General features: G+C 72.1%; 92 protein-coding genes and 2 pseudogenes (2 of these 94 cut by a window edge). 51 read left to right on the forward strand and 43 right to left on the reverse strand.

The window, feature by feature from the left end; genetic code table 11:
* Nucleotides 1–699, forward strand: partial view of a protein kinase gene (locus tag ACGF5G_RS18730; protein WP_393264206.1) — the 3' portion only. The gene continues 555 nt to the left of window position 1, outside the view; only the last 699 of its 1,254 coding nucleotides appear in the window; its start codon lies off the left edge, out of view; it ends in the stop codon at nt 697–699.
* Between the two features lie 115 nt (nt 700–814).
* On the forward strand, nt 815–2,572 hold the full coding sequence (locus ACGF5G_RS18735) for an extracellular solute-binding protein (RefSeq protein ID WP_393264209.1): 1,758 nt from the start codon (nt 815–817) through the stop codon (nt 2,570–2,572).
* Nucleotides 2,573–2,733: 161 nt separating this feature from the next.
* Here the strand turns inward: ACGF5G_RS18735 and ACGF5G_RS18740 are convergent, their stop codons facing one another.
* From ACGF5G_RS18740 to ACGF5G_RS18765, 6 genes are read right to left on the reverse strand one after another with little or no spacing between them, the layout of a single operon-like run.
* Entirely contained in the window at nt 2,734–4,215 is a 1,482-nt protein-coding gene (locus ACGF5G_RS18740; RefSeq protein WP_393264211.1) for an ABC transporter substrate-binding protein, read from the reverse strand.
* Between the two features lie 56 nt (nt 4,216–4,271).
* Entirely contained in the window at nt 4,272–5,171 is a 900-nt protein-coding gene (locus tag ACGF5G_RS18745) for an ATP-binding cassette domain-containing protein (RefSeq protein WP_393264214.1), read from the reverse strand.
* Nucleotides 5,168–6,946: a dipeptide/oligopeptide/nickel ABC transporter permease/ATP-binding protein gene (locus tag ACGF5G_RS18750; RefSeq protein WP_393264217.1), complete on the reverse strand. Its 1,779-nt coding sequence runs from the start codon at nt 6,944–6,946 to the stop codon at nt 5,168–5,170. Before ACGF5G_RS18750 ends, ACGF5G_RS18745 begins: the two co-directional genes overlap by 4 nt.
* Nucleotides 6,933–7,919, reverse strand: a complete 987-nt coding sequence (locus ACGF5G_RS18755) for an ABC transporter permease (RefSeq protein WP_357461840.1) — start codon at nt 7,917–7,919, stop codon at nt 6,933–6,935. The genes ACGF5G_RS18750 and ACGF5G_RS18755 overlap by 14 nt, the downstream gene beginning before the upstream one ends.
* Nucleotides 7,920–7,969: 50 nt before the next feature.
* Entirely contained in the window at nt 7,970–9,454 is a 1,485-nt protein-coding gene (locus tag ACGF5G_RS18760) for an ABC transporter substrate-binding protein (protein WP_393264220.1), read from the reverse strand.
* Nucleotides 9,455–9,482: 28 nt separating this feature from the next.
* Nucleotides 9,483–11,000 (reverse strand): ABC transporter family substrate-binding protein, encoded by a 1,518-nt coding sequence (locus ACGF5G_RS18765; RefSeq protein WP_393264223.1) that lies wholly within the window; start codon nt 10,998–11,000, stop codon nt 9,483–9,485.
* A gap of 512 nt (nt 11,001–11,512) precedes the next feature.
* On the opposite strand from ACGF5G_RS18765, the gene ACGF5G_RS18770 reads away from it, so the two are divergent.
* The 8 genes from ACGF5G_RS18770 (at nt 11,513) to ACGF5G_RS18805 (ending at nt 22,422) form a co-directional block, all read left to right on the forward strand.
* A complete protein-coding gene (locus tag ACGF5G_RS18770; protein WP_393264226.1) occupies nt 11,513–12,958 on the forward strand; it encodes an aminotransferase class I/II-fold pyridoxal phosphate-dependent enzyme in 1,446 nt (481 codons plus the stop codon).
* A gap of 360 nt (nt 12,959–13,318) precedes the next feature.
* A complete protein-coding gene (locus tag ACGF5G_RS18775) occupies nt 13,319–17,002 on the forward strand; it encodes a nitrate reductase subunit alpha (RefSeq protein ID WP_393264229.1) in 3,684 nt (1,227 codons plus the stop codon).
* Nucleotides 17,002–18,693: a nitrate reductase subunit beta gene (narH, locus tag ACGF5G_RS18780; RefSeq protein WP_393264232.1), complete on the forward strand. Its 1,692-nt coding sequence runs from the start codon at nt 17,002–17,004 to the stop codon at nt 18,691–18,693. The genes ACGF5G_RS18775 and narH overlap by 1 nt, the downstream gene beginning before the upstream one ends.
* Nucleotides 18,690–19,310 carry a nitrate reductase molybdenum cofactor assembly chaperone gene (gene narJ / locus ACGF5G_RS18785; RefSeq protein ID WP_393264234.1) on the forward strand — a complete coding sequence of 207 codons (621 nt, stop codon included), beginning with the start codon at nt 18,690–18,692 and terminating at the stop codon, nt 19,308–19,310. Before narH ends, narJ begins: the two co-directional genes overlap by 4 nt.
* A 55-nt stretch (nt 19,311–19,365) precedes the next feature.
* Entirely contained in the window at nt 19,366–20,127 is a 762-nt protein-coding gene (gene narI, locus ACGF5G_RS18790; protein WP_393264237.1) for a respiratory nitrate reductase subunit gamma, read from the forward strand.
* A gap of 216 nt (nt 20,128–20,343) precedes the next feature.
* Nucleotides 20,344–21,603, forward strand: coding sequence for a nitrate/nitrite transporter (locus tag ACGF5G_RS18795; protein ID WP_393264239.1), 1,260 nt, complete (start codon nt 20,344–20,346; stop codon nt 21,601–21,603).
* A 151-nt stretch (nt 21,604–21,754) separates the two neighbouring features.
* Nucleotides 21,755–21,976, forward strand: a complete 222-nt coding sequence (locus tag ACGF5G_RS18800; RefSeq protein ID WP_393264242.1) for a hypothetical protein — start codon at nt 21,755–21,757, stop codon at nt 21,974–21,976.
* A gap of 122 nt (nt 21,977–22,098) precedes the next feature.
* The gene (locus tag ACGF5G_RS18805; RefSeq protein WP_393264243.1) at nt 22,099–22,422 is read left to right on the forward strand and encodes a hypothetical protein; all 324 of its coding nucleotides are present in this window, start codon (nt 22,099–22,101) and stop codon (nt 22,420–22,422) included.
* Nucleotides 22,423–22,534: 112 nt separating this feature from the next.
* Here the strand turns inward: ACGF5G_RS18805 and ACGF5G_RS18810 are convergent, their stop codons facing one another.
* From ACGF5G_RS18810 to ACGF5G_RS18855, 10 genes are all read right to left on the reverse strand, one after another.
* Nucleotides 22,535–22,954 carry an MmcQ/YjbR family DNA-binding protein gene (locus ACGF5G_RS18810; RefSeq protein ID WP_393264246.1) on the reverse strand — a complete coding sequence of 140 codons (420 nt, stop codon included), beginning with the start codon at nt 22,952–22,954 and terminating at the stop codon, nt 22,535–22,537.
* Nucleotides 22,955–23,051: 97 nt separating this feature from the next.
* Complete coding sequence (locus tag ACGF5G_RS18815; RefSeq protein ID WP_393264248.1) at nt 23,052–23,717, reverse strand: SMI1/KNR4 family protein; 666 nt, start codon at nt 23,715–23,717, stop codon at nt 23,052–23,054.
* An 83-nt stretch (nt 23,718–23,800) separates the two neighbouring features.
* Nucleotides 23,801–24,730 carry an ROK family protein gene (locus ACGF5G_RS18820; protein ID WP_393264251.1) on the reverse strand — a complete coding sequence of 310 codons (930 nt, stop codon included), beginning with the start codon at nt 24,728–24,730 and terminating at the stop codon, nt 23,801–23,803.
* 37 nt (nt 24,731–24,767) lie between these two features.
* The gene (locus ACGF5G_RS18825) at nt 24,768–26,225 is read right to left on the reverse strand and encodes an argininosuccinate lyase (protein ID WP_393264253.1); all 1,458 of its coding nucleotides are present in this window, start codon (nt 26,223–26,225) and stop codon (nt 24,768–24,770) included.
* A gap of 65 nt (nt 26,226–26,290) precedes the next feature.
* Nucleotides 26,291–27,244 (reverse strand): amidohydrolase family protein, encoded by a 954-nt coding sequence (locus ACGF5G_RS18830; protein ID WP_393264255.1) that lies wholly within the window; start codon nt 27,242–27,244, stop codon nt 26,291–26,293.
* Nucleotides 27,241–28,197, reverse strand: a complete 957-nt coding sequence (locus ACGF5G_RS18835) for a creatininase family protein (RefSeq protein ID WP_393264257.1) — start codon at nt 28,195–28,197, stop codon at nt 27,241–27,243. Before ACGF5G_RS18835 ends, ACGF5G_RS18830 begins: the two co-directional genes overlap by 4 nt.
* The gene (locus ACGF5G_RS18840) at nt 28,194–29,987 is read right to left on the reverse strand and encodes an ABC transporter permease (RefSeq protein ID WP_393264260.1); all 1,794 of its coding nucleotides are present in this window, start codon (nt 29,985–29,987) and stop codon (nt 28,194–28,196) included. The genes ACGF5G_RS18835 and ACGF5G_RS18840 overlap by 4 nt, the downstream gene beginning before the upstream one ends.
* Nucleotides 29,984–31,057 carry an ABC transporter ATP-binding protein gene (locus ACGF5G_RS18845; protein WP_357699696.1) on the reverse strand — a complete coding sequence of 358 codons (1,074 nt, stop codon included), beginning with the start codon at nt 31,055–31,057 and terminating at the stop codon, nt 29,984–29,986. Before ACGF5G_RS18845 ends, ACGF5G_RS18840 begins: the two co-directional genes overlap by 4 nt.
* A gap of 181 nt (nt 31,058–31,238) precedes the next feature.
* Nucleotides 31,239–32,285 (reverse strand): extracellular solute-binding protein, encoded by a 1,047-nt coding sequence (locus ACGF5G_RS18850; protein WP_393264263.1) that lies wholly within the window; start codon nt 32,283–32,285, stop codon nt 31,239–31,241.
* Between the two features lie 47 nt (nt 32,286–32,332).
* The gene (locus ACGF5G_RS18855) at nt 32,333–33,496 is read right to left on the reverse strand and encodes an ROK family protein (protein WP_350706160.1); all 1,164 of its coding nucleotides are present in this window, start codon (nt 33,494–33,496) and stop codon (nt 32,333–32,335) included.
* A gap of 424 nt (nt 33,497–33,920) precedes the next feature.
* On the opposite strand from ACGF5G_RS18855, the gene ACGF5G_RS18860 reads away from it, so the two are divergent.
* Nucleotides 33,921–36,617: a sugar-binding protein gene (locus ACGF5G_RS18860; protein ID WP_393264266.1), complete on the forward strand. Its 2,697-nt coding sequence runs from the start codon at nt 33,921–33,923 to the stop codon at nt 36,615–36,617.
* Nucleotides 36,618–36,916: 299 nt separating this feature from the next.
* Here ACGF5G_RS18860 and ACGF5G_RS18865 read toward each other — a convergent pair whose 3' ends face one another.
* Complete coding sequence (locus tag ACGF5G_RS18865) at nt 36,917–37,678, reverse strand: sulfite exporter TauE/SafE family protein (protein WP_393264269.1); 762 nt, start codon at nt 37,676–37,678, stop codon at nt 36,917–36,919.
* Nucleotides 37,679–37,901: 223 nt separating this feature from the next.
* Between ACGF5G_RS18865 and ACGF5G_RS18870 the strand changes: the two genes are divergently transcribed.
* From ACGF5G_RS18870 to ACGF5G_RS18895, 6 genes are all read left to right on the forward strand, one after another.
* Complete coding sequence (locus ACGF5G_RS18870; protein ID WP_393264271.1) at nt 37,902–38,273, forward strand: hypothetical protein; 372 nt, start codon at nt 37,902–37,904, stop codon at nt 38,271–38,273.
* Nucleotides 38,266–40,353 (forward strand): glycogen debranching N-terminal domain-containing protein, encoded by a 2,088-nt coding sequence (locus ACGF5G_RS18875; RefSeq protein WP_393264273.1) that lies wholly within the window; start codon nt 38,266–38,268, stop codon nt 40,351–40,353. The genes ACGF5G_RS18870 and ACGF5G_RS18875 overlap by 8 nt, the downstream gene beginning before the upstream one ends.
* 11 nt (nt 40,354–40,364) lie before the next feature.
* Nucleotides 40,365–40,967, forward strand: a complete 603-nt coding sequence (locus ACGF5G_RS18880) for a cysteine hydrolase family protein (protein ID WP_393264276.1) — start codon at nt 40,365–40,367, stop codon at nt 40,965–40,967.
* A gap of 178 nt (nt 40,968–41,145) precedes the next feature.
* A complete protein-coding gene (locus ACGF5G_RS18885) occupies nt 41,146–41,643 on the forward strand; it encodes a DUF523 domain-containing protein (protein WP_393264278.1) in 498 nt (165 codons plus the stop codon).
* A 147-nt stretch (nt 41,644–41,790) separates the two neighbouring features.
* Nucleotides 41,791–42,345, forward strand: coding sequence for a DUF3592 domain-containing protein (locus ACGF5G_RS18890; protein WP_393264281.1), 555 nt, complete (start codon nt 41,791–41,793; stop codon nt 42,343–42,345).
* Between the two features lie 975 nt (nt 42,346–43,320).
* The gene (locus ACGF5G_RS18895; RefSeq protein WP_393264456.1) at nt 43,321–44,862 is read left to right on the forward strand and encodes a TROVE domain-containing protein; all 1,542 of its coding nucleotides are present in this window, start codon (nt 43,321–43,323) and stop codon (nt 44,860–44,862) included.
* A 165-nt stretch (nt 44,863–45,027) separates the two neighbouring features.
* Here the strand turns inward: ACGF5G_RS18895 and ACGF5G_RS18900 are convergent, their stop codons facing one another.
* The 3 genes from ACGF5G_RS18900 to ACGF5G_RS18910 form a co-directional block, all read right to left on the reverse strand.
* Entirely contained in the window at nt 45,028–47,193 is a 2,166-nt protein-coding gene (locus ACGF5G_RS18900) for a peptidase domain-containing ABC transporter (protein ID WP_393264284.1), read from the reverse strand.
* The gene (locus tag ACGF5G_RS18905) at nt 47,190–50,555 is read right to left on the reverse strand and encodes a type 2 lanthipeptide synthetase LanM family protein (RefSeq protein ID WP_393264287.1); all 3,366 of its coding nucleotides are present in this window, start codon (nt 50,553–50,555) and stop codon (nt 47,190–47,192) included. The genes ACGF5G_RS18900 and ACGF5G_RS18905 overlap by 4 nt, the downstream gene beginning before the upstream one ends.
* A gap of 112 nt (nt 50,556–50,667) precedes the next feature.
* Complete coding sequence (locus ACGF5G_RS18910) at nt 50,668–50,844, reverse strand: hypothetical protein (RefSeq protein ID WP_176737180.1); 177 nt, start codon at nt 50,842–50,844, stop codon at nt 50,668–50,670.
* Nucleotides 50,845–51,176: 332 nt separating this feature from the next.
* Here ACGF5G_RS18910 and ACGF5G_RS18915 point away from each other — a divergent pair, with 332 nt between their 5' ends.
* The 3 genes from ACGF5G_RS18915 to ACGF5G_RS18925 all read left to right on the forward strand — a co-directional run bounded on the left by ACGF5G_RS18915 (nt 51,177) and on the right by ACGF5G_RS18925 (nt 55,182).
* The gene (locus ACGF5G_RS18915; protein WP_393264291.1) at nt 51,177–51,425 is read left to right on the forward strand and encodes a mersacidin/lichenicidin family type 2 lantibiotic; all 249 of its coding nucleotides are present in this window, start codon (nt 51,177–51,179) and stop codon (nt 51,423–51,425) included.
* Nucleotides 51,425–51,673 carry a mersacidin/lichenicidin family type 2 lantibiotic gene (locus ACGF5G_RS18920; RefSeq protein WP_357464787.1) on the forward strand — a complete coding sequence of 83 codons (249 nt, stop codon included), beginning with the start codon at nt 51,425–51,427 and terminating at the stop codon, nt 51,671–51,673. The genes ACGF5G_RS18915 and ACGF5G_RS18920 overlap by 1 nt, the downstream gene beginning before the upstream one ends.
* 152 nt (nt 51,674–51,825) lie before the next feature.
* Entirely contained in the window at nt 51,826–55,182 is a 3,357-nt protein-coding gene (locus ACGF5G_RS18925; RefSeq protein ID WP_393264295.1) for a type 2 lanthipeptide synthetase LanM family protein, read from the forward strand.
* A 79-nt stretch (nt 55,183–55,261) separates the two neighbouring features.
* Here the strand turns inward: ACGF5G_RS18925 and ACGF5G_RS18930 are convergent, their stop codons facing one another.
* Nucleotides 55,262–56,068, reverse strand: a complete 807-nt coding sequence (locus tag ACGF5G_RS18930) for a BTAD domain-containing putative transcriptional regulator (protein WP_393264298.1) — start codon at nt 56,066–56,068, stop codon at nt 55,262–55,264.
* Between the two features lie 329 nt (nt 56,069–56,397).
* Here ACGF5G_RS18930 and ACGF5G_RS18935 point away from each other — a divergent pair, with 329 nt between their 5' ends.
* From ACGF5G_RS18935 to ACGF5G_RS18980, 10 genes are all read left to right on the forward strand, one after another.
* On the forward strand, nt 56,398–57,363 hold the full coding sequence (locus ACGF5G_RS18935; RefSeq protein WP_393264301.1) for an RICIN domain-containing protein: 966 nt from the start codon (nt 56,398–56,400) through the stop codon (nt 57,361–57,363).
* A gap of 168 nt (nt 57,364–57,531) precedes the next feature.
* On the forward strand, nt 57,532–58,869 hold the full coding sequence (locus tag ACGF5G_RS18940) for an SWIM zinc finger family protein (protein WP_393264304.1): 1,338 nt from the start codon (nt 57,532–57,534) through the stop codon (nt 58,867–58,869).
* Nucleotides 58,866–61,532 carry a DUF6493 family protein gene (locus ACGF5G_RS18945; protein ID WP_393264307.1) on the forward strand — a complete coding sequence of 889 codons (2,667 nt, stop codon included), beginning with the start codon at nt 58,866–58,868 and terminating at the stop codon, nt 61,530–61,532. The genes ACGF5G_RS18940 and ACGF5G_RS18945 overlap by 4 nt, the downstream gene beginning before the upstream one ends.
* Nucleotides 61,533–61,854: 322 nt before the next feature.
* Complete coding sequence (locus tag ACGF5G_RS18950) at nt 61,855–62,427, forward strand: sigma-70 family RNA polymerase sigma factor (RefSeq protein ID WP_393264309.1); 573 nt, start codon at nt 61,855–61,857, stop codon at nt 62,425–62,427.
* A 90-nt stretch (nt 62,428–62,517) separates the two neighbouring features.
* Nucleotides 62,518–63,294: a zf-HC2 domain-containing protein gene (locus ACGF5G_RS18955; protein WP_393264312.1), complete on the forward strand. Its 777-nt coding sequence runs from the start codon at nt 62,518–62,520 to the stop codon at nt 63,292–63,294.
* Nucleotides 63,295–63,389: 95 nt separating this feature from the next.
* The gene (locus tag ACGF5G_RS18960) at nt 63,390–63,992 is read left to right on the forward strand and encodes a copper chaperone PCu(A)C (protein WP_393264315.1); all 603 of its coding nucleotides are present in this window, start codon (nt 63,390–63,392) and stop codon (nt 63,990–63,992) included.
* Between the two features lie 23 nt (nt 63,993–64,015).
* Nucleotides 64,016–65,218, forward strand: a complete 1,203-nt coding sequence (locus tag ACGF5G_RS18965) for a Dyp-type peroxidase (RefSeq protein ID WP_393264317.1) — start codon at nt 64,016–64,018, stop codon at nt 65,216–65,218.
* A gap of 28 nt (nt 65,219–65,246) precedes the next feature.
* Entirely contained in the window at nt 65,247–65,843 is a 597-nt protein-coding gene (locus ACGF5G_RS18970) for a copper resistance protein CopC (protein ID WP_393264320.1), read from the forward strand.
* A gap of 231 nt (nt 65,844–66,074) precedes the next feature.
* Nucleotides 66,075–68,060, forward strand: coding sequence for a cytochrome c oxidase assembly protein (locus ACGF5G_RS18975; RefSeq protein ID WP_393264457.1), 1,986 nt, complete (start codon nt 66,075–66,077; stop codon nt 68,058–68,060).
* 675 nt (nt 68,061–68,735) lie between these two features.
* Nucleotides 68,736–69,233, forward strand: coding sequence for a winged helix-turn-helix domain-containing protein (locus tag ACGF5G_RS18980; protein ID WP_393264323.1), 498 nt, complete (start codon nt 68,736–68,738; stop codon nt 69,231–69,233).
* 202 nt (nt 69,234–69,435) lie between these two features.
* Here the strand turns inward: ACGF5G_RS18980 and ACGF5G_RS18985 are convergent, their stop codons facing one another.
* Entirely contained in the window at nt 69,436–73,803 is a 4,368-nt protein-coding gene (locus ACGF5G_RS18985) for a S8 family serine peptidase (RefSeq protein ID WP_393264326.1), read from the reverse strand.
* Nucleotides 73,804–74,130: 327 nt separating this feature from the next.
* Between ACGF5G_RS18985 and ACGF5G_RS18990 the strand changes: the two genes are divergently transcribed.
* Nucleotides 74,131–74,694, forward strand: a complete 564-nt coding sequence (locus ACGF5G_RS18990) for a winged helix-turn-helix domain-containing protein (protein WP_393264328.1) — start codon at nt 74,131–74,133, stop codon at nt 74,692–74,694.
* 79 nt (nt 74,695–74,773) lie between these two features.
* On the opposite strand, the pseudogene ACGF5G_RS18995 reads toward ACGF5G_RS18990, so the two are convergent.
* Nucleotides 74,774–74,917 (reverse strand): annotated as a pseudogene (locus tag ACGF5G_RS18995) (IS5/IS1182 family transposase); the annotation flags it as partial.
* Here ACGF5G_RS18995 and ACGF5G_RS19000 point away from each other — a divergent pair.
* The 4 genes from ACGF5G_RS19000 (at nt 74,891) to ACGF5G_RS19015 (ending at nt 78,938) form a co-directional block, all read left to right on the forward strand.
* The gene (locus ACGF5G_RS19000) at nt 74,891–75,829 is read left to right on the forward strand and encodes an alpha/beta fold hydrolase (RefSeq protein WP_393264331.1); all 939 of its coding nucleotides are present in this window, start codon (nt 74,891–74,893) and stop codon (nt 75,827–75,829) included. The pseudogene ACGF5G_RS18995 and the gene ACGF5G_RS19000 sit on opposite strands and share 27 nt — an antisense overlap.
* 126 nt (nt 75,830–75,955) lie before the next feature.
* Entirely contained in the window at nt 75,956–76,723 is a 768-nt protein-coding gene (locus ACGF5G_RS19005; RefSeq protein WP_393264333.1) for a helix-turn-helix domain-containing protein, read from the forward strand.
* 337 nt (nt 76,724–77,060) lie between these two features.
* Complete coding sequence (locus ACGF5G_RS19010; protein WP_393264336.1) at nt 77,061–77,936, forward strand: alpha/beta fold hydrolase; 876 nt, start codon at nt 77,061–77,063, stop codon at nt 77,934–77,936.
* Between the two features lie 411 nt (nt 77,937–78,347).
* Nucleotides 78,348–78,938: a DinB family protein gene (locus tag ACGF5G_RS19015; RefSeq protein WP_393264459.1), complete on the forward strand. Its 591-nt coding sequence runs from the start codon at nt 78,348–78,350 to the stop codon at nt 78,936–78,938.
* 414 nt (nt 78,939–79,352) lie between these two features.
* Here the strand turns inward: ACGF5G_RS19015 and ACGF5G_RS19020 are convergent, their stop codons facing one another.
* On the reverse strand, nt 79,353–80,345 hold the full coding sequence (locus ACGF5G_RS19020; RefSeq protein WP_393264339.1) for an alpha/beta hydrolase: 993 nt from the start codon (nt 80,343–80,345) through the stop codon (nt 79,353–79,355).
* Between the two features lie 77 nt (nt 80,346–80,422).
* On the opposite strand from ACGF5G_RS19020, the gene ACGF5G_RS19025 reads away from it, so the two are divergent.
* The gene (locus tag ACGF5G_RS19025) at nt 80,423–81,016 is read left to right on the forward strand and encodes a TetR/AcrR family transcriptional regulator (RefSeq protein WP_393264342.1); all 594 of its coding nucleotides are present in this window, start codon (nt 80,423–80,425) and stop codon (nt 81,014–81,016) included.
* Nucleotides 81,017–81,139: 123 nt separating this feature from the next.
* On the opposite strand, the gene ACGF5G_RS19030 is transcribed toward ACGF5G_RS19025, so the two are convergent.
* The 3 genes from ACGF5G_RS19030 to ACGF5G_RS19040 all read right to left on the reverse strand — a co-directional run bounded on the left by ACGF5G_RS19030 (nt 81,140) and on the right by ACGF5G_RS19040 (nt 83,602).
* The gene (locus ACGF5G_RS19030; protein ID WP_393264345.1) at nt 81,140–81,562 is read right to left on the reverse strand and encodes a nitroreductase family deazaflavin-dependent oxidoreductase; all 423 of its coding nucleotides are present in this window, start codon (nt 81,560–81,562) and stop codon (nt 81,140–81,142) included.
* A gap of 243 nt (nt 81,563–81,805) precedes the next feature.
* Entirely contained in the window at nt 81,806–82,735 is a 930-nt protein-coding gene (locus tag ACGF5G_RS19035; protein ID WP_393264348.1) for a diacylglycerol/lipid kinase family protein, read from the reverse strand.
* Between the two features lie 123 nt (nt 82,736–82,858).
* Nucleotides 82,859–83,602, reverse strand: a complete 744-nt coding sequence (locus ACGF5G_RS19040; protein WP_393264350.1) for a YqjF family protein — start codon at nt 83,600–83,602, stop codon at nt 82,859–82,861.
* A gap of 183 nt (nt 83,603–83,785) precedes the next feature.
* Here ACGF5G_RS19040 and ACGF5G_RS19045 point away from each other — a divergent pair, with 183 nt between their 5' ends.
* From ACGF5G_RS19045 to ACGF5G_RS19060, 4 genes are all read left to right on the forward strand, one after another.
* The gene (locus ACGF5G_RS19045; RefSeq protein ID WP_393264352.1) at nt 83,786–84,757 is read left to right on the forward strand and encodes an SRPBCC family protein; all 972 of its coding nucleotides are present in this window, start codon (nt 83,786–83,788) and stop codon (nt 84,755–84,757) included.
* A gap of 25 nt (nt 84,758–84,782) precedes the next feature.
* Complete coding sequence (locus tag ACGF5G_RS19050; protein WP_393264354.1) at nt 84,783–85,958, forward strand: zinc-dependent alcohol dehydrogenase; 1,176 nt, start codon at nt 84,783–84,785, stop codon at nt 85,956–85,958.
* Nucleotides 85,959–86,415: 457 nt separating this feature from the next.
* The gene (locus tag ACGF5G_RS19055; protein WP_393264357.1) at nt 86,416–86,991 is read left to right on the forward strand and encodes a TetR/AcrR family transcriptional regulator; all 576 of its coding nucleotides are present in this window, start codon (nt 86,416–86,418) and stop codon (nt 86,989–86,991) included.
* Entirely contained in the window at nt 86,988–88,616 is a 1,629-nt protein-coding gene (locus ACGF5G_RS19060; protein WP_393264360.1) for an acyl-CoA dehydrogenase family protein, read from the forward strand. Before ACGF5G_RS19055 ends, ACGF5G_RS19060 begins: the two co-directional genes overlap by 4 nt.
* Nucleotides 88,617–88,655: 39 nt before the next feature.
* On the opposite strand, the gene ACGF5G_RS19065 is transcribed toward ACGF5G_RS19060, so the two are convergent.
* Together ACGF5G_RS19065 and ACGF5G_RS19070 are read right to left on the reverse strand one after the other, a co-directional pair.
* The gene (locus ACGF5G_RS19065) at nt 88,656–89,255 is read right to left on the reverse strand and encodes a M23 family metallopeptidase (protein WP_393264362.1); all 600 of its coding nucleotides are present in this window, start codon (nt 89,253–89,255) and stop codon (nt 88,656–88,658) included.
* A 136-nt stretch (nt 89,256–89,391) separates the two neighbouring features.
* Complete coding sequence (locus ACGF5G_RS19070; protein ID WP_393264364.1) at nt 89,392–89,955, reverse strand: adenylate kinase; 564 nt, start codon at nt 89,953–89,955, stop codon at nt 89,392–89,394.
* A 105-nt stretch (nt 89,956–90,060) separates the two neighbouring features.
* On the opposite strand from ACGF5G_RS19070, the gene ACGF5G_RS19075 reads away from it, so the two are divergent.
* The 3 genes from ACGF5G_RS19075 (at nt 90,061) to ACGF5G_RS19085 (ending at nt 93,539) form a co-directional block, all read left to right on the forward strand.
* On the forward strand, nt 90,061–91,338 hold the full coding sequence (locus tag ACGF5G_RS19075; RefSeq protein WP_393264366.1) for an MFS transporter: 1,278 nt from the start codon (nt 90,061–90,063) through the stop codon (nt 91,336–91,338).
* 99 nt (nt 91,339–91,437) lie between these two features.
* Nucleotides 91,438–92,223: an alpha/beta fold hydrolase gene (locus ACGF5G_RS19080; protein WP_393264369.1), complete on the forward strand. Its 786-nt coding sequence runs from the start codon at nt 91,438–91,440 to the stop codon at nt 92,221–92,223.
* The gene (locus ACGF5G_RS19085) at nt 92,220–93,539 is read left to right on the forward strand and encodes a cytochrome P450 (protein WP_393264371.1); all 1,320 of its coding nucleotides are present in this window, start codon (nt 92,220–92,222) and stop codon (nt 93,537–93,539) included. Before ACGF5G_RS19080 ends, ACGF5G_RS19085 begins: the two co-directional genes overlap by 4 nt.
* Before the next feature lie 65 nt (nt 93,540–93,604).
* Here ACGF5G_RS19085 and ACGF5G_RS19090 read toward each other — a convergent pair.
* From ACGF5G_RS19090 to ACGF5G_RS19120, 7 genes and pseudogenes are all read right to left on the reverse strand, one after another.
* Nucleotides 93,605–93,697 (reverse strand): annotated as a pseudogene (locus ACGF5G_RS19090) (N-acetyltransferase); the annotation flags it as partial.
* Nucleotides 93,698–93,709: 12 nt separating this feature from the next.
* Nucleotides 93,710–94,579: a MerR family transcriptional regulator gene (locus ACGF5G_RS19095; RefSeq protein WP_393264373.1), complete on the reverse strand. Its 870-nt coding sequence runs from the start codon at nt 94,577–94,579 to the stop codon at nt 93,710–93,712.
* 173 nt (nt 94,580–94,752) lie between these two features.
* Nucleotides 94,753–94,941 carry a hypothetical protein gene (locus ACGF5G_RS19100; RefSeq protein ID WP_393264375.1) on the reverse strand — a complete coding sequence of 63 codons (189 nt, stop codon included), beginning with the start codon at nt 94,939–94,941 and terminating at the stop codon, nt 94,753–94,755.
* Nucleotides 94,942–95,001: 60 nt separating this feature from the next.
* Nucleotides 95,002–95,982, reverse strand: a complete 981-nt coding sequence (locus tag ACGF5G_RS19105; protein ID WP_393264378.1) for a hypothetical protein — start codon at nt 95,980–95,982, stop codon at nt 95,002–95,004.
* Nucleotides 95,983–96,059: 77 nt separating this feature from the next.
* Complete coding sequence (locus ACGF5G_RS19110; protein ID WP_350706191.1) at nt 96,060–96,389, reverse strand: PadR family transcriptional regulator; 330 nt, start codon at nt 96,387–96,389, stop codon at nt 96,060–96,062.
* A 139-nt stretch (nt 96,390–96,528) separates the two neighbouring features.
* Nucleotides 96,529–97,575, reverse strand: coding sequence for a hypothetical protein (locus ACGF5G_RS19115; protein ID WP_393264379.1), 1,047 nt, complete (start codon nt 97,573–97,575; stop codon nt 96,529–96,531).
* A 99-nt stretch (nt 97,576–97,674) separates the two neighbouring features.
* Nucleotides 97,675–98,655 carry a DUF2804 domain-containing protein gene (locus ACGF5G_RS19120; RefSeq protein WP_393264382.1) on the reverse strand — a complete coding sequence of 327 codons (981 nt, stop codon included), beginning with the start codon at nt 98,653–98,655 and terminating at the stop codon, nt 97,675–97,677.
* 225 nt (nt 98,656–98,880) lie between these two features.
* Between ACGF5G_RS19120 and ACGF5G_RS19125 the strand changes: the two genes are divergently transcribed.
* From ACGF5G_RS19125 to katG, 4 genes are all read left to right on the forward strand, one after another.
* On the forward strand, nt 98,881–100,080 hold the full coding sequence (locus ACGF5G_RS19125; RefSeq protein ID WP_393264385.1) for an RNA ligase RtcB family protein: 1,200 nt from the start codon (nt 98,881–98,883) through the stop codon (nt 100,078–100,080).
* Entirely contained in the window at nt 100,077–100,772 is a 696-nt protein-coding gene (gene prfH, locus ACGF5G_RS19130) for a peptide chain release factor H (protein ID WP_393264387.1), read from the forward strand. The genes ACGF5G_RS19125 and prfH overlap by 4 nt, the downstream gene beginning before the upstream one ends.
* A 97-nt stretch (nt 100,773–100,869) precedes the next feature.
* Nucleotides 100,870–101,298 carry a Fur family transcriptional regulator gene (locus tag ACGF5G_RS19135; RefSeq protein WP_145817130.1) on the forward strand — a complete coding sequence of 143 codons (429 nt, stop codon included), beginning with the start codon at nt 100,870–100,872 and terminating at the stop codon, nt 101,296–101,298.
* Nucleotides 101,299–101,321: 23 nt separating this feature from the next.
* Entirely contained in the window at nt 101,322–103,598 is a 2,277-nt protein-coding gene (katG, locus tag ACGF5G_RS19140) for a catalase/peroxidase HPI (protein ID WP_393264390.1), read from the forward strand.
* A gap of 98 nt (nt 103,599–103,696) precedes the next feature.
* Here katG and ACGF5G_RS19145 read toward each other — a convergent pair whose 3' ends face one another.
* Nucleotides 103,697–104,611 carry a LysR family transcriptional regulator gene (locus tag ACGF5G_RS19145; protein WP_393264391.1) on the reverse strand — a complete coding sequence of 305 codons (915 nt, stop codon included), beginning with the start codon at nt 104,609–104,611 and terminating at the stop codon, nt 103,697–103,699.
* A 116-nt stretch (nt 104,612–104,727) separates the two neighbouring features.
* Here ACGF5G_RS19145 and ACGF5G_RS19150 point away from each other — a divergent pair, with 116 nt between their 5' ends.
* Both ACGF5G_RS19150 and ACGF5G_RS19155 read left to right on the forward strand, forming a co-directional pair.
* Nucleotides 104,728–105,810: a YeiH family protein gene (locus ACGF5G_RS19150; protein ID WP_393264393.1), complete on the forward strand. Its 1,083-nt coding sequence runs from the start codon at nt 104,728–104,730 to the stop codon at nt 105,808–105,810.
* Between the two features lie 218 nt (nt 105,811–106,028).
* A complete protein-coding gene (locus ACGF5G_RS19155) occupies nt 106,029–106,856 on the forward strand; it encodes a DUF72 domain-containing protein (RefSeq protein WP_393264462.1) in 828 nt (275 codons plus the stop codon).
* A 111-nt stretch (nt 106,857–106,967) separates the two neighbouring features.
* Here the strand turns inward: ACGF5G_RS19155 and ACGF5G_RS19160 are convergent, their stop codons facing one another.
* Nucleotides 106,968–107,462 carry a hypothetical protein gene (locus ACGF5G_RS19160; protein WP_393264396.1) on the reverse strand — a complete coding sequence of 165 codons (495 nt, stop codon included), beginning with the start codon at nt 107,460–107,462 and terminating at the stop codon, nt 106,968–106,970.
* 188 nt (nt 107,463–107,650) lie between these two features.
* Between ACGF5G_RS19160 and ACGF5G_RS19165 the strand changes: the two genes are divergently transcribed.
* Together ACGF5G_RS19165 and ACGF5G_RS19170 are read left to right on the forward strand one after the other, a co-directional pair.
* Complete coding sequence (locus ACGF5G_RS19165; protein WP_393264399.1) at nt 107,651–108,424, forward strand: aminoglycoside adenylyltransferase domain-containing protein; 774 nt, start codon at nt 107,651–107,653, stop codon at nt 108,422–108,424.
* 135 nt (nt 108,425–108,559) lie between these two features.
* Nucleotides 108,560–109,825, forward strand: a complete 1,266-nt coding sequence (locus ACGF5G_RS19170) for an MFS transporter (protein WP_393264402.1) — start codon at nt 108,560–108,562, stop codon at nt 109,823–109,825.
* A 217-nt stretch (nt 109,826–110,042) separates the two neighbouring features.
* Here ACGF5G_RS19170 and ACGF5G_RS19175 read toward each other — a convergent pair whose 3' ends face one another.
* The 5 genes in view from ACGF5G_RS19175 to ACGF5G_RS19195 are tightly spaced (at most 16 nt apart) and all read right to left on the reverse strand, a layout consistent with a single transcriptional unit that may run on beyond the window.
* A complete protein-coding gene (locus ACGF5G_RS19175; protein ID WP_393264464.1) occupies nt 110,043–110,582 on the reverse strand; it encodes a flavin reductase family protein in 540 nt (179 codons plus the stop codon).
* Nucleotides 110,582–111,613, reverse strand: a complete 1,032-nt coding sequence (locus tag ACGF5G_RS19180) for an ornithine cyclodeaminase (protein WP_393264404.1) — start codon at nt 111,611–111,613, stop codon at nt 110,582–110,584. The genes ACGF5G_RS19175 and ACGF5G_RS19180 overlap by 1 nt, the downstream gene beginning before the upstream one ends.
* On the reverse strand, nt 111,610–113,058 hold the full coding sequence (locus ACGF5G_RS19185; RefSeq protein WP_393264407.1) for an aldehyde dehydrogenase: 1,449 nt from the start codon (nt 113,056–113,058) through the stop codon (nt 111,610–111,612). Before ACGF5G_RS19185 ends, ACGF5G_RS19180 begins: the two co-directional genes overlap by 4 nt.
* 1 nt (nt 113,059) lies before the next feature.
* Nucleotides 113,060–114,613: a 4-hydroxyphenylacetate 3-hydroxylase family protein gene (locus ACGF5G_RS19190; RefSeq protein ID WP_393264410.1), complete on the reverse strand. Its 1,554-nt coding sequence runs from the start codon at nt 114,611–114,613 to the stop codon at nt 113,060–113,062.
* A gap of 16 nt (nt 114,614–114,629) precedes the next feature.
* Nucleotides 114,630–115,343 carry the 3' portion of a beta-ketoacyl synthase N-terminal-like domain-containing protein gene (locus ACGF5G_RS19195; protein ID WP_393264412.1) on the reverse strand. It continues 4,434 nt past the right edge of the window, so the window shows 714 of its 5,148 coding nt (coding positions 4,435–5,148); its start codon lies off the right edge, out of view — the gene reads right to left on this strand; it ends in the stop codon at nt 114,630–114,632.

Genomic DNA, 115,343 nt, shown 5'->3' on the forward strand with positions numbered 1-115,343 from the left:
GCGTACATGGCCCCGGAGCGATTCCGCAACGACCCGGTCGCCCCGCCCTGCGACGTCTTCGCCTGGGCCGCCACGATCGCCTTTGCCGCGTGTGGCCGGCCGCCGTTCGGCAACGACTCGCTCTTCGCGGTCATGCACCGGGTCCTGAACGACCCGCCCGAGCTGCCGCCGCTCCCCTCGGGCCTGGAGGAACTGATCCGGGAGTGCCTGGCCAAGGAGCCAGCGGACCGGCCGGCGGCCGAGCAGGTGCTGATCCGGCTGCTCGGGCAGGACGTCCGGGTCAGCGGTCCGGTCCGCCAGGAGAACCTGCTCCAGATGGGTAACGACACCGCCGGCGCGCCGACGACGAACGAGCCGCTGCCCACGTCGGCGACGCCGCAACCCCAGCCGACACGTGTGGCGCCGAGGCAAACCCGACCGACACCGCCGGACCAGCGTCCGGCATCGACGTCGGATACACCCGCCGCGTCGTCCCGCCCAGGAGAGGGTTGGGGGCAGCGGCTGCGCCGTGAGTCCGTCGACGCCTGGGGTGTGTCGACTGCGATCGTCCTCGGCTCGGGGGGCGCGGCCGCCGGCTACGTCGCGTCGAGCACGGTGGGCGTGGCCGCAGCGGTCGGGACGGCCACCTTCGCCGTGGTCTACCTGGTCCGGCTGCTGGTCGCGACGGCCCTCGGCGGCGGCCCCGCCGACCGCTCCTGAGGACCGGGTCCGGAGCCGTCCCGGTGGCGCTGGACCGATAGGTTGACTGCTATCCGTCAACCCGTCGAGGAGGACATTTCCGATGGCCCCAGCCCCGCCCCACACACGACCGTGGTTGCCGTACACCGCTGCCATCACCATCGGGATGCTGGTCATCGTCGGGGCGTTCGTGCTGGTCCGGCAGCGGGACGCAGGCACCGACCGGCCCCGCGCCGACTGCACCACCAAGCTCGAGGTCAACTCCTCGACGGAGAAGGCGGCGCTGCTGGTCGAGTTGGCCGAGCGGTACAACGGCAGTGACCGGTCGCTCGACGGCGGCGGCTGCGCCCAGGTGCACGTGAGTGCCCTGAACTCGGGCAAGGCCGCCGAGGCGCTGGGCGCCGGCTGGAGCGGCGTCCGCCTGCCCGAGCCGCAGGTCTGGTTGCCGACGTCGAGCCTGTGGACCGGTCAGCTCCGGTTGTTCGACCAGGCCGCCGGGCGAGCGCCGCAGACCCCGGACCGATACCCGTCGATCGCCAACAGTCCCCTCGTGATCGCGATGCGACAGCCGAAGGGCGAACTGGTACGCCAGCGCGGGGCGCTGGGCTGGGGGGACATCCTCGGCCTCTCCGGGCGGGAGGGGTGGGCCAGCTTCGGTAAGCCGGAGTGGGGCCGCTTCACCTTCGGCAAGGACAACCCGAACCTCTCCACGTCGGGGCTGGCGGCGACCATCGCCACCTACTACGCCGCCGCACAGCGGTCCAGCGACCTGACCCGGTCGGACCTGGTGGACCCGAAGGTGACCCAGTTCGTCCGGCGGATCGAGGCCAACGTGTCGCACTACAGCGACGACGTGGTGGACCTGCTGCGGGACCTCGCCGAGGCCGACCTGGCCGGCGGGGGCGGGAGCACGGACGACATGAGCGCGATCGTCATGCAGGAGGAACTGGTCCACCTCTACAACGAGGGGAGACTGAGCCCGACGCACGACGGCCAGGAGCGGGGCCAGCGGCCGAACGTCCCACTGGTCGCCGTCCACCCGAAGGAGGGCACCTTCAACCTGGACCACCCGTTCGTGGTGCTCCCCTCCGCCGACGAACGGCAACGCGTGGCGGCAGCCGACTTCCTGGCCTTCCTGACCGAGGACGCCCAGCAGCGGAGCTTCGCCCGGCTCGGCTTCCGGGACCACGAACGCCGGGCCCCGGCGGAACTGCTCGCCAGCGTCGGCGCCGAGCCCACCGGCGGGCTGATCTACTTCGAGCCGCCGGACCCGGCCGTGGTCAACGCGATGTTGGACAGCTGGAGCACGCTGCGCAAGAAGGCCAACATCCTGATCGCGCTGGACACCTCCGGGTCGATGCAGGCGGCAGTCGGCGACCGTACCCGTTTCCAGGTCGCCTCGGCGGCGGCGGCCAAGGGGCTCGCGCTGCTCAACGCGGAGGACCGGGTCGGGCTCTGGTCGTTCTCCTCCGAGACGTCGAAGCGGCCCGACGGCCCGTACCGGGAGGAGGTCCGGCTCGATGACTTCGACCAGCAGCGGATCACTCGCCGGATCGGTGGCCTGCATGTCGAGGGCGGCACCGCGCTGTACGCGACGGTCCGGGCCGCCCACGGGCACCTGCTCGACCGGTACGACCCGGAACGGATCAACGCGGTCGTGGTGCTGACCGACGGCAAGAACGAGTACGGTCGGGACAACGACCTGGCCCGGTTGCTCGCCGATGTCGCCCTGGATCCGCGGCGCCCGGTCAAGGTCTTCTGCATCGCCTTCGACCGGGAGTCGGACTTCGCCACGCTGGACCGGATCGCCAAGGCCTCGTCGGGCAAGGCGTTCGACGCCACCGACCCCGCCAAGATCGACGAGGCATTCGTGAAGCTGGTCAGCAGCTTCTGAGCCTGCTCGGCCGCGGGGGTCAGGGTCGGCACCCTTCGGCCGTCCGCATGTCGGCGGCAGCCAACCCCTCCAGATAGGACCGGGTACGACGCTGGAGCGTCTCGACGTCGACACGCCGTCCGACCTCAGGTCGGGCGGCGTGTCGACTGATCGTCAATCGGTCAGGAGACCGGCCTGATGCGTCCCCAGTGCCACCAGGGTACGGAGAAGCCGATCTGGTCGGCCCAGCCGAAGAACTTCTCGCTGCGCGGGTAGTAGGTGCCGTACCAGAACAGCGGCACCCACTCGGTGTCCCTGGCCCACACCGCCTGCAGGTGCCGGTAGTGCTCGCGGCGCTCGTTCCTCGTCGCGGCGGTCCGCGCGGCGACGTAGGCGTCGTCCACGTCTGCATTCCGGTGCAGGCCCATGTTGTTCCGCCCGCCGGAGGAGTACTTGGTCGCCGTGATCTCCGGATCCGGCGCCATCGAACCGCCGACGATGATCAGGTCGAAGTCGTGTTGCTTGCGCACCTGGCGGGACCAGTCCACCGACGACAGGCCGGCGAAGGTCACCTCGAACCCGACCTCGCCCAACTGGCGCGCAACCAGCTCGGCCAGTGGTCGGTGACCGTGGAACAGGTCCATGTAGAACATCGACAGCCGGGCGCGCACTCCCGACCGGTCCGCGGTGACACCGGCATCGTCGAGCAGGGCGCGTGCCCGTTGCGGGTCATGACCGGGCGCCTTGGCGTCCGGGTTGAAGGCCCACGAGGATCCGAGCAGGTAGTGGTCCCATGCCTGGGAGACCCCCGGATCGCCCAGGTCGGCGATCTCCTCCCGGTTCACCGCGTACGCGATCGCCTCACGCACCCGCCGGTCCTGCCACAACTCGCGGCCGTGGTTGAAGTCCAGCAGCGCCATTCCCGGACCCTCGCGCTTGAGGATCTCGACCCCCGGCACCCCTTCCACCAGGCCCAACCGGTCGCGGGTGAGGGTGTCCTGGGGAACGATGTGGGCCTCACCGCGGGCGACCATCCGGACGCACTCGTCCCGGTCCGGCACGATCTTCAGGATCAGCCGGTCGATCTGCGGTCGCGGGCCCCAGTGGTTCTTCACCGCCTCCATGATGATGTGCTCGCCGGGGACCCATTCCGCGAGGCGGAACGGGCCGGAGCCGACCGGCTTCAGGTTGTGCGGGTTCGTCGCCCAGTCCGTTCCCTCGTACAGGTGCCGGGGCAGGATGTGCGCGAAGATGAAATTGCCGAGCAGGACGAGGAACCCGGCGTTCGGGGTGTGCAAATGGTAGTCGACGGTGTGGTCGTTGACCGCGACGATGGTCTCCACATCCGTCAGGAACATCGCGCCCTGATAGCCCATCTCCTTGGCGTGCAGATGGGTGTAGACGACGTCGTGCGCGGTCAGCGGCGTGCCGTCCTGCCAACGGGCCGCCTGGTTGAGGTGGAAGCGCCACCGGCGCGACCCGTCCAACTGTTCCCAGTGCGTGGCCAGGTCGGGAAACGGGTTGGTCTCGTACCATTCGTTCAGCACGACCCGGTTGTAGATGTTGTTGCAGGCCAGATAGCCGGCGCTACCCGTCACGTTCCGGTACACATCGTTGAACTCCACCGCATCATGCGGCGTCGCCACGACGAAATCGACAGACATAGGCGCGTCTCTCCGTTTCTGTGCAGTTCGACAAGTAGCTGGCCATTCGGCGGTCGCTAGTGAAGGTCGCCGTGCGGGCAGGGCGGCAGCCCGTCGGATTCCGTCGGCCACCGGCGCTGCAGCATTCGGGGCTTGGCTCGTTCGATCCGCGGGTCGGGCACCGGCACGGCCGCGAGGAGTTCCCGGGTGTACGGGTGCCTCGGCTCGCCGATCACCTGCTCGGTCGCGCCCAACTCGACCATCTGCCCGCCATACATCACGCCGACCCGCTGGGAGATCTCCGCGACGACGGCAAGGTCGTGCGCCACGAAGAGGTAGGAGACCTGCCGCTCCCGCTGCAACTCCTTCAGCAGGCCCAGGATCGCCGCCTGGACCGAGACGTCGAGTGCGGACACCGGCTCGTCCAGCACGATCAGCTTCGGGTTCAGGGCCAGCGCGCGGGCGATCGCGATGCGTTGGCGCTGACCACCGGAGAACTCGTGCGGAAACTTCCGCAGGCTGGCCGCCGGCAGCCGCACCTGGTCAAGGAGGGTCAGCGCCTGCCGGCTGGTCGCCGGCAGGCCATGGATCTGCGCCGGCTCGGCGAGGATGTCCGCCACCGTCATCCGCGGATCCAACGACGTGTACGGGTCCTGGAACACGACCGACCGCTCACGCTGCAGCGCGCGGGCGCTCGCGCCCTTGAGCTGGGACGCGTCCTCGCCGAGGAACAGCACCCGCCCCGCGGTCGGCCGTTGTAGTCCGAGGATGGTTCGGAGCAGTGTGGTCTTACCCGAACCTGACTCGCCGACGATGCCGAGGGTCTCCGCCGGGCCGACCGAGAATGACACCGAGCAGAGGGCGTGCACGACGGACCGTCCGCTCCGACGGGCGGCGCGCGGCGCTCGGAAGTGCTTCACCAGCTCCATGACCCGCAACAGCTCGGCGGCCTCGCCGGGGCGTGTCTCCGCACTCATTTCCCCTCCACCGCCTTGCCTGTGAGCCGTGGGGCCAACGACAGCAACTTCCGCGTGTAGTCCGATCGCGGGTCGTCGAATATGTCGAAGACGTCCCGTTCTTCGACGATCTCGCCCTGGTACATGACGGCGACGCGATCGGCGATACCGGCGACGAGGGCCAGATCGTGGGTGATGAAGAGCATGGCCGCACCGGTACGCTCCCGAGCCACCGCGAGGGTGGCCATCACCTGGGCCTGCACCGTGACGTCCAGGGCGGTGGTTGGTTCGTCGGCGATGATGAGATCCGGGTCGTGGACCATCGCCAGGGCGATGGCGATCCGCTGGCGCATGCCGCCGGAGAGCTGATGGGGATGCTGGTCGAGGCGGGCCTCCGCATCCTTGATGGCCACGCTCTCCATGAGTTCGACCGCCCGCCGCCGGGCTTCGTCGCGGCTGACGGCGCCGGCCAGCTTCATCGAGTCCTCGAACTGGGCGCCGATGGTGAGCACCGGGTTGAGGGTGGTGGACGGATCTTGCAGGATCATCGCTATCCTCCGCCCCCGGTACGTCCGCCACTGCTCGAAGCTCAGGCCGGTGAGTTCGTCGCCGTCGAAGAGGACCGACCCGGTGCCCGTCGCGTTGCTGGGCAGCAGCCCCACCAGCGACAGTCCGGTCAAGGACTTTCCTGACCCCGACTCGCCGACGAGGGCGACCACCTCGCCCGGCTGGATCTCCAGGCTGATCGAGTCCACCGCCACCTGCGCACCGAACCGCACGGACAGGTCGGCCACCTTCAGCAGTGCCTCCCCCGCCACCTCCCGCACGGGCAGCTCCCGGCGGCGGCGACGGCTGACGGTTGAGCGAGGTGTCGCCAGTGGATTGGTGGGCGAGGACTTCGGGTTGAAGGCGTCCCGAAGCCCCTCCCCGACGTAGTTGACCGCCAGCACGATGGTGATGATCAGGAAGCCCGGGAAGTAGAACAGCCACGGCCGGGTCAGCACCGCCGATTGCGCGTTTGCCACCAGCAGGCCCAGCGAGGTGTCCGGTGGCTGCACCCCGAACCCGAGGAAGGACAGGCTGCTCTCGGCGAGAATCGCCACGCCGAACATCAGCGTGCCGGCTACCACGATGTGGTCCGAAACGTTGGGCACGAGGTGCCGGAACATGATCCGGGCCGGGCTCGCCCCCATCACCCGCGCCGCGTCCACGAATGCCTGCTCGCGCAGACTCAGCACCACGCCGCGGACCAGGCGGGCGACCGAGGTCCACATGAGCGCCCCGAGGACCAGCGCGAGGCCGAGCCAGGAGACTCCCCGGCCGGCGACCAGCGATCCCAGGAACGCGGCCAGGGCGAGGGTGGGCAGCGTGAGCACGAGATCGACGGCGCGCATCACGGTGGCGTCGACGAGGCTGCCGAAGTACCCGGCCGTCACGCCCAGGACCACGCCGATGGTGCAGGCGACGATGGTGACCGAGAAGGCGATCAGGAGCGACTGCTGCATGCCGCGGAGCACCAGCGCGAACAGGTCACGGCCCAGGGTGTCCGTACCCATCGGGTGTTGTGGTGACGGTGCCTGCGACAGCTCGGACGTGATGTCGGTGTAGTTGTACGGCAAGAGCGGCGGGACGACGACGGCCGCGAGGATGACGATGACGAGTACGCCCAGGGCGACCATGCCCACCCGGTGCCGGAGAAACCGGCGGGCGGTGACGGCCAGCCTCGACGTCCCGGGTTCACGCTCCGGCGTGCCGGGTTCGATCGCCAGATCTTTGGTCAGCTCAGGATTTGGCATAACGCACCCGCGGATCCACGAGGCCGTACAGGATGTCGGCGAGAAGGTTGAAGACGACCACGGCGGTCGCGGCGATGAGCAACCACGCGAGTACGGCGTTCGTGTCGCGCAGCGCGATCGACTCGAGCAGGAACCCGCCCATGCCGCGCCACTGGAAGACCGTCTCGGTGATCACCGCGCCGGAGAAGACGACCGGAAGGTCCAGCGCGACGATGGTCACGATCGGGATGAGCGCGGGGCGGACCACGTACGACCTGACGATGCGCCGGCGGGACAGCCCCTTGAGCACGGCGAACCGGACGTGGTCCCCGGCCAGTCCCTCGGCCACCGCCGCGCGTTGGTAGCGGCTCCAGGTCGCGAAGTGCACCAGGGCCAGCACGATCGTCGGCAGGACCAGGTGCCCGGCGATATCCCCGGCCAGGGGCAGTATGCCCTCTGGTCGGGGCACCGACGCCTCCCCCACGGTGTAGAAGATCTGGTAGCCGGTCAGGTCGTTCAGCCCGATCCCCCACTGCTTCAACAGCACTGCCAGCCAGAACGACGGCAGCGCGAGGAGCACGAACGCGGCCGGGGTCATCAACAGGTCCGGCCAGCGACGCTGGTGAAGCGCGGACACCGTGCCGGCGATCAGGGAAAGCACGAGCGCCAGCACGATGGCCAACACGACCAGGCGCAGGGTGACCCCGACCCGGGTGCCCAGCTCAGCCCCGATGTCGCGGGTGGCGATCGTCGACGGACCGAAGTCGCCGGTGAGCACCCCGCCGAGCCAGGTCAGATAGCGCAGCGGTAGCGGCCGGTTCAGTCCCAACCGCGCTTCCTCGGCGGCGATCACCGACTCCGGGACCGGCGGTTGCCGGTCCCGGAGCTCGGCCAGCGGATCTCCCGAGACCGAGATCACTGTGAAGATCACGATGGAAGCGAGCAGCAAGACCAGGACGGCGCTTGCCAGCCGTCGAAGGATCAACCGAATCATGTCTCCGCGCCTCCTTTCCTCGGGGAGATCTGCCTGTGGTTACCGCGGGTTCAGACCGCGCGGATGCGGCCCCAGTGCCACCAGGGCACGGAGTAGCCGAGTTGGTCGGACCAGCCGTAGAACTTGCTGCTGCGGGCGAAGTACGTGCCGTACCAGAACAGCGGCACCCACTCGGTGTCCCTGGCCCAGATCTCCTGCAGGCGCCGGTAGTGCGCGCCGCGTTCGGCCAGGCTGCCCGCCGTGCGTGCGGCGAGGTAGGCGGCATCGACGTCAGGGTTGTGGTGCTGGGCCATGTTGCCCTGGCCGCCGCTGGTGTACTTCGGGGCGGTGATCTCCGGGTCGGGCGCCATCGATCCGCCGACGATGATCAGGTCGAAGTCGTGGGTGCCGGTGACCCGGCGCGCCCAGTCCACGGACGAGAGTCCCTCGAAGGTGACGTCGAGGCCGATCGCGCCCAGCTGACGCGTGATCATCTCCGCCAGTGGTTTGTGCCCGTGGAAGCTGTCCATGTAGAACATGGAGAGCCGGGCCCGTACGCCGGAGGCGTCGGCCGTCACGCCGGCCTCGTCGAGCAACGCGCGCGCCCGTTCCACGTCATGGCCCGGCGCCTTGGCATCCGGGTTGAACGCCCACTCCACCGAACCCAGCAGGTAGTGGTCCCACGCCTGCGAAACTCCCGGGTCGCCGAGTTCGGCGATCTCCTTCCGGTCCACGGCGAGGGCGACCGCCTCCCGGACCCGCTGGTCCCGCCAGAACTCCCGGCCGTGGTTGAAGTCCAGCAGCGCCATTCCCGGCCCCGGATCACGCAGCAGCTCGATGTCCGCCGTGGCGCCGTCGAGCAGGTGCAGCCGGTCCTTGGTCAGGGTGTCCTGGGGGAAGAAGTGAGCCTCACCGCGGGCCACCATCCGGACGCACTCGTCCCGGTCCGGGACGATCTTCAGGATCAGTCGGTCGATCTCCGGCTGCGGCCCCCAGTGGTTCTTCACCGCCTCCATGACGACGTGCTCGCCCGGTATCCATTCCGCCAGCCGGAACGGGCCGGAGCCGACCGGCTTCAGGTTGTGCGGGTTCGTCGCCCAGTCCGTTCCCTCGTACAGGTGCCGGGGCAGGATGTGGGTGAAGATGAAGTTCCCCAGCAGGACGAGGAATCCGGCGTTGGGCGTGTGCAGGTGGTAGTCGACGGTGTGGTCGTCAACCGCGACGATCGTCTCCACGTCCTTCAGGAACCGACCGCCGGTGTATCCCATCTTCATCGCGTGCAGGTGGGTGTAGACGACGTCGTGCGCGGTCAGCGGGGTGCCGTCCTGCCAGCGGGCCGCCTGGTTGAGGTGGAAGCGCCACCGGCGCGACCCGTCCAACTGCTCCCAGTGCGTGGCCAGGTCCGGGAACGGGTTGATCTCGAACCACTCGTTGAGAACCACCCGGTTGTAGATGTTGTTGCAGGCGATGTATCCGGCACTCGCGGTGGTGTTGCGGTAGACGTCGTTGAATTCCACCGCGTCATGCGGGGTGGCCACCACAAAGTCGATGGTCATCTGAATCCTTTCTCGAATATTTGCGCGACTACTTGCGCAGACCCCACTGCTCGACATTCATGGTGGTTCCGTACTTGCTGGGGTTGATGAAGATGTTGGCGAACTTGTTCGGGTGGACGGCCATCTGCGGGCTGGCGAACAGCGGCAGCACCACACCGTCGGACATCAGGGTCCGGTCGAGTTCGTTCATCAGCTCGACCTGCTTGCGCGGATCGAGTTCGGTGGCGGCCGCCGCCAGGATCCGGTCCGCCTCGGCGGACGAGTAGCCGAACGAGCGGGCCGCGCCGGTGCCGTACCACTGCTGCAGGGACAGCGCACCCAGGTCGAGCGCCGTTCCGGTGGCCATGAGGTCGAAGCTGCCCGTACGCAGCGCCGGCGAGTAGCGCGAGCCGTCGGCCGCGTCGATGGCCACGGTGATGCCCAGTTGCTTGAGTTGGGACTGGGTGATCTGCGCGAGTTCCATGCGGAGCACGTCGGTGGACAGGGTCAACATCTTCAGATCGCGCAGGGGCTTCCCGTCGGGGAGGATCAGCCTGCCGTCGGTCACGCGATATCCCGCCTTCTCCAGGATGTCGAGCGCGGCCTTGCTGTCGCCCTTGCCGATGTTGAGTTCGTCGATGTTCTCGCGGTAGGCGTCGATGCCACCCACCTTCTGCCCGGGGACGTACGTGCTGCTCTTCATCGTCACCAGGTCCGGCGCGTACTGGCCGACCGTGCGCTTACGCATGTCGTCGAGGTCGAGCGCGGTGGCGATCGCCTTGCGCAGGGCCGCGTCGCTCATCACGTCGCCGGTGGTCTTCATGCCGAGGTGGAAGTAGGTGAGCGTCGAACCGACCTGAACGGTCATGCCGTTCATGGCCTTCACCTGGTTGACGGTGTCGAGAGTCGGGTTCTGGTAGACCAGATCGATCTCACCGTTCTGCAGCGCCGTGATCTGCGCGCCCTGGCCCGAGATGTAGCGCGTCGTGATGGTGTCCAGGTTCGCCGGATCCCCGTACCACTTGGGGTTCTTGACCATGGTCATCGAGACGCCGTCCTGGTAGTCCTTGATCAGGTACGGCCCGCCCGAGAACTTCGGCACGTTCTTGCCGAAGCCTTCGTTGAAGGAGGTCGCCAGGTCCCCGTAGGTCTCGGCCACGTGCGCCGGCAGGATGTAGTTGAACAGGGCCTGCCACATCGCGAACGGTTTCGCGTACGTCATCGTCACCGTCTTGCCGTCGCTGCTGGTATTGACAGAGGTGATCAGCGAGTAGCCTTCGGTGAACGCGGCCTTGCACCCGGCGCACTTCTTCGGGTCCTGCACCGCCTGGGTGTACTCGAAGTCCTTGCCGGTGATCGGGGTCCCGTCCGACCAGACGGCCTTCTGCTGGATCTTGTATTCGACCTTCATCGGGCTGGTGCCAACCACCTCGGCGGACTCCAGGAGCGCCTTGTTGAGCACCACGCTGGTGTCGGGGTTGGTCAGGAACGGATGTGGATAGAAGGGCCACTGCTGCTGGCGCTGGCCGGTGGTGTCGCCCGCGGCGGACAGGGGGTTCCAGTCCACCGGAGCGCTGGTAGCGGCCAAGGTCAACGTCCCGCCGGCCGTAACCTCGCTCGCGGCGGTCGGCGTCTGGGACTTGTCATCGTCGATCTTCGTGCAACCTGCGGGCCCGACCAGCGCGGCGAGCGCGACAGCGACCACGAGGCGTCGAGAGGCTTTCACGGGCACACGTCCTCTGGTTCAAGTGATGGGGGTACGCGACGTCGTGTGGCTGGTGTTCGACTCCGGGGGGCGGTTGCCAGGGTGGCTGGACTCCGCGGCCAGGACCCTCAAAGTTCGAGGTCAACGCCGTTGAAGCTAAGTTCGGCTTATGTTCTGGTCAACATCCCAATGTCCATGGACATATCCTGGCCGCCTCCTCGAGGGTCGGCCCCGCACCCACGGGCCGGCGCCCCCCGCGGCCCACGCCCGACGGCTACAGTCACCACCCGGCACGCCTACCCCGCCGACCGCGGCGCTTGATGGTCGACGGCGTTGACCCTCGGGCGCGTATCGCTATTCGGAGGACACCAACCGTGACACCACCAGCGCCGCTGGATGGCCAGGAATGCATGCGACTCATCCAGTCGCGGCTCACGTTGCGCACGACCAACGCGCTGGCCCGGGCGATCCTCGACCTGATCGCGTCCGGCGACCTGCCGGCCCAGTCGCAGCTGCCCACCGTGCGGGATCTGGCGGCCAAACTGGGAATGAGCCGGTCGTCGGTGGCGCAGGCCTGGAAGACGCTCAGCTCCCGGTACGTCATCGAGACCCGGCGCCGCGGCGGCACCTTCGTCCTCGGGCCGCCGCAGCCGCCACGGGCCAGGCGATTCGACAGCATGGTGCGCACCTCGTCGACGATGCCCATCGATCTGGGAAATCTACGAAGGGATGACCTGCCCCCTCCGGACCTGGCGCCCGCTCTCGCCTACGCGCTGAGCAACCGGGCATTGCACAACACCTTCGCCGACCCGGTCGCCCCCGAGTTGGCGGAGGCAGTCCAGCCATTCTGGCCGTTCGAGACCAACCATTTTCTCGCCACCCACGGGATCATCGACGCCATCGAACTGGCGCTTGCCGCCGTGGTCCGCCCGGGCGATCGGGTCATCATCGAGTCACCCACCCAGGCACGAGTGCTCGACATCCTGGATTCCATCGGTGCCACCACGATCCCCATCGACTACCGACCAGGCGGCCCAGATCTTGATCAACTACGGGTTGCGCTGATCAGCAAACCAACCGCGATGATCTACCAGCCCAGCGGAAACGCGCCGTCCGGACTGACAGTCAGCGAAGCGTGGATCGACGGGGCGGCATCCCTGCTCCAGAATGAAGCATTTCCCATCTTCGAACTTTCGCAGACCGCCCTCATGCGGTCAGCACAGCGATCTCTGGCGACCCGCCTTCCGAGCCGTGTCGTGCACATGCAGGCCTACAACTTCTTCTTCGGCGCCGACCTGCGCGTCGCCGTGGTAGGCGGCTCGCCGGAGTACATCGACATGATGTGGCTGCGACTCACCTACTCATCACGCTGGGTCAGCCGCGTCCTGCAACTCGCGCTGGCGTTCCAGTTGACGGACGCGAATCCGATACGCCACACGAACGACTTCATCGCGGAGTGCAAGCGAAGGCATTCCGAATTCAGCCATGCCCTCACCAGACGCGGATTCAACCTCGAACCGACCGAAGGTCCCCACATCTGGCTGCCGGTTCCCGACGAGCATTCGGTCTGCACCCGACTCAGTCGGCACGGCATCGTCGTTCATCCCGGCAGTTTCTTCCATGCCCACCCAGCCACACAACATCATGTGCACATCAACGGAACCGCACAGGTCCACGGCATCGACGAAATGGCCCAGACGATAGCCCAAGCCTGCCGGATGCCCACCAAGGCGAAAGAGGGCTCCCCAGCCCCTGCCAGACCCGATCCGAGTCGAGACCGGTCCTCAACTCCTTGGATGACCGCCCGAACACCGCGCTGAGATATCCGCTGCTCCGCGCGAACGCCGACAGCGCCAGGGTGCCCGCCGCAGTCCGGGCACCCGGCGCACCGCGGATCGCAGCAACCGCGACCGCCCGCCCGGCCACTGACCGAGCCGCGCAGATCGGACCGGACGTGTGGCACGTCCGGCTGTCCCGCCGGGGCCTGACGGACGGAACCGAGACCCGCCGACGGCCTCCATCGGGAAACAGCGACAACACCGGATGATCTCGGGACCTTCGGCACGGTTGCGCGGCGCGGCACATCGCCACGATGGCCGGGACGCCCGTGTGCGGTTGCGTCCCGGCGCAGATGCGGGCAACGTGGGCCGCCACGGCGATCTATCGGAGGAATGAGGCGTATGTCGCGAGCCACCGAGAGTGCAGGACGGGCGCTGCTGACCGTGGGCGGCCTGGTGCGCCGGGCCGAGGTGTCCGCCGACGGCCGTACGCTGCACCAGATCGGCGGCCGGGAGGCGGACGCGTTCTACCGGGACCGCTGGTCCTACGACAAGGTGGTGCGCTCCACGCACGGGGTCAACTGCACCGGCTCATGCTCCTGGAAGGTGTACGTCAAGGACGGCATCATCACCTGGGAGCAGCAACAGACCGACTACCCGAGCGTCGGGCCCGACCGGCCGGAGTACGAGCCACGCGGCTGCCCCCGGGGCGCCGCCTTCTCCTGGTACACCTACTCCCCCACCCGGGTGCGTTACCCGTACGCCCGGGGTGTGTTGGTGGAGATGTACCGGGAGGCCAAGGGTCGCCTCGGTGACCCGGTGGCCGCCTGGGCGGACATCCAGGCCGACCCCGCGCGCCGCCGCCGCTACCAGAAGGCCCGCGGCAAGGGCGGCCTGGTGCGCATCACCTGGGACGAGGCGCAGGAGATGATCGCCGCCGCCCACGTGCACACGATCGCCGAGTACGGCCCGGACCGGATCGCCGGCTTCTCCCCCATCCCGGCTATGTCGATGGTGTCGCACGCCGTCGGCGCGCGGTTCGTGTCGCTGCTCGGCGGGTCGATGCTGTCCTTCTACGACTGGTACGCCGACCTGCCGGTGGCCTCCCCCCAGGTGTTCGGCGACCAGACCGACGTGCCCGAGTCCGGGGACTGGTGGGACGCCTCCTACCTCGTCATGTGGGGCTCGAACGTCCCGGTGACCCGCACCCCGGACGCGCACTGGATGGCCGAGGCACGCTACCGCGGCCAGAAGGTCGTGGTGGTCAGCCCCGACTTCGCCGACAACGTCAAGTTCGCCGACGAGTGGATGCCGGCCCAACCGGGCACCGACGGCGCCCTCGCGATGGCGATGGGGCACGTCGTGCTCAAGGAGTTCTTCGTCGACCGGCGCACGCCCCGGTTCGTCGACTACGTGCGTAGGTTCACCGACCTGCCGTTCCTGGTGACCCTCGAGCCGGGCGCGGACGGGGCGTACCGGCCGGGCAGGTTCCTCACCGCCGAGCACCTGGGCGAGACCGGGAAGGAGGCGGCCTTCAAGACGGTGCTGTGGGACTCGACCACCGACGCCCCCGCCGTGCCGCGCGGCAGCCTCGGCCACCGGTGGGGCGAACAGGACGGCCAGTGGAACCTCGACCTGGGCGACCTGGAGCCGGCGCTGACCTGCCTCGGCGCGGGCGACGCGGTCGAGGTGGAACTGCCCCGCTTCGACACCGACACCCCGCAGGTGCTGCGCCGGGGCGTGCCGACCCGGCGGATCCGGCGGGCGGGCGCGAGCGAAGAGATCATCGTGACCAGCGTGTTCGACCTGCTGCTGGCCCAGTACGGCGTGGCCCGCGACGGGTTGCCCGGGCAGTGGCCGGCGGGCTACGACGACGTCGGGACGCCGTACACGCCGGCGTGGCAGGAGCCGATCACCGGGGTGCCGGCGGCACAGGTCGCCCGGGTGGCGCGGGAGTTCGCCGACAACGCGGAGCGCTCGGGCGGCCGGTCAATGATCCTGCTCGGCGCGGGCACGAACCACTGGTTCCACTCCGACGCCACCTACCGGGCGATCCTGGCGCTGGTGACCCTCACCGGCTGCCAGGGCGTCAACGGCGGCGGCTGGGCGCACTACGTCGGGCAGGAGAAGTGCCGCCCGGCGACCGGCTGGGCGCAGCTCGCGTTCGGCCTGGACTGGGTCCGGCCGCCACGGCAGATGATCGGCACCGCCTTCTGGTACGTGCACACCGACCAGTGGCGCTACGACACGTACTCCGCCGACGTGGTGTCCTCGCCGACCGGCACGGGCGCCTTCGCCGGCAAGCACACCATGGACCTGCTGGCCCAGTCGGCGCGGTCTGGCTGGATGCCGTCGATGCCGACCTTCGACCGCAGCCCGCTCGACCTGGCCGACGAGGCCCTCGCCGCCCGGCCCGACGACCCGGCCGGCTGGGTGGCCGAGCAACTCGGCGACGGACGGGTGCGCTTCGCCTGCACCGACCCGGACGCGCCGGAGAACTGGCCACGGGTGCTGACCGTGTGGCGGGCCAACCTGCTCGGCTCGTCGGCCAAGGGCAACGAGTACTTCCTGCGGCACCTGCTCGGCACCGACGCCAACCTGCGCGCCGACGAGGCCCCGGCGGAACTGCGGCCGAAGGACGTGACCTGGCGGGACGAGGCGCCAGAGGGCAAGCTCGACCTGCTGCTGTCGCTGGATTTCCGGATGACCTCCACGACGCTCTTCTCCGACATCGTGCTGCCGGCCGCCACCTGGTACGAGAAGCACGACCTGAGCAGCACCGACATGCACCCGTTCGTGCACGCGTTCACCCCGGCGATCAGCCCGCCGTGGCAGACCCGCACCGACTTCGCCGCCTTCCACGGCATCGCGAAGGCCTTCTCGAAGCTGGCGGCGACCCGGCTCGGCGTACGCAAGGATCTCGTCGCGGCGCCGTTGCTGCACGACACCCCGGACGCCATGGCGACACCGCACGGCCGGGTCCGCGACTGGGCGGCCGAGGGCGAGACGCCGGTGCCCGGCCGGACCATGCCGAAGCTGCTGGTGGTCGAGCGCGACTACGGGGCGGTCGCCGACAAGCTGGCCGCGCTGGGCCCGCTGATGGACAGCCTCGGCACCACCGGCAAGGGCGTGTCGGTCGACGTCCGGCCGGAGGTGGCGTACCTGCGGCGCAAGAACGGCGAGGTGCGCGGCGGCGCGGCCGACGGACGGCCGTCGCTGGCGACGGACGTGCACGCCTGCGAGGCGATCCTCGCCCTCTCCGGCACCACCAACGGCCGGGTCGCCACCGCCGGCTTCCGCGACGTGGAGAAGCGCACCGGCGTACGCCTGGCCGACCTGGCCGCCGAACACGAGGGCAAGCAGATCACCTTCGCCGACACCCAGTCCCGCCCGGTGCCGGTGATCACCAGCCCGGAGTGGTCGGGCAGCGAGCACGGCGGTCGCCGATACTCGCCGTTCACCATCAACACCGAGCGGCTCAAGCCCTGGCACACCCTCACCGGGCGGCAGCACTTCTTCCTCGACCACGACTGGATGCACGAGGCCGGCGAGGCGCTGCCGATCTTCCGGCCGCCGCTGGACATGCACAAGCTCTTCGGCGAACCCAGACTGGGCCGCAACGGCGAGCTGGAGATCACCGTCCGGTATCTCACGCCGCACTCGAAGTGGTCGATCCACTCCGAGTACCAGGACAACCTGATCATGCTGACGCTCTCGCGGGGCGGGCCGACGATGTGGATGAGCGAGGCCGACGCCGCGAAGATCGGCGTACGGGACAACGAGTGGATCGAGGCGGTCAACCGCAACGGCGTGGTGGTCTGCCGGGCCGTGGTCAGCCACAAGATGCCCGAGGGGACGGTCTACATGTACCACGCCCAGGAGCGGGTGATCGACGTGCCGAAGGCCGAGGTCAACGGCCGGCGCGGCGGCATCCACAACTCGCTGACCCGGCTGCTGGTCAAGCCCACCCACCTGATCGGCGGGTACGCGCAGCTGTCATTCGCGTTCAACTACCTCGGCCCCACCGGCAACCAGCGTGACGAGGTCACCGTGATCCGCCGCCGCTCGCAGGAGGTGCAGTACTGATGCGCGTGATGGCCCAGATGGCGATGGTGATGAACCTCGACAAGTGCATCGGCTGCCACACCTGCTCCGTGACGTGCAAACAGGCGTGGACCAACCGGTCCGGCGTGGAGTACGTCTGGTTCAACAACGTGGAGACCCGGCCCGGCCAGGGCTACCCGCGTACGTACGAGGACCAGCAGCGGTGGCAGGGCGGCTGGGTCCGCACCCGCACCGGCCGTCTCAAGCCGCGTTCCGGCGGCCGGGTGAAGAAGATGTTCAGCATCTTCGCCAACCCGAAGTTGCCGTCCATGCGGGACTACTACGAGCCGTGGACGTACGACTACGAGCACCTGCTCACCGCGCCGGCGGGCGAGGACACACCCGTCGCCCGGCCGAAGTCCCTGCTGACCGGCCAGGACACGAAGATCACCTGGAGCGCCAACTGGGACGACTCGCTCGCCGGCGGCAACGAGATCGCCGCCGGCGACCCGGTGCTGGCCAAGGTCTCCGACCAGGTGAAGCAGGAGTTCGAGAAGACCTTCATGTTCTTCCTGCCCCGCATCTGCGAGCACTGCCTCAACCCGTCCTGCGCGGCATCCTGCCCCTCGGGGGCGATCTACAAGCGGGCCGAGGACGGCATCGTCCTGGTCGACCAGGATCGGTGCCGCGGGTGGCGGATGTGCGTGACCGGCTGCCCGTACAAGAAGGTCTACTTCAACCACCGGACCGGCAAGGCCGAGAAGTGCACGTTCTGCTTCCCGCGCATCGAGATCGGGCAGCCGACCATCTGCTCCGAGACGTGCGTCGGTCGGCTGCGCTACCTCGGGCTGATGCTCTACGACGTCGACCGGGTCGCCGAGGCGGCGGCCGTCCGGGACGAGGGCGACCTGTACGAGGCCCAGCGCTCGGTCTTCCTCGATCCGCACGACCCGGGCGTGGTCGAGGCCGCCCGGGCGGCCGGCATCCCCGACGACTGGATCGAGGCGGCCCAGCGCTCCCCCGTGTGGGATCTGATCATGAAGTACGAGGTGGCGCTGCCGCTGCACCCGGAGTACCGGACCATGCCGATGGTCTGGTACATCCCCCCGCTGTCGCCGGTGGTCGACGTGCTGCGCGACACCGGCCACGACGGCGAGGCCGCCGGTAACCTCTTCGGCGCCATCGACGCGCTGCGCATCCCGGTGGAGTACCTCGCCGAGCTGTTCAGCGCCGGTGACCCGGGCCCGGTGCGCGGCGTGCTCAACCGGCTCGCGGCGATGCGCGCGTACCAGCGCCGGATCAACCTCGGCGAGGCGCCGGACGAGTCGATCGCCGCCGCGGTCGGGATGACCGGTGGCCAGATGGACGAGATGTACCGGCTGCTGGCGATCGCCAAGTACGAGCAGCGCTACGTCATCCCGGCGGCGCACGCCGAGGACGCGCACCGGCTGGAGAAGGTCGCCACCGAATGCAGCCTCGACTACGAGGGCGGCCCGGGCATGGGCGGCGGCGGCCCGTACGGGCAGGGACCGTTCGGCGAGTCCTCCGGCACGACCGTGCCGGTGCAGGTGGAGACCTTCCACATGCTGCGGGACCGGCAAACCGCCGACAGCTTCACCGACCCGGGCGACGAGCCGCGCCGGGTCAACCTCCTCAACTGGGACGGCAAGGGCTCCCCGAAGGGGCTCTTCCCGCCCCGCCCCCGCGACCGGGGAGAGGACGACGCAGGATGAGCGGGCCCACCTGGCGGGCGGTGGCGGCGCGGGCCGCCTCGCTGCTGCTGCGCTACCCCGACGACGAGGTCATGGCGGCGCTGCCGGTGGTGCGCGCCGCCCTCGACGAACTGCCGGCGGCGGTCGCCGGGCCGCTGGGCGAGGTGGTCGGCCACCGCGAACGCACTGAGCCGGGCCGGCTGCGGGCGGCGTACGTGGAGCTGTTCGACTTCCGGCGCCGCTGCTGCCTGCACCTGACGTACTACACCTGCGGCGACACCCGGAAGCGCGGCGAGGCCCTGGTCGGCTTCTTCGGCGCGTACAAGCGGGCGGGTCTGGCGGTGGTCGGCGGCGAGCTGCCCGACTTCCTGCCCGCGGTGCTCGACCTGGCCGCCGTGGACGACGGCGGGTGGCGGCTGCTGCGGGACAACCGGGTCGGTCTGGACCTGCTGGTGGAGGCGCTGGGGCGGGAGCAGTCGGCCTACCGGCACGCGGTGGCCGCCGTCCGGGAGATGCTGCCGCCCGCCGGGCCGGCGGACCTCGCCGCGGCGGCCCGGCTGGCCCGCACCGGCCCGCCGGTGGAGCAGGTGGGCCTGGAGCCGTTCGGTCTGGTCGACACCACGGAGGGCCGCCGGTGAGTGCGAGGAACGCAGCGCAGCCCAGCACCGCGGTCGCGAACGGAAAGGATCGCCGATGAACACGTTGCTGTGGGTCGTGTACCCGTACCTCTCCCTGGCGGTGCTGGTCGGCGGGCTCGTCTGGCGCCACCGGTACGACAAGTTCGGTTGGACGACCCGCTCGTCGCAGCTCTACGAGAACACCATCCTGCGATGGGGCAGCCCGATGTTCCACTTCGGCGTCCTGATGGTCCTGATCGGGCACGTCGGTGGCCTGCTGGTGCCCAAGTCCTGGACCGAGGCGGTGGGGATCACCGAGCACAGCTACCACCTGACGGCCGTGTTCGTCGGCACGGTGGCCGGCTTCTGCACCCTTGTCGGGCTGGGCATCCTCATCGCCCGCCGACGACTCACCGGCCCGGTCTTCGCCGCCACCACCCGCAACGACAAGGCGATGTACGTGGTGCTCGCCGGCGTGATCGTGCTCGGCCTGTGGGCGACCGTCCGCGCCAACGTGTCGGGACCCGGCTACGACTACCGGGAGACCATCTCCCCGTGGTTCCGGTCCCTGTTCTACCTCAGCCCCGACCCGGAGGTCATGGCCGGCGTGCCGGTGGCCTTCCAGATCCACGTCCTGGCGGCGTTCGCCCTCTTCGCGTTCTGGCCCTTCACCCGCCTGGTGCACGCGTTCAGCGCTCCGGTCGGCTACGCCACCCGCCCGTACGTCGTGTACCGCAGTCGGGACGACCGGCCCGGGCTGCGGCCGAGCCGGCCCGGTTGGGAGGGCCCACCGCGGCTGCCCCGCCCGCGTGGCGACCGCAGCCGCTCCGGTCGCTGAACGCCACGCGGGTCCGGAACGACAGCAGTTCCTGCGGCGCGGCGGCTCGTCGATGGCGGGGCCGCTCCCCGGCGCCCGCGGTATCCCCGCCGATGGGCGACTTTCGGCCCTACCCGGGCCCCGTCGACAAGGCAAGGCTCGTAACGGCAGGGCGGGATCCGCGACTCCCCGCGACCGACGCACACCGGCAGCACGACGATCCGACGGAGGGCAGCGATGACCATCGCCCGTGACGGGCAGCCGACGGACACCACCCCGACGGCCGTGGCGGCTTCCCACAGCGCCCCCGGCACGTCGACCCGGGGCAGATCCGGTGCCACGACCCAGCTCGCCCTGGCCACTCTCGGCTTCCTGGTCAACTTCTGGGGGTGGGCGCTGCTGGGTCCCCTCAGCCCAGGCATCAAGGAACGCCTCGACCTCAGCTTCACCGCACAGTCCCTGCTGGTGGCCGTACCGGTGGTGGTCGGGTCGCTGGGCCGCATCCCGGTCGGCGCCCTCACCGACCGGTACGGCGCCCGGGTGGTCTTCCCGCTGGTCACGCTCGCCACGATCGTGCCGGTGCTGACCCTGAGCGTGGTCTCGTCCTACCCGGCGCTGATCGTGACCGGCTTCTTCCTCGGCATCGGCGGGACCGCGTTCGCCGTCGGCGTTCCGCTGGTCTCCGGTTGGTACCCGCCCGCGCGGCGCGGCTTCGCGATCGGCGTGTTCGGCATCGGCATGGGCGGCACCGCCATCGCCAACTTCACCACCGTCCGGCTCGCCGACACCTACGGCGCCCGCGCTCCGTTCCTGCTCGTGGCCGCGATCCTCGCCGCGTACGCGGTCCTGTCGTTCCTGCTGCTGCGGGACGCCCCGGACCGGGCACGGCCGACCGGTTCGGCCTGGCGGCGCCTCACCGCGGTGGGCCGGCTGACCGTCACCTGGCAGTTGTGCTTCCTGTACGCGGTCGGCTTCGGCGGGTTCGTGGCCTTCAGCGTGTACCTGCCCGCCTACCTGCGCACCACCTACGGCCTGAGCGCCGAGGACGGCGCGTTGCGCACGGCGGGGTTCGTGGTCCTCGCCGTCCTCGCCCGGCCGTTGGGCGGCTGGCTCTCCGACCGGCTGCACCCGGTGCCGGTGCTGGTGTGGTGCTTCGGTGGAGTGGCCGCCTTCGCGGTGGTGCAGGCCTTCGAGCCCGCCCTGATGCCCGTCGCAACCGTCGCGCTGCTCGGGATGGCGGTGCTGCTCGGCGCGGCCAGCGGTGCCGTGTTCGCGCTCGTCGGCAGGGTCGCCCCCGCCGACCAGGTCGGCGCGGTCACCGGGCTGGTCGGCGCCGCCGGCGGGCTCGGCGGGTTCGTCCCGCCACTGGTGATGGGCTGGGTGTACGGCGCGCAGGGCTCCTACGCCATCGGCCTCATGCTGCTCTCCGACGTCGCCCTGGCCGCCGCGGTCTTCACCTCGGTGAAGATGGGCGGGCTCGCCAAGCGTGTCGCCTGATCATGCCGTCGATGGCCTGCCTCGTCTGGGAGAGGCCCGGCGGGCAGTGCCCGGCGCCAGCCGAATTCAACAGGCGAGTGCCGACGTTTCGTGGCCGGCCCGCCGCCGGCCCCGACCACGGGGCCGGCGGTGGACGGGCACGGTGTAGTGTTTGACCAGCGTCCGGGACCGCGACGACCGCACCGAGGTGCGGGTGGTCGCGCAGACACCGACCGCCACGACCGCGCTCGTCGGCGCCTGTGGCGTCGGAGGGGCGCGGCGCGCGGACCTCCTCGGCCGGCTCGGCAACCCGCTGACCACCGACGGTGACGGCGTGGTCCGGCTGCCGATGCCCGCCGGGCGGATTGCCATCGTGCAGCTCGGCCTGAACTGACCGCGCGAGCCTCCCCGGGCGTCCGCCCGACACCTGCCACGCTGTGCCGGGGGTAGAGGTTTCACCGGCACGAAAAATGGAAAAAGGTGGAAGTCGCACCTGCGCCCGAGGGGGGATCACTCGTGTCCGACACCAGCATCGACCGGTCCGACCGCCAGGCCGACCGTCCTGACGAGGTGACCGATCCACTGCTGTGGAAGCTCGCCCTAGACGTGGCCGACGCCCACGAACCGGACGGGGATGGCGGCTGCCGCAACCTGCTCTGCGCGGGCCAGGCGTGGCCCTGCCCGGCCTGGAACAATGCCCAGCACGCGCTGCGCGTGGCCCGGGCCGACTCCGCCACGCAGCCGTCGTCGCCCGGCGTCCCGAGGCAGCCGGACCGCACCGACCGGCCGGCCGCAACCGGGTCGGCGCGGCGCCCCCGGCCGGCCGCGTCGGCCGCGTAGGGCGCCAACCTCGGGCCGAGCCGGACGTACGCGCCGGTCGGTGCCGAACGTCTTCGCCGCCGCACCCGCCCGCCGGGTGCGGCGGTCGTCGTGACCGGCGTGCTGCCGGGACTCAGGCCGGCCCGGCCGGCCCGGCGACCCGGGCGGCCAGCTTCTTCGGGGCGAGCAGGCAGTAGCTCTCGGTGAGCAACTCGCCGACCTCGGCCCAGTCGACGCCGTCGTCGAGCACCATGCCCAGCACGTCGGCGCCCCAGTCCGGCTTGAAGAACGGGTGACCGCCGGCCACCAGCGCGTGGACCTCGTCGAGGGGCGAGCGGAACGTCAGCACGCAGGTTGGCTCGTCGGTCGCGGCGGCCCGGGCGTACGCCATCTGGTGGTCGGGGTCGACGGTGAGCACGTGGGCGAAGGTGCGCTTGCGGATCCGCCAGCGCACCCCCACCCAGGCCGGCTCCTCGTAGCTCTCCGGCAGCTCGCGACAGATCGGCCGCAGCCGGTCGAGGAACTCCGGCGGCACGTCTCCGGGGGCGGTCATGCCCCGCACCGTAGCCGGGCCCACCGACACTTCTGCCGCCCTCGCCGGCCGTCGGTTCGGCTGCGCTGCCAGCAGCGGACGGCGGTCGCGCGGCCGGTCAGGCGACGGCGGCGTCGGCCTCGTCGAGCCAGCGCCGGTACCAGCGGGCGAAGCCCAGCGGCGTGCCGTCGGCGTCGCGCAGCGGCCGGAATCCGCTCCCCTCGGCGGTGTCGTCGGCCCACATCTGGCCGCGCGCCGGGCCGCCGACCACCAGCGCCTCGCGCAGCGCGCAGCCGAGGTGGCACAGGTAGAGCAGCCCGATCGAGTGCTCGGGGGCGTAGACCAGCCTGTCGTGCCGTTCCCAGTAGGCGTCCTCGGCCTCGTTGAACGCCTCGACGGTGTCGTAGCCCTCCTCGTCGGGAGGCTCGGGCAGCCCGTCGGCCGGGTTGAAGGGCTCGGTGTGCGGGAACGGCTGGTGCAGCGTGTCCCGATCGGTGAGGTCGGCTCCGTCGCCCTCCCACGCCCAGCGGCCGTCCACCCTGCGCAGCGGGAACAGCCCGTAGGTCGGCCCGGCGCCGCCCCGGCCGGCGGCGAGCAGGAACGAGCGGTACTCCTCGGGCAGCTCGACCCGCAGTTGCCCCTCCAGCTCGGCCATCTCCTCGGCGCGCAGCGGCGGCTCCAGCGTCCACCGGTGCGCGTGGGCGCCGAAGACCTTGTCACCGTCGGGGTGGGCGGCCAGCCGGGCGAGCCGCCCGCGTACGTCTGACCAGTCGGTGTGCGTCACGGCCGGAACCCTATCGGCGGGCACCGACAACGACGGGCGGCCGGCCCCCGGTGCGGGAGCCGGCCGCCGGTCAGCGCCGGGTGTCACCGGGGTGTCGGGACCGCCTCGCGGGCGAGGATGACCGCGCCGAGCAGCGCGGCGTCGTCGGCGAACCGGGACAGGACCACCTCCGGCGGGTACGGCAGGACCGCGGCGAGCCGCTCCCCCAGCAGACCCCGGATCAGTCCGTTGCCGGCCACCCCGCCGACCAGCACCACCCGCTGCGGGTCGAGCAGCAGGCAGCAGGTGACCAGGTGTCGGGCCAGCTCGTCCACCCGGGCGGTCAGCGCGTCCCGGGCCGGGCCGGGGCGCTCGGCTGCGGCGGCCAGGGCAGGCGCGCCGCCCGGCAGCCCGAGCGAGTCCGCGAGCCCGTCCAGCGCCCGGCCGGAGAAGTCCAGCTCCAGCATGGTGCCCGGCCACGGGCCGCCGGCCACGGCGTAGCCGATCTCGCCGGCCGCCCCGTGGTGACCGGCCAGCACCGCCCCGCGGACCGTGGCCGCCGCCGCGACGCCCGTGCCGAGGCCGACCACCAGGCCGGGGTCGGCGTCGCGCAGCGCGCCGATCCGCAGCTCGGCCAGGGCGGCGGCGTTCAGGTCGTTGTCGACCGCCACCGCCGGCACCGCCAACCGGTCCCGGACCGCGTCGGCGAGCCGCAGCCGGTCCCAGCCGGGCACGTTCGGGGCCAGGTCGATCCCGTCCGGCCGCACCACGCCGGGCGAGGCGATGCCGGCCGCGACGACCGGCGAGCCGACCTCCCCCACCAGCTTCGCGGCCAGCTCCAACGCCCGGTCCAGGGCCTGCGGGGCGCCCCGTTCGGCGTACGTCGGGACCCGCTCGCGGGCCAGCAGCCGTCCCTGCCCGTCGGCCACCCCGACCGCCATCTTGGTGCCGCCGAAGTCGATGCCGAGCAGCACACCCGCGTCGCCGGTGGCCTCGGCGGCCTCGGCGGCCCGACCGGCCAACCGCACGCTCACCGTCCCGTCCCCGTGTCCACGGCCTTCGCGCCGGCGCTCATCGGCCCGCCCGCTCGGCGGCGACCGCGTCCAACGCCTTGTCGGCGGCGGCCAGACGGTCCCGGACGGCGGCCAGCCGGCCGGCGACGGTGTCGAAGGTGCCGCGCAGCACCGCCACCTGGGCCCGGACGGCGTCCGCGCCGGGGCCGTCGACCTGGGCGCGGTCGAGCACCAGCTCGGGGCGTACGGCGGCGGCGATCAGGTCGGCGACGGCGGCGTCGGCCAGCCCGTCGGCGATCCCCTCGGCTGCCGCGCGGACGGTCTGCGCGGTCCAGGTGTCCGGGGCGCCGCCGCGCACCAGCCGGCCGACCACGGAATGGGCGGCCCGGAACGGCACCCCGTGCCGGGTCAGCGCGTCCGCCGCGGCGGTGGTGGTGGCGCCGGAGGCGACGATCTCCTCCCGCGACGGCGGCTCGAGCGGCTCGATCTCGGCGAGGAAGCCGCCGAGCAGGGCGAAGAACCGGTCGGTGCGGTCGTTGCTCTCCCAGAGCCGGACCTGCACGTCGGTGGTGGCGTTGTTGGAGTCCTCCCACCAGGCCGCGCCGACGTTGTTGAGCACGGAGGCGGCGTCGGCGGCGGTGGCGCCGGCCATCGAGACGAGGTGTTCCAGCACCACCGGGTTGCGCTTCTGCGGCATGATGCTGCTGCCCTGGGTGAAGTCGCCGGGGGTGGTCACCCAGCGCCAGCTCAGCCAGTCCATCAGGGTGCGGGCCAGCCGGGCGCCGGTCGCGAGGGCCTGGGCGTTGAGGGTGCCGACCCGGACGAGGTGGTCGGCGCCGGCCACCGCCTCGTAGGAGTTGGTGACCAGGCCACCGAAGCCGAGCAGCTCGGCCACGCGGGCCGGGGAGATGTCCAGGTCGGTGCCGGCGAACGCGCAGGAGCCCAGCGGCGAGGTGTTGAGGGTCTCGATCAGGTCGGCGTACGCGACGGCCTCGCCGGCGAGGGCCTCGGCGTAGCCGGCGAGGGCGTGCCCGATGGTGGTGGGCTGGGCCGGCCGGCGGTGGGTGTAGCCGGTGATGACCACGTCGGCGTACCGGTGCGCCGAGTCCAGGGCGGTCGCGCCGGCGGCCAGGACCCGGTCGAGGACCCCGAGCAGCTGGTCGCGCAGCAGCATCCGGAACACCCCGGCGTCGAGGTCGTTGCGGCTGCGGGCCATCTGCACGTCCAGCTCGGACGTGGGGATGCCGCACGCCTGCGCGAGCCGCTTCTCCATCAGGTAGTAGGTGTCCTCGAACGTGCCGTCGAACTCCGGCGCGCCGGCGGTGTCGGCGCGCAGTTCGGCCAGCCCGCGCAGCAGCCGGGCGCCCCGCTCGGCGGGGATGAGCCCCTGCTCGGTCAGCATCACCACGTGCGCCTGGCTGGCCCGCACCATGGCCGGGAACAGGTGCCCGACGTGGTGGTCGTAGGTCGGCCGGAGATGGTGCCGCTGGTAGGTGGTCAGCGCGGGTGTGTTCATGACGGTTCTCTACTTCCTTCCGTGCCGGGCGCGCCGGTCACCCGCCGCGCCCGGTCGTCAGCCGGTCAGTGGTCGAGGCCGAGCAGACGCTCGGCGTTCCCGGCGAAGATCGCGCGCAGGTGGTCGTCGGGCAGGCCCAGCTCGCGGCAGATCCGCAGCTGGTCGTCGAGGTAGCGGGTGACGTAGCCGCGCGGGAACCACGACGAGTCGCTGCCGAACACGATCCGGTGCGGGCCGATGGTCTCGTAGCAGCGCCGGAACAGCTCGTCCAGCGTCAGCTTGTACGGCATCCAGCGCACCCACTGGTTCGAGCCGGAGGTGTCGACGTGGATGTTGGGGCAGCCCCAGGCGGCGAAGAGCAGGTCCTGCACGTGCTGGACGCCGAAGTGCGGCACCACCACGGCGAGTTCGGGGAAGCGGCGGGCCATCCGGGCCAGCTCGTCGGGGCCGCCGTACCGGCCGTGGGAGAGGCCGCCGGCGCTGCCGTAGTGACCGATGTGGATCAGCACCGGCACGCCGAGGCGCTGGGCGGTGCCCCAGAGCGGGTCGAGGGCCTCGTCGTCGAGCGGGCCGCGCAGCAGCGGGGCGAAGAGCTTCAGCCCGCGCAGGCCGCGTTCGACCACCGCACGTTCCAGCTCGGCGGCGGCGTCCGGGCCGTACGGGTCGTGGTGGGCGAAGCCGAGCAGCAGGTCGGGGTGGCGGTCCACCACGTCGGCGACGGTGTCGTTGCCGCCGCCGGTGACGAAGACGGCCCGGCGGATGTCGACCGCGCGCAGCTCCTGCGCCCACCGGTCCGCCTCGTCCTGCCACCGCGGCGCGGGGGGCTCGGGGTCGGGGAAGCCCCACGCCTGCCGCCACTGCGCCGCGTACGGGGCGGAGCCGGCGGCGCGGACGGCGCGCTCGTGCTCGCCGCCGGGGTGCATGCCGGCGGCGTGCTCGCACGCCCGGATCGTCTCGTCGGCGCCGATGCGGAAATGCAGGTGAAAGTCGACGACGTCGAGTCCGCGGTCGACGGTCACGGTGCCTCCTCTGGCTCGGGCGCGCCGGCGGGCGGGGTGCCGGCGGGCGGAACGTCCGTGGGCGGCGGGGCGGCGCCGACCAGGGTGTCGGCGGGCAGCGGGGCGTCGGTGGGCGGGGCGGGAGGCGGGGCGGCCACCCAGGCGGCGACGACCTCCCGCAGCCGCGTCGCGGCCAGCTCCCGGACCCGCCGGCCGGTCTCCTCGCCCGCCAGCGAGACGTGCCCGGACCAGCCCTGCCACGGGTCGGGGCGGGACTCCACCAGCACGTACGGGTGGGTCACCGGCAGCTTCGGCCTCGGCGGCAGGTCGGCGACCGCGTCGAGGCGCACCGCGCCGGGGTCGAAGCCGAGCACCCCGTCGGTCTCGTACGCCCCGCCGTGGCCGCGCGCCGGCAGCGGCCCGTACAGCTCGGCGGTCTCGGCCGGGGTCACGAGCTGGAACCAGTTGACCAGCAGCAGGCTGGCCGTACGCCGCCCGGAGACCCACTCCATGGCGGCCCGGACGGTGGACATGTTGGCGTCGTGCCCGTTGACGATCAGCAGCCGGGGGAACCCGGCCGCCACGATGCCCTCGATCACGTCGGCCAGGTAGCCGACCGCGATCTCCGGCCGGATCGCCACGGTGCCAGGCCACGGCCGGGTCTGGCCGGGGCACGCGGCGTACGGCACGGCGGGGAAGAGCACCCCGCGCGGACCCGCCGTCGTGCCGGGTGCGCCGGCCGGGGTTGCGGCGGCACCCGGGGTCCCGTCGCCGGCGCCGGGGACCGCGCTCTCGGCGGCGAAGCCCTGGGCGAGGATCAGGTCGGTGCCGAGCGGCAGGTGCGGGCCGTGCCACTCGACCGCGCCGACCGGCAGCACCGCGAAGTCCGCCGCCTCGGCCACCGCCGCCAGTTCCCCGCCGGGGATCCGGGCGGCGGGGACCAGCCCGCCGCCCGCCGGCCAGGCCTCGCTCACGCCGTCCACCGCGCCGCCTCGCGGCTGGAGCGCCGGCCGCCCTCCAGCCGGCCGGAGACCACCATCACCACGAAGATCAGGACCACCTGGAGCATGCCGTACGCGGCGGCGGTGCCGACCTCGAACGAGTACATCCGGTTGTTGATCTCCACGGAGATCGGCGCGGTGTCGGAGGTGTAGATGAGCACCGAGGCGACGAACTCGCCGACGCCGTGCACGAAGGCGAGCAGCGCGCCGGCCACCACGCCGGGCAGCATCAGCCGCAGGGTGACCGTGCCGAACGCCCGCCACCAGGACGCGCCCAGGTTGCGCGCGGCCTCCTCCAGCGACGGGTCGATCTGCGCCAGGGTGGCCGAGCTGGACCGGAACACCAGCGGCAGGAACCGCACGAAGTACGCCAGCGGCATGATCCAGAAGGTGCCGATCAGCACCTGCCCGAAGCTGAACGCGTTGCCGGTGCTGAACGCCGAGATCAGGTTGATCGCCACCACCGTGCCGGGCAGCGCCCAGGCCAGCATGACCGCCACGTCCAGCAGGCCCCGGCCGCGGAAGTCCAGCCGCCGCACCGCGTACGCGATGAGCACGCCGACCACGACGCAGCCGACGGTCGCGATCAGGCTCATCTGCAGCGAGTTGAGGATCGGCTGGAACGCCTCGGGGTCGGAGAAGATGGTGACGAAGTTCTGCGTGGTGTAGGCGGCCGGGATCACCTCGGTGGTCCAGGAGCCGTCGGCGGAGAACGCCACCAGGGCGATGGTCGCCACGGGGGCGAGCAGCACGGCGGTGGCCAGGATCGACGCGACCAGGGCCAGCCACTTGCCGAACGGGTTGGTGATCTCCCGCCGGTGCGCGGCGACCCCCTTCGACTGGGACCGGTAGCTGCGCCGCCCCTCGTACCAGCGCATGCCGAGCAGGAACAGCACCGACACCACGCCGAGCACCGAGGCGTACGTGGAGGCCATCGGCAGGTCGCCGTTGGTGCGGTTGATGTAGATCTGCATGGTCATGGTCTGGTCCACCCCGAACAGCAGCGGGGCGGTGTACGAGGCCAGCGAGGTCATGAAGACCAGCAGCGAGGCGGAGACCAGCGCCGGGGTGAGCATCGGCAGCAGCACCGTGCGCCACACCCGGACCCGACCGGCCCCCAGGTTGTACGCGGCCTCCTCCACCGAGGGGTCCATTCCGCCGAGCGCGGCGGAGGCGGACAGGTAGAAGTACGGGTACATGGTGAAGGTGTGCACCACCAGCACCCCGGCGATGCCGCTGAACGGCAGTACGGGGTTCTCGGTGCCGAAGAGCTGCTGGAGCCCGCGCGGGAGGATGCCCGTCTCGCTGTAGAGCAGCTGGAACGAGATCGCCCCGATCAGCGGCGGCAGGGCCGCCGGCACCAGGATGATCGCCTCGATCAGCCGGCGGCCGGGGAACGAGAACCGCTTGAGCAGGAAGGCCATCGCCACGCCGACGATGCCGCAGAGCAGCACACTGGCCGCGGAGATGATCAGCGAGGTGACCAGGGACGAGCGGGCCACCCCGTCGCCGGAGAGGAAGGCGCCGTAGTTCTCCACCCCGTCCACGCCGACGCTCTCGGCGAAGGTGGCGAACATCGGCTGCACCACGTACCCGAAGAGGATCAGCGCGAGCGGGAAGACCAGGACGTACGGGAACCAGCGGGAGCCGGTGCCGCCGGCGAACCGGTCGGCGAGCCGGCGGCGCGGCGCGCGCGGCGGCGTCGGCTCCTGGGTGACCGGGGCGACGGTGGCCGGGCTGGGGGTGGCGGGAATGGTGCTCACGGGCGCACCACCCACATCCGCTCGCGGTTGAGCCGCAGCCCGACCTGGTCGCCGGCGGCGATCCCGTCCGGCACGTCGATCGCGGCGACCTGCACCGACTCGCCGGCCACGTCGACCACGAGGTTGGTGGCCATCCCGGTGAACTCCACCTCGGTGACCCGGCCGGGCAGCGCGTCCGCGTCGGTGGCCGAGGTGAGGCCGATGTGCTCGGGGCGGACCGACACCAGCGCGGTGTCGCCCTGGCGCAGGCCGTGCCCGGTCGGGGCGGGGACGGCGATCTCGCCGCCGGCGGGCAGCTTCACCGTGACGGCCTGCTCGGCGGCGCCGGCCACCGGCAGGGAGAGCACGTTGCTGCGGCCGATGAAGCGGGCCACGAAGCTGGTCGCCGGGCGGTGGTAGATCTCCTGCGGGGCGCCGATCTGCTGCACCCGGCCGGACTGCATCACCGCGATCCGGTCCGACATGGCCATCGCCTCGGCCTGGTCGTGGGTGACGTAGATGGAGGTGGTGCCGGCCTCGCGCTGGATGCGGCGGATCTCCACCCGGGTCTCCTCGCGCAGCTTGGCGTCGAGGTTGGACAGCGGCTCGTCGAGCAGCAGGGTGCGCGGCCGGATCACCAGGGCCCGGGCCAGGGCGACGCGCTGCTGCTGGCCGCCGGAGAGCTCGTCGATGCGGCGGTCGCCGTAGCCGGCGAGGTGCACCTGCCCGAGCGCCTCCTCGACCCGACGCCGCGACTCGGCCCGGCCGACCTTGCGGATCTTGAGTCCGTACGCGACGTTCTGCGCCACGCTCATGTGCGGGAAGAGCGCGTAGTTCTGGAACACCATGCCGGTGTCGCGCTTGTTCGGCGGTCGGCGGGTGACGTCCTCCGCGCCGAACCGGATCCGGCCGGAGGTGGGGAAGTAGAACCCGGCCACCATGCGCAGGGTCGTGGTCTTGCCGCAGCCGCTCGGGCCGAGCAGCGTGAAGAACTCCCCGGCGGCGATGGTGATGTCGACGTCGTCCACGGCCGCGGTGTCGCCGCCGCGCGCGAAGCGCTTGCTCACCGACTCCAGCGTGACATCGATCATGAGGTCCTCTCCTTCGTGCGGTACCGGACCTGTCGGTCGTGGGATGGGGGGCGGGAGACGGGAAGGGCACCTTCCTGACGCCTCCGGCGGAGAGGGGCTCCCCTCTCACACCTGCCGGCGCCCCGGGGGCGGGCGGCGGGGCGCCGGGGACGGGACGGGCCCGCCCCCGGCGCCCGGGCGATCAGCCCTTGTTCTTGATCTGGCTGTTCCAGTGGTTGATCCACTCGGTCTCGTTCTTGCCGATCACGTTCCAGTCGACGTCCAGCGGCTTGAGCTGGAGCTGGGCCAGCCACTCCGGCTTCTCGGCGATGTCCACGGCCGGGATCTGGTAGTAGTCCTTGGCCAGGTCGGCGCGGAGCTTGTCGTCGAAGAGGAACTCGATGAACTTCTGCGCGCCCTCGCTGTTGCCGCCCTTGACCGCGGCCAGGCCGTCGACCAGCACCGGGGCGCCGGAAGCCGGCATGACGTAGCCGAACGGCATGTTCGACTGGTGGGCCTGCAGCAGGATGTCCTGCAGGTTCCAGGCGCTGAGCGTGCCCTGCTGGCGGGACAGCTTCAGGTAGAGGTCGGTCGGGTTGGCCGCGTACGCGCCGGTGTTGGCGTCGAGCTTCTTGAGCCAGTCGTAGCCGGGCTGCGGGTTGCTGCCGTCCGCGGACTGGCGCACGATCATCGCGGCGTAGATCGACCGCATGGTGCCGGACGCGGCCACGTCCCGGATGATGATCTTGTCCTTCCACTCCGGCTTGAGCAGGTCGTCCCAGTCCTTCGGGGCCTGCTCCGGGGTGAGGGCCTTGTTGTTGTACATGATGACCTCGGGCAGCAGGATCTCCCCGAACCAGCGGCCCTCGGCGTCCTTGTACTTGGCGTCCATCTTGCTGGCGAAGGCCGGCTGCCAGGAGGTCAGCAGGTCCTCGGACGCGCCGGCCGCGAGGCCCTGCTGGGTGCCGCCCCACCAGACGTCGGCCTGCGGGTTGGCCTTCTCGGCCCGCACCCGCTCCAGGATCTCCTGGGCGCCGAGGTTGAGGATCTCGACCTTGCCCTTGTACTCGGGGTACTTGGCGGTGAACTGGTCCACGACGTAGTCGGAGACCTTCTTGTCGCGGGCGGTGTAGATGGTCAGCTTCTCGGCGCTGCCGCCGCTGGCCGTGTCGTCACCGCCGCCGCCACAGGCGGTGCCGGCGGCGAGCACGGTGGCGAGCGCGCCGGCGAGGAGAAGGCGACGTTTCATGGGGTACCTCCGAGGGTGAGGGGAACTACGTTGTTCGGGGTGTGAGGTCAGGGGGTCGGCAGCAGGGTGGGCAGGCCCGCGGCGGCCGCGGAGAGGGCGTAGCTGACGGCGCCGTGCAGCACCGCCCGGTCGCCGAGCACCGCCCGGCGGACGTCGGTGGCGCTCGGCGCGGCGGCGCTGACGAGCGCCTGGAGCCGGTCGACGGCGGCGTCGTCGAGCTGGGCGGCGGCGCCGCTGAGCAGCACCCGCCCGGGGTCGACGACGCAGACGCAGGAGACGATCAGCCGGGACCAGGCCGCGAGCAGCTCGTCGAGGTACGCGGCGGCCCGCCCGTCGGTGGCGGCCAGCTCCACCAGGGCGGCCACGGGGGAGTCCGGGCGCCGCCCGGGCGCCAGCGCCACCACCCGCTCGGCGATGGCGTTCTCCGACCAGCGGGCCTCGAACGGGCCGATACCGTCGTGGCCCCGGTCGGCCGGGTCCAGCGGCAGGAAGCCGACCTCGCCGGCGGCCCCGCCGGCGCCCCGGCGGACCTGCCCGTCGAGCACGAGGCCGGCGCCGATGCCGTCGGCGACGTGCAGCAGCAGCAGGTCGGCGACGTCGCTGCCGGCGCCGACCGCGTGCTCACCGGCGGCCATCAGGTTCACGTCGTTGTCCACCAGCACGGGCACCCCGAGCCGGCGTTGCACCGACTCCCCCACCGGCCGCGCCTCGACGAGGCCGACCGAGGGGGCCAGGCGGACGGCGCCGCCGGTGGAGATGCCGGGCGCGGCGACGGCCACCCCGCGCAGCGCCGGCAGGCCGTCGCCGACCAGCTCGGGCACCGAGCGGCAGATGGTGTCGACGATGTCGCCGGCGAGTCGCACGGCACGGTGGGCGATCACGGTCCCGTCGCTGTCGGCGATCTCGCAGCTGAGCCGGGACGGCTCCAGCGAGACCGCGGCGACCAGCTCGGCCCGGGGGTTGAACTCCAGCATCGCCCGGGGACGGCCGGCGCGCGACGCGCCGGGACCACGCTCGATGAGGTAACCCTCGGCGATCAGCTCCCGCACGAGCGGGGTGAGCGTGGCGGGGCTCAGGCCGGTGAGCTCGGTCAGCTCGGCGCGGGAGAGCACCCGCACCTGGCGGGCGGTGGAGATCACGGAAAGCCGCTTGATCTCCTTCGACCGCTCCCGGCTCACCGGGCTCGTCGGTGGCGTCACCACGTCAGTCACACTTCCTTCCTACGGCGAACGAACTATTGAGTCAAGTAACGAAACCGTCTCGTTACCTTGCGGCCACCTCACGAGCAGCAGAAACGCCCTTCGCGGGGTCCGTCGGGGCCGAGCACGCGCGCCGCCGACCGAGGCATGGAAGACCGCCTGACCCCTTGTTTGTTTCTTTCGCAAAGAAAGAAAGACCTTCCAAAGCATTGACGGGCCGCCGCGCCGGTCCCTAGCGTCACCGGGCGAAGGCCTTCCAGTGTGTACGGATCTCCGTGCCGCTGCGTACCCCGGTGCCGGGGCGCCCCCTCGCGCCCCGCACCCCTCACCCCCACCGCCGCCGTCTCGCCGTCCGACCACGACCCCGCGTCCGCGCCACCGCGCGCCCGACGTCGGTGGCCGCTGCGCGGACCTCGCGTGTCGCGAAAGGACCTGCATGCGACTCAAGTCGTTCCTGCTACCCACGGCGCTCGCCCTGGCCCTGTCCGGGGCGCCCGCCGCCGCCCTAGCCGCCCCCACCGACGCCCGGCCGACCGACACCGTCGACCTGGACGTCCTCTTCGTCAGCGCCCACCCCGACGACGAGGCCGGCAGCCTCGCCACCCTCGGCCAGTGGAAGGAGAAGCACGGCGCCAAGGCGGGCGTCGTGACCATCACCCGCGGCGAGGGCGGCGGCAACGCCGTCGGCCTCGAGGAGGGCCCGCCGCTGGGCATCATCCGCGAGCGCGAGGAGCGCACCGCGATCGGCCGGGCCGGCGTGGAGAACCTGTACAACCTCGACCGCGTCGACTTCTGGTACACCGCCTCCGCGCCGCTGTCCGAGCAGATCTGGGGGCACGACGACACCCTGGCCCAGATCGTCCGGGTGATCCGGCAGACCCGGCCCGAGATCGTCATGACGATGAACCCGTCGCCGGCGCCCGGCAACCACGGCAACCACCAGCAGGCCGCCCGGTTCGCCGCCGAGGCGTTCCACGCCGCCGCCGACCCGGCCGCCTTCCCCGAGCAGCTCACCCAGGAGGGCCTGAAGCCGTTCCGGGCGGCGAAGTTCCTGCGTACCGGCGGGACCGGCAGCTCGGCGACCGGGGCGCAGTGCGCGTCCAGCTTCGTGCCGACCGTCCCGACCGACCAGGTGTTCGGCGTCTGGGAGGGCACCCCGAGCGCCGACGGCAGGACCTGGGCCGAGATCGAGGTCGACGCCCGCCGGGACTACGTCACCCAGGGCTGGGCCGGCACCGCCGCCGCCCCCACCGACCCCGCGAAGATCCGCTGCGACTTCTACACCCTGGTCGACAGCCGCGTCCCGTACGACCCGGCGGACACCTCGCCGGAGGCCATCCTGCGCGGCTCGGTGCTGCCGGCGACGGCCGGCGGGCTTCCCCAGGGCACCGAGCTCTACCTGACCGCCGACCGGTTCGATCTCGCCCCCGGCGAGACCGTCGAGGTCACCGCGCACGTCCGCGCCCCGCACAACCGGGCGCTCACCGCGCCGCGGGTCTCCCTGCGGCTGCCGCAGGGCTGGACCGCCACCGGCTCCGGCGCGCTGCCCGGCGCCGTCCCCGCCGGCACGGAGCGGACCGTCGCCTTCACCGTGACCGTTCCCGCCGGCGCCGACACCAACGAGCAGCACCTCGTCGGCGCGAGCCTGACCACCGGCCAGGGAGCCGGCCGCACCGACCGCGCGGTCCGGGTGGTCGCCGACGTGCGCGGCACCCTGGAGCCACTGCCCGAGGTCGGGCTGTTCCGCACCTGGGCCGGCGACAGCGGCTACCCGCAGCTGGACACCCTGATCAAGCCGGTCCTCACCGTCGGCTCCGGCAAGAGCCGGACCGTCCGGGTCGACCTGCGCAACCACGGCGAGGCCCCCCAGGGCGGCACCGTCACCCTCGGCCTGCCGGCCGGCTTCACCGCCGACGCGGCGACCAAGAGCTACGCCGAGCTGGCGCCGGGCGCGACCGGGGCGGTCACCTTCACCGTCGCCAACAGCGACGCCACCCTGCCGACCGCCAACGAGGGCGGCGACGGCGGCGACTACGGCATCACCATCACCACCACCAGCGCCGCCGGCAGCACCGTCGAGACCGGCGCACTGGAGATCGTGCCGACCAGCGAGGTGCCGCACGCCGGGCACGACCACGCCGTCGACGGGGTGGCCTCCCCGGGCGAGTACCCCGGCGAGGAGCTGGACCTGTCCCGGATCTGGGAGGGGCAGGCCACCACGCCGCAGGACGCCTCGGCCACGGGTCGCGTCGCCTGGACCGAGGACGCGCTGAAGGTGTTCGTCCAGGTCACCGACGACGTGCTCGGCAAGAAGGTGGTGCCGCAGGACTGCAAGCGGCAGCGGCGTACCGACAGCGTCGAGATCATCGTCGACCCGAAGGGGAACTCGACGGACACCTCGACGGTGTTCAAGGCCGGCATCTTCCCGGTCACCGACGACCCCGCGGGCGGCGACCCGCCGTGCTGGCAGCGCGACGCCGACAACCGGCAGGGCCCGGGCGCCACGACCGCGCCGGGAATGACGGTGGTCAGCAAGGTCACCGCGCCGTACGCCGGCTACACCATCGAGGCGAGCATCCCGTTCGCGGTGCTGCCCGACGCCGTCGACCCGGCCCGGATGGGCTTCAACGTGCTGGTCTACGACTCGGACACCCAGGACCTGACCTCCCAGTCCCGGCTGGGCTGGTCCACCTTCACCGGCGTCCGTGCCGACCCGTACCGCTACGGCCTGGTGACCCTGCCCGGGTACACCCCGGCCCAGCGGCAGCCCAGCGCCCCGGTATTCCCGGACACCGCCGCCCGCAGCGTGCACAGCCCGCAGACCATCGCGCAGTCCGCGGTCGACGGCGTCGCGCCGGCCGCCGTGGCCCGGCTCCCCGAGCAGGCGCTGCGGCTGACCGGCCAGGGCCAGGTGGCCGGCGGGGTGCAGGTGACGGTCCTCGCCGACCGCGCGGGCACCGCGTACCTGCACGCCTGGGACGGCGCCCGTTCGCTCGGTGAGCGGTCCGTGCAGCTGAGCCCCGGCGCCCCGGTGACCGTGCTGGTCCCGGTCACCGGCGGCACGGCCGACGGCCTGCTGGCCGTGTTCGAGGCCGGCGGCGCCGCGCTGGCCCGCCACGTTCCGCTGACCTGACCTGACCGGCGACGGCCCGGCCCCGGTCATCCACGTCGGATGACCGGGGCCGGTTGCACCCGGCGGGTCCCCCGCGACCGACGGACACCGGCCACCGGGCCGTGCCGGTACGCGGTGGGCCGGCTCGCGGATCCACTGCTGCGTTCCCCGCACGCCGCCGGGGACATCGTTGCGGACGTGCGCGAACGCGGCGGGTGTCCCGGGTGCCGACCGGCCGGCCGCGGGTCCGGCCGGGTCATCGACCGGACCGGGACACCTCGCCGGCCACCGAGCCGTCCCCGGCCGTCGACCGACCCGGTCTACCGCACGTTGCGCCAGAGCAGGACCAGGCCGAAGACCGCCCCGAACGTGACGATCACGGCTTTGAGGGGGGCAGCGGGGAGCCTGCGGAGCAGCCGCGCCCCGACGTAGCCGCCGACAACGGTCGCCGGGACCAGGATGGCCGCCCCCGCCCAGTTGACGGTGCCGAAGAAGACGTAGAGCACCACCGCCGTGAACGAGATGACGGCCGACAGCAGGTTCTTCAGGGCGACCGTCCTGGTGAGCGGCTCGTGCTGCAGGAGAGCCAGGCTGGCGACCAGCACGATGCCGAACCCCGCGCCGATGTAGCCGCCGTAGACACCGCCCAGGGCGACCAACGCCTGCAGCATCGCCGGGTGTTCCTGTCGGCCACGCAGCGCGGAGCGCCTGACCAGCTCGTTCAGGCGGCCCTGGAAGCCGAGGACCGCGGAGGCGGCGAGCACCAGGAACGGCACGATCATGTCGAAGACGCGGCTGGGCGTCAGCAGCAGCAGCGCCGACCCGGCGACCCCGCCGAGCACGGCGGCGGGCAGGATCCGCCTGGTGTCTCGCCGGGGTGGCAGATCCCGGTAGCCGCCCACGACGCTGGCCACGTTCCCCGGGAACACCGCGACCGTGCTGGTCAGCTTGGCGGTCAGCGGCGGTATGCCGGTGCCGAGCAGCGCCGAGAAGGCGATGAGGGAGCCGCCGCCCGCGACCGCGTTGAAGGCGCCCGTGGCGACACCGGCGGCGAGGAGCAGCGTTGCCTCGATGGGATCCATCGAGTCCCAGGCTAGTGGCGTCGCCCGCCGGCCGGGCCAGGGTCCGCCGGCCCGGCCCGGGCCGGCGCCGCGCGACGCGGACGGCCTTACGGTGGCCGGCGGCGTGGCGGCGTCGAGGAGGCCGGGGTGGCAGCAGCGGCGGTTGGCGGTGGGGGAATTCACCTCTTTCGGGTGAGGCGGAAGCCGCGATTCGCGGGAATGGTGGCCCTGAGGAGGTGGCGCGATGGGGAATGCCACCCAGGACTTCTTCCACAGCCTGGCGCAGCGTGGACACGACCGCCGTCTGACGGCGATCGACGAGGGCAGTGTCTGCTTCGAGATCAGCCGGGACGGGCGGGTCGACCGCTGGCTCGTCTCCATCGACAAGGGCGACATCACGGTCTCGGAGCAGGCGACCGGCGGGGACGCGGTCGTCCAGGCGGACGGGGCGGTGTTCGACCGGATCGCCAGCGGCGAGGCGTACTTCCTGACCACCGTCCTGCGCGGCGAGGCGACCGTGGCGGGCAGCCCCCGGCTCTTCGCGAGCCTCCGTAGGTTGTTCCCGCCGCCACCCAGGTCGGCGGGGAGGGAGCACCGAGGAGGTGACCATGAGTGAGAACCAGGTGGGCATCCTGGACGGCACCACCTTCATGGTGTGTAACCGCTCGGGCGACATCATCCCGTCACCCGACGCTCCCATGGGCCTGTTCGCCCACGACACCCGGCTGCTGTCGAAGTGGGTGCTGACGGTGAACGGGGAACGGCTGACCACCCTTTCCATCGACGACATCCACTACTTCGAAAACCGGTTCTTCCAGGTTCCCGGGCGTCAGGACGTCTACGTCAACAGCACCGTGGGGGTGCGTCGGCTGCACAGCCTGGACAGCGGCCTCCACGAGGACCTGACCGTCATCAACTACGCCAAAGAACCGGCCGACGTGACCCTCAGGATCGAGGCGGACGCCGACTTCGCGGACCTCTTCGAGGTCAAGGACGCGGCGGTGAGGAAGAAGGGCCGACACTACCGGCGGGTCGACGACGGGCGCCTCGTCCTCGGCTACGAACGGGAGCGGTTCCGACGGGAGACGATCATCACCGCGTCGGCGCCGGCCGCGTGGGACGACAACGGCCTGACGTTCGAGGTCCACCTCGAACCCCGCAGCCGGTGGACCGTCAGGCTCAGCGCCCTGCCGGACCTCCCGATGCCCCGAGGGCTGGAACGCCTCGTGATCCCAGGCCGGGCAGCAGGCAAGAGCAGGGACAAGGCACAGGATCTCCTGGAGTGGTTGGACAACGCGCCGCGCCTGGAATCCGGCTGGGAGCCGCTGAGCGGCACGTACCGGCAGAGCCTGATCGACCTGGCCGCGCTGCGCTTCAGTCCCTTCCTCGCCGACGACAAGAGGGTCCCCGCCGCCGGCCTGCCCTGGTTCATGGCCATGTTCGGTCGGGACAGCATCTTCACCAGTCTGCAGGCGTTGCCGTTCACACCCGAACTCGCCGCCACCACCCTCCGGGTGCTCGCGCTCCGGCAGGGCAGCCGCGTCGACGACTTCCGGGAGGAGGAGCCCGGCCGGATCCTGCACGAGATGCGGTACGGCGAGATGAGCATCTTCGAGGAGACGCCACACACGCCCTACTTCGGCAGCGCCGACTCCACTCCCCTGTTCCTCGTGCTGCTCGACGAGTACGAGCGGTGGACCGGCGACGTCGACCTCGTGCGCTCGGTCGAGCACGAGGCGCGCGCGGCGATCGACTGGATCAACAACTACGCCGACCTGACCGGCATGGGCTACATCTCCTACGAGCGGCGGAACACCAGGAACGGGCTGGAGAACCAGTGCTGGAAGGACTCCTGGGACAGCATCTGCTACCGCGACGGTCGGCTGCCGGGCTTCCCCCGCGCGACCTGCGAGCTGCAGGGGTACGCGTACGACGCGAAGATGCGTACCGCGCGGCTCGCCCGCACCGTCTGGAACGACCCGCCGTACGCGGACCGACTGGAGCAGGAGGCCGCCGACCTCAAGGAGCGCTTCAACCGCGACTTCTGGGTGGCGGACGGCGAGTACATGGCGCTCGCCCTCGACGGCGACGGCCGCCAGGTGGACGCCCTGTCCTCCAACATCGGGCACCTGCTGTGGAGCGGCATCGTCGAGAAGCCGAAGGCGGAGGCCCTGGTGCGGCACCTGATGTCGCCCGCCCTGTTCAGCGGCTGGGGTGTCCGCACGCTGGCCGAGGGCCAGGGCCGCTACAACCCCATCGGCTACCACGTGGGCACCATCTGGCCGTTCGACAACTCCTTCATCGCCTGGGGGCTGCGGCGTTACGGGTACGCCGACGAGGCGGCGCGGATCGCCGCCGGGATCCTGGACGCCGCCGTCTTCTACGACGGCCGGCTGCCCGAAGCCTTCTCCGGATCCTTCCGCGCCGACACCAGGTATCCGGTCAACTATCCCACCGCCTGCAGCCCTCAGGCGTGGTCGGCCGGAGCGACCCTGCTCCTGCTGAGGACGATGCTCGGGCTCCACCCGGTGGGCGAAGACCTCGTCGTCAGGCCCGCCCTTCCCGCTAACCTCGACTTCGTGGCGTTGCACGGCATCCCCGGCCGGTGGGGGCGGTTCGACGCCTACGGCAGGGGGCCGGCCGCCGCAGGCAGGCAGGGCTACCAGGCGGCACCGCAGCAACTCTCCGCCCTGTGACGGGAGGAACAATGCGAGAGATCGACCCGGCGCGCACCGCGGTGGTCGGCGTCCACTGGCAGCACGAGGTCGTCAGCCCCGACGGGCTGTTCGGTCCCTTCTTCGCCGAGCAGGTCGCCCGCCACCGCGTCGCCTCGTACGCCGCCCAGGTCGCCGGGGCGGTACGCGCCAGCGGCGGGCTGGTCGTCTACACGCGGGTCGCCCACCGGCCCGGCTACCCCGACCTCATCCCCAACACGCCCAGCTTCGCCATGATCCCCGAGCGGCAGGCATTCCTGGAGGGCGCGCCGAAGTCCCGCATCATCGACGAGGTCGCGCCGGAGGCGGGCGACGTCGTCATCACCCACGTGCGGCTCACCGGCTTCTTCGGTACCGAACTCGACACGGTGCTGCGGCGCAGGGCGGTCGAGACAATCCTCTTCACTGGCGTCGCCACCAACCTGTCCGTGGCGGGAACCGCCTTCGAGGCGGTCAACCACGGGTACCGACCCGTGATCGTCTCCGACGCCTGCACGGCCGCGACCGACGAGGCCCACCGGGCGAGCCTGGAGACGTGGGGCCAACTCGGCGAGGTGGTCACGACCGCCGAGGTCGTCGAGCGGCTGTCGCGATGAGTCGCCCCTCGCTCCGAGCTGGCTGCGTCGCGGTCTGGTCCGGCTGCTTCCGAGGTCACGGGCTCTGCTGACGTCGGTCTCGCTCTCGGTCCGGTACGGCCGGCGCGGTTGCCGTACTTCGCTGCCGTCCCGCCACCCCGACCCCGACGGCCCATCCGGCGGCGGTTACGGTGCTCCGGTGCGCAGGGTGCTGGTGAGCGGCTGTCTGGGGGGCAGCCCGGTCCGGTTCAACGCGACCGGGGTGGATGTCTGCTCGCCGATCTGGGACCGCTGGGCCGCCGAGGGTCGCCTGGTGTCGTTCTGTCCCGAACTGTCGGTGGGGTTGCCGGTGCCCCGGCCACCGGCCGAAATCATCGGCGGCGTCGCGGCGGAGGTGCTCGACGGTGACGGCAGGGTGCGGGAGGTGACCGGGCGGGACGTCACAGACCTGTTCCGGGTGGCGGCGCGACGGGCCGTCGACCGGGCCCGGGCGGCCGGGGTGGTCCTCGCCGTTCTGGTGGACCGCAGTCCGACGTGCGGCACCAGCCAGGTGCACGACGGGTCGTTCACGGGCCGCACGATCCCCGGGCGCGGTCTGGCCGCCGAACTGCTGGTCCGCGCCGGGATCCCCGTCTTCCATCAAGGCCAGCTCACGCAGGCCGCCGCCCTGTTGGATGGGCTCGACCGGGACGGCTAGCCATCGGCCTTCTCCCACGCGGGAAACGGCGTTTGAGCTGCCTGGAGCCGAGCCATTTGAATGCCTGCCTCCCTCGATGCGAAGGAGGCGAAGAGGTCCCGCCGCCCGCTCCGGGTCGGGGTTGCGGGCGGCCGGCACGATGGCCGGGTGCGTGCCGCGATCACACCGCGACGGTCCCCGGCCTGGGTGACCGCCGGCTGCATGCTGCTGCTGGTGGTCGGCGGCGCGCTGCTCTGGCTGCCGTTCCACACCCAGTACGCGCTCGACGACTGGAAGACCGACCTGCGGGCGCAGGGTGTGCCGGCGCGGGCACTCGTCTACGACCGCGTGTCCAAGCGTGGCGGCACGTCGACCACGATGCACGTCCGGTACGAGCTGTCCGGCCGGACGTACACGCGGGAGGTCGCCTGCTTCGAGGTGTGCCGGTCCATCGGCGACGAGGTGCCGATCTGGGTCAACCGGCGCGATCCGAGCGACTTCGTCACCGACTTCGACCAGCTCAGCGGGCACCGGGGCCGCGTACAGGGAGGGCTGGGCGCCGTCGGTTTCGGGATCCTGGTCGGGGCGGTCCCCCTGGCCCTGTCCCGCGTCCCGTTCGGGCGCTGGTTCCCCCGGCGTACGCCGCGGCGGTCGTCGGCCGCCCCGAAGCGGGACGGTGCCGCGTTCACAAGCCGTTCCAAGCACAAGCGCGGCGGCCGCTGACCTTCCGCCGTTCGGGCGGCAATTGCGGTTGGCTCACCTGTACGGGGTGGGTACCGTGGTCCGGCACCTCCCGGTGCGCAGGCAACGGCTACTTCCGCTTCCCACGGGGAGACGCGGGTTCGAATCCCGCCGCCGCCGATGCGCGGTGTCGACCAGCGGCCCAGGTCACCTTGGCCCGCGAGGGCCGGTCTCCGTTGCCGCTTCGACCTCGGGAGGCGCGTTCACGCCGCTTACCCGGTGCGATGGATACGGTTACTTCTGGTAGAGGGCCCACAAAGAAGGGCCTTGCGGTTCGAACCCGCACACGCCGTGTCCGACCTCGATCTCGGGTGAGCGGCGTGAACGCCTACGGACGCGAAACCCCTTGCCGCTCCGGCGCCTCAGCCTGTACGTTCTCGTCGCACGTCCCGGTGCGAAGGTGACGGATACTTCTTTCCCGAACGAGCCCGTCGCCGTTGTCGGTCTCGGGACGTGCTCACGCCGCGTACCCGGTGCGCAGACGACGGATACTTCTAATCTATGGGTCGGGGGTTCGAGTCCCCTCCAGCCGTTGTGCTGGTAGCTCAGTCGGCAGAGCAATAGGCATTCCGTCGTCGACCTTCTGGTCTCGGGTACGCGGCGCGACCGTTCCAGCCACCCACCATCGTGGAACGGCAAACTCCGTTGCCCGGCCGCCGGTGCCGCCGCTACGGTCGGGTCCGCACTTCCCGGTGCGAAGGTGACGGTTACATCTGGAGGGGCGAACGCCCCGGCGAAGGACCCGTCCGTCGCCGGCTCCGATCTCGGGAGGCGCGACCACACCACACCCGGTGCGCAGGCGACGGTTACTTCACGGATCCGCAGGTTGGGGGTTCGAGTCCCCCCACGCCTTCGGGCGGGTAGCTCAATCGGACAGAGCGGCGGACAAGTCCGTCGCCGACTCTGGTCTCGGGTGTGCGTGTGGCCGCGTCCTCTCGTACGAAACATGGGGACGTGATGGCCAAGTTCAACCTCAAGCTGCGCAGGAACCGACACGAGGACGACTACGAGGTCGTCACCGCCGAGGGTGCCCCGGGTTTCGCCCGCGAGCCGCGGACGGAACTGTTCCTGCTCGGCGTGTCGAACATGGTCGGCGAGGACACCTTCTACGAGGGCGCCGCCGACCGGGACGCCCGGTTCCGTGAGCTGGTCGCCACCGTCGCCGTCGCCGACCCCGACTGGTTCGCCCGCTTCGTACCGTGGCTGCGCACCGGCGCGATGCTGCGTTCGGCGGCTGTCGTGGCCGCCCTCGAGGGCGCCCGCGCGCAGGTGGCGGCCGGCATTCCCGGGTCGCGCTCCATCGTGGACTCGGCGTTGCAGCGCGCGGACGAGCCGGGCGAGGCGCTCGCCTACTGGCTGGGTCGCCACGGCCGGGCGCTGCCCAAGCCGGTCAAACGGGGCATCGCCGACGCGGCCGTGCGGCTGTACCACGAGCGGAGCCTGCTCAAGTACGACTCCGACCGCAACGCGGTCCGGTTCGGGGACGTCGTCGACCTGACCCACCCGACCGCGCGGGACGAGCGGCAGGGTGACCTGTTCCGGCACGCGCTGGACCGGCGGCACCAGCGGGACAACCCGCTGCCGGCGTCGCTGACCGTGCTGGCGGCGCGGGCCGAGCTCATGGCGTTGCCGGTCGAGCGGCGTCAGGAGATCACCGACCCGGCGGTGCTGGGCGCGGCCGGTATGACGTGGGAGGCCCTCGCCGGCTGGCGGCAGACGGCGATGGACGCCCCGGCCTGGGAGGCGATCATCCCGACGATGGGCTACCTGGCGCTGCTGCGCAACCTCCGCAACTTCGACCAGGCCGGCGTCAGCGACGCCGTCGCCGAGACGGTGGCGGCCAAGCTGTCCGACCCGGGCGAGGTCGCCAGGTCGCGGGTGCTGCCGATGCGTTTCCTGTCGGCCTACAACGCGGCACCGAGCCTGCGGTGGGGGTACCCGCTGGAGAAGGCGTTGCAGCACGCGCTGGCGAACGTGCCCGCCCTGGACGGCCGGACGCTGGTCCTGATCGACACGTCGGGCTCGATGAACAGCGCCTTCAGCAAGGACGGCACGCTGCGCTGCTGGGACGCGGCCACCGTGTTCGGCCTGGCGCTGGCCGCCCGCGCGCAGGACGCGACGGTCGTGTCCTTCTCCCACGACACGCGGGTGTTCCCGGCCGTCGCGGGCGAGTCGGTGCTGGCGGCGGTGCGCCGGTTCAAGGAGGACGGCTATTTCTACGGCGGCGGGACCGAGACCGAGAAGGCGGTGCGTCGGCACTACGCCGGGCACGACCGGGTGGTCATCCTCACCGACGAGCAGGCGCACTGGCACCGTTCGGTGGACGTGACGGCCGCGGTGCCCGGGCAGGTGCCGGTGTACACCTGGAACCTGGCCGGATACCGGATCGGGCACGCCCCGACGGCCGGGAACCGGCACACGTTCGGCGGCCTGTCCGACGCGGCGTTCGCGATGATCCCGCTCATCGAGGCGGGGTCCCGCGGGCATTGGCCCTTCTGATCGCGCCACGGCGTCGGCCTCCCACCGGAGGCCGACGCCAGGCGGATCATACGTCGGCGGTCTCCGCCCGGTAGCGCCTGATCCACTGCCGGTTGAGATCGTCGGCTTGGCGCTGGTGCCGGGCCACGACGGGTGTCGCCCGGTGAAACGTCAGTGGGCACCGCACTAACCCCCGGCTGTCGCACGCTCCGTCAACCGACCCGTCTGCCGCCGCGCCAGCTCGGCGTACCGGCCGCCCAGTGTCATCAGCTCCTCGTGGGTGCCGCGCTCGATGATCTCGCCCTGATGCAGCACGACGATCTGGTCGGCGTCGCTGACCGTGCTGATCCGGTGTGCGATCACGATCCGGGTGCAGCCGAGCGCCGACAGTTCGGCGGCGATCGCCGCCTCGGTCAGGGTGTCCAGGTGGCTGGTCGCCTCGTCGAGCAGGAGCACGTTCGTCCTGGCCAGCAACGCCCGGGCGATCGCCAGCCGCTGCCGCTGGCCACCGGAGAGCGCGCCGCCGCCCTCACCGACGCCGGTGCTCAGGCCCATCGGCATGCGCTCCAGATCCGGCAGGAACTGCACCTTGCGCAACGCCTCGCGCAGCTCGTCGTCGGTGACGTCGAGCCGGCCGAGCGTCAGGTTGTCGCGGATGGAACCGCCGAAGATGTACGGGAACTGGGTGACCACGCCGAAGCGCTGGCGTAGCGGCTCCAGGTCGTACTCGTCGAGGGGCCGCCCGTCCACCAGGACGCTCCCGGCGCTCGCCCGCAGCAGCCCGGTGAGCAGCCGCACCAGGGTGGTCTTGCCGGAGCCGGTGGACCCGACGACCGCCACCTTCGACCCGGCCGCGACCCGCAGGTCGATGTTCTTGAGCACCAGCGGTGTGCCGAGGTCGTACCGGAAGTCGACCCCGCGCAGCTCGATCTCGCCGCGCAGCTCGACCGGCTGGTGGGCCTGCGGGCACGCCCGTTCCGGTTCCTCGTCCAGCACGTCGTAGATGCGCTCCAGGTGGGACCCGATCGTCTGGAGGTAACGCAACGCACCCATCACCTGCCCGACGGGAGCCAGCAGCAGCCCGGCGACGACGTTCAGGCCGAGCATCGTGCCGAGCGACATCCGGCCGGCCACCACCTGGACGACGCCGAACAGGAGGAGCACCAGCGGCGCCGCGACCTGGAACATCCCCATCGCCGACTCGTTGACGAGGTCCAGCCGCCGCCGCTCGAACCCGGCCCGCACCGACACGGTGAACCGGTCGGCCCACCGGCGCAACGCCCAGTTGGACAGCCCGGAACTCTTCAGGAACTCCGCCCCGGCCAGCGCGTCGATCGCGCTGCTCTGCGCCTTCGCGTCGGCGGCCAGCTCGCGCTGGGCACGCTCGTGGACCAGCCGGATGGTGCTCAGCACGATGCCGAACTGGGCAACCGCCAGGACCGCGACCACCGCCGCGTACGCCGGGCTCAGCGCCACCAGCAGGGCGGTGTAGATGAAGACGAAGACGGTGTCGAGCAGGAGCGTGGCCAGCTGCGAGGTCAGCATGTCCCGCACCGCCATGTTGCTGCTCAGCCGGCCCATCAGGTCGCCCGCGCCGCGGGTCTGGAAGTACGCGTACGGCAGCCGCATCAGGTGGCCCATGAAACGCTCACCCAGGGTGCCGTCGAGCCGACGTTGGAGCACCAGCAGCGCCAGCCCCCGGGAGAGGGTGGCGAGGGTGTGCGTCGCGATGTACGCGCCCACACCGAGGGCGAAGAGGGACAGGGTGTCCGCCCGCTGCCCGATGAGGACGTCCACGCCGTACTTCGTCGCCCAGGCGGAGGCGAGCCCGAGCACCTGCACCACGGCCGAGAGCGCCACGGCCAACACCATGAGCAGCGGCGCCAGCCGGACCAGGTCACGGAGGAACCGCAGGGCGAGGTGGTCGCGGATCGGGCGGCGCCGGCGCCGCATCGACTCTTCCGGCGTGAACTCCAGCACGGTGCCGGAGAACTCCGCGAAGAACTCCTCGTGCGTCAGCCGGCGCCGGCCGTGTCCGGGATCCACCATCCGGATCCGGCGCCGCCCGACCTTCTCCAGCACCGTGAAGTGGTCCTCGCCCCAGTGTGCGATGGCGGGCAGGCGGACGCCGGCCAGCCCGGCCTCGTTCACCCGCAGTCCCCGTGCGGCCAGCCCGTACTCGCGGGCCACCTCCAGGATGCGGCGGGCGCTGGTGCCGTCGCGTCCCACCCCGAAGTGGGCGCGCAACTCCCGGACCTCGGTGGCGCGTCCCAGCCCGCCGAGCACCATGGCCAGGCAGCTCGGCCCGCACTCGGTGCTGCTCATCTGGACGATCACCGGTACGCGGGTCACGCTTCCTCCTCGGCGACGGCACGGGCGGCGGCGGTGGCCGGGCCGGGTGGTTGGCGGTCGCGGGGCGCCGCGCCGACCGGCGGAGCCAGCAGCAGGACGTTCGGCGTGCGGTCGGGCCGAGCGGCCCGCAGCAGCCCGTAGCCGATGCCGGCGGCACCCATCAGCAGTCCCGGCACGTGCATCCCCTGCGGTACGCCGCAGAGCTCCTCGCCGGCGAGCACCGTCTCGGCGACCGCGCGCGTCGCCCTGCGCGCCGTCGCGACGAGAGTCCCGTCGCCGGTGGCCAGACCGGCGGTGAGCAGGGCTTCCGCCAGGCCGAGGTCGCCGTGGCACAGGCAGTCGTTGCCGGTGCCGGTGAGCAGCTCGCCCGAGGTGAGGCTGCGCCGCACCGAGGCGACCGCCGCGTCGAGGTCGGCGCGCACCTCGGGGATGGGCACGGTGCCGAGCATGGCCGCGCGGGCCAACGCGACGCCGGCCGCACCGTGACACCACGCGTTCATGAACGTGCCCGGCGGGGTGACGTCGCGGTGGTCGGGCCAGTTGCCCGCGGCGGCGTCGTACTGGAGGTGCTCGTACCGCACGGCACGCTCGGCCGCGTCGAGGTAGCGCTGCCCGCCCGTCACCCGGGCGATCTCGGCGAGTGCGTAGGCGATGCCGGACACCCCGTGCGAGAAGCCGAGCAGCGGCGATCGCGCGGGGATCGCGGACGGCCACGCCAACCCGGGGTCGTGGGCCGAGGCGGTGGCGAGCAGGTGGTCGCCGGCCGCCCGCAGCGCCACCGACGTCCGCTCGTCCGGATCGACCGAGTGCAGGGCGCGCAGCGCGAGCGCCGCCCCGGCGGTGCCCGCGACCACGTCGAGGTGGCGGTCGCCGTCGAACCGCCGGAGCAGTTCCGGGACGAGCCGACGTGCCTGGTCCAGCAGCGGTTGCGCTCGCCACAGCGCGCCGAGCTGGGTCAGCGCGTGGACGTAGCCGCCCAGTTCGCTGAAGCCCCCGATGCCGAGCAGGTCACGGTCGGTCTCCGGCCAGTCGAGCAGGGCGTCGACGTGTCCGCTGAGCATCGCGGCGATCGCCTCGGCCGCGGACCGGAACCGCGCCAGGCCGGTCCGCTCGCCGAGTTGGCCGAGGAACACCGCGATCCCGGACAGCCCGCTGTAGCTCTCGAACGCCGTGGGTACGACGCTCCAGTGCCGGTCGGTGACGAGCGCGAGGGTCAGCCACACCGGCCGGGTCGGGTCGCCGAGCGCGGTCTCGAGGAGTCGGTCGCCCAGGCGGACGGCGGCCCGCTCGGCGAGCGCCTGGTCGATCTCCTCGGCCGGCGCCGCGCGCGTCCGGGGTGCGATGGTCCCCTGGCCGTCGCCGAGTTGCAGCGCGGCCAGCGACGCCGACACGGCCCAGCTCTGTTGGCGCAGGTCGGCGGCGGAGAGCCCGGCGATCCGGTCCCGGACGAGGTCCAGTCCGCGGTGGGGGAAGAAGTCGCGTACGACGAGGCCGCGGTCGTCGTACAGGTCCCGGGAGTCGGGTCGGGTCCGGAAGAACGGGATGTCCCGCCGGGCGAGCTGCCGGATCTCACTGGCGGCGACGGCTCGGTCAGCGACCAACTCGGGGTGGCGGGTGGCGAGGACCTCGAACAGGCACTCCCGGTCCAGGGCGTCGCCCAGCACCACCGGGTGCCAGGATTCGCCGAGGATGCGGCCGTACACCATGGTGGGCAGCACGATGAACCGGATCTCGTCCGCGGCGAACGCGGCAACCGGCCCGTCGGGTGCGACCAGCTCGTCACGGTGCGCGAGCAGCAGCCGGTAGCAGGCTTCGAAGCCGGCGACCAGGTCAGCCTTGTACCGGGCGGGGTCCGCCGCGGTGCCGGCGACCGTGGGCAGGTTGTGCCCGCCGGGCATCTCCATGCGGGCCCGGGTCCGCCGCATCTGGTCGGTGCCGGTGTCCTGCCACCGCGGCACCTTCATCGGGCTCAGGTCTCCTCGCCCGCCGGCCATCCCGGACAGCTCGGTGGTCACCACCGCGTCGCCGTCCTGCTGGATCAGGCGCTGCGGCAGCAGGCCGATCGACAGCACGGACTCCTCGATGCGCTGCATCGCCTCGGCGGGCAGCACCAGCGGCCGGCTGTCGGTGGTCGGCCGAGCCTGCTGGAAGATCGCTTCCAGGTCGACGATCACCGGGTGCTCGCCGGCGGCGATGACGTTCTCCAGGTGGATGTCCGAGGCGCGCAGCAGGTACAGCAGGCTCAGGTACGCGCCCTGGCGCCAGTAGAAGCGGCGCAGCCCCTCCTCGTCGGCGCAGCTCTCGGGGTGGACGAACTCGACCCAGCCGTACCCCGTTCGCTCCACGATGGCCAGCCGGCGCAGTGGGCAGGCCATCCCCTTGGCGTTGAGCCAGTCGACCAGGGCGTAGAAGTGCGACTCGACGGCGAGCGGGCGTGGCTTGTAGACCACCTTGCCGCCGCCGGCGAAGGTGAGGATCGCGACGCTCCGCCCGCCGCGGTGCGTGTCGCCGGCACCGGTCTGCACCTCTACCAGATCGTCGAGCGAGGCGGCGGTCAGGCCGAACTCCGCGCGCAGCGCCGGCAGATCGGCCAGCACGCGTCGGGCCAGCTCGCTGCGTACCGTCAGCCACGTCTCCATCTCGTCGACGAGCTCCCGGGTGAGCGTCGGATACTCGGCGAGGATCCGCAGGGCGTACGCGGGCTGGCGAAGCTGCCGGGCGAAATCGCCGAACCGTGCTGCCGGCGTGTCACCGGAGAGTGTCCCCGCGCTGCGTGCGCGCTGCAGGTGGACCGCGAGCACCGGACTGATCATCGCCAGGTGGACCTCGTGGTTCGGCCGCAGCAACGGATGGTGCGGCGGAACATCGCCCCGGTGGCCGAGGTCACGGGCGAGCCGGCGCACCTCCTCGTGCAACCGCTGCTGATAGCGGTGCGACAACGGGTGCACCAGCGCGAGCAGGTCGGCGGTCGGTCCCAGGTCGGCCGTCGGGCCGGCGTCGAACGCGGGCAGGTCGGCGGGGTCGGTGGACCACGCCTGGGCCACGCTCGTCAGCCACGACGGTGGCTGCGGCACCCGGTCGCGCAGGCTGTCGGAGGACTCCCCGAGGAGCAGCTCCAACTCCTCCTCGCTGAGGCCCGCCTCGTGCCACCGGGCGAGGTTCGGCTCCAGTCCGCCGGTGGCGGCCCGGACGGTCCGCCAGGCGTCGAGCCGGCGCGCGCCCCGGCTGCGGGCGGCCTCGGTGTCGGGCACCGGCACACGCCGCCGTTCCTCCAGGGACAGGGCAGCCCACCAGGCTGGTCGGTCGAACACGTCGCTGCCGAGGTCGGCGCGATCGCTCGTTGCGGTGTTGCGTGGGGCCATCACGTCTCTCCGTTGCGGCTCGTCACGATGGAACGGGTTCCGGGTGGGCGGAGACGGCGGGCGTCTCCGCCCACCCGGTGACGCGACCGGAGTGCCGATCGCCGTCGCGAGATCAGCAGCAGCCGACGCTGAAGATGCCGCAGGTGCCACAGATGCTGTGCTTGAAGGTGGAGATCGTGACCGTGATGGTGAAGCACACCGCGCTGCTACCACCGTTGATCTCCTGGTCGAGGTCGGTCAGGTCCAGCTGACCGATCGGGTCCTCGACGAGTTCCGGTCGTTCCGTCATTTCTGTCACCTCCCCTCGTCAGATCGCGAACCGTCGCTGTTCTGGCCGAGCGGAATGAGCGTTTCAGACGCCGGTTGTTTTCCGGTCGACGCTCGGTTCGCTGCCGATTCAGTCGCGGTAGAGCCGGTCGCCGTCGGTCTTGACCGGTGAGCCGGCGGCGTCCAGTGTGGCTTCTGCCGCCATCGGGCGGCACCGGTTCCTGGCCGAGCCGAGTTTCCGATTCCGTCGCCTGTTCTGACCGCGGGCTCATCGCCGCCCGCCGCAATCTCCGCACCCGTCACGCGGTTGGTGCGGCAGGCGTGGCGACACTTCTTCTATCGATCGGAGAAATCATGGAAACTGCTGCGAGGGCGTGGAAGGACCCGGTTTTCCGGGCCACTCTCGACGACAGCGAGCTCGCCGTGCTGCCGGCCCACCCGGTCGGCCGGGTCGAGTTGGGTGAGATGGTCACGGACGGGACCCGGGGCGCCGGCACCGAGTCCACCGCGACGATGGGCTGCTGCAACGGGGAGCCCTACACCTTCCGCACCTGCCTCACCTGCTACCCGCTGTGGACCTGCCGCACCTGCTGGGGATGCTGATGAGCAACACGGTTGTGCGCGCATGGAAGGACCCCGCCTTCCGCACCACGCTCGACGACGCCGACATCGCCCTCCTGCCGGAGAGCCCGGTGGGCGCCGTCGGCGGCCTGGACTCGGATCTGGCGGACATCTTCGGCGGTGACCGGGCGTTCACCTTCTACACCTGCTTCACCTGCCAGTGGGGCAGCCTCGGCTGCACCAACACCTGCTGGATCATGACGGCCGGATGCACGTCGGGAAGCTGCTGACGGCGGTCGACAAACCGCATTCCAATACCGACGACTGACCGATTTCCACGCAGGCCGGGGTGGGCATCGTGGTGACGGTGTCCACCCCGGACCGGAGGGCCGGGCCACGACAGCCGCGGCCGTTCCGGACGCGGATAGATGAGGGCGGAGACATGTTCGACGAGATTCTTCAGACGCCGAACTGGTGGCGTGGCCTGACCCGGTCCGAACGGGCCGGAGGCACGCCGTTGATCACGGAGGAGCAACGCGACTACGGTCGCCGCCGGCGGGACGCCTGGCGTGGCGGCCACATCCTGCGCGGCACCGACATCTCGCTCGACCGGTGGGAACGACTCGGGCTGGCCGAGGACGGGATCGTCGAGCTGCTGGCCGAACCGGCCGAGTCGCTCGCCGCCAGGATCCCCGACCGGCCGGCCTGGCTGGACGTGATCGCCGAGGCGTGGCGGCGGTTCGGGTCGACGCGCCTCGACGACCTCGCCGGTGGCGGCCCGGCGACCGGATGCGATCACGACGACCACGACCACGGGCACGACCAGGCCGGGAACGTGGTGTTCCTGAACCTGATCGCGCCGTTGCTGGCGTGGGGCCAGGAGGAGTTGGGCAGCCGGGTGGCCCGGCTGGCGGCCCGGCACGGCCACGGCGACACCCTGCCGGCGGACCACTCGCTGCTGCAACCGCCGCTCGACCGACTCCTGCAAATGATCATCTCCGTGATGATCCTCGAGGTGAACGTGGCCCGGGTGGAGGGCCGGCTGGCCGGGGCGACACCGGCCGAGCGGATGTCGTCGTTCATCGCGCAGATCCGTACGCCCGAGACGGCGCTCGGCATCCTGGCCGAGTACCCGGTGCTCGCCCGGGAGCTGGTCACCTGCCTGCGCACCACCGTCGACGTCCGGGCCCGGTTCGCCGAACGGCTCCTCACCGACCTGCCCGAGCTGCGGCAGACCTTCGGTGGGGACTGGCACGGACTGGCCGACCTGGCCCGGGTGAGCTTCGGCGCCGGGGACACCCACCGCGGCGGCCAGACCGTCGCGATCCTCACCTTCACCGACGGCCGCAGGCTGGTGTACAAGCCACGCAGCCTCAGCGTGGAGGTCCACTTCAACCAGGTCCTCGACTGGCTCAACGCCCACGGGCTCCGCCAACCGCTGCGGCCGCTGCTCGTCCTCGACCGGGGCGAGTACGGCTGGGTGGAGCACGTCGACGTCGCGTCGTGCGAGAACGAGGAGCAGGTGGACCGCTTCTTCTGGCGGCAGGGCGCGTTCCTGGCGCTGTTCCACGCCCTCTGCGGCTCGGACCTGCACCTGGAGAACGTCATCGCGGCCGGGGAGCACCCCGTCCCCGTGGACCTGGAGGCGATCTTCCAGGTGCTGCCCCGGGTCACCGGGGCGCAACTGGCGCCGCTCACCTTCGGCGAGGCGCCCCGCGTGGTGCGGGACTCGGTGCTCCGGGTCGGCCTCCTGCCCGAGCGCATCATCACCGCCGACGACGAGGGCATCTACGACGCGGAGGTGAGCGGCCTGGCCGGCTCCGGCGGCCAACTCTCACCCGCCCGCCTGCCCACCTTCGTCGCCGGCGGCACCGACGAGATGCGGGTCGTGCGGGACCGCCGGGAGATGCCGGAGACGCAGAACCGCGTACGGCTGGACGGCCGGCCCGTCAACGCGCTGGCCCACACCGACGCCCTCGCCGCCGGCTTCACCGACTGCTACCGGATCATCTCCGCCCACCGCGACGACCTGCTCGCCGCCGGCGGACCCGTCGCCCGGTTCCGCGACGACGAGGTGCGGTTCATCCCCCGCCCCACGATGACGTACGGCCGGGTCCAGTCGGAGTCCTGGCACCCGGACCTGCTGCGCGACTCGCTCGACCGGGAGATCTTCCACGAGGTGCTCTCCTCCGCGTTCGTCGACCTGCCGGACCGCGACGTGCTCTTCGGCAGCGAACATCGACAGCTCGCCGACCAGGACATCCCGGCGTTCCACACCACCCCCGGCTCGACGGACCTCTACGACCCGCAGGGAGTGGTGGCCCGCGACTTTCTGGAGACCAGCGGATTGGCGGCCGTGCGGGCGCGGATCGGCGCGATGTCCGAGGAGGACCTGCGGCGACAGCTCTGGTGCATCCGCGCCTCCATGTCCGGGCTCACGGTGGGTACGCCCCGCGCCGAGCGGGTCGACTCCAGGCCGCTGCCGGAGGCGCCGATCGACGTCGATCTCGCCGTGCGGGCCGCCCGGTCGATCGCGGACCTGCTGCTCGACGCCGCCCTGGCCGCCGACGGCGAGGCGCCGTCGTGGCTGTCGGTGAACTTCATCGGCGACCGGTACTGGAAGGTCGGCCACGCCGGCATCGACCTGTACAGCGGGGTCGCCGGAGTCGCCCTGTTCCTCGGCCAGCTCGGCGCGGCCACCGGCGACGCCCGGTTCCGCCGGCCCGCCGAACAGCTCGCCGCCCAGCTCGCCGAGGTGACCCGCCAACTCGCCGCCAGCCCGGACCGGGGGGCCGGGCTGCCGATCGGCGGCTTCGGCGAGCTGGGCGGCCTCGTCTACGTACTGGGCCAGCTCGCCGAGGTGTTGCGGGCGCCCGCGCTCGTCGACGCGGCCCGGCAGGCCGCGGCGCTGTGCCAGGAGCGGTTCGCCGAGGACAAGGTGCTCGACGTGATCAGCGGCACCGCCGGGGCGGCGCTGGCGATCCTCGCCCTGCACGACGCCCATCCCGACGAGCAGACCCTCGACGCCCTCAAGGCGGCCGGTAGGACGATCGCCGACCGCGCGATCGACGTGCCCGGCGGGACAGGATGGCAGGTCGAGTACGAGAACGCGCCGGCGCTGCTCGGGTTCTCCCACGGCGCCAGCGGCATCGGGTACGCACTGGCCCGGATCGCCCAGCTCACCGGCGACGACCAGCTCGCCGAGGTGTGCGGGCGGGCGTTGCGCTTCGAGCGGCACCACCTGTCGCCGGAATGCCGGAACTGGCCCGACCTGCGGGTGATCAGTGGTCCGGGCGCCTTCATGAACGCCTGGTGTCACGGCGCCGCCGGGATCGGACTGGCACGCGCGGCGATGCTGCGACTGCCCGTGCTGGCTCCCTGGCACGACCTGATCCGCGAGGACCTGCGCATCGCGACCGGCAAGGTCCGCGACGACCTGGTCGTCGACGGGCGGTACACGGGCATCGGCAACGACTCCATCTGTCACGGGGACCTCGGGTTGGTCGAGACCCTGCTGGCGGCCAGTTCGGCACTCGACGAGCCGGACGGCGCGGCGCTGGGTCTGCGGTGCGCGCGGGCGATCGCCGAGCAGGTCCTCGCCGGCGCGCCCCGGGCCGGGGTCCCGGAGCAGGTCAGCACGCCCGGGCTGTTGATGGGGCTCGCCGGCATCGGCTACGGCCTGCTCCGGGTGGCGATGCCGCACCGGGTGGCGAACGTCCTGCTGCTGGACGCACCGGGGCACGGCGGCGATCCGGGTCGGCCGGCCGAGCGAGGGCACCACGTGGTGGTGGCCGCCTGAGCGTCCCGCCCCCGTCTGGACGGGGCGGTCCGGGGTGTCGGGCGGCGACACCCCGGATCGCCCCGTCGTGACCTGCCGGTCAGAAGTCGGTGGGCACGGCGAGCGGGCGCAGCAGCGACAGGTCCACGTCCTCCCCGAGCAGGATCGTCCGTTCCAGCCGCTGGATCTGGGCCCCCGGGTCAATGCCCAGCTCCTCCCTGAGCAGGCAGCGCAGGTGCCGGGCGACGCTGAGGGCGTCCGCCCGCCGGCCGGTCTCGTAGAGCGCGGTCATCAGCAGCTCCCGGAAGCGTTCCCGCAGCGGGTGCGCGACGATCAGGCATTCCAGCTCCGGTATCAGGACGTCGTGCCGGCCGCAGGCCAGCCCCGCGCGCAACCACAGCTCGGTCGCGGCGAGCCGGCGCTCGGTCATCCGGATCCGCTCGGCCGCGACCGCGGGGGCGTTCCCGACGTCCGCCATGGCCGTTCCGCGCCACAGCGCCATCGCCTGCCCGAAGTGCGCCATCGCCTCCTCGTACGCCGCCGTCGCGAGCGCCCGTCGGCCGTCCGCGCAGAGCGCGTCGAACCGGTCCACGTCCAGCTCGCCCGGGGACACCCGCAACTCGTACCCGGCGGGTCGCGTCCGCAGGACTTCGCCGGCGGGGTCGTCCAGGCTCCGGCGGAGTCGGTGGACGTACTGTTGCACCAGCTTGCGTTGGCTGCCAGGCGCCTCCTCCGGCCACAGCTGCCGCACCAACTCGTCGCAGGGCACGACGTGGTTCGACCGGACCAGCAGGACCGCGAGCAGCGTGCGCCACTTGTCCTGTCGAAAGTCCTGCCAGGTGCCGTCGGCCGACTTCGTCTGTACGGGACCGAGTATCCGGTATCGGATCGATTCGGGCAGGGCCACGCTTCCGCCTCCCACATCAGTGCGACATCCGTCTCGTTCACCGGGTCACCGCTCTCCGCCGTGCCCGAGCGGCGACGGGCGCACGAGCGGTGCCCGGACCGGCCGGACCGGGAGCGGTCTGCCGGGGCCTCCGCCGCCGCGCGCTCCTGCCGCGACGGGGAGGTCCCGTCAGCCTCGGGGGGACCGGGTGTGTCCGGCAAGGACAGTCGCCTGTCCCGGTCACGGCCGACATGTCCGGCCTGGTCAGCGCGGTGCCTCGGACCGGTCCGGACAGCTCACCGCCCGAACCCGGCCCCCGCCGATCGAGTTGTGGCGATAGCCTGTGGGCCATGTCGGCCGGGGCTACGGGGGACGAACGACCGGATGAGGTTGCCACCGTCGCTGAACTCGTCGCGCTCATGGCACGGCTCAAGCAGCGGTCCGGGTGCACGTACCGGCAGCTCGAACAACGGGCCGTCGCGGGCGGCGAAGCGCTGCCGCGCAGCACCATCGCCGACGTCCTGCGCCGGCCGGCGCTACCGCGCGCCGAGGTCCTCGCCGCGTTCGTCCGCGCCTGCGGAGGCGACCAGGAGGAAGTGGACGTCTGGCTGCGGGCACGGGATCGACTGGGCGCCGCGACCGAGCCCACGGCACCGCCCCCGGACGCACCCGATCCGGGTGACGCCCCACCGGTCCGACGCAGGTGGCCATGGCTGCGCCCTGCCTTCGCCCTGCTGGCTGCCGCCGGCCTGGCGATCCCGCTTGCGGTGTGGGCGACGGACCAGCGTGACCAGCCAGACCGTCAGCCGGAGCGGCCCGTCGTCTCCGGCAGCCTGGACCTGCCCGAAGGGGGAGCGTGGGCACAGATCCATCCGGTCGGCTCGCCCACCTTGTGCCTCTCGGAAGGGCGCGAACACACCGGCCGGTACCCGAGCTCGGTCGCGACCCTGCAGCCTTGCGACAAACCCGACCTGCCCCGCACCCGCATCGAACCCGTCCGGGACAACCTCGTCCACATCCAGTGGGATCATCCTCAGTTCGGCATCGGCTGCCTCACCGTCCTGAAGTCACCACCGGTCCAGGACATGCTCGAACCCTGGACGGACTGCAGCGCCAGCAGGAAGGAACAACTGTTCGCCGCCGAGCGGGTCGACGCGCCGGTCCCGGGTGGCTACCGGCTGCGGCCGGCCGCCAGCGGGCTGTGCGTCGGCATCCGGGACGACGCCCGCACGCCCATCGGCGCGGAGGCGATGCAGGGGCCGTGCACCGGCGAGGCCCACCAGGAGTTCCTCATCGAGCTGACCCCGGCGTCCTGACAAGGGCCGGGCGTCGCACGCCCAGCGCTCGTTGGCCCGCCTACCCGGTCCGGAGGCCACTTCCCGGACAGGTAGCCGCCACCGCGCGGGAGGCCGCACGGGTCCGGATCGCAGCCGACGGGAAACGAGCCTGATTCCTGTCGGTGGGGTCCTCTACTGTCCGCGGACGTGAACGCAGTGCAGACGTACCGCTATCTGGGGTCCTCCGCGTTGGGACAGGATGGACTCGCCCTGCAGACGAGTGGGGGGCCCGCGCCGAACCCGCGGTTCTTCACCGGCTTCCTCACCACCCCGCACGCGGCGGCCGTCGGCCTGCTGGCGGTCGCGGAGGTGGCCCGGACCCGGTACCACCGGCCGGTCAGCCCGGCGAGCCTCGACCCCGTGGTGACCGGCAGTCGGGACCGGCTCCGGTTCGAGTCCTTCTCCGGCTGCTGCGGGGTCTACGCCCGCCTCGACGCCCTGCCCGACGGCCTGGACGGCGACGTGGTGGAGCACGGCACCACCAACGTCGACGTCAACAACCCGCTGCGGGAGGCCCTGGCCCGGGTCGGCGGCCTCGACCCGCTGCACCTGTCGGTCGGCCCGGAGGACCTGACCGTCTCCACCATGGACGGCGCGGTGGTGGAGAAGAAGGTCCCGCTGCCGGTGCGTTGGCTGCGCGGCTTCGCCGAGGTGCAGGTGCTGGCCGCGCGGTTCGAGCCCCGGGCGGAGGTCCCGGCGGCCGAGGCGGCGGCGTTCCTGCGCCGGCTGCCCACGACCGCCGACCGGTCGGTGCTCTGGGTGGTGCCGGCCGGGCGCTCGCTGCGGCTGACCTCCCGGCCCGTGCCCGGCGCGGTCTGCCTGGCCGGGGCGAGCCGGCTGGCCGCCCTGCGCCCGATGCTGCGGTTCGCCCGGACCCTGCGGGTGTACGGGCCGACCGTCGCGGCCGGGTCGGCACCCGTGCCGAGCACCTGGGAGCTGGACACGGGCGCGCTGCGCCTCTCGCTGACCCTCTCCCCCGAGCCGTACCGCGGGTTCTCCGGCGAAGGCGCGGCGCTCACCGCGCTGGCCGGGGACGAGGTCGTCGACGACGCCGACCTGGTCGCCGCCCTGCTCTCCTGGGACCCGGCCATCGACGTGGATCGGCTGGCGGCGGAGGCCGGGATCGACGCGGCACGGGTCCGGGGCGCCCTGGCCCAGCTCGGCACCGCCGGGCGGGTCGGATACGACGTCTCCGAGGCCGCGTACTTCCACCGGGTGATGCCGTACGACGCGGGCCGGGCGGAGCGGGACAATCCGCGTCTGGTCGGCGCACGGGCACTGCTCGACGCCGGGGCGGTCGAGTGGGACGGGACGTCCGCCACGATCCGCAGCGGCGACCAGGTGTACCGGGTCCGCCGGCTGCCGGACGGCGGGTTCACCTGCACCTGCCCGTGGTGGGCGAAGCACCGGGGGCAGCGGGGACCGTGCCGGCACGCGCTGGCCGCCCGGATGCTGACCACCGACCAGGTCGAGGAGCGGGTGTGAGCCGGGCCCAGCAGACGCTGCTGATGAAGAGCACCGTACGGCGGCGCCGGGAGCTGGCCGCCGGCGGGACCAGCGATTTGTTCGACCTGGTCCAGAACGGCTCCGCCACGCTGGTCGCGGACGCCCTGGCCGGCCTGCCCGAGCAGCGCCGCAGGGAGATCGGCGTCGAGCTGACCGCCTGGTTCAAGGAGCGGAACCGGTCGACCTGGTGGCCGGTCGGATCGGGCACCGCCCTGGCGGTCGCCGTGGTGGGCTGCCTGCCCAGCGCGGCACAGGCGGCGGCGATCCTCGCCCGCAACTCGGTCAACCCGGACGGCGAGCGGGCCGCCGCCCTGCTGTCCGGCGTCGCCGAGGAGCGCGGCATCACCTGGCTGGGCGACCTGGCGCACCGGCTGGCCGCGAAGGTCAACCAGCAGACGTGGGTCGAGCGGTGGCGGTTCGTCGCCGCGCTCCTACGGGCGGAGGGGGTCGCCCCGCCGACCGACGACCGGTTCGTGGAGCTGTGGCTGGGGGCGGTGGAGCTGCCGGACCGACGCCGCTCCGGGCCGCCGACTCCCCTGGCGGACCGGTTGCGCAGCGACCCGTTCCTGGCCGCCATGCTGCCCCGCCTGTTCGAGGTGGACGGTCTCGGCTCGCGGATGATGTTCGACGAGGTCGCCACGACCTGGGAGAAGCGGGAGCGGCACGTCCTGCCGACCGCTCTGGCGCGGCTCGCCGCCGAGGGGGTCGTCGACCGGACGATGCTCATCGACGGCTCGCTCGGCCGGCTGCTGCGCGGCGACCGGGCGGCGGCGCTGCGCGCCTTCACCACCCTGCTCCACGAGCTGACCCCGACCACCGCCGAGGTCGCCGCCCGGGCCACCGACTACCTCCGCCTGCTCACCGACGCGCCGGCTCCGGTCGCCACGATGGCGCAGAAGGCGTTGCGGGATCTGCCCGACCTGGAGATCGAGGCGGTGCTCGACGCCTCGCGTGAGGTGCTGCTGCGGCCGGACAAGACGCTCGTACGGGCGCAACTGGCCTGGCTGGACCGGTTGGCCCGGCAACACCGGGACCGGGCGGTGGAGGTCGCCGAGGTGATCGGGGTGGCGCTCGGGCATCCCGCCGTCGAGCTGCGCGACCGGGCGAGCACGCTGGCCGCCCGGCACGGTCACGACCCGGCGACGGTCGGGACCGGCCCGGCGGTCAGCCGGCCGCGCGGGGACGACCTTCCCCCGCCCGCGCCGCCCGCGCCGGCGCCCGACCCGATCACCGACGTGGACGAGTTGGCCGAGGAGGTCGCCGCCCTGCTCGGCACGCCGTCGCACGGCGCACCGCTGGACCGGATCCTCGACGGGCTGGTCCGGGTCACCACGACCGAGGGTCCACGGGTGCACGCCGCCCTCGCCCCCGTCGTCGACCGCCGCCACTGGTCGTGGGGCAACGAGCACCGCTACGACCCGCTCTGCCTCTGCCAGGTGCTGGTCGACTTGCTCCTCACCGCCGGCTCCACCGAGCAGCAGCCCCGGCGCCGCAGCCGGTGGGCGGCGCTGCTGGCCGCCGTCCGCCGGACCGACCGGACGCCGTCGGCGCCGGAGCTTGCCACCACCGATCCCCGGGTGCCCCCGCCGCACCGGCTGCTGCGGGCCCGGCTCGCCGAGATCGGCGCGCACGTCGACGAGCCGGGGCAGCCCGGTCTGCTGGCCGCCCCCACCTCCGCCAACGGCCTGCTCGACCCGCTGGCGCTGGTGGAACGGCTCGCGGCGTGGGGCGACCGGACGCCCTGGTACTGGGACCTGACCCAGGCCCTGCTGCGCCTGCCCGCCGACGCCGACGACGCGGTGGCAAACAAGGCGGCGGCGCTGGGCACGCCGGCCGGGGAGCGGCTCGCCGCCTGGCTGCGCGGCGGCGGACTGCCGCAGCCGGTCATGCGGGCCACCACCGTCACCCGGCGACCCCGCAAGGCCGGCTACGACTGGGAGTTCGACCAGCTGGCGCCGGAGCGGATCCTGGTCGAGCTGCGCCCGCCCGACGGGTACGAGGACCGGTACGGCCTGCTGACCGCCGACCCGGCACCGATCGGGGTCGAGTACTCCGGCTGGATGAAAATGTGGCCGTCGATCCTGCCGGGGCACCGGGGGGTGGTCGCCGCGTACACCCTCCCGTTGGTGGCCGGCGCGGCGGACATGGACCAGCGCGACGGCGCCGTGGTGCTGCCGCTACTCGCCGAGAGCAGCGGCACCGGCGGGGTGGCCCTCGACCTCGCCCTGGCCTACGGTCTCGGGGCCCGGCACGGCGCGGACCGAGTCGCCGCCCTGGACGCCCTGCTCGGGCTCGCCGGGGCGGGGCAGTTCGACGCCGGTGGGGCGGGTGAGCAGCTCGGCCGGCTGGTCGCCAGGCAGTTGGTGAAGCTGACCCGGGTGGTGGAGCCGCTACGGGACGCCGCCCTGGCCGGGGCGCCGCTGACCGTGTGGCGGCTGGTCGCCGCCGCGTTGCCGGCGGTCCTCGCCGCACCCAGGCCGCCGCGCGGCCTGCCCGACCTGCTGACCCTGGCGACGGAGACGGCCACCGCGACCGGTGTCCGGATCGAGGTGCCCGGCCTGGGCGAGGTCGCCGGCCAGGGCGGGTCGTCCCGCCTGGTCACCGAGGCCCGACGCCTGCACCGGGCGCTCACCACGGCCTGACACCTGTCGATGGTCCGGCGGGTCTGCGATCCGCCGGACCATCCCCGGCGTCGCTCGGGGCGGCTCTACATCCTCGCCACCCTGGTCGAGCTCACCGCCGAGGGCACCGCCGATCCGACGCGGCTCTCGCGTCCCCGCCCGGCGCGGCGGCGTCCCGCCGAGGGCCTTGCGGCCCGGTTGATCCGATCCGGTCTGGCGAACTACCGCAGGGAGAGATACGTCGCATCGCCCGCGATACGGTACCGTCCGGTTACTACTACGACTTGTCGTGACCGCCGTGGGGGTGTCCGTCCTCCTCCGGTGGGCTGACGGGAGGTGCCGGATGGCCGACGACGACGCGGAGATCACCGCGTGGGCGCTGGCCGCCGGCCGGGGTGACCGGGACGCCGCCGCCCGGTTCGTCCGGGCGACGCAGCAGCAGGTCCGGCGCTTCCTCGCCGTGCTGGTCTCCCCCACGGAGGCGGACGACCTCGCGCAGGAGACCTTCCTGCGGGCGGTGCGGTCGTTGCGGTCGTTCGCCGGGCGGTCGTCGGCGCGGACGTGGCTGCTCGCGATCGCCCGCCGGGTCGCCGTCGACCACATCCGGAGCGCCACGTCCCGTCCGCGGACCGTGCCGCTGACCGACGGGCATGACACCGCTGACGCGTCGCGGAGCGCGTTCGATCGGCAGGTGGTGCTGGAGCAGCTGATCACGGCGCTGCCGGCGGACCGGCGTGAGGCGTTCGTCGCCACCCAGGTGCTCGGCCTGTCCTACGCCGAGGCGGCGGAGGTCTGCGGTTGCCCCGTCGGCACGATCCGCTCCCGGGTGGCCCGGGCCCGGGAGGACCTCGTGGCCGCCATGGACGGCGGCGGCCGGTCGACGGCCGCGCGGCCGGGCGGGAACGCGGCCGGCTGAGCGGGCCGCACCCCGGTTGAGCAGGGCCGCGGCGGCGGCCGGCGAAAAAACGTCGGGAACCGACGGCCGCATCGGAACGACTACCCGTGCATGGGGTGTGAGCAGTGGCGTGAGGTGCTGTCGGCGCAGCTGGACGGGGAGGAGTCCCCGGCCGAGCGGACGGCGGCCGAGGCACACCTGGCCGGGTGCGGCGGCTGCCGGACGTGGTACGACCAGGCCGCGGCGGTGACCCGGCGGGCGCGGCTGTCGATCATGGCCGCCGGTGACGACCTCACGGACGTCGTCCTCGACGCACTGCCCGAGGTGCCGCCGCGCCGGCGGCGGGGGCGGGCCGTGCTCAGCCTGCGGGGGCGGGCCGTGGTCAGCCTGCGGGCGGTGCTGGGGCTGATCGGGGCGCTGCAGCTGGTGTTGGGCCTGGCGCAGGTCGGGCGGGGCGTCGCCGGCCCACACGTGCATCCGGCAGCCGACGGGCTGGCGGCGGGGCATCTGTGGCACGAGTCGGCGGCCTGGAACGTCGCGGTCGGCGCCGGGTTCCTCTTCGTCGCGGCCCGGCGCACTCCCCCGACGGGGCTGGTGCCGATGTTGAGCGCGTTCGTCGGCATGCTGGTGCTGCTGTCGGTCAACGACCTGGCGACGGGGCGGGTGGACACCACCCGGCTGGTCAGCCACGGTTTCCTGCTCGTGGGCTACGTGCTCGTCGTCGCGCTGTCCCGCCCCGGGCTGCGCCCCGACGGCCCGGTGCGGCGCAACCGCACCGACGAGCCTCGCTGGCACCTGCCCGCCGAGGAGCAGCCCGAGTCGCCGGGGCTACGGCTGCTGCCGCCGTACCCCGGTTCCGCCCGCGTCCCCGACCGCCGGGCGGCCTGATCAATTTCGGACAGGATCGGCTCCCGGTCGGAACTTTTCCGACTACCGGGCCGACCAACCGAACGTCGCGTCATCGTTCGAAGGGACCTGCCCGGATGCTCCACACCATGCTCGCCGGCTCGCGTCGCCGCCCGGCCGCACTCCTCACCTGCGTCGCCCTCCTGCTCGGCGGAACGGTCGGCTGCGGCTCGTCCGACGGCTCGTCGGCCGGCGCGCCCAGCCCGTCACCGTCGGCCACGGCGAGCGCGGCGGGTGTGCTCGGCGTCCGCGACCCGTGGGTCAAGGCAGCCGACACGGGAATGACCGCGGCGTTCGGCAGCCTGGTCAACGACGGCGACACCGACGTCACGATCACCGGCGCCGCCACCGACGTATCGGCGATGGAACTGCACGAGATGGCCATGCGGGACGGCCAGATGGTCATGCGGGCCAAGCAGGGCGGCATCGTGGTCAAGGCCAGGAGCACGCACGTGCTGGAGCCCGGCGGCGACCACCTGATGCTGATGGACCTCAAACGGCCGGTGCGGGCCGGCGACCAGGTGAGCTTCACGCTGACCTTCGCCGACGGCCGGACCCAGACGTTCACCGCGGTGGCCAAGCCGTTCACCGGTGCGCAGGAGAGCTACGCCCCCGGCCACGGCGAACCCGCGCCCGACACGAGCGGCAAGCCCGCGACGACCACCGGCCCGGCGTCGTGACCGGAGTGCCCACCGCCCGCCCGGTGAGCAGGCGCGGCCTGCTCGCCGGCGGCGCCCTGGCCGCCGGAGGCACCCTGGCCGGCGCCGCCGCCGTCGCCGCCACCCGTTCGGACCCGGGAGTACGGCCCGTCGAGGCACTGCCCGTGGCCGAGGTCGGTGGTGCGGTCGAGCCGTTCCACGGGCCCCGGCAGGCCGGCGTCGCCACCGAGCCGCAGGCACACGCGTCGTTCGTGGCGTTCACCCTGAGGCCCGGCACCGACCGGGCGGCGCTGGGCCGGATGCTGCGGCTGCTCACCGACGACGCGGCCCGCCTCACCCAGGGGCGTCCCGCGCTGGCCGACACCGAGCCGGAACTCGGGCTGCTGCCCGCCCGGCTGACCGTCACCTTCGGCTTCGGCCCCGGCCTCTACGCCGCCGCCGGCCTGGCGGACCGGCGGCCGGCGTCGGTGGCGGCGCTGCCCTCGTTCCGCGTCGACCGGCTCCAGCCCCGCTGGTCGGGCGGGGACCTGCTGCTGCAGATCTGCGCCGACGACCCGGTCACCGTCGCCCACGCCCAACGGGTCCTGGTCAAGGACAGCCGGCCGTTCGCCGCCGTCCGGTGGGTGCAGCAGGGCTTCCGGCGCGGCGCCGGCGTCGAACCCGGCGGGCGTACCCAGCGCAACCTCTTCGGCCAACTCGACGGCACCGCCAACCCCAGGCCGGGTGGGCCGCTGGAGACCGCGGTGTGGGTGCCCGACGGGCCGGCGTGGCTGCGCGACAGCAGCACCCTGGTCGTCCGCCGGATCAGCATGAACCTGGAGACCTGGGACCTGCTCGGCCGCGCCGACCGGGAACTCGCCGTCGGCCGCCGCCTCGACACCGGCGCCCCGTTGACCGGAGCCGCCGAACACGACGTGCCCGACTTCGCCGCCACCGGCCCCGACGGGCTCGCCGTCATCCCCGACTTCTCCCACCTGACCCGCGCCCACGTCGGCGAGGACCGGCTGAAGATCCTGCGGCGCCCGTACAACTACGACGGGGTACCCACCGCCGACGGCACCGCCGACAGCGGATTGATCTTCGCCTCCTATCAGGCCGACATCGCCCGCCAGTTCCTCCCCATCCAGCGGCGCCTCGCCGAACGGGACCTGCTCAACGAGTGGACCACCCCGATCGGCTCCGCCGTCTTCGCCGTCCCGCCCGGCTGCCCCGACGGCGGCTGGATCGGCCAACAACTGCTCGGCTGACCACCACCCACCAGGAGAAGCACCAGAGATGCCCACCCGATTCCGCCGCCCGACCGCAGCCGGTCTCGTCACCGCCGCGCTGGCCGCCGCCGCGCTACTGCTCGTGCCGGCCGCTCCCGCCGCCGCGCACAACACGCTGCAGTCCGCCAGCCCCGCCAAGGAGGCCCGGCTGGCCACGGCGCCGACCCAGGTCAGGCTGACGTTCATGCAGAAGCTCGATCCGGCCTTCACCACCATCGCACTGACCGACGCCGCCCGAACGAAGGTCGCCACCGGCGAGCCCGTCGTCACCGGAACGACGGGGACGGTGACGATCGACCGCCCGCTGGCCAACGGCACCTACACCGTCGCCTACCGGGTCGTCTCCGCCGACGGGCACCCCGTGCAGGGTTCGTACCGGTTCACCGTCGCGGACCCCTCGGCGAGCGCCAGCCCGCAGGTGACCGCGGCGAGCAGCGCCCCACCGGCCGCCGGCCCGTCCACCCCGTCGGCCGGCCCCGCCGCCTCGGCGGGCGGCTCCGGCGGGGGGCCGGGCACCGCGGCGCTGGTGGTGGCCGCCGGCGTCCTGGCCGCCGTCATCGGCGGTGCCGCCATGCTGTGGCGTCGTCGCCGCGCCGGCGCCTGACGCACGCCCAGCCGACCGGAAAGGTCGACGCCTTGTCGCGGCGGCCCCGCCGGGCAGCCCGACCGGGCGACCACCGCCCTCCCCACCAGCAAGGGAAGCGACGTGCCAGACACCAAGTCCCACCCGGCCCCCGTCCCGGACGCCGGGCGCGCGGCGGCGGATGCCGGCCCCACCGCAGGGGCGACCACCCGCGGGGTAGGTCCGGCGGCCGGCGGTCGCGGCGGGTGGCTCGTGCCGGTGGCAACCGTGGCGTCGGCGGTGGCCGTGCTCCTGCTCGGCCTGCGCGCCGGCGGCGCGCTCACCGCCGCGATCCCCGGCCTGCCCGATCCCGGGCCGGTCACGGCGTGGGCGCTGCCCGTGGTTCGGCTGCTCGCCGACGGCCTCGCCACCCTGACGGTGGGGATGGTGGTGACGGCCGCGTTCCTGCTGCCCGGCGACGGTCCGAGCGTGTCCCCGCACGGCTGGCTGCTGCTGCGCCGCGCCGGCGCGGCGGCCGCGGGCTGGGCCGTGGCCGCGTCCACGCTGATCGTGCTGACGGTCTCGGACCTGCTCGGCGTCCCCGTGGACGGGCTCAGCCTCGCCACCGTGGTCAGCTTCGCCTCCTCGATCTCCCAGGGCCAGGCGCTGCTGCTGCAGGCGGGGCTCGCCCTGACGGCGGCGGTGCTGGCCCGGGCGGGGGTGTCACGCGGGCTCGCCGCCGTGGTGGCGTTGGTCGCCCTGGTCGCGGTGCTGCCGCCGGCGTTCACCGGGCACGCCGCCGGGGCGGGCAACCACCAGATCGCGGTGACCAGCCTCGCCCTGCACGTGCTGGCCGCCGCGCTGTGGGTCGGCGGGCTGGCGGCGCTGCTGATGATCCGTCGCAGCCGGCAGCTCGCCGACACCGCCGGCCGGTACAGCCGCCTCGCCCTGGGCTGCTTCGCGGCCGTCGCCGTGAGCGGGGCGGCCAACGCCGCCGTGCGCCTCGGCTCCGTGGCGGAGCTGTGGCAGTCCCGCTACGGCTGGTTGGTCCTCGGCAAGCTCGTCGCGCTGGCGATCCTGGGCGTCCTCGGCGCCCTGCACCGGTCGCGGACCCTGCCGGCCCTGCACGCGGGCCGCCCCGGCGCGTTCCGTCGGCTGGCCGTCGGCGAGCTGGTCGTGTTCGCCGCCACCGTCGGGCTGTCGGTGGCGTTGTCCCGCAGCCCCGCACCGGTGTCCGGGGACCCGCTCGACGCCGATCCGATCACCGAGCTGCTCGGCTTTCCGATGCCCGCCGCGCCGACCCCGGCACTCCTGGCGGGCCAGCCGCTGCCGGACATGTTCTTCCTGACCCTCACCGTCGCCGGGGTCGGCGGCTACCTGGCCGGCGTGTGGCGGCTGCACCGGGCCGGGCACCGCTGGCCGGTCGCCCGCACCGCGAGCTGGTTGGCCGGCATGCTGCTGCTGGCCGCGATCACCGACCTGGGCGTGGCCCGCTACGCGTACGTGCTGTTCAGCGCCCACATGGTGCAGCACATGGTGCTGTCGATGCTGGTGCCGATCCTGCTCGTCGGCGGCGCCCCGGTCACCCTCGCCCTCCGCGCCCTGCGCCGGCCCACGGACCCGCAGGTCCGCGGCGCCCGGGAGTGGCTGCTGATGGCGCTGCACAGCCGACCGGCGAAGCTGCTCACCCATCCCGTGGTCGCGTTGGGCATCTACGCCGGCAGCCTCTTCGGCCTGTACTTCAGCGACCTGCTGGGCACGCTGATGCGGTCCCACGTCGGCCACCTGGCCATGCTCGTCCACTACGTGGCCGCCGGGTACCTGCTGTTCTGGGTGCTCATCGGGGTCGACCCCGGCCGGCCGAGGCTCGCCCCTCCCCTGCTGGTGATCCTCCACCTGGCCGCGATGATGGCCCACGGCTTCTTCGGCCTCGTCCTGATGCAGAGCACCACCGTCATCGCCCCGGACTGGTACTCCGCCGTCCACCCCGCGTGGGCGTCCTCCCTGATCGACGACCAGAGGCTGGGCGCGGGGATCGCCTGGGCCTTCGGGGAGATACCGGCCGCGTTCGTCATGATCGTGCTGGTGCGCCAGTGGATCCGCGCCGACCAGCGCGAGCAGGGCCGGCTCGACCGGGCGGCCGACCGGGCCGAGGCCACCGGCGAGGAGGACGACCTCGCCCGGTACAACGCCTTCCTCGCCGCCGCCCGGCGTGCCGACGCCGGCCCGCAGGACGGCCGCGACCCCGCGCGTCCGTGACCGGGCAGGCGGCCGGTACGGTGCCGCCGTCTGCCTCGTCGGGGTGGCGGTCATGATGTACGCCCCGCTCGGCGGCTGACCCCGGCGGCACCGCCACCCGCCGGGCGGGGCAGCCCGGAGGCCCGTTCCAGCCCTGGCATGGTCATCCTGCCCGCCCACGCATGTCGAGCGCGGCAGTGTCATTGCGATACCGGAATTGTCCGCCAAGCAATTCAGGCCGATGTGTGGGGCGACGCGACATGGACCCGTGCCGAAATACCGTCGGCCCGTGACCGTAATTAGCATACGTGTGTTTCAGCAGGATGTCGGCTGAAGCGGACAACGACCACGCCGCATACGAGACGTCGGCCGCCGCGACGCCCGAGCCGTCCGCCCGCGTCCCGCAACGACCAGCAGGCTGGACACGGCGGCCGGTACGCAGGCGTCGGGAGCCCTCGCCCGGTCGCCGGCGGAGCGCCCATGTCCGAAAGATCGGTCAACCCACCACCAAAGGCCTCGCCGCTTCCGTCCGGACCGGGAAGTCAACCCATTTATGGATGCCAAAATGTAACCGTCTTTGGCCGAGGCAGGATGACACCCTGTCAGGGTCACAAACCGATTGATCGGCGTCGTATAGTAACTGTCCCGGAACGGGTGGGGAGCCGGAAGGGGTGGGGCATGAGGAGGATCCCGGCCGTGTCCTTGGTCATCGGAATCGCTTCCTCGCCGGCCGAGCGCCGGCAGCTCGCGCGACTGCTCGGCGGGACGGAGGCGTTTCTGATCGTCTCGAGCGTCGACCAGGCACGGGAGTTCCTCGACGTGGTGGAGACCCCGCCGCCAGGGGCAGCGGCCCCAGCCGTCCAGACCGTGGTCACGGCGGCCGCCGGCGGCGGCACCACTGCGCCACCACCCGACCTCAGCGTCGATTCCGACCGACGGGTGCTGCGCTGGCGGGACCGCGAGATCGAGCTGACCCGCCTGGAGCACGATCTCCTGCTGTGCCTGGTGGGAGCGCCCGGGCAGGTCTGGACGTACGAGCGGCTGCACCTCGAGGTCTGGGGCAACGAGCACCTCGGCCGCGGCTCCGACATGCATTCGGTCGTGCGGAGGGTGCGGCGCAAGCTGGCCGGGCTGAACGCCTCGGCGACGATCCACGCCGTCCGCGGGGTCGGCTTCCGCCTCGCCCCGGCCTGACCACGATCCGCCGCCGAGCGAGCCCGGAGACGCTGCCGGGCGACACCACGCACCGCTCGCACCCTCGGAACGCGCACCGCCAGCAGCCCTCGGACGCGCACTCCTGTGCCTTCGAACGCCGCACCGCCCGCCGCCCTCGAAACTGATCCGGCCCGCCTGGTCGATGACCAGGCGGGCCGGACTGTCAGCTAGCGGTCAACTGTCAACAACGGACGGGGGACAGAGCGAAGTCCTCCACCGTCGGGGTGGTGGTGTTGATCCTCGTCTGACGGGTCTGGGGCTTCCAGCCGTCCTTGGCGACGATCATCGTCATGGGGTTGTTCCGACGGTCCATCCAGTAGGCGTACTTGCCCTCGGCGTCGGTGGCGAACGTCCAGGACATCGCCCACGAGTCGATCTGGACGACGGCACCGGCAAGCGGCGAGCTGGCACCCTGGCAGCTCGTCCCGGTGACCGTACCCATCAACTTGCCCCAGGTGGTCGGCGGCTTCACGTTCATCGTCACGGCCACCGGCTCCACCGTGTACGGCGTGTTCTCCTTGATGGCGACCGAACCGGAGTAGGTGCCCGGCTGGTCGACGTTCGCCGTCATCCCGACGGTGACCGTGACCTGCTCGCCCGGCGCCAGCGTGACCGCCGTCTTGTCGATGGTCATCCAGCTGACGTCGGCGCCGCCCTCGGCGCACTCCTCGAACCCGGGCAGCGCCTCGCTGTCGGGCGTGGCGTTGAAGCTGCCGGAGGAGCCACCGACCTTGTAGAAGCCGCACGCCGCGGCACCGCGGTACCGCGGCGTGTTGGCGTTCGGCAGGTTGGACCACGAGTCGGTGGCCGGGTCGTAGGCGAAGCCGGCGTTCGTGATGGCCCCGCCCTGCACACCGCCGACGACCAGGAGCTTGCCGCTGGCGACAGCGAACGAGCTGGCCCAACTGTCGACCGGCGCGTCGGCGATCGCGGTCCAGGTGTTGGCCCCCGGGTCGAAGGCGTAGCTGGACTTCAGCACGGCGGAGCCGTCGTTGCCACCGGTGCAGTAGACGACGCCGTCGACCCCGCCGCAGGAGGCGAAGGCCACCGACTTCGGGTAGTCGGGCAGCGTCTCCCAGCTGTCGCTGCCCGGGTCGTACCGGACCACGTCGTTCGACATCGGCGTGCAGGACGACGTGGTGCAGCCACCGATGGCGTACAGCTTGCCGCCGACGACCGCCTGCCCGGCCGCGGAGCGCGGCGCGGGGTTGTCGGCCTTCTCCGTCCAGGTGTTGGCCGCCGGGTCGTACGACCAGGTGGTGCCGTCCGGGCCGGACGCCGCCCAGCCACCGGTCGCGATGATCTTCCCGTCCACGACGCCCACCGTCATGGCGTTGCGGGCGCCGGGAAGATCCGCGATCGGCGTCCAGGTCTGCGCGATCGGGTCGTAGACGAAGTTCTTCGTCGTGGACGCCGACCCGTTGGTGCCGGCGATCGAGTACACCTTGCCGTCCAGGTTCACCACCCGGTTGTCCATCACGTTCGCCGGGTAGTCGGCGATGTCGGTCCAGGGCGCGGCCTGCGGCCCGACCGCGGCCGAGGCCGCCGTCGCCGCCTTGCCGGTCGCCGCCGCGGCGAACGACGTCGGGGCGGTGAGCCGCTGCTCCGGCGCGCCGGTGGAGCCGAGCACCTGCTGCTTGCTGATCCGGGAGCCGTCGGCGCGCAGGAGGGTGAACCCGCCGTCGCGCTCGCTGAACTCCACGTCGACCGGGGCCCCGCCGGTGTTGGTCACCGTGAACGGCTTGTTGACCTTGCCGGTCGGCATCTGGACCGTTCCGCTCACCGCAGCCGGCGTGACCGACAGGCGGCCGGCCGCCAGCTGGAAGTTCGCGGCGGTCGCCCAGTCCTCCTGGACGTCGACCTGCTTGCTCTGGCTGACGTAGTTGCCGGCCTTCGCGGTGAACTTGTGGTTGCCCGTCAGCGACGAGAACAGCCAGTAGAAGCCGTCGGCCAGCCCGGCGTCGTCCGGCGTCGCCACGGTGGTGGCCTTCTCCGCCGGCCGCTCGTCGCTGGTGACGGTGGCACCGTTGACGTAGCCGTTGGTGTTCTTGTCACGGACGTGGCCGAGCACCAGGCCACCGTTGGTCGGCTCGCAGACGACCTGGCTGCCGATCAGCACGTTGTCGACCTCCCACCACCACTCGTACGAGGCGTCGTAGTAGTGGAACCGGACCCGGGTCTGCGCCTGGCCGGCGGCCTGCGGGATCGGGACCTCGGTCACCCGCGGCCCACGGACGTCGGCCGCCTGCCGGAGCACGTTCGTCCAGGTGGTGCCGCCGTCGACGCTGAGGTCGACATCGGCGCGGTCGCTGCCCAGCCAGTTGTAGTCCTGGTTGAACCGGATCACCGGAGCCGCGACGTCGGTCAGGTCGACGACCGGGCTGACGAGCGACGTGTCCTGCCGCCCACCGGAGCCGTACTCGTCACTGTCGACGATCGCGAAGTTGCCGGTGCCGCCGGTCAGGTTGCGGCGGCCGCCCTCGTCGGTGAACTTCCAGACCTGACCGGTGTTCGCGTGGTCCACCACGGACCAGCCAGCCGGCACGGTGGCGCCGTCGAACGTCTCGTACTCGCCGTCGGAGCCGAACCGGTAGCCGGGCGCCGTGGTGCACGAGTTGGTCTCCACCGGCACGGCGACGTTGGCGGTGACGTTGCCGCCGCCGACCACGACCTCCTTGGTGACGGCCTGGTAGCCCGGGTACTGCGACTCGACCTTGAGGTTGTACGTGGCCGAGGCCGGGAGCTTGATGCTGTATCGGCCGTTGACGGGCGTGGTGTAGTCGGACACACCGGACGGACCCTCGACGGTCACCTTGGCGTAGAGCGGCCAGCCGTGGCCCGACCCGTCGGTGACCGAGCCGCTGACGGTGACGCTGGGCACCGCCGTCAACGCGACGTTGATCGTCGTGGTCGCGTCGCGGGTGACGGTCGCCGGCGTCGTCTTGCCCTGGTAGCCGAACGCCGTCACGGCCACCTGGTAGTCACCGACCGGGAGCAGCGACGAGTACGTCCCGTTGGCGGCGGTGGTCAGCTCGCGGTCCGCCGCGCCCGTCAGGGCCACCTTGGCGCCCGCGATCGGGTCGCCGGTGGTCGCGTCCGTGACCGTGCCGGCCAGGGTGCCGGTGTCGCCGATCGGGGCCGCGTTGAGCAGCGCGAGCGCGTCCAGCCGACCCTCGCCGTACACGTTGTTGTCGTCGGTGGTGCCACCGCACTGGGTGTCGGCCTTGTCGACCGCCGCGTTGTCCAGCAGCGCGCGGGTCGGGTTGACCTCGCCGACCAGCGCCGGTGCCGCGGACCACAACAGCGCGATCGCGCCCGCGAGGTGCGGGGCGGCCATCGAGGTGCCGTTGTAGCTGGCGTAGCTGCCGCCCGGAACGCTCGACCGGACGTTCACGCCCGGCGCCGCGATGTTGGGTTTGATCTCGCCGTTCTGGCCTACGCCACGCGACGAGAAACCGGCGATGTTGTTGTTGATGTCGTAGGCGCCGGCCGAGTAGTTGCTGACCAGGCTGCCCGGGGAGCCGCTGGTCTGGCACGCCGACCCGTTGTTGCCGTTGGACCAGACACCGAAGATGCCCGACGCGGTCCAGGCCAGCGTCACGTCCTCCATGAACGGTTCGTTGGAGGGGCTCGTGGTCCCCCACGAGTTGTTGATGATGTTCGGCCGCTTGCTGACGTCCGGGTTCTGGCCGTTGAGGTCGGTCGGCTCGAGCATCCACTGGCCGGAGTTGACCAGCGCGGCGTCGCTGGGGCAGCAGCCGTTCGCGGCGATCCACTTGACCTCGGGTGCCACGCCGATCTGGTTCGCGCCCGCGGAGCCGGCCATCGTGCCCATGGTGTGGGTCCCGTGGCCGTTGCTGTCACAGGGCGCCGCCGCGCAGGTCCCGGCGGCGTTGTACCAGTTGTAGTTGTGGTCGAACGTGCCGTCGCCGTTGTTGCCGCGGTAGGAGTTCACCAGCGCCGGGTGGTCGAACTGGACCCCGGTGTCGATGTTCGCCACCGTGATGCCGGCGCCCTTGACGCCGTACTGGGACCAGACGTCGTCGGCGTTGATGTTGGCGATGCCCCACTCGAGGGCGTTGACCGTCTTCTCGTCGGTGCCCTTGGTGACCTCGGGCACCTGGTAGGCGACCGGGGCGTACAGGCCCTCGACCTCCGCGTGGGAGGCAATGCTCTCCGCCATCGCCAGCGAGCCGCCGCTGACCTTGATCGCGTTGGTGGCCCAGAAGGTCTCGTACTTCGCGCCCGCGCCGTCGAGCTCGGCACGGATCTTGGTCTGGCTCTCGGCGGCGGTTTTCTTCAACGCCGCCACGACCGCGGCGCCGCGCTTGTCCCAGTCCTTGATCGCTGCGGCCTGGTTCAGGTCCGCCCGGTCCTTGAAGCGGATCCAGAAGTCCCCTTCGGTCTTGCCCTGGAGCTGCTTGCTGAGCTCCGGCCGGATCTTGCCGTCTGCGGAGGCTGCTCCTGCCCCGGCCAGCGCGGCCTGTGCGCCGGAACCGAATGCGGCCAGGCCTGTCGCGGCGAGGACCAAGGCCGCGCCGGCACTCACCAGGGATCTGGCTGTGCGTCTCGTGGATGGACGTCTGAACATAGGTGGCGCCTCCTCCAGAACGACCCAGAGTGGAACGAGCCATGGTGGAGGGTGCGGGAAACGCACCTCCCCAAGTGGATGAAGTAGAAGGCACCCTTCCATGGCCCCCAGGCAACCGCGCGGGTCACGCCGGCTGCCCGTCTGGACACTATGATCGACATGAAAGGACGATCAAGAACTTGCCGTAAGCAATCTGTCACTAACAGTTGGCCAGCTCTCGGGGTGCTTGCCAATTTTTGTCACGATCATGACGAAGCTGGGCAGAAACCTGCCCATCGTTTCGGGGTGGGTGCTGTGGGGGCACACGACGAAGGCACGGCGTCGGACGGGCGCGATCCGGCCGAGGAACAATTTCCGCTGGTGATCGCGGTGGCACCGTCGCGGGCCGAGCGGATCCGACTCGCGGAGCGCCTCGAGGGCGTCGCACCGCTGCTGCTGGTCTCCGATCTCGACGAGCTGCGCAGGCTGATCGCGGCCCCGCAGCGGCTCCCCCCGGCGTCGTCCGGGCCGGCCCCTGCCGCCGCGCCCGAGGCGGCCGACGGCACGCTGCTGATCGACTCGGCCCGGTCGACCGCTCGCTGCCGGGATCGCGAGGTCGGCCTGACGCGACTTGAGCACGACCTGCTGATCAGCCTGACCACCGAGCCGATCCGGGTGTGGAGCTACGCCGAGTTGCACCGGACGGTCTGGCGTGACGAGGGGCTGGAGCGCAGGGCCGACGTGCAGTCGCTGGTGAAGCGGCTGCGGCGCAAGCTCGCCGGGCTCGGCACCGGCGTGACCATCGACGCGGTACGCGGCGTCGGGTTCCGGCTGACCGACCACCAGCAGCCGCGGGTCAGCGGTTCCTGATGCCTGCCTGACTTGGGCAGCCCGCATCGTGGTCCATCACCTGCAGCCCGGCGCGAGGTGGGGTAATGAGGTGCGGGTCCGACGCGTACGCCGTGTCGACCAGGACCCGGCCGGGGCGAGTTCTCGGGCGTCCGGTCGTCGGCCGTGGGACACGGATGGCGTCCAGGACCGGGATGAACCGCGGACTGTCGCCGCGGTGTCCGGCGGTCAGCAGGATGGCGAGCAGCTCAGGGTCGGCCCCGGCCCCTTCCACGACGACATTTGTCCAAGACTGATAGCCGGCAGCCCATGCATCATCCCCCGCATGAGTCAGTACGACGTTGAGCACTCGCATGGGATGCACGTGGTCCACGACGGCCCGCTGCAGGCGCCGCCGTTGCTGCTCATCCACGGATCGGGAGCCTCGGGCGCTTCCTGGAGCCCGATGATCCCGACACTCGCCGCCCACCATCACGTCATCCGGGTCGATCTCCCCGGCTGTGGCCAGTCCCCGCCCGCGCTGTCATACGACGTGCCCGCGCAGGCGGGCCGGGTGGCGGCGCTGCTCGACGATCTCGGCCTTCGGCACGTCGCCGTGGTCGGGCACTCCAGCGGCGGCTACGTCGCCACCGCGCTTGCCGAACAGCGCCCCAACCTGGTGCGGTCGCTCGCCCTGGTCAGCACCGGCCCGAGTCCCGAGGCGCTCCTCCCACAGCCGGCCATCCTTCGGGTCCTGCTGGGCCCGATTTTCGGCCCGGTCGTCTGGTCGAGGCGTTCGGACGCAATGATCGGCAAGGGGATCAGGGCTACGACCGCACGGCCGGTGGACATCCCGGACGACGCGATCGCCGATCTCAAGGGCATCACCTACCGCGTGTTCAGGACGGTGCTGCGCCGCAACACCGAGTACATCGCCGAGCGGAGCGTGCCCGAGCGTCTCGCCGCCCTCGAGGTCCCTGTGCTGGTGATCTTCGGCGCCGCCGATCCCCGCTGGGACCCGTCGTCGGCGCACCAGTACGACGCGGCGCCGACCGCGCGGGTCGAGCTGCTGCCCGGCGTCGGGCACATCCCCATGTTCGAGGCGCCCGAGGCGACCAGCGAACTGCTGCTGGGCTTCACGGCGACACCAACCCCGCCCGTGATCCCTCAGGCATAGGCTGGTCACGTGCTGTCGACCGGGACACAACCCGACTGGGCGTCGCTGGAGGTTGCAGTGCCGCGCCTGTCAGGTCGACTGCCGGGGACCAGCATGGCCGGGTTCCGCCAACGTGTCCCCGCACCCGTGGACATCGCCATGGTGGCACACCCATCCGTAACCCTGCTCGTCGATCTGAGCGAGGGAGAAGGCCTCGTCTACGACACCCCTGGCCGGCACGAGCGCGGTAGCGTCGTCATCGGGCTTCTCCCCGGCGATCTTCGGGCAACTGGCCGGGGGGTCGGCGAGTGCCTCCAGATCCGGCTGGAGCCGTCCGTGGCGGCAGCGGTGCTCGGCGCATCGACCGAGTTCAGCGGGACAGTCGTGTCCCTCGACGATGTCTGGGGCCACGACGCCGTGCGAGCCGAGCGCAGGCTGCGCGCCGCCGCCTCGTGGGACGAACGGTTCACGATCGCGGTGGAAATCCTCGGCCGACGGCTGGGCGCCCGCCCACCGATCGATCCGGAAGTCGCCTACACCTGGCGGCGGACGCTCACCAGCCGGGGGCGAGTGCGGGTCGATGGCCTGGCGGACGAGGTCGGCTGGAGCCGCAAGCGCCTGTGGTCCCGCTTCCGGTCCCAACTCGGCATCACACCCAAGCGCGCCGCCCGACTGGTTCGGTTCGACCACGCCGCCCACCTTCTCGCGGCGGGCCACTCCCCCGCCAGCGTTGCCATCGAGAGCGGCTACGTCGACCAGTCCCACCTTCACCGTGAGGTCAGGGCGTTTGCCGGGCTTACGCCCACGGCCGTGGCCGCCGCGCCGTGGCTCGCGATTGACGACGTTGCGTGGCCGGCTTCATCGCCAACCTCGAGCCCGATGACGGGTGGCGAACGCATCCCCGAGCATCGTTGAACAACCTGCCCACCACGATCTGGCTTCCCCACGACGCGCGGATTGAGAAACACGCCGTGTCAGGGCAGTTTCCGTCCACGGCCGCTGCAACAGCGACCGCACAGCGCACTTCCATCGGCAGTTCAGGATGCCCCCTCGACTCAGGCCACCTACCGACCGCGACCGCTCTTGATCAGTCAGCACGCGGACGGCGGCAGATCCGGATGCGGGGTGTCGAAGCGAGTCGGGCGGTACGGGTTCGAGTTCCGGCACGATGGGCTGGTGAGTGATCTGGTCGACGGCGTACTGGCTGGCCCATCCGATCACGGCGGCGTGGACGTAGAAGGAGGAGGACGCAATGCAGGCGATCCAGAAGGTCCGCCATCGACAGGCTGACGTCAACGGTCTGGAGGTGTTTTTTCGCGAGGCCGGGCGTCCCGGCCGGTCGACGGTACTGCTGCTGCACGGGTTTCCGAGCTCGTCGCACACATTTCGGGAGGTCATGCCGACGCTGGCCGACGTCGCGTACGTGATCGCGCCTGATCTTCCCGGCTTCGGCATGTCCTCGTCGCCAACCCTCGACAAGTACGACTACACCTTCGAGAACCTCTCACGGACGATCGAGAACCTACTCGACCAGCTTGGGGTCGAGCGCTTCTTCGTCTACCTGCACGACTTCGGCGCAGCGGTGGGATACCACCTGGCCACTCGCGCCCCGAATCGCATCCGCGGCCTTGTTGTCCAGAGTGGCAACGCGCACGAGGACGGCCTCGGCGAGCAGTGGGACAGCGCCAAGGCGTACTGGGCCGACCCGACCGACGCCAGGCGCGCCGAACTGCCGGACTGGTTGAACTTCGCCGGCACCCGTGACCAGTACCTCGCCGGGCTGCCCGAGTACCTGCGCACGCTGCACTCTCCCGAGTCGTGGCACCTCGACTGGGAGCGCATGAGCCGCCCCGGCAACCTCGACGCGCAGTTCGCGCTGTTCAGTGACTACGCCAGCCACGTCGCGCGTTTCGGTGAGATCGCCGAGTACCACCGGGCTCACCAGCCGCCGGCGCTCGTGCTGTGGGGACGGCGCGACCCGTACTTCGACGTTGACGAGGTCCTCGCCTACCACCGCGCCCTCGATCGCATGGATGCGCACATCTACGACGGCGGGCACTTCTTGTTGGAGACGCACGCGGCCGAGTGCGCCAAGCTCATGCGGGCGTTCGTGCTCGACCACGCTTGAGCTTGCTTTGGCAGGGGCAGGGGCCAGGACGCGCTCTCCCTGTCGGTCGGCGCGCGTGACGAGAGCGGCGTTCCGCTGATCGGTTCGTCGATCCCCATCTGAGCCACGGCCCGGTCCCGCGCGGGCCGCCGGACCGCCAGCCACTCGCTGCGGAGGTCGCCGAAGCCAGCCTCGGCCCCAACAACCAGACCCAGGTCGGAGAGATCGACTGCGTACGCCAGCCAGCAGTAGCTCCCATGCCAGGATCGAACGCGCTGTCATCGGCACGAGCGGGTGGCGCCGCCCGCCTGGCGACCGTACGTAGCGCCCACTCGGCGGCTACGGACGAGGATGCCCGACCGCTCCAGCCGAGCGCTGATCTCGCAGGCGACACCTCGCACGATGCCCGGCGCATACGGAACACTGGCGGGCATGGCTGACTTGGGCGATGCGAAGGCTGCGCTACACCACTACCTGCAGGCGGCTCGCGAAGACCTGATCTGGAAGCTCGACGGGCTGAGCGAACGCGAGGCCAGACTGCCCCGCACCGCGACCGGCAACAACCTGCTGGGAGTCGTCAAGCATTGCCTCAATGTCGAAGCCGGCTACTTCGGGCCTACCTTCGGGCGCGAATTCCCGACGCCTGAGGAACTGGTCCCCATGCAGGCGTTCGAGGAGGACCCGCAGGCAGACTGGTACGCGCGGGAGGAGGAGACGAAGGATGGGCTGATCGATCTGTATCGCCGTGTCGGGGTGTTCGTGGATCAGACGATCGAACAGCTACCGCTCGACGCGCCGGGGCGGGTGTCGTGGTGGCGGCCAGGTGGACAGGACGTGACGCTTCAAAAAATCATCGTCCACGTAACCTGCGACCTCGCTCGTCACGCCGGTCACGCCGACATCATGCGCGAGCAGCACGACACGGCGATCGGCCTGCGGCGGGAGAACACCAACATCCCTCACGACTATGACTGGCCGGCGTACGTCACCAGGCTGACGAAGCTGGCTGACCGCTTCGGATAGCCGCCCGGTCCCGTCGGTGCAGTCGGTGACTTCAGCATCCGCTCTTCGGCGGGTGAGGACGCCACGGCTGGCCAGCGCGACAAGGAGCGGACCACCAACCCATCCGCCACGGCGGCTCAGCGGAGCCGACAAGCTGGCGGCGAAACTCCAGAGGTGCGGACGCAGCAGCCGCGTCACGGTCTGTTCCGCCGCGGGCTCGGCGTCCCTCATTGGTGGTGGGGCAGACCGCTCCCCCACCGGGGCAAGGTCCGAGGCGTTCATCGTTCTCCCGTCTTCATCGATCTCTCCTCACGACCAGGCCGGCGGTCGCGCCGATGGCCGTACCCCGGGTCGGCCAGCCGGTTGTGTCGATCGCCCGGGCCATGTGGGCCATGGCGGCGGTGACGTGGAACAGAAACCGGCCGGCCGAGGCGATCACCCGGTGAGGCCCCCGCGGAGGAACTCGGTGATCTCCGCTCGTGCGGCCTTGGCCTGGGGTACCACGCCCGGCATGCTGAGGAACGCGTGCGTGGCTCCGGGGTACTCGGTGAGCCGTGCGGCGGTCCCGGCCGCCCGCAGTCGTTCGGCGTAACGGCGGCCGTGATCGGCCACCGGATCCAGGGTCGGCACCACGACGAGCGCGGGGGCCAGCCCGCTCAGGTCGTCGGCATACAGCGGCGACAACGCGCGAGGATCCGTTCCCGGCGGCACGGCGAGCCGCTGGAACAGCCGCATCTGCGGCATGGTGAGGGTCGGGCTGTTGGCGTGTTCGTGCATCGAAGCGTGCTCGAACCCCGCCGCGGTGAGGTCAACGGCCGGGTTGACCAGCACCTGTGCCCGCAGGAGCGGGCCGGACTTCTTGGCCCGTATCGCGGCCAGGGCGGTGACCATCGAGCCGGTGCTCTCGCCGAAGACGGCGATCCGGGCCGGGTCGATGCCCCACTGCGCGGCGTGCTGTACCACGTGCAGAAGCACGTCCCAGCCGTCGTCGACGGCCGCCTGCAGCGGAGTCTGAGGATCGAGGAGCCGATGCTCGACCGACACGACGAGCCCGGGTAGCCGCGCGGCGAGGTGGCTGTTCACCCAGTCGCTCTGCACCGCCGTGCCCACGAATCCGCCTCCGTGAACATGGAGCACGAGTGGCAGGCCGGCCCGGGCGGCGCCTTCGCCCTCGCGCCCGGGCGACGGCCGGTACGTCCGGACGCGGAGCCTGCGTCCGGGAAGTGCGACCTCCTGCCACTGGATCGTGACGCCGCGGTCCGGGAACCCGGTGATCAGCCGCGCCAGGCGGGACGACCGCTTACGGTTCACCGCCTCCCGCAGCACCACCAGTTCCTCGGCCGTCATCGCCGACCAGTCCGGCTCCTTGCCCAGGGCCTGCATCAGCCGGATGCCCAGCGGCGCCCGCTCCGCGGTGACCTCGCTCATGGTTCTCCTCGACACTTTGTGGTTTCGATACCGAGAGTATCGATACCTAAGGTAGCGTAATCGGCTACCGTGTCAACATGACCCCTGGGACCACATCCGCCAGGCCGCCCGGCCGTCCGCGCACCGGCGTCAACGCCGCCGTCTTCACCGCGACGCTGAGCACCGTCCACGAGCTGGGCTACGCGCGCGCCACCGTCGACCGCATCGCCGCCACGGCCGGCGTCGCGAAGACGACGATCTACCGTCGCTGGCCGTCCAAGGGCGCGCTGGTCGTGGACTGCCTCCTCGACGCGTTCGGCCCGGTGCCGGTGGCGAGCGGCAGTCGAGCTCAGCTCGTTTCCTCGGCCATCCATTGGATCGCGGCGAAGATCGGCGAGCCCGGGGTGGGCGACGCGTTCGCCGGCGTGTTCAGTGACGCCGTCAGCGATCCGACCCTGCGCGAGATCCTGTCCGCGCGGCTGCAGGAGCCGTACCGGCTCGCGCTCCAGGAAGCCCTCGGCGAGCCGGAGAACCGGGTCCTGCTCCTCATCGACGTCGTCGTCGGGACCCTGCTCCACCGGATGGGCATGACCGGCGAGCCGATGACCGACGCTGACGTCGCGGCACTGGTCGAGATGGTCCTGCCGCACTTTGCCGACGACGGCGGTCGGCCCAGACCTGCCGTCGACTGACGGCGGCACCGGAAAGGAGACGCCGGCCGCCGACCGCGCCTGTGGACCGAGCAGGCGTAGGCCGCGCTCGACCGGCTGACAGGCGACGAGGACGCGAGGCGCTGTCGCTCACTCGTCCACCTCTCACGTGGGGGCACGAACGGGGCATTCACGGATTCGGAACACGGGGTGACGAGGCGCGATCCGGCGGGACTCCGGCAAGGGGGCTGCCGGCCCCAGCCCCAGGTGCGCCCGTGCGCCAGGCGCGGCGGCGAGGTAGCGGCGGAGGATCTCGGCGCGACGCTCGGACGCGATCTCCTCGAGCAGGATCGGGGTCTCGCGACCCCGACGGCGGAGCGCGGCCCTACCGCCCGCCGCCTGGACGTTCCGCACCCAGTTCGCATCCGGCCCGAGCATCGACACGAGGTATTCGGCACGACGGTAGGCCGTGACAGCGACCGGAAGCGAGGTGACGTTGCCGCTGTGACGCCCCAGCACCTTCAGCACGGCAGCGTGGCGCGGCGACAACCACCGAGCCCCGTACACCAGGACATCGAGCTGGTTCATCAGCCGCATGAGCCCGTTCGGCCGTCCTCCCCGATACATCGCGCGCTTGACTGACGCGACCGCGCGTACGACAGCTCGCCCGAGGCTCCGCGCCCGCACGGCGCGTTCGGTCGCGACTGCTTGTTCACTTGCCCTGTGACCGGTGTCTGGCGAGGCTCGGTCTAGGCGCCCGGGCTGTCGCTCTCTCATCGGCTGCCCACGCTGGTCGTGTGGTGTTTTGGCCTGCGCGGTCCCGGGCGTCGCCTAGCGGTCCGGGCTGTCGGCGGCGGCCATGACGCGCAGCGCGTTGGGGTCCAGGCCGATCCGGATCGGGGTCTCGCCGTACGGCTCCCCGTCCACCTCCACGGGCGCCGGCCGGTCGGTCTCCAGCCAGAGTTCGCGTACGGCGAGGAACGGCTCGTCGACGAGGGTGCGGCGATGGCCGGTGGCCGCGTTACGCGCCGTGTCCCGCAGCAGTCCGCGGCGGGTCGGGCCACCCACCGGGTACGCGACCAACAGCCGGTCGTCGGCGTCCGCGTCCGCGGTGATGGGCCGCCCCGCGTGGAAGCCGCCGTTCGCGACGTACAGCTGGTGGGTGAGGAACTCGTGCCGCCGTCCCTCGGCGCGTACGGCGGCGCGCAACGGCCGGTGCCGGGTCAGCAGCGCCAGGGCGGTCATCGGGTACGCGATCCGGCCGATGACCCGCTTGAGCCGCGGCGGTGTCCTGAGCATCACGTCGGCGGAGAGGCCGATGCCGATGTGGTTGGTGAACCGCATGTTGCCCACGAGTCCGAGGTCGACGTCGATCACCTTGCCGTCGGTGAGGACCGCGACCGCCGCGTCGAGGTCGAGCGGGATGCCCACCGTACGCGCGAAGTTGTTGGTGGTGCCCAGCGGCAGCAGGCCGAGCGCGATGTCGCGGTGGGCGAGCAGGCGCGCGGCGGTGCCGATCGTGCCGTCGCCACCGCCGGCGACCAGGAGGTCCGGCCCGAGGTCGGCGGCGTCGGCGAGGCTCTGCTCGAGTTCGGCTGGCCGGTCGACCGGGTACGTGCCGAGCAGGGTGAACCCGGCAGCGACCAGCCGCGACCGGGTCTCCTCGTAAAGCTGGCGGCCCCGGCGGGAGTGGGCATTGACGACCAGCACCGCCCGCCGCTCCCGCCGGATGGCCGCGCTCAGCTCCTGCTTCGTCCGCATAGGGCCCGACCCTAGCGCCGGACGGACGGCGTACGGCGCACGCCCGCCGGGTGTTCGGGTCGGCGGTGCCGTTGGCCACCCGGTTGATGGGTGCGCGCCGCCCACAGCGATGCGGGCCGGTGATCAGCGAGACGGGGGCAGGGCGGCCGGTGGGCCGAACCGGACCGGCACGCCGGGGGAATACAGCACGCTGGCCGGCGGCCCGGTCGGCGCCGGCAGCCCGGCGGCGGTGACCAGCTCGTCGTCCAGGTGCAGCAGCTCGGCCCGGTGCAGCGGCCAGCGGGGATGCCAGTTCGGCAGGTGTCGCGTGCGACCGTACGCCCGGGTGTGCAACCCCCATCGGGCGGTGACGAAATGCTCCAGCGGGGTCGGCTCGGCGATCGCCCCACCCACCCGAACCACCATCCGGCTCGTCGCACCGCGCGGACCGGGCCAGCGACGCCGGCACCGGTAGGTGTAGCGGTCGCCGTCCCGGTCCAGCCGCATCGCCGACCACATGTACGGCAGCCGCAGGGTCGCCCGGGCAGCCAGCACCGGGACCAGCCGGGACGCGTCGAGCGAGCGGAACACCACGGCCCGCCGGCCGGCGCCGTCGACCGAGTAGAGCCGGACGTTGGTCTCCCAGAAGCTGCCGAGGTACGGCACCCCCGGCCCACGGCCGAGGCCCAGCCCCACCATGCGGAAGCCGACCAGGCCGACATAGCTGAGCCCGTCGAGGGTGTCCGGGCGGGTGCCGGCCGGCAGCAGCGGCGCGACGAGCTCCGGAGCGACCGCCCAGTGCAGGAAGGCGAGGTCCTCCCAGCGCTGCCGCAGGATCGCTCGCGGGAACGCCTGCTCGGGCGCGCAGTCGACCGGCTCGATGTACACGTGCCCATCCTGCCCGGCGGCACCGGGTGACGCTCCCCTCCCGGGCGTGATCTCGACATTTCCGGGAAGACGGGCGCGGCAGGGTGCTGCCCCGTGCACCGGGTGCGAGGCGAGCGGACCTGGCCCGTGCGCGGCAGCGGGCTGATCGCCGCCTGGGACCGATCCGGAAGTGGAGCGAGATAGATGGCAGGAAGAACCACCATGGGCGTCCGATCGCTGACGGACAGCCTCGGCATCGAACGGGCGAGCCAGGACCGCAGGTCCGAAAGGCTGGCGCGGCTCCTGGGCTGGGCCAGTGTCGGCCTCGGAGCAGCGGCGCTCGGCGCCCGGCCGCAGGTCAGCCGGATGTGCGGCATCGACGATTCGCGTACGGCCCGGACGGTGCTGCGGATCGCCGGCGTGCGGGAGTTCGGGCACGCCGCCGCGCTGCTGATTCCGCGCCGGGCGGGGTGGGGGGCGTGGACGCGGGTCGCCGGCGACATCATGGACCTCGCCGCCAGCGGCCGGGCGCTGCGGAACCGCCACGATGAGCGGCGACGGCGGCTGCGCTACACGACCTGGGCGCTCGCCGGCATCACCGCTGTCGACCTCTACACCGCGGTACGGGTCACCCGGGGCCGACGGATGACGGGCGACAACCAGGTGGAGGCGTCGATCACGGTCAACCGCAGCGTCGAGGACACCTACCGGTTCTGGCACGACTTCGAGAACCTGCCACGGTTCATGTACCACCTGAAGTCGGTGCGGATAGCCGGCAACCGGCGTTCCCGCTGGACGGCGAAGGCCCCGGCCGGCGGCAGCGTCGAGTGGGAGGCGGAGGTCGTCGACGACCGCCCCGGCGAGCTGATCAGGTGGCGCTCCGTGGCGGGGGCGCAGGTGCCCAACTCCGGGTGTGTGCGGTTCAGGCCGACGGCGGGCGGACGCGGCACGGAGGTCCATGTCGAGCTGACGTACTCGGTGCCGGGCCGGCGGTTCGGCGCGATGGTGGCCAAGATGTTCGGTGAGAGCCCGCAGCAGCAGACCTGCGACGACCTGCGGCGGTTCAAGCAGGTCATCGAGACCGGCGAGATCACGAAGTCCGACGGCAGCCCACAGGGCAGCAGCGTCCAGCAACAGCTGAAACAGCGCCCCGCCCAGCCGCTGCCGACCCGCTGACCGGTCGAGAGAAGGCAGGAAGCACATGAGAGCCACCTGTTGGGTCGCCCCGAACAAGGTATCCGTCGACGACGTGCCCGACCCGCAGATCATCAACCCCCGGGACGCGATCGTGCGGATCACGTCGTCCGCGATCTGCGGCTCGGACCTGCACCTGCTCCAGGGATACCTCCCGGCGATGAGGAAGGGCGACGTGCTCGGCCACGAGTTCATGGGCGAGGTCGTGGAACTGGGCCACGGCGTCCGGGACGGGCTGGGTGTCGGCGACCGGGTCGTGGTGGCCTTCCCGATCGCCTGTGGCAACTGCGTCGCCTGCGCGAACGGCCTCTACTCCATCTGCGAGAACTCCAACCCCAACGCGGCCGTCGCCGAACTGGCGATGGGTCACTCGCCCGCGGGCGTCTTCGGCTACTCCCACCTGCTCGGTGGCTACGCCGGCGGCCAGGCGCAGTACGTACGCGTGCCGTACGCCGACGTCGGGGCGCTCAAGGTCGAGGACGACCTGCCGGACGAGAAGGTGCTGTTCCTGTCCGACGTCCTGCCGACCGGCTACATGGCCGCCGAGATGTGCGACATCGAGCGCGGCGACGTCATCGCTATCTGGGGGGCGGGGCCGGTCGGTCAGCTCGCCGCCGCCAGCGCCTTCCTCCTCGGCGCGGAACGGGTGATCGTCATCGACCGATTCCCGTACCGCCTCGCGATGGCGCGAGAGAAGACGGGCGCGGAGACGATCAACTACGAGGAGACCGACGTCCTCGACGCCCTGCGGGACATGACCGCCGGGCGCGGGCCCGACGCCTGCATCGACGCCGTCGGCGTGGAGGGGCATCACGCCTCGGCGGCGCTGCACGCGTACGACAAGGCCAAGCAGGCGCTCAAGATGGAGACGGACCGACCGCACGCGCTTCGGGAAGCCGTCCTGAGCTGCCGCAACGGCGGCACGATCTCGGTGATCGGCGCGTACGGCGGCTTCATCGACAAGTTCCCGATGGGCTCGTTCACGAACCGGTCGCTGACCATGCGGTCGGGCCAGACCCACGTGCAGCGCTACATGCGGCCGCTGCTGGAACGCATCCGTAAGGGCGAGATCGACCCGAGCTTCATCATCACCCACACCATGCGGCTCGACGACACGCCCCACGGCTACGACATCTTCAAGAACAAGCAGGAGGACTGCGTGAAGGTCGTCCTCAAGCCCTGACCCTCGCGGTCGTGCCGGTCTAGGACGACGGCGCTCCGGTCCTGCTCCTCGCTGCGGCCCGTCTCCCGCCGCGACATCGCCTTCGCCACCTCGATGGAGAACGGTGACCCCGGCGGCCCGCATCAGGACCGGCGGCCCCTCGGCGGTCAGCTCGCCGACGCCAGCCGCCCGCCGTCGGCCAGCACGTCCCGGGCCTGACGGGCGAGCAAGGAGGTGCTCGGAGCGCCGGGCGAGCTGCTCGCCGAGGCGGGCGTGCCGCGCCGCCTCCGCCTCCCGCCCGGCCGCCCGGTGCGCCGCGGCCAGACCGATGTGGGCGCAGACCTCCGCGCGGCGGTAGCCGATCTCCCGGCTCAGCCGCAGGGCCCGGTGCAGGAGGTCCTCCACGCCTGCCGCCACCTTGTGACCAAGGTTTGAATGATGGTTCAATTCTTGCGTGGTCTACCGGAGCACCGACCGTGTGAAAGCTCGGCTGAGCGCGTCCCGCGACCGGATCATCGTCGCCGCCCTGGAGATCATGGCCGGGCACGGGTACGCCGGCTGTTCGATCGCCGCCGTCGCCGAGCGGGCCGGCATGGCCACCGGCAGCGTCTACCGCCACTTCCCCACCAAGGCCGACCTGTTCGCCGAGGTGTTCCGCACCGCCTCCCAGCGGGAGGTGGACGCGGTCGCGCGCGCGGCAGCGCTGGAGCCCACGGTCGCCGCGCAGGTGTCCGCCGTCATCGAGACGTTCTCCGGCCGCGCGCTGCAGTCCCCGCGGTTGGCGTACGCCCTGCTCGTCGAGCCGGTCGACCCGGCGGTCGACGCCGAGCGGCTCGTCTTCCGCCGGGCGTACGCCGAACTGATCGCCGGCTACGTCGCGGCCGGCGTGGCGAGCGGTGAGCTGCCCCCGCAGGACCCGGAGCTGACCGCGACCGCTCTCGTCGGCGCCCTGGCCGAAGCGATGGTCGGCCCGCTGGCGGCCGGGGTCGCCGGCCCGAGCACCATCCCCAGCCTGATCACGTTCATCCACCGCGCGATTGGAGTGTCGCCGTGACGACGCACGAGGTCCGCAACCAGGTCCCCCCGCTGGCCGGCTACGACGCGGCGGACGACCCGGCGCTGCTCGACGGGCTCGCCCGGGAGGGCGCCGGGTGGGCCACCGCCGAGCTGCACGAGCTCGGCCGGATCGGCGGCACCGAGCAGGCGATCGAGTACGGGCGGCTGGCGAACGAACACCCGCCGGTCCTGCGCACCCACGACCGCTACGGCCACCGGATCGACGAGGTCGAGTTCCACCCGGCCTGGCACGAGCTGATGCGCACCGCGGTCACGCACGGGCTGCACGCCGCGCCGTGGGCGGACGACCGGCCCGGCGCACACGTAGCCCGGGCCGCCAAGTTCTACACCTGGCGCCCCGACGCCGGGCACGGCTGCCCCATCTCCATGACGTACGCGGCGGTGCCGGCGCTGCGGCACGACCCGGAGCTGGCCGCACGGTACGAGCCGCTGCTCACCGCCGCGACGTACGACTTCGGGCTGCGCGCGCCGCTCGGCAAGCGGGGGCTGCTGGCCGGCATGTCGATGACGGAGAAGCAGGGCGGCTCGGACGTACGCGCCAACGCCACCACCGCCCGCCCGGAGCCGGACGGCACCTACCGGCTCCTCGGGCACAAGTGGTTCACCTCGGCGCCGATGTGCGACGTCTTCCTCACCCTCGCCCAGGCGCCGGGCGGGCTCACCTGCTTCCTCGTGCCGCGGGTCCTCCCCGACGGCACGCGCAACCCGATGCGGCTGATGCGCCTGAAGGACAAGCTCGGCAACCGGTCCAACGCCTCTGCGGAGGTCGAGTACGAGCACGCGCTGGCCTGGCGCGTCGGTGACGAGGGCCGTGGCGTACGCACCATCATCGACATGGTCAACCTGACCCGCCTCGACTGCGTCATCGGCGCGGCGGCCGGGATGCGCCAGGGCGTGCTCACCGCCGTCCACCACGCCACCCACCGGCAGGCCTTCGGCCGGTACCTCGCCGACCAGCCGCTGATGCGCAACGTCCTCGCCGACCTCGCGGTCGAGTCCGAGGCCGCCACCGTCCTGATGATGCGGCTCGCCGGGGCGACCGACCGCTCCGCGCGCGGTGACGCCGGCGAGACCGCGTTCAAGCGGCTCGCCCTCGCCATCGGCAAGTACTGGGTCTGCAAGCGCTGGCCGACGCACGCCGCCGAGGCCCTGGAATGCCTGGGCGGCAACGGCTACGTCGAGGAGTCCGGCATGCCGCGGCTGTTCCGCGAGTCGCCCCTGAACTCGATCTGGGAGGGCTCCGGCAACGTCGCCGCGCTGGACGTCCTGCGCGCCCTCGCCAAGGAACCGCAGGTCATGGAGGCTTTCCAGGCCGAGGTGGCCACGGCCGCCGGCGCCGACCCGCGGCTCGACGCCGCCGTACGACGGGTGCGGGCCGACCTGGCCGACCACGGCGACCTCGAGCTGCGGGCCCGCCGCGTCGTCGAACGGCTGGCGCTCGTCCTGCAGGGCTCGCTGTTGGTGCGGCACGGCCACCCCGCCGTCGCCGACGCCTTCTGCGCCTCGCGCCTCGGCGGGGACCACGGCCACGCGTTCGGCACCCTGCCGCCCGGAGTCGACTTCGCCACGATCATCTCCCGCGCCGTGCCCAAGGTGGGCTGAGGCCACCGCGGCACTCCCCCACGATCCGGACCCGGCGCGTCACACCGATTCGACGACCTCCGACTCGTGGGGGATGCCCTGCTCGACCAAAACCGGCGGCCCGCCGGGTCGACGCCACGCCCGGTAGTCCCGGAAGGACATGGGGAGGCCGCGCGCGGCGAACGGATCCGCGGAGTCCATGACCTGGATGTGCAGGTGCGGCTGCGTGGAGTTGCCCGAGTTGCCGCAGTCGGCCAACTCCCGGCCGGCCGCCACGGGCTCGCCCTCGCCCACCCGGATCGAGCCGGCGCGCAGGTGGGCGAGCACGACGTACCCGCGACGGCCCGCCAGCTCGAGGATCACGTGGTTGCCGGCGAGCGCGCCCGCGCCCCCGCGAGCCCGGGACGCCTGGGTCAGGGCGTAGGGCACCCGCGCGAGCGGTGACCGCCGCGCCACGTGGTCCACCTCGCCGTCGTGGACCGACACCACCCTGCCGGCGGCGGGCGCGAGGATGGGCTGACCGAACGCGAAGAACCGCTCCGCCGGCTCCGTGGCCAACAGCGCGCGCCAGTCCCGCGTGGTCGCCGTGCGCCGGCCCCGCACCGCGACGAAGTCCATGGCGTACGTCGTGGCGAACAGGTGGGTGCCGTGGCTCGGCACGCGCCGGGCCGGACTGTTGCGCGCGAGCCACGTGCCGCGAAACGGTAGCGTGAGCACGACGTGGTCGAGAGCGGAGATCGTGAACCTCCCGTGTCACCTGCTCGTCCCCGCCACGAACTCTACCGGTGGACCGCCGTCAACGACGTGAGCCGGGCGTGCCGGCCCCGTCTCCCAGGCGGGGCAGGCCGGCCAACCAGCGATCCAGGGCTGCCGGCGAGCGGAACAGCAGCACCGGCGGCCCGGTCGGGTCGGCCTGCCAGGCCCGCATCCGTCGCCGGGCCCGGCCGAAGGCGGTGAGGTGCCACACCAGGATCGAGTCCCGGGACAGCACGCTGCCCAGCGACTCGCGGTTGCCGTTGCAGATCTCCTCCCCCGTCCGCAACCGGCGGACGGTGCGACGCAACAGGCGCCCGAAGGAGCACCAGCGCGGGTAGTCCAGGCCGACGACCAGGTCGGCGCGGGTCAGCACCACGTCCCGCCACCCGTGGTATGCGCCGTCGAGGATCCATCGGTCGCGTCGGCAGATCGCCTCGATCCGGCTGCGCTGCTGCGCGACCGGCACCTCGACCCAGCCAGGCTCCCAGAGCAGGTCGTCGACGGGGTACCACGGCAACCCCAGGTGCCGGGCCAGCCGCGCCGCCAGGGTGGACTTGCCGGCGCCGTACACCGCGTAGATGAGGATGCGCGAGGGAGCGCTCATCGCGGCAGCGTACGCCGGTGGCGCCACACCGCCCGGTCCACCGTGTCCCACCCCGCCGTCAGGCTCGCCAGCCTGGCCGGGGTGGCGGGACTATCCTCGCCGGGTATGAGCCAACGCGTCGGTCCGGCCCAGCCTCCCCTGTGGCGTGACCGCAACTTCGGCGCGTACTGGGCGGCGCAGTCGCTCTCCGCCGCCGGTGACTCGTTCGCCTACATCGCGGTGCCGCTGCTGGTGCTGCACGCGACCGGGTCGGTCGCCCAGATGGGCCTGCTCACGGCCGTGGCCGGCGCCGCCTCCGTCGGCGCGGGGGTCTTCGGCGGCGTCCTGGTCGACCGGTACGACCGGCGGACACTCATGGTCGCCGCAGACCTGGCCCGCCTGGTGCTCTACGCCCTCGTTCCCCTGGCCTGGCTCGCCGGCCCACAGATCTGGCTGCTCTTCGTCGTCCTGCCCATCTGCGAGGCGGCCGGCATGGTGTTCCAGGTCGCCGCGGTGACCGCGGTACGCAACCTCGTCGACCGACACCGGATCACCGAAGCCAACGGGCGGTTGCAGGCGACCTACGCGACGGCGGCCGTGGGCGGGCCACTGCTCGCGGGTGTGGTGTCCGCCCGGTTCGGTCCCACGGCGGCCATCGCCATCAACGCGGCCAGTTTCGCCCTGTCAGCCGCCGGCCTCTGGCTGGTCCGGCTCCGGCAGCCCGCCGAGGGTGAAGGGACCGGCAGCGGGCTGGGGCGGGAGACGCGACTGGCCGAGTTCCTGGCCGGCGCCCGGTTCCTCTGGCGTCAGCCCGTGCTCCGCTCGCTGACCATCCTGCTGTCGGTCTTCATCTTCCTGACGTACGGATTCACCGACGTGCTCATCTACCACGTCAAGTACGACCTCGGCGGCTCCGACGGCACCGTCGGCACGGTGCTCGGGCTGGCGGCGCTGGGCACGATCGCCGGAGCGCTGCTGGCGGCGCCGTTACGCCGCAGGCGTGGCTTCGGAGTCACCTGGATCGGCGCGGTGTCGATGTGCGGTCTCGCCATCGCCGGCATCGGCGTCGTCGGAGACGTGCACGGCGTCACCGTGCTGACCGCGGTATACCTGTGCGGCGTCAGCGTGGGCGGGATCTGCTCGATGTCGCTGCGCCAGGAGATCACGCCCGATCACCTGCTCGGGAGGGTCACGTCGGCTTTCTGGAGCACGCACTACTCGCTCGGCCCGGCCGGTGCCGCGGTGCTGACCTGGGCCGCCGGCCGGTACGGCGTCACCGCGGTGGCTCTCGTCGCCGGAACAGGGTGTCTCCTGGTCGCGGTCGGCGGACTGTTCACGCCCATCCGCCGGGCCGGCGCCGAGCCGGTCGCCCACGAGCCGGAGCTTCAGCGGGCCACCACCTGAGGCGGGCTACGGTCGCCTTCACGACGACAGCCTTCACCTTGTCGGCTCCAGGTTGTTCACTTCGGTCGCAGCGCCGCAACAGCGAAAGGGGTCGCCGTCATGTCGATCAGCCACACCAGTGTCGGTGACTCCGACGCGAGCCCGGTCACCGTCGGGCACGGGCCGCGCAGGGTGCTGGCGCTACACGGCTGGTTCGGGTCGGCGCGGGGCTGGGGCTGGCTACCGGAACTGATCGACGTCGAGCGCTTCACCTGGGCTTTCCTGGACTACCGGGGCTACGGTGCGCGCACCAGCGTCGCGGGCGACCACAGCATCGCCGAGATCTCCCGTGACGCCCTGGCCCTCGCCGACTCCCTCGGCTGGGACACGTTCTCGGTGATCGGGCACTCCATGGGCGGCAGCGCCGCCCAGCGGGTGCTCGCCGACGCGCCGGAGCGGGTGGACCGGCTCGTCGGCATCAGCCCGGTCCCGGCCGGTGGTGTGCCCTTCGACCTGCAGGGCTGGGCCCTGTTCGACGGCGCCGCCGCCAACCCGGGCAACCGGCGCGCCATCATCGACCTCACCACCGGCAACCGGCTCTCCGGCCGCTGGCTGGACGAGATGGTGCGGTTCTCCCTCGACCACTGCACCCGGGAGGCGTTCGGCGCCTACCTCACGGCCTGGGCGCGTACCGACTTCACGGACGACGTGAAGGGCAACCAGGTGCCGGCGCTCGCCGTCGTCGGCGAGCACGACCCGGCGCTGGGCGCCGACACGATACGCGAGACCTGGATGCGCCACTACCCGAACGCCCGGCTGGAGGTACTCGCCAACGCGGGGCACTACGCGATGTACGAGACCCCGGTGCGGTTGGTCACGGTGCTCGAGGAGTTCCTCGGGCAGTGAGCGTCGATCCGGCGCCCCTGGTCGATCCCCGCACCTACGTCGACGGCGTTCCGTACGACCTGCTCGCCACGCTGCGCGCGACCAGCCCGGTGGTGTGGGTCGAGGAGCCCCCGCTGCTCGGGCTGCCCGGCGGTCCGGGCTTCTGGCTGGTGCTCCGACACGCCGACGTGACGGCCGTGCTCAGGCAGCCAGGGCTCTTCTCGTCGGCGCTCGGCGCCACCCAGATCCGCGACCCGGCGACCCCGGAGGACCTGGGTTACGTCCGGCGAATGATGCTCAACATGGATCCGCCGGAGCACGGCCGGCTGCGCCGGCCGGTCGCCCGCTCGTTCACCCCGCGCGCGGTGGCCGCGCTGGAGGCGTCGATCCGCGCGAACGCGGCGGCGCTCGTCGAACGCGCGCTCGGCGACGCGGACGAGGGCAACTGCGACTTCGTCCGCGACCTCGCCGCCGACCTGCCGCTGCTCACCCTCGCGGACGTGCTCGGGGTGCCGGAGCGCGACCGCTGGCTGCTGTACGACTGGTCGAACCGGGTGATCGGCTTCCAGGATCCGGACTACGCCGTGTCCGCCGCCTTCGACCCGCAGGCCGGCACCGCCGCGGCCCGCGAGGCGCTGCGGCACCGGCCGGTGCCGGACGCCGACGGCCGGATGCCGGATCCGCGCGCCCGGGCCGGCATGGCCGACCTCTACGCGTACGCGCACCTGCTGGCCGGGTCGAAGCGCCGCAACCCGGGACAGGACGTCATGTCCATCCTGCTGGCGCACCGCGGCGACGACCGGCTCTCGGTGGACGAGTTCGAGAACATGTTCTGGCTGTTCGCCGTGGCCGGCAACGAGACCGTCCGCAACGGCCTGCCCGGCGCGATGATCGCCCTGCTGGAGCATCCGGCGGAGATGGCGCGGCTACGCCGGGACCCAACGCTGTTCGACACCGCCGTCGACGAGCTGCTCCGCTGGTGGACGCCGGTGATGGTGTTCCGGCGTACCGCCACGGTGGACACCGTCGTCGCCGGGGTGTCGGTGCGGGCCGGGGACAAGGTGGTGGTCTCGTTCGCGTCGGCCAACCGCGACGAACGGGTCTTCGCCGAGCCCGACCGACTCGACCTCGCCCGTCACCCCAACCCGCACCTCGTCTTCGGTCACGGGCCGCACTTCTGCCTCGGCGCGCACCTGGCCAGGTGCCAGCTCCGTGCGCTGCTCCAGGAACTGCTTGCCCGCACCGCCAGCGTCGCGTACGCGGGCCCACCCGACTACCTGCGCTCGAACTTCCAGCGCGGCGTCAAGCGCCTGCCGATCCGCTGGCGGCGCCGCTGATCACGCCCCCGACCCCGCCGAATCACCGGTGTGCCGTGCGGCCCAGGCAGGCGGAACCGGCCGGTTCAGGTGATGACGGGGCTGCGGCGCTCCAGCAGGACCACGTCGCGCCAGCGGCCGTGGTGGCGGCCGACCCGCTCGCGGATGCTATCCGCTCGGCGTCTGTGGCGTCATGGGTCGGACGGTGATGCCGGCCATGTCGCGGCCTGTCGGGGTGTTGCCGGTTCGCAGGGGAAGGCGACGTCGACGCACGGTTCAGTGTCGGTCGCGGTGTCCCAGTTCTGGTAGTAGATCTCCCGCGCGGACGCACTCAGCCGCTGGTCGTGATCTCGGAGCCACGTGTCCAGCGCGTCGTAGGCCCGCAGGATCGCCGGATAGACCGCCTCCGCCTTCGTCAGCGACACGTACGCCTGCCGGTGGGCTCGCTCGATCCGGACCCCCACCGACCCCTCGGCCTCTACCGGATCACCCGTCGGGGCACACACCTCGACAGGCCCGTCGGAGTCCTCGGTGACCAGGCCGTGGTAGGCGACGAACACGGGCCCGGACAGCGTGCCGCCGGCGGCGGTCAGGTGGTCGAACAGCAGGCGCGTCGCTTCGGGCAGGAAGGACGGAAGGCGACCGGCGGTCACGTGTCGCTGGATGAAGATCACCTTCTGGGTGGGCACGTCGCGGCACCGGACCCCGGACGCGACCCCCGAGGCCGCTCGATCGTCGAGGAGATCCAGCAGGTGACGCACCAGCGGCCGACGGGCGTGGTGCGCGGCCTCGGCGTCCCGCCAGTACGCCTCCACCCTGTCGACCGCCTGCGGGCCGGGAAGGCCGAGCACCTCCGCGATGGCCGCCATGGGCATGCCGATCGCGCGCAGCAGGGTGACGCGGCGAGCCCGGTCGAGTTCCGCGTCGCCGTAGTACCGGTAGCCGGTCCGGGCGTCGACGTGCGCCGGGCACAGCAGTTGACGCTCCTCGTAGAGGCGCAACGCCTTCGTGCTCAGTCGGGACCGATTCAGGAACTCACCGCTCGTCAACCACCGTGGCATGGTCCGAAGTCTGCCCTCCGCCCCAGGGGCAGGGTCAAACAGGCAGGTGTCGATCATCGGCCGGCATGACGCACCGGTCGCGCCAGCCATCGCCCGCCGTCACCTACCGCAACGGCGGCTCTGGCCACTCTCCCGCCCAGGCACCACCGGCGCGATCGTGAGGGGGCTTCGCCTCAGTCACCGTCGCCGTCGCCGCCGCCACACCCCCCGGTGTCACCCGAGGTCGCCAGCCACAACAGGCCGGCCGGGGTCGCGGCCTGGGTGGTCACGACCTGGTCGAGGCGTACGCGTGCCGGCAACCGCCGGTACTTCTCCGCGCCGCCGGGATCCTGCGTCCTGCGCGGCTTGTCAGGCTCCGACATGAGGGGATCTCCTCTCGCACAACTCGATGGGTCGCTGGCCATCTGATGGCCCGTATCACGTCATCCCGACACGTCGGCGGGGTTCACGGAGAGTTCCCGGGTGGCCCGCAGCGCCAGCATCGCCAGCGGCGCGCACACCAGCAGCAGGATCGCTGCCTCGGCAGCGCACACCGCTGTCACGGCAGCAGATACGCCGCCCCGCAGGACGTAGTCGGCGACGGACACGCCGCGCAGCGCGAGGGCAGCAATCCCCAGGAACAGGAGAGCCAGCGGCCAGTGGGCTGCCCGGGCCACTGCCGACGCGCGCAGGACGAGGTAGCCGACACCCGCTGCGGACACCGACAACGCACACAGGCCCGGCCAGTCGAGTGCGGCGAATCGCAGCTCCTGCTCCACGGGAAGTGTCCACATCCCGATGACGTACAGGGGGCTCAGGAGGACACCGGCGACGAAGGCACGGATCCAGGTCCGGGTGCGCACGGGCGGAGCCTCCCGATGGAACGCCACCAACGCCAGCACCAGGCCGGTGTTGACGAGCACGATGAGCCAGGTGGTGGGGGGCGTGCCGCCAGGCAGGAACATCGCCTCGTAGGTCCTGGCGACCCAGTCCGCGACGAGGGGCACCGCCGCCAGCCAGCGGGCCGGCCTGGGCTGATTCACCGCGAGCGCGACGAACGCGGCGATCGCGAACAGACCAAGGGGATTGAACGCCAGGCGCCACGGTGCACCGGGCAGGTCGAACACCGGCTCGGTGGGCGGCGTCGGCAGCGGCGGAAAGTCGCCGGCGAGCCAGGGCATGACGCCGATCTCCACCGCCGCCGTGACGGCATGGAAGAGCAGGCCGAGCAGCACCACCGCGCGGATCGCATCGCCCCGGAGCCGCGACCTCGGCTCGGCGCCGACGCCGCCGAGCCGAAGCCGCGTAGCAAGCGCCAGGACGCTGAGGACTTCGTCTCTGTCCGGCCGGCCGTGGTCCCGGAGGTACGCGGCGTCCTCGGTGTCTTCCTCAGCGCCGACGCACTCCAGGAAGGTGCGGACCATGTCGTCCTCCCACCTCCGGCGATAGGAGGCTGGCAGAAGCGTCAGCAGCCGGCGGTACCGCTGCTCCAGACTGCTCGTCATGCCGCGCCGCCGGCGGCCGGCCGCCACACACCGAGTCTTTCAGCGGCCGCACGGGCATTGGCGGCTTGGCGGTCAGCTTCCTCCGCCAACGCCCGCCCGCCGGAGTTGGTCAGCCGGTAGTACCGCCGGAGCCGACCCTGCTGCACCTCCTCGCGGTCCAGTTCCACCAGACCGTCGGTGACGAGCCGGTCGAGCACGCCGTAGAGCGTGCCCACCCTCAGGTGCACCCGCCCCCGCGACAACTCCTTCACCTCGTTGACGACGCCGTAGCCGTGGCAGGGCCCACCGGCCAGCGCTGTCAGGACGAAGAACGCCGCCTCGGTCATCGGTCGAGTCACCATGGCCACAATATATCGGGAGACAGGATATGCGTCCAGGCGGACATATCTGGAGGAGCGCTGACGCGGCCGGCGAACGCCGGGTGAGGTCCGGGGTCCGCCGCCTCGACCGACCGGGCCAGGACGGTTAGCGCGACCTGGCCCGCCGGGAACGGGCCACCACGACCCCCGCCACGACGACCAGACCCAGCCCGAGTGCTCCGGCCGCCACGATGAACGTGGCCACGTCGTCGGGGTGGTCCGCCCTGTCGTCGTCCGCGGCGCGCGCGGTCGGCGCGGGGGTGGCAACCGGCGCTGTCGACGGGTCGGCCGCGGCCAGGGCGTAGCGGAGGAGGTCCGCCCTTGTTCCCGGCGGCCGGCCGGCGGTTTCGGACACGGTGAGCAGGGACCGCCCGTCGCGGCTGTAGGTGATCGACTCGCCCTGCGGCTCGTCGGGTAGCGGGGTGATCCGTGGGGTCCCGCTCGTCAGCGCGGTGACCACGTCGCCGTCGGCGACGTCGAACTCGTACGCGTCGGCGTAGGTGCGCAGCACTATCCTGCGCCCGTCCGTCGCGGTGGCAGCGCCGGTGACCGCTGTCCGGCCGAGCACCGAGAACGGGTTGCTCGTCGTGGAGGCCGGCAACCGGACCTGTCCCACCTTCGCCAGTGGCACGGTCGTGCCCGGTCGCAGTGGGCCGCTCGGGGCGTACAGGTTGGCCGAGTACTTGGTCACGATCACCGGCCGGCCGTCGCCGGTCACGAGCATGGCCTCGGCGTCGTGCGGGCCGTCCGGATACGCCATGCGGTGCAGCACCGGACGGTCGGCGCCCGGCGGCAGCTTCCACACCGCGACCGTCTGCCGGGAGCGGTCGTTGTCACCGATGTCTGCCACCCAGACCGTGCCGTCCACGCCGACGGCGAGGTCCTCGGTGTCGCGGGGCCGCGACGGATACGACACCGTCCGCGTGACGGCGCACTCGTGATCAAGGAAGAAGATCCGGCGGCGGGCCTCGTCGTCCGCGCCGTCGTTGACCACCACGTACCCGCCGTCCGTGGCGGCCAGGCCGGAGATCTCGGTCAGCCGGTCGTCACGCACCTCGCACAGCGGCGTCCCCCGGACCGGAGCGGGCGACGGGTTCGCCACCGCGGCGCCCGGCACCAGCAGGACGGCGAGGATGACGGCCGCTCCCGCCACGCGCGGCAACCTCCGCGCGGTTCCCTTACTGCGTCGCATCACCGGCAATCCTCCCATTGCGGCACGCCGGCAGGTCCGCCGACGCCGGTCCGTGTCGGACTACCAGCGGTTGCGTGCTTCCTCCGCCCAGCCGGCGAGGCCGTCGAGGTCCGTGCGCTCGCCGTCGTCGGTCTGCGCCCAGCCGGTGAAGTGCCCGAAGCACTGGTGGGTCTCGTTGGCCAGCACGCCGAGGTTGGTGCGGGCGACCCGCTCGTGGAACGGATGGAACTCCACGTCCACCCGGTCGCCGGTGATCCGCCAGGGCCGTAGCCAGTCGGTGCGGTCGTAGCGCCAGGTCAGGTCGGCGCCGATCTTGTGCAGCCGCCCGTCGACGAAGAGGGCGTTCTCGGTGGAGCCGGTGCCGTCGGTCCATCGGCCGCCGAGTTGGATGGATCGGCCCGGGCCGCTGCCGGCCGCCCAGTTCCACCGGATGGCGTACGGCCATCTGCCACGGCCGTGGTCGAGCACGGCGAACGAGTCCTTCTCGCTGATCGGGTACGCCGTGTCGCCCACCCGCAGGGTGCCGCGCACGGGCCGCCCGAGGTCCTTGACGGTGTACTGGAACCGGCGGGTGTCCCACGGCACCACGACGCCGAGCGATTCGTGTTCCGCGGGCAGCGGCGCCTCCAGGTCGACCTGGACGCCGGGGGTGGTGGCGCGGATCGTGCTGCCGTCCGGGCGCTGGTCGATGTCGATCGACAGGCCGCCGCCGACGGCGCGTACCCGGCCCGCGCCGCTGGCCGCCGGGAACAGCGCGCGGCGGGCGAACGGGACCACCGTCTCCTTGGTGGTCTCGACGCCGCTGTGGCGGTCGAGGACGTAGACGCTGTGCACGCCCGCGTAGTCCAGCGACGACGCGACGAGGCCGACGACGTGCGTGGGGGTGACGATTCCCCAGTACTCCCACCGCTTGGTCCGTCCCCAGCCGCGCAGGTTGGCCCGGTGCAGCGGTCTGCGGCTCCAGCCGACCGCCGCCGGGTTGAGCCGCCCGTCGGGCAGGCACAGGTCGACCGGTTCGGTGATCTCCCGCTCGCGCGTCACCGGGGCAGGGTACCGGTCGGCCGGCGGCCCGGTCGGCGGTCGGGCATGACGTCCAGCGGAGCACCGCCCGCGCCGCCGAAAGTCGCTTGCCGCCAACGGCGGGCTCCGGGAGGCTGGGTCCATGACGTTCTGACGGACAGCACCCCCGTTGCTCCCAGGCCCCACGGCGCCGACCGGTGCCGTCGTGCCGTCCGCCCGTCCCCTTTCAGCGAAAAGCGAGCGTCCTTGTCTCCGCACCAGTGGCGGCGGGAGTCCCTGCCGCAGTCCAACCCTGCCCCTGCCCCTGCCACCGTCACCGTGTTCGCCTCCCCCACGAGCTGGATCGAGTCCGACGCCCTGGCGCAGTGCCGGCAGGTGGCCGCCCTCGACGGCATGATCCACGTCGCCGCCATGCCGGACCTGCACCCGGGCAAGGGCGCCCCGATCGGCGCCGCCATGGCGTCGACCGTGCTGTACCCGTTCCTGGTGGGCTCCGACATCGGTTGCGGCATCGCCGTGTTTCCCATCAGGCTCAAGCGCCCCGTACCCGAGAGGCTCGCCGCCCGGTTCCCCGACCTCGACCGCGCGCTGGACCCCGAGCAGGACGCCGACGACCCGGCCTGGGCCGTCGTGGAGGGCGACGTTCCCGCCGGTCACGTCGAGGGCCTCGGCACGGTCGGCCGGGGTAACCACTTCGTCGAGCTGTCGCGGATCGAGACCGTCCTCGAGCCGGGCCACGCGAGCCGTCTCGGGCTCACCGCCGGCGACCTCGTGCTCATCGTCCACAGCGGTTCCCGGGGGCTGGGCGAACGGATCCTGCGGGCGCACACCGAGGTCCACGGCGCGGGCCCCGCCCCTGACGCCGCCACCTACCTGGCCATGCACGACGACGCCGTACGCTGGGGATCACTCAACCGGCGGCTGTTGGCCGCCCGGGTCGCCCACGCGCTGGGGGCCGAGCCCACCGAGCCGATCGTCGACCAGTGCCACAACCTGGTCGAGGTCCGCGACGGCATCTACCTGCACCGCAAGGGCGCGGCGCCGGGCGACGGCCGCGACGTGCTCGTCGCCGGCACGCGCGGCACCCCCTCCTACCTCGTCGCCGGCCACGCCGGCCCGGAGGCCAACCATTCCGTGGCGCACGGCGCGGGCCGCAAGATGTCCCGCGCCGACGCCCTGCGCCGGGGCCGGGCCAAGCACACCGTCGAGGAACTGCGCCGCACCCCGGTCGGGTCGTTGGTGGTGTGCGGCGACCGCCAGTTGCTCTTCGAGGAGGCCCCGACGGCCTACAAGCGCATCGAGCAGGTCGTCAGCGATCTCGTCGACCACGGCCTGGCCACCCCCGTGGCCACCACGGTCCCGCTGGTCACCTACAAGACACCCGACGTCGGGCCCGCCTCCCGACCGGACCGGCGGGACAACCGCCGCAGGCGAGGCCGGCCATGAGCGTCCACCTCCTCGTCTCCGCCGGGCGCGGCCCGCAGGAGTGCGCCTGGGCGCTGGCCCGGCTGCTGCGTCGCCTGGAGGCCGACGCCACCCGGCACGGTCTGCCGACCCGCCGGGTGCAGACCGTGCCGGGTGATCGGCCCGACACCTACCGGTCGGTGCTGATCCGGATCTCCGGTGCCGGCGCCGAGGCGTTCGCCGCCTCGTGGACCGGGACCCTGTGCTGGCAGGCGCCCAGCCCCTACCGGGCGAGCACCGGCCGGAAGAACTGGTACGTCACCGCCCGACCGTGCCAGGTCGACACCCCGACCACGACGTTCGCGGAGGCGGACGTCGACATCGTCGCCTGCCGTACCGGCGGCCCCGGCGGTCAGCATCGGAACAAGGCCAGCACGGCCGTACGGGCGACCCACCGCCCCACGGGCCTCGTCGTCGTGGTCGACACCGAACGGCAGTTCAGCCTCAACCGCCGCATCGCCGTCCAACTGCTGCGGCAACGCGTCGAGCACGGCGACGAGACAGCGCGTAACGCCGCCACCACCGCCCGCTGGCGCGTCCACGACGAACTCGTCCGCGGCAACCCCACCCGCGTCGAACGCCCGAGCCCCTCGGGACAGGAGACGGTCCCACCGCAGCGGGCGCACCAGCGACGGGGACGGTCCACCGGGCCACGCCCGCCCCGCTCGTTGTAGTGCCACCGCCGCTGGGCGCCCAGGTCTGCGTCGAAGGTGTGCGGGTTGAGCCGAGCAAAACTAGATTCATTCCAAAAGAATGGACTATGTTCATCACATGACGTCCGACTTCGAGACTCAGCTGCGGGCGGTCTCGTTGCGCGTGACGCGGCCCCGGTTGGCGGTGCTCGCAGCGCTGCGCGACCATCCGCACGTCGACACCGACACGGTGATCGCCCTGGTACGGGCGGATCAGCCCACGGTCTCCCACCAGGCGGTGTACGACGTGCTGCGCGCGCTCACCGACGCCGGACTGGTGCGGCGCATCCAGCCTGCCGGTGCGACCGCCCGGTACGAGTCCAGGGTGGGGGACAACCACCACCATGTCGTGTGCCGCTCCTGCGGCGCGATCGCCGACGTCGACTGCGCTGTCGGCCACGCTCCCTGTCTCACCGCCTCCGACGACCACGGCTTCACAGTCGACGAGGCGGAGGTCGTCTACTGGGGCACCTGCCCCGACTGTGCGACCGAACGCACCTCCCAGTGATTCGCCAGTTCGGAAGGAAGCAGATGAGCGACAACCAGGACAACGGCCCCTCCAGCGCGCAGGGCGTGGACAAGAAGGCGGCGGCCGGCTGCCCGGTCGCGCACGACTCCGTGACCGCGCACGGAAGTGAGAGCGAGAACCCGGCGATCGACTCGCCGGCCCCGAAGACCGGAGGTCGTCCGCGCACCAACCGGGACTGGTGGCCCAACCAGCTCGACCTCTCGGTGTTGCGGGCCCACTCGTCCAAGGGCAACCCCTTGGGCGAGAGCTTCAGCTACGCCAAGGAGTTCGCCAAGCTCGACGTCGAGGCCCTCAAGCAGGACGTCATCAAGGTCCTCACCACCTCGCAGGACTGGTGGCCGGCCGACTTCGGCCACTACGGCGGCCTGATGATCCGGATGAGTTGGCACGCCGCGGGCACCTACCGCATCCACGACGGTCGCGGTGGCGCCGGCGACGGTGGTCAGCGGTTCGCTCCGCTCAACAGCTGGCCGGACAACGCCAACCTCGACAAGGCCCGCCGGCTGCTGTGGCCGGTCAAGCAGAAGTACGGCCAGAAGATCTCGTGGGCCGACCTGCTCGTGCTCGCCGGCAACGTCGCCCTGGAGTCGATGGGCTTCAAGACCTTCGGATTCGGCTTCGGTCGGGAGGACGTCTGGGAGCCCGAGGAGATCTTCTGGGGTCCGGAGGACGCCTGGCTCGGCGACGAACGCTACGTCTCCGAGAAGGAGATGGCGGCCGGCGTCGGGGCGACCGAGATGGGGCTCATCTACGTCAACCCGGAGGGCCCCCGCGGCAACGCGGACCCGGCTGCGGCGGCGCATTTCATCCGGGAGACCTTCGCCCGGATGGCGATGAACGACGAGGAGACCGTCGCCCTCATCGCCGGTGGCCACACCTTCGGCAAGACCCACGGCGCCGGCGTCGCCGACGACCACGTGGGTCCCGAGCCCGAGGCCGCCCCGCTGGAGGCGCAGGGCCTGGGCTGGCTGAGCACCTACGGCAGCGGCAAGGGCGCGGACACGATCACCAGCGGTCTCGAGGTGACGTGGACCGACCGGCCGACGCAGTGGAGCAACCGCTTCTTCGAGATCCTCTTCGGCTACGAGTGGGAACTCACCACGAGCCCGGGCGGCGCGAAGCAGTGGGTCGCCAAGGACGCCGAGGCGATCATCCCGGACGCCCACGACCCGTCGAAGAAACACAAGCCGACGATGCTCACCACCGACCTGTCGCTGCGCGTCGACCCGACGTACGAGAAGATCTCGCGCCGCTTCCTGGAGAACCCCGACGAGTTCGCGCTGGCGTTCGCCAAGGCCTGGTACAAGCTGCTGCACCGCGACATGGGTCCGGTCAGCCGATTCCTCGGACCGTGGGTCCCCGAGGCGCAGCTGTGGCAGGATCCGGTGCCGGCCGTCGACCACGAGCTCGTGGGTGACGCCGATGTCGCCGCCCTCAAGGCGAAGGTCCTGGAGTCCGGCCTCACGACCGCCCAGCTGGTCTCCACCGCCTGGGCCTCAGCCGCCAGCTTCCGGTCCACCGACAAGCGCGGCGGCGCCAACGGCGCACGGATCCGTCTCGAGCCGCAGCGCAGCTGGGCGGTCAACCAGCCCGAGCAGCTCGCGACGGTCCTCGAGACCCTCGAGGGCATCCAGCGCGAGTTCAACGAGGCCGGCGGCGCGAAGATCTCGCTCGCGGACCTCATCGTGCTGGCCGGCTCGGCCGCCGTCGAGAAGGCGGCGCGCGACGCCGGCGTCGAGGTGACCGTGCCGTTTCACCCGGGCCGCACCGACGCCACTGCCGAGCAGACCGATGTCGAGTCCTTCCGGGTCCTCGAGCCGCGCGCCGACGGGTTCCGCAACTACCTGCGCCCCGGCGAGAAGACCCAGCCGGAGGTACTGCTCCTCGACCGTGCCTACATGCTCAACCTGACCGCGCCCGAGATGACCGTCCTCATCGGCGGCCTGCGCTCCCTCGGGGCCAACGCCGGCGGCACGCAGCATGGCGTCCTCACCGACCAGCCCGGCGTGCTCACCAACGACTTCTTCACCAACCTGCTCTCCCCGGGCACCCGGTGGAAGGCATCGGAGTCCGACGAGCACGTGTACGAGATCCGGGACCTGGCCACCGATACGGTGAAGTGGACCGCCACCGCGGTTGACCTCATCTTCGGCTCCAACTCCCAGCTACGGGCACTCGCGGAGGTCTACGCCAGCCAGGACGCGCACGACAAGTTCGTGGCCGACTTCGTCGCGGCGTGGGTCAAGGTCATGAACCTGGACCGGTACGACATCGCCTGATGTGCAGAGGGCCCGGGTCACCGAGGACGTGACCCGGGCCCTCTGCGTCCCGCGGGGTGGCCGGCCGTGGCCCGCGTCATCGATGCGCCCGCGCCGGATCAGCCGGGCCCTCGACCGCGTCGAGCCGCGATGGCGAGCAGCTCCCGGGCCGGTCCGGTAGGTCGCTGACCGGCCGGCCAGACCGCGCGGAGCGGCCGGCTGAGATCCACGCCGGTCACCGGGACCCGGACGAGACGTCCGGCGGCCACCTCGTCGTCGATGGCCAGGTTGCTCAGGACGGCGGGTCCGGCGCCGGCGGCGACCGCCGCTCGCATCGCGCTCGTGGTGGACAGCTCCAGCAGTGGCGGAGCGAGCGGCGCGTGGCTGCGCAGGGCTGTTTCCAGGGCATGCCGGGTGCCGGAGGTGGGCTCCCGCTGCACCAGTCGGGTCGCGGCGAGTTCGGCGGCGTCGACCGGCCGGCGCCGCCGCGCCCACGGGTGGCGGGGATGCGTCACGACGGTGAGTTCGTCGCGGGCGACGATGCGCGAGTCCAGCCCGGTGGGCACGCGCGGCCCCTCCACGAAGCCGAGGTCCGCCGTGCCGTCGCCGACCGCCCGCGCGACGTCCGTGGAGTTCATCGCGTGCAGGCTGACGGCGGTCTGCGGCCGCTGCGCGGCGAGCCGGACGAGCCACGTCGGCAACAGGTGCTCCGCCACGGTGAGACTCGCCGCGACCCGCAGCCGTACGTCCCGCTCCGCGCGCAACGAGCGGATGCCGGCGTCGAGTGTCGCGGCCGCCTGCAGCACGTCGCGTGCCCAGTCAGCCACCAGCCGCCCCTCAGGCGTGAGCGTGGAGCCACGAGGACCCCGCTCGACCAGGGGGAAACCGACGAGCCGCTCCATGGTGCGGACCCGAGCCGTGACGGCCGGCTGCCCGATCCCCCGTGCCTGTGCCGCCCGGCCGAGGCTTCCGGTGGCATCCACCAGCAGCAACAGCTCGAGCGCGTCCAGATCCGGCACCCGCGACAACTCCACGCCCAGACACTACGCCGACCCATCAGCCGCCCTGATGAGCCCATCACACTGAGCCACCTACCGGCCCGACCGCCGCTGCTGCACTGTCAAGGAGATCTCACTTTTCGGGAGGCACGGTGGTCGACGAAGACCCGAGCAGACCCACCCTCACGGCACCCGGCGCTGGCCGTCGGTGCGGGAAGGGTCGAGCGCATCCACCCGGGTCGGAACCACGCCGGCCGCCGGGCGCCGTCCCCGGACTACTCCTGGTCGCCGCGGCCACCGCGGTGGCGTTCGCCGTCACGCGCATGCTGCCGGCCGTGCCCGCGTCGACGGTCGCCGTGGCGCTCGGGATGGTCGTGGTCAATCTCGGCGTGCACCGCCCGATGTTTCATGCCGGCACCCGGGTCGCCGCCGGACCCCTGCTGCGGCTCGCGGTGGTGCTCCTCGGCCTGCAACTGAGCCTCGGCGACCTGGCGCAGATCGGCGTCCCCGGCCTCGCCGTGGTGGTGGGCACCGTCGCGGTCACCTTCGCCGGCACCCGGCTGCTCGGACGACTGCTCGGCGTGTCCCGCGCCCGCTCGCTGCTGGTCGCCACCGGCTTCAGCATCTGCGGCGCCTCCGCGATCGCGGCGATGGAGAAGGTGACGGACACCGAGGACGACGACGTCCCCGCCGCGGTGGCGCTGGTCACACTGTGCGGCACCCTCGCGATCGCCCTGCTGCCGCTGCTGCGCGGCCCGCTGGCCCTGGACCCGGTCGCGTTCGGCGAATGGGTCGGCGCCAGCGTCCACGACGTCGGGCAGACGGTAGCCACCGCCAACCAGGTGCCCGGTGCGCTCACCACCGCCGTCACGGTGAAGCTGGCGCGGGTCGCGCTCCTCGCGCCTCTCGTGGCCGCGGTGGCCGTCGCCGCGCGCCGCGCCGCGGGAGGGGCACCGGGCGGGTCGGGCCGCCGGCCACCCGCGGTGCCGCTGTTCGTCGTCGGGTTCCTGGTCGCGGTCGGCCTCGCCAGCACCCCACTGGTCCCGGACCCGCTGGCGGACGCCGCGCGTCACGTGCAGCACGTGCTCCTCGTCGCCGCGCTGTTCGGGCTCGGCACCGGCATCCACCTGCCGACCCTCCGGCGCACCGGCGGCCGCACCCTGGCACTGGGACTGGCGAGCTGGGTCCTGGTGGCCGCCACCGCCTACGTCGGCGTGCGACTCCTCGGCCGCTGACGGCCGACCGCCCCCATGCCGCTGCCCGGGGCGGCCGAGGGCGGGTCGGGGAACACGCGAGGGGCGGACGGCCCGACGTCGGGCGCGAGCCGAAGGCCGAGCCGGCGGGTGTGCGCGGAGCCGGGTCGCCCGGCCGGATACCGTACCCGGGCGCGGGCCTGCCCGCGCGGGCCGTCGAGCGGTGGGAGGATCGGATGCGCCTGCACGTGGGGTGCGCGATGTGGACGCACAAGTCCTGGCAGGGACGCTTTCTGGCGCATCCGCTGCCGGCCCACGAGCGGCTGCGCGCGTACGCCGGCTGGTGCACCGCGGTCGAGGGGAACACCACCTTCTACGCGACCCCGGCCCGGGAGACGGTGGCGTCCTGGGCGCGGCAGACCGACCCCGACTTCCGGTTCGTGCTCAAGCTGCCCAAGACGGTCACGCACGAACGCCGGCTCACCGGCGCCGACGAGGAACTCCGGGTCTTCCTGGACGCGATCGAACCCCTCGGCCCACGGGCCCACGCCCTCTGGATCCAGTTACCCGGCTCGTTCGGCCCCGCCGACGTGCCGGCGCTCGCCCGCTTCCTGCGGGGGCTGCCCACCACCCACCGGTACGCCGTGGAGGTCCGCCACCCCGCGTTCTTCGACGACCCGCGGGCGGCGCTGACCCTGGAGGACACGCTCGTCACGGTCGGCGCGGAGTGGATCCCGTTCGACACCACCGCGTTCTTCCGCCAGCCGCCAACCAGCGACGCGGAACGGGAGGCGTGGACCAGGAAGCCACGTACGCCGCTGCGCACCCGCGCGCTGACCGACCGGCCGATCGTCCGGTACCTCGGCCGGGACGACCCCGCCCGGACGGTCGAGGGCTGGCAACCGTGGCTCGACGTCGTGACCGGCTGGCTGCGCGAGGGCCGCTCCCCGACCATGTTCGTGCACACCCCGGACAACGCCGACGCGCCCGACCTCGCCCGCAGGTTCCACGACGAGATCCGGGCGCGCCTGCCGGAGGTCGAACCGCTGCCCGAGCCGATCCCGGTCGGACCGTCGACCCTGTTCTGAGCCGAGGTGGGCTGGTCGGGCGACAGGGGCACCACGGCAACGGCTCGTGCCCGGTCGCCCGCGCCGGGCATGGCGACGACCCGACGGCGCCGAGTGGCGCGGAGGGGCCGACTACATGTGGTCCAGGCGGGTGAACACCCGATCGTGGACCTCCCAGGTGGCGCGCACGTCCGGGTGAAGCTCGTCGTACGTGTCGCCCCGCATGATGCCCTGGCCGAAGGTCGTGAAGGGTCCGTCCTCCAGGTGGAGACGACTGGTGTAGATGCCTCGCGTGCCGTTGTTCCACGGGATGGTCATCGAGAGCTGCTCGCCCACGACGGTGCCCGTGACGTCGTCGCACCGGACGTTTCCCGAGTGGTTCGCGGTGCCCCACACCTGCTGCCCGTCCTGATGCAGGGTGACGTGGGCGATGTAACCGTTGCTCTGCACGATCTTGAGGTATCCGTCGACCCTTATCGCCTTGGGGCCTGACGCATCGGCCGGCGCGATGTCGCCCCCGCCGCTGTCCTGCCGCACCACCAGGTCGGGTTGGCTGAGCATCTCGCCCTGCCTCACCACGTCTTCGATGCGCACCCGCCGCTCGGCGCGCGAGAACGGCTCGCTCATGGTCATCCATCCCCTCGGGGGGCGACAGCCGCATCGGGTGTCCGGCGCCAGGTAACCGCCGCCCAATACGGCGGACGGTATTGAACCGGCGTTGCCGGGCCCAGCGTTCTGTCGTATCCCCGGCTCCGGCGGAAGCGGACGTACGCCGAGGCGATCGAGTTCCGTGCGGCACTGCTACGGTCGCCGGCATGATCCAGGATCTGACGCGGGCCTACCTGGCAAAGGTCGATCATGACCTGCCGGGCTATGTGCGGGGCCTCTACGTCGTCGGCTCCGCCGCGCTCGGCGCCTGGCAGCCGCGCGCCAGTGACGTGGACACCGTGATCCTGACGTCGCGGCCGGCCACCGGTGACGATCTGACCCAGCTCGCGAGGATCCACCGCGAGATGCCGGGGTCGCCACGCCTGGACGGCGTCTACCTCGAGCCGACCCTGGCGCAGGTCTGGCCGATCGACAACCGGATCGTGCCGTTCGTGGTGAACGGCCACTTCACGCCCGACCGGCCGTGCGGCGAGCTCACTCCGGTGCTGTGGTTGACGTTGCGGCGGTACGGCATCCCGGTGCGCGGACCGGCCGTCGCGGACCTGGGGATACGGGTCGACCCGGAGCAACTGCGCCGGTACAACCTCGACAACCTGCGGGAGTACTGGAAGGCGACGGCGGCGAGGATCCCGGCCGCGTTGGCCGACGTGCCACCCGACCAGGTCGTGGACGCCGACACCGTCGGCTGGCTCGTGCTCGGCCCCGCACGACTGCACTACACGCTGGCCCACCAGGACGTCATCTCGAAGGCGGCCGCCGCCGAGTACCTCGCGGAACTGTTCCCCGCGTACGCCGATCTCGCGCGACGAGCGGTTCGCCGGCGCGCGGGTGAGCCGGAACAGTTCACCGCAGCGGACCTGGCCTCGGCGGGCCGCAGCATCGACGCGGTGGCCGACGACGCGTGGCGCCGCTTCGGCTGATGACCGGGGGTCCGCGTGCGCCGCGAACGCCTGCCCGGCGACCAGCCGCCCGACGCCCCACGGCCAGCCGCCGCGCAGGATCCGGTCCCCTAATCCGGTCGGAGAGAACCGCAGCCGCTGGTAGGTTCGCTCGCCGTGACGGCGACCAGAAGCGAACGACTCGGCGGGCGCTTCGCCCGGCTCCTGGCGGCGAGCACCACGTCGGCGCTGGGCAGCGGGATGGCGACCGTGGCGGCTCCGCTGTACGTGGCGGCGCAGACCGACGACCCGTTGGTCGTGTCGGCGGGCGCCGCGGTGGCGTGGCTGCCGTGGTTGCTCTTCTCGCTGCCCGGCGGGGTCCTCGCGGACCGGGTCGACCGGCGCCGGCTGATGATCGCCGTCGACTGGGTACGGGTCGCCGCCCTGGCGGTGCTGGCCGCCGCGATCGTCACCGATCGAGCCGGGGTGGCGCTGCTGTACGCGGTGCTGTTCGTGGTGAACGCCGGTGAGGTGGTGTTCCGCACGGCCGCCCAGGCGGTGCTGCCGGCGGTGGTGCCGCGGTCGCGGCTGGAACGGGCCAACGGCTGGCTGGGCGCGGGCACCACAGTCATGCACAACATGGTCGCCGGGCCGCTCGGCGGGTTCCTCTTCGTGGTGGCGGCCGCCATCCCGTTCGGCGTCAACGCCGGCACGTACGCCCTCAGCGCCCTCCTCGTGGGCCTGATGGCCGGGTCGTACCGCGGGACGTCGGAGACGGGCGGACACCGCTCGGTGCGCGCGGAGGTCGCCGAGGGGTTCCGCTGGCTGCTCTCCCACCGGCTGCTGCGCACCATGACCCTGCTGATCGGGCTGCTCAACCTCACCCTCACCGCGGCCCTCGCGGTGCTGGTGCTGCTCGCCACGCAACGGCTGGGCCTCGGTTCGGTCGGGTACGGCGCCCTCTTCACCTGCCTCGCGGTCGGTGGGCTGCTCGGCTCGGTCGTCGGGGACCGGCTCGTCGCCGCGGTCACCGCGACGTGGACCATCCGGATCGGCCTGCTGATCGAGGCGGGGCTGCACCTGGCGCTGGCCGCGTCCCGCAGCGCGGTGGTCGTCGGGGTGGCGCTGTTCGCGTTCGGGGTGCACGGCGCGTTGTGGAACATGGTGGCCAACTCGCTGCGTCAGCGGTTGACCCCGTCCGCCCTGCAGGGCCGGGTGGGCAGCACGACGCTGTTCATCGCCGCCGGCGGCAACTGCCTCGGTGCGCTGCTCGGCGGGGTGGTCGCCGCCCGGTTCGGGCTGACCGCGCCGTACTGGGTGGGGCTCGTGGTGGCCCTGGCGGTCATCGCGGTGACCTGGCGGGTCTTCGACCGGGCCACGGTCGCCGCCGCGTACGCCGATCCCGCCCCGGCGGCCCCGGAGACTCCCGCCACGATCGCCTGAGCAGGCCCGATGCCGTCGCTGTCCGTATCGCCGCTGTTCGCCGCGCTGGAGCCCGCCCGCACCGCGGGGATCGCGGATCGTGCCCCGCTGCCCGGATCGACCGACCGACACCCGTGGGAGTGAGCCGGGTGAGCACCTGAGCGATGTCGAGCAGGTTCGCGAGGGTCATGCCCGACTCCGCGATGCCGCGAGGGTCCAGGCCGGCGTCGGCAGCGACTCAAGCTGACGCCGCCGTAACGGGCCCACGGTGAAACTGTCCGCAGTAGAACAGCAGCGGGGCGCGGTCGTGGACGCGGCGCACGGACAACAGACGGCCCACCACGATGGCGTGGTCACCGCCGTCGTAGGTGCGCCACAGGGCGCACTCCAGCCAGGCGGCGGCGTCGCGCACCAGGGGCGCGCCGGTGTGCGGGCCGTCGACGCACGGCACCCCGCCGAAGCCGGCCGGACCGCTGGGGCGCATACGACGGGCGAAGTGCCGCGCGACCGCGTCCTGGTCGGCGGCGAGGACCGAGACCGCGAAGGTCCCGGCCGCCACGACGCCGTCAAGGGTGCGGGTGCTCTTCTCGAGGCAGATCAGGATGAGGGGCGGGTCGAGCGAGACGGAGGTGAAGGAGTTGGCTGTCATCCCGTGCGGGTCGGCTCCGCCGACGGTGACGATGGTGACCCCGGTGGCGAAGGTGCCCAGGACGGGACGCAGTTGCGGGGTGTCCAGCGGGGACACCTCGGCGCCGGGAGGCGGTGACGGCGGCGGCATCAGCACGGCAGGAGCGTGCCGCCACCGGTTCGGCGCGCGAGGTCGAAGACGGCGGCGGCGAGCCCGATGTCGCTGACACCCATGCCGAACGGGTTGATGACCACGCGGTCGGTGGCGGTGACCGGGCGGCCGTACTCCCCAGCGAGCAGACGCGGGATCTCGGTGTCGACCCGGCGCGATCCGTCCGGTGCGGGGTCGTCCGGACCGACCACCCGGCCCGCGGCGGCCAACCGCCCGAGCAGGCGATGGTCGTCGGTGCGGACCAACTCCCAGTCGTCGACGATGAGGTGGTCGGCGCCGAGCAGCAGCCCTTCGGTGGCGTCGTCGAGCGAGACGTTGACGAACGTCCCACCGGGCGGCACCCAGTCGAGGTCCACGTACGGCTCGGTGGTGGTCGTGGCCGCGACGGTCAGCGCGGCACCCTCGACCGCCTCCCGGGCCGTCGTTGTCACCCGGATCTGCCGGCCCGTGCCGAGCAGGTCGCGGCATCGGGCGGCGAAGTGCCCGGCGCGGCCCGCGTCGAGGTCGAACAGGCGCACCTCACGCAGGGCCGGGGTGAGCGGCGCGAGCAGTTCGAGGTGTGTCTCGCTCTGCCGGCCACAGCCCAGGAACGCCAGCCGCGTCACGCCGGCCGGTTCGAGGACGGCGGTGACGGCGACGACCGAGGTGGCCGCGGTGCGCAGGGCGCTGATCCGGGCGCCCTCCATGATGCAGACGGGCCGTGCGGTCTCCGGGTCGTCGAGCACGACCAGACCGGCCGCCCGGGGCAGGCCCCGCTCCACGTTTCCCAGTGAGGCGTTGATGATCTTGCAGCCGTACGCCCCGTCGGCCCACCCCGGCAGGATGAGACTGCGCGCGGCGTGCCCGGAGCCGGTCGTCCAGCGCAGGGCGGCCTCGGGGGACAGCCCCGCGGCACCCTTGGCGTAGGCCAGCAGGGTCTGGCGGATGACGCCCGGCACGTCGATCCGGCTGACGAGCCCGGTGACGTCGGCGGCGGTGAGGTAGCGGATACCTTCCTCGGAGTGGCTCACGGGCGGCCCCCTTCATCGACCTGGATCACGACGGCCTTGGGCTCGGTGAAGAAATCACGGCTGAACGCGCCGCCTTCGCGGCCGATCCCGGACTCTGCGGCCCCGCCGAACGGCGCGCGCAGGTCTCGGACGAAGAAACAGTTGACCCAGACGGTGCCGGCGCGCAGGCGGCCGGCTACCCGGTGCGCCCGGGACAGGTCGCTGGTGAAGAGCATGGCGTTCAGGCCGTACCGGGTGTCGTTGGCGAGGCGCACCGCGTCCTTCTCGTCGGTGAACGGTGTCACGGTCACCACGGGGCCGAAGATCTCCTCGCGCCACACGGCGGTGTCCGTGCCGACGCCGGTGAGCACCGTGGGCCGCACGGTCCAGCCCTCGCCCGCACCGCCGGTCACCACCCGGGCGCCGGCCTCCTCTGCCCGGAGCACGTGCTGAAGGACGGCTCGGTGGTGTCTGGCCGAGGCGAGCGGCCCGAAGCGGGTCGTCGGGTCGGACGGGTCGCCGGCCGGCAGCGCCTCGGCCGCCGCGACGAACCGGGACAGGAACGCGTCGTAGATGTCGCGTTGGACGAGCAGTCGGCTGCCGGCGAGGCAGATCTGGCCGGCGTTGGTGAAGATCGCCTTGATCGACCAGGCAACAGCCTGGTCGAGGTCGGCGTCGGCGAAGACCACGCTGGCGCCCTTGCCGCCGAGTTCCAGGCTGACGGGTGTCAGGTTGGCGGCGGCCGCGGCGGCGATCGCCCGGCCGGTTGCCGTGCCGCCGGTGAAGGTGACCCGGTCGACCCGTGGGTCGGTGACGAGTGGCTTCCCGACGGCGTCGCCCGTGCCGTGCACCACATTGAGTACGCCGGGCGGCAGGCCGGCTTCGACCGCGAGCCGCGCCAGGATGGTTGCCGACGCCGGTGTCTCCTCCGACGGTTTGAGGACCACGGTGTTGCCCCAGGCGAGGGCTGGCGCGATCTTCCAGGTGGCGAGCATCAGCGGGTAGTTCCAGGGGCTTACCGCAACCACCACACCGGCCGGTTCGAAGCGGCTGTAGGCGTGGTGGCCGCTGTCCATGGGGTAGGTCTCCGCCGCGCCGAGCCGGGCGTGGTCGGCGAAGAACCTCAGGTTCTGCGCGGCCCGGGGCACGTCCTTGCCGCGGCTGTCGCTGATCGGCTTGCCCATGTCGCGCGTGTCGGCGAGCGCCAGTTCCTCGGTGTGCTCTTCGACCAGGTCGGCGAGGCGGTGCAGCAGGACGCCGCGTCGGGTGAAGCCCATGCCTGGCCACGGCCCGGAGTCGAAGGCGGTGCGGGCCGCGGCGACCGCCCGCGCGGCGACGGTGTGGTCGCCGGCCGCGGCGACCGCCCACGGCCGGCGGGTGAACGGGTCGATGGACGGTGCCCGCGGACCGTCGTCCGGCGGGGTCTCCATCCCTTCGATCACGTGCCCGAAGTACGGGGTCGCCACGTCAGCTCCGCTTCCACAGTTCTTTGCGCAGCGCCCGCAGATCGTCGTACGACTCCAGGTCGGGCGCGGTCCAGCCGGAGAGGTCGTATTCGGCCAGGCACTGCTCGGCGAAGCCCCGGTAGCCGTCGAGCTGACCGGTCATCTCCTGCACGGCCACGATCTCGGCGCGCACGTTCTCATGGTTGCCCGCGAAGTTGCGCTCGTAGAGCTCGTGGCGGCTGCCGAACTCGGTGCCGACGGCGTCCCACAGCAGCTTCATCAGCTTCACCCGGTCGACGGCCGTCTGTCCGGCCGAACCGCGCAGGAAGCGGTCGAGGTACGGCCGGATCTCCGGGTTCTCGAAGTCCTCCGCGCTGGAGTTGATGTAGATGAGGCCGCTGGCGACGTCCTGCTCGATGATCTCCCGGATCCGCGGGTACCCGACGGTCATGAACCACCGGTACGCCAGGCCGTAGTCGAGCCGGGGCAGCAGGGCGCCGCCCTTCCACTCCTGCGGGTTGCGGGCCGCGGCGTCGCTCAGCGCCCAGAACATGTTGCGCCAGGCGAGGACCTCGCCGACCCGGGTCTGCACGCCCCGGTATCCGCCGGTGCCGGTCAGGTCGAGTGCCTTCAGCAGCAGGCCCGCAATGAAGTCGATCTTCACGGCGAGCCGGATGCAACCCTGGAACGTCAGCCGCTCCAGAAAGCCCGAGCGCGGCACGAACGTGCTGACCTGCTCCGGATCGCCGTAGAGGAACACGTTCTCCCAGGGGATCAGGACCTTGTCCAGGATGAAGATCGTGTCGTTCTCGTCCAGTCGGCTGGACAGCGGGTAGTCGAACGGGCTGCCCATCACCGAGGCGGTGGCCGAGTACGACGGGCGGCAGATCAGCTTGAGCCCGGGCGCGCCCATCGGCACGGTCGCCACGAGCGCGAACTCACGCTCCTTGATCGGCAGACCGTAGTGGGAGATGAAGTTGAAGTGGGTCAGCGCCGAGCCCGTGGCGACCACCTTGGCACCACTGACCACCAGGCCGTTGTCGGTCTCCTTCTCCACGTGCACGAAGACGTCCTTCGCGGCGTCCGCGGCCAGGTGACGGTCGACCGGGGGCTGCACGATCGCGTGGTTCCAGTAGAGGACCTTCTCCTGGGACTCGCGATACCACCGACGGGCATTGTCCTCGTACGGTGCGTAGAAGTCCGCGTTGGCGCCCAGCGTGCCCAGGAAAGCGGCCTTGTAGTCGGGGCTGCGGCCCATCCACCCGTAGGAGAGCCGTGCCCATTCGGCGATGGCGGCGCGGTCGGCGACGACGTCGTCGACCGTGCGGGGGGTCCGGAAGAACGGGTGGGTGAACCCGGTGCCGCTGTCGGTCGGCGCGGTGACCACGTCGCGACGGGCCGGGTCGTGCAGCGCGTCGTAGAGCCGCGCGGTCATCCGGGCCGGGTTGGCGAACGCGGGATGCCTCGTCACGTCGTCGACGCGCTCCCCGTACAGGTAGATCTCGCGGCCGTCGCGGAGGCTCTCCAGGTATTCGGCTCCGGTGAACGGTCGTGTGGTGGGTGGGTCAGTGGTCACGGCAGCGGCTCCTCAGTCAGGACGTCGGTTCGGTGGTGGGGCGCCCGGCCGCCGCGAGGTCGGCGAGGTGGCCGGCGACGGCGGTGACGGTCGGGTGGCGCCACAGCAGCGTGCTGGGCAGGCTGAGCCGCAGTCCCTGCTCGAGCCGGCGCCGGATGGAGACGGCCATGATGGAGTCCAGGCCCATCTCCAGCAGCGGCCGGTGCGGGTCGACGTCGGTTTCGGCCGCCTTCATCTCACCGGCGACGACGGAGCGGACCGCCTGGACCATGTGCTCGGCCAGTTCGGTGCCGTCGAGGTCCGCCCACGCCGGCGCCTGCGAGTCGAGGTCCGCCGGCGACGGCACCTCGGCCGTCAGGTCCGCCAGCAGCGGCGGGCGCCCGCCGCCGACGGGCACCGGGATCGGCCGCAGGACAGCCACGAACCCGTTGTCGCGCCGGTGGGCGTACTCCCAGACCCGGAAGGCCTCCCGCAGCGTGATGTCGGCGGTGCCGCGCGCGGCGAGCTCACCGTCGATGAGCACCGACGAGGTCGACATGCCCAGGCCACGCCACGACGTCCAGGCGTAGCTCGTCACCGCGGCGTCCCCGGCCGCCCGCCGGTGCCGGGCGAGCCCGTCGAGGAACGCGTTGGCCGCGGCGTACGCGGCCTGGCCGGGCAGGCCCAGCAGGTGGCCAGCGGAGGAGAACAGCACGAGGAAGTCCAGCGTTCCGGGCGGGAACACGGTGTG

Origin of the sequence: Micromonospora sp. NPDC047730 (genome assembly GCF_043204765.1) — a bacterium.
Taxonomy (GTDB): domain Bacteria; phylum Actinomycetota; class Actinomycetes; order Mycobacteriales; family Micromonosporaceae; genus Micromonospora.

What these genes read in the sequence shown, in the direction of transcription:
- ACGF5G_RS18880 (WP_393264276.1), top strand. Translation starts at nt 40,365, where the DNA reads ATGCGAGAGATCGACCCGGCGCGCACCGCGGTGGTCGGCGTCCACTGG.
- ACGF5G_RS18915 (WP_393264291.1), top strand. Translation starts at nt 51,177, where the DNA reads ATGGAAACTGCTGCGAGGGCGTGGAAGGACCCGGTTTTCCGGGCCACT.
- ACGF5G_RS19045 (WP_393264352.1), top strand. Translation starts at nt 83,786, where the DNA reads ATGGCAGGAAGAACCACCATGGGCGTCCGATCGCTGACGGACAGCCTC.
- ACGF5G_RS18795 (WP_393264239.1), top strand. Translation starts at nt 20,344, where the DNA reads ATGACCATCGCCCGTGACGGGCAGCCGACGGACACCACCCCGACGGCC.
- narH (WP_393264232.1), top strand. Translation starts at nt 17,002, where the DNA reads ATGCGCGTGATGGCCCAGATGGCGATGGTGATGAACCTCGACAAGTGC.
- ACGF5G_RS19075 (WP_393264366.1), top strand. Translation starts at nt 90,061, where the DNA reads ATGAGCCAACGCGTCGGTCCGGCCCAGCCTCCCCTGTGGCGTGACCGC.
- ACGF5G_RS19020 (WP_393264339.1), bottom strand. Translation starts at nt 80,345, where the DNA reads ATGAGCGAGGTCACCGCGGAGCGGGCGCCGCTGGGCATCCGGCTGATG.
- ACGF5G_RS19160 (WP_393264396.1), bottom strand. Translation starts at nt 107,462, where the DNA reads ATGAGCGAGCCGTTCTCGCGCGCCGAGCGGCGGGTGCGCATCGAAGAC.
- ACGF5G_RS18860 (WP_393264266.1), top strand. Translation starts at nt 33,921, where the DNA reads ATGCGACTCAAGTCGTTCCTGCTACCCACGGCGCTCGCCCTGGCCCTG.
- ACGF5G_RS18950 (WP_393264309.1), top strand. Translation starts at nt 61,855, where the DNA reads ATGGCCGACGACGACGCGGAGATCACCGCGTGGGCGCTGGCCGCCGGC.
- ACGF5G_RS19035 (WP_393264348.1), bottom strand. Translation starts at nt 82,735, where the DNA reads ATGCGGACGAAGCAGGAGCTGAGCGCGGCCATCCGGCGGGAGCGGCGG.
- ACGF5G_RS18895 (WP_393264456.1), top strand. Translation starts at nt 43,321, where the DNA reads ATGGCCAAGTTCAACCTCAAGCTGCGCAGGAACCGACACGAGGACGAC.
- ACGF5G_RS19100 (WP_393264375.1), bottom strand. Translation starts at nt 94,941, where the DNA reads ATGTCGGAGCCTGACAAGCCGCGCAGGACGCAGGATCCCGGCGGCGCG.
- narJ (WP_393264234.1), top strand. Translation starts at nt 18,690, where the DNA reads ATGAGCGGGCCCACCTGGCGGGCGGTGGCGGCGCGGGCCGCCTCGCTG.
- ACGF5G_RS19015 (WP_393264459.1), top strand. Translation starts at nt 78,348, where the DNA reads ATGGCTGACTTGGGCGATGCGAAGGCTGCGCTACACCACTACCTGCAG.
- ACGF5G_RS19105 (WP_393264378.1), bottom strand. Translation starts at nt 95,982, where the DNA reads ATGGTCCGCACCTTCCTGGAGTGCGTCGGCGCTGAGGAAGACACCGAG.
- prfH (WP_393264387.1), top strand. Translation starts at nt 100,077, where the DNA reads ATGAGCGTCCACCTCCTCGTCTCCGCCGGGCGCGGCCCGCAGGAGTGC.
- ACGF5G_RS19030 (WP_393264345.1), bottom strand. Translation starts at nt 81,562, where the DNA reads ATGAACCAGCTCGATGTCCTGGTGTACGGGGCTCGGTGGTTGTCGCCG.
- ACGF5G_RS18850 (WP_393264263.1), bottom strand. Translation starts at nt 32,285, where the DNA reads ATGAAACGTCGCCTTCTCCTCGCCGGCGCGCTCGCCACCGTGCTCGCC.
- katG (WP_393264390.1), top strand. Translation starts at nt 101,322, where the DNA reads ATGAGCGACAACCAGGACAACGGCCCCTCCAGCGCGCAGGGCGTGGAC.
- ACGF5G_RS18910 (WP_176737180.1), bottom strand. Translation starts at nt 50,844, where the DNA reads ATGACGGAACGACCGGAACTCGTCGAGGACCCGATCGGTCAGCTGGAC.
- ACGF5G_RS19175 (WP_393264464.1), bottom strand. Translation starts at nt 110,582, where the DNA reads ATGCCGCCGCCGTCACCGCCTCCCGGCGCCGAGGTGTCCCCGCTGGAC.
- ACGF5G_RS18970 (WP_393264320.1), top strand. Translation starts at nt 65,247, where the DNA reads ATGCCCACCCGATTCCGCCGCCCGACCGCAGCCGGTCTCGTCACCGCC.
- ACGF5G_RS19070 (WP_393264364.1), bottom strand. Translation starts at nt 89,955, where the DNA reads ATGAGCGCTCCCTCGCGCATCCTCATCTACGCGGTGTACGGCGCCGGC.
- ACGF5G_RS19135 (WP_145817130.1), top strand. Translation starts at nt 100,870, where the DNA reads ATGACGTCCGACTTCGAGACTCAGCTGCGGGCGGTCTCGTTGCGCGTG.
- ACGF5G_RS18920 (WP_357464787.1), top strand. Translation starts at nt 51,425, where the DNA reads ATGAGCAACACGGTTGTGCGCGCATGGAAGGACCCCGCCTTCCGCACC.
- ACGF5G_RS18810 (WP_393264246.1), bottom strand. Translation starts at nt 22,954, where the DNA reads ATGACCGCCCCCGGAGACGTGCCGCCGGAGTTCCTCGACCGGCTGCGG.
- ACGF5G_RS18760 (WP_393264220.1), bottom strand. Translation starts at nt 9,454, where the DNA reads ATGACCATCGACTTTGTGGTGGCCACCCCGCATGACGCGGTGGAATTC.
- ACGF5G_RS18960 (WP_393264315.1), top strand. Translation starts at nt 63,390, where the DNA reads ATGCTCCACACCATGCTCGCCGGCTCGCGTCGCCGCCCGGCCGCACTC.
- ACGF5G_RS18870 (WP_393264271.1), top strand. Translation starts at nt 37,902, where the DNA reads ATGGGGAATGCCACCCAGGACTTCTTCCACAGCCTGGCGCAGCGTGGA.
- ACGF5G_RS18955 (WP_393264312.1), top strand. Translation starts at nt 62,518, where the DNA reads ATGGGGTGTGAGCAGTGGCGTGAGGTGCTGTCGGCGCAGCTGGACGGG.
- ACGF5G_RS18755 (WP_357461840.1), bottom strand. Translation starts at nt 7,919, where the DNA reads ATGATTCGGTTGATCCTTCGACGGCTGGCAAGCGCCGTCCTGGTCTTG.
- ACGF5G_RS18775 (WP_393264229.1), top strand. Translation starts at nt 13,319, where the DNA reads ATGTCGCGAGCCACCGAGAGTGCAGGACGGGCGCTGCTGACCGTGGGC.
- ACGF5G_RS18825 (WP_393264253.1), bottom strand. Translation starts at nt 26,225, where the DNA reads ATGAACACACCCGCGCTGACCACCTACCAGCGGCACCATCTCCGGCCG.
- ACGF5G_RS19155 (WP_393264462.1), top strand. Translation starts at nt 106,029, where the DNA reads ATGTGGACGCACAAGTCCTGGCAGGGACGCTTTCTGGCGCATCCGCTG.
- ACGF5G_RS18745 (WP_393264214.1), bottom strand. Translation starts at nt 5,171, where the DNA reads ATGAGTGCGGAGACACGCCCCGGCGAGGCCGCCGAGCTGTTGCGGGTC.
- ACGF5G_RS18925 (WP_393264295.1), top strand. Translation starts at nt 51,826, where the DNA reads ATGTTCGACGAGATTCTTCAGACGCCGAACTGGTGGCGTGGCCTGACC.
- ACGF5G_RS19025 (WP_393264342.1), top strand. Translation starts at nt 80,423, where the DNA reads ATGACCCCTGGGACCACATCCGCCAGGCCGCCCGGCCGTCCGCGCACC.
- ACGF5G_RS19165 (WP_393264399.1), top strand. Translation starts at nt 107,651, where the DNA reads ATGATCCAGGATCTGACGCGGGCCTACCTGGCAAAGGTCGATCATGAC.
- ACGF5G_RS18905 (WP_393264287.1), bottom strand. Translation starts at nt 50,555, where the DNA reads ATGGCCCCACGCAACACCGCAACGAGCGATCGCGCCGACCTCGGCAGC.
- ACGF5G_RS18865 (WP_393264269.1), bottom strand. Translation starts at nt 37,678, where the DNA reads ATGGATCCCATCGAGGCAACGCTGCTCCTCGCCGCCGGTGTCGCCACG.
- ACGF5G_RS19010 (WP_393264336.1), top strand. Translation starts at nt 77,061, where the DNA reads ATGCAGGCGATCCAGAAGGTCCGCCATCGACAGGCTGACGTCAACGGT.
- ACGF5G_RS19110 (WP_350706191.1), bottom strand. Translation starts at nt 96,389, where the DNA reads ATGACCGAGGCGGCGTTCTTCGTCCTGACAGCGCTGGCCGGTGGGCCC.
- ACGF5G_RS19095 (WP_393264373.1), bottom strand. Translation starts at nt 94,579, where the DNA reads ATGCCACGGTGGTTGACGAGCGGTGAGTTCCTGAATCGGTCCCGACTG.
- ACGF5G_RS18875 (WP_393264273.1), top strand. Translation starts at nt 38,266, where the DNA reads ATGAGTGAGAACCAGGTGGGCATCCTGGACGGCACCACCTTCATGGTG.
- ACGF5G_RS18740 (WP_393264211.1), bottom strand. Translation starts at nt 4,215, where the DNA reads ATGTCTGTCGATTTCGTCGTGGCGACGCCGCATGATGCGGTGGAGTTC.
- ACGF5G_RS19080 (WP_393264369.1), top strand. Translation starts at nt 91,438, where the DNA reads ATGTCGATCAGCCACACCAGTGTCGGTGACTCCGACGCGAGCCCGGTC.
- ACGF5G_RS19050 (WP_393264354.1), top strand. Translation starts at nt 84,783, where the DNA reads ATGAGAGCCACCTGTTGGGTCGCCCCGAACAAGGTATCCGTCGACGAC.
- ACGF5G_RS18935 (WP_393264301.1), top strand. Translation starts at nt 56,398, where the DNA reads ATGTCGGCCGGGGCTACGGGGGACGAACGACCGGATGAGGTTGCCACC.
- ACGF5G_RS18750 (WP_393264217.1), bottom strand. Translation starts at nt 6,946, where the DNA reads ATGCCAAATCCTGAGCTGACCAAAGATCTGGCGATCGAACCCGGCACG.
- narI (WP_393264237.1), top strand. Translation starts at nt 19,366, where the DNA reads ATGAACACGTTGCTGTGGGTCGTGTACCCGTACCTCTCCCTGGCGGTG.
- ACGF5G_RS18845 (WP_357699696.1), bottom strand. Translation starts at nt 31,057, where the DNA reads ATGATCGATGTCACGCTGGAGTCGGTGAGCAAGCGCTTCGCGCGCGGC.